Origin of the sequence: Tardiphaga sp. 768_D3_N2_1 (genome assembly GCF_052076105.1) — a bacterium.
In the GTDB taxonomy this organism is placed as follows: Bacteria; Pseudomonadota; Alphaproteobacteria; order Rhizobiales; family Xanthobacteraceae; genus Tardiphaga.
This window is the reverse complement of sequence record NZ_CP197245.1, coordinates 3,455,709-3,566,662: the sequence shown is the minus strand read 5'-3', so window position 1 is coordinate 3,566,662 and position 110,954 is coordinate 3,455,709. Positions and strand designations below refer to the sequence as shown.

The following is a 110,954-nucleotide window of genomic DNA, read 5'->3' as shown; positions in this document are numbered from 1 at the left end:
CGAGAAGCCCGCCAGCGTCCCGGCACAGCGTTCCGGAGAGATCGTGTCTCCGACCTCCGAAATGATCGCGAAAGAGATCGTTCCAGAGAAGAAGGCCGAGGTTGCGGCGGCCGCACCGGCAGCGCCCGTCGAGGCGGTGAAGCCGGAGGAGCCCAAACCCACACCGGCCAAGGTCGTTGAAACAACGAAACCTGCGTCGGCGCCCGAGCCTGTTGTTGCGGCGCCTGTCAAGGAAGCGGCGGCTCCTGCGCCTGTCGTGGTTGCGCCACCTGCTATCGCTCCAGCCGTCGTCACGCCACCCGTCGCCGCACCTGCGGCGGCCGCTGCTGCGCCGACCGAACCGGCGGGCATGCCGGTTGAGGTCAAGCGCAGCAGCGATGGCGTGCGCATGGCCTTTGCCTTTCCATCGCCAACGCCGGTCGCTTTGTTCCGCCGCGGCGATATCCTGTGGCTGGTGGCGGACTCGACGCGGCCCATCGACACCGCGCCGATCCGCCGCGATAGCGGATCGATCATTGCCGATGTGAGCACGATCCCGCTGGAGAAGGGGCAGGCGATCCGTATCCGCCTCAATCGCCCGCAATTGGCCTCTCTCACGACCGACGATCCCGCCGGTGCAGGACAGGCCTGGTGGCTGATGCTCGCCGACACCCGGCAGACGCCGTCGCAGCCGCTGTCCGCGGTGCGCAACATTGCCGATCCCTCGCGCGCCAGCGTGCAGGTGCCATTGGCCAAGCCCGGCATCAAGCATCGCCTGGTCGATCCGGATGCCGGCGATACGCTCAATATCATTACCGCGCTGCCGCCATCGCGCGGGTTCATTCGCCGTCAGGACTTCGTCGAATTCTCGCTGCTGGAATCGATTCACGGCGTGGTGGTTCAGGTGAACTCCGACGACGTGTCCGTTGAAGCCAGCATCGACAAGGTGATGCTGACCAAGCCCGGCGGGCTGACGCTGTCCGCCGCCGATGCGGCGCCGCAGCGCGCCTCGACGGTCGCCCGGCCGATCTTCGATGTCGGCCAGTGGCGCAAGGATCAGGAAGGTCCGTTCAACGCGCGCTTCGACGAGTTGATCAACGCGGCGGCTACGGCTGAAACCAGTTCGCTGCCACAGGCGCGAATGGATCTGGCCAAATTCTACATGGCGCGCGGCATGTATCACGAGGCCAAGGGCGTCGCCGATCTCGCGATCTCGGATACCAAGGTCGGCGAGGAAAGCCCTGTGGCGCTGATCGTCCATGCGGTAGCCAGTGCCATGATGGGCCGCCCCGAACAGACCCTGAAGGATGTCGCCAATCCGGTGCTTGGGCCAGGTTACGATGCAGAATTGTGGAAGGCGCTCGCTTACGCCAAGCAGGAAAAATGGGTCGAGGCGCGTGAGCGTTTCAAGAATGCCGAATTCACGCTCGCCGCGCTGCCGGCCGATCTGCAGCGCGCGGCTTTGATGCTGGCATTGCGGGCCTCGCTCGAAGTGAAGGACTATGCCGGCGCGTCGTCGCGCGGCAGTGAACTCGAAACGGTCGGCATTTCGCCGGAGATCAAGCCTGCGGCTATGCTGCTCAGCGGCTGGCTCGATGAGGCGCTCGGCCGTGAGAAGGATGCGCTGTCGAAGTATCAGGACGTCACCGGTTCGCTGGATCGTCAGTCCGCAGCCGAAGCCAAGTTGCGTGAAGTCAATTTGCGCCAGAAGCGCAACGAGATCAGCAGCGAGGATGCGTTGCATGATCTCGAAATTCTGGCGGTGACCTGGCGCGGCGACGGCACGGAAGTGCAGGTGCTGCAGATCCTGTCGCGTATGTATGCCGAACTCGGCCGCTACAATGACTCGCTGCTGGCCGCCCGCACGGCCACCGAACGTCAGGCCAACAGCGAGGCCGCGCGCCAGGTGCAGGACGAGGCGCAGGCGCTATTCTCGCAAATCTATCTGTCGCCAAAGGGCGACAGCCTGCCGCCGGTCGATGCACTGGCGATGTTCTATGAATTTCGCGAACTGACCCCGATCGGCCGTCGCGGCGACGAAATGATCCGCCGTCTCGCCGATCGTCTCGTGGCCGTCGATCTGCTCGATCAGGCCGCCGAGCTTCTGCAATATCAGGTCGATCACCGTCTCGAAGGTGCAGCGCGCTCGCAGGTCGCTGCACGGCTGGCAATGGTCTATCTGATGAGCCGCAAGCCCGACCGTGCCATCGCCGCGCTGCGCACCACGCGTATCGCGGATCTCAATGGCGAGCTGCGTCAGCAACGGTTGCTGCTCGAGGCGCGGGCGCAGAGCGACATCGGTCGCCGTGAGCTGGCGCTCGACATCATCTCTCATGTCAGCGGGCGCGAAGCGATTCGGCTTCGCTCGGATATCTACTGGTCGTCGCGGCGCTGGCGTGAAGCCTCCGAACAGATCGAACTTTATTACGGCGACCGCTGGCGGGATTTCTCGCCGCTGACCTCGGCCGAGAAGAGCGACATCATCCGTGCCGTTGTCGGCTATGCGCTGGCGGAAGATGCGCTCGGTCTCGCGCGCTTCCGCGAAAAATATGCGCCGTTGATGAATGTCGGCGCCGACAAGATCGCCTTCGATACCGCCAGCAAGCCAACCTCGACCAATTCGTCGGAATTCGCCGCCATTGCCAAGATGGCTGCGTCCGTGGATACGCTCGACGGCTTCCTGCGCGAGATGAAGACGCGCTTCCCCGAAAGCAGCGCCAAGGCGATCCTGCCCGGTGCCAGTGCCGATCCGATGCCGACCGGCTCGCTGAAGCCGCAGCCGGTGGTCAATGTGCGCAAGATCGAGATGACGCGGTAGGCGAGAGCCTCGCTACTGCCCGTAACTTTGCACCAGACTGCCGGCCACCAGCGACCAGCCATCCACCAGCACGAAGAAGATCAGCTTGAACGGCAGTGACACCACCGCCGGTGGCAGCATCATCATGCCCATCGCCATCAAGACCGAGGCGACAACGAGGTCGATGATCAGGAATGGCAGGAACAGCAGGAAGCCGATTTCGAAGGCGCGTTTCAGCTCCGAGATCATGAAGGCCGGCACAAGGATGCGCAGCGACATGTCTTCGGGCGTTGCCGGGATCGGCTCGCCCGAGAGATCCATGAACAGTTTGAGATCCTTCTCGCGCACATTCTTCTGCATGAAGCCGCGTAGCGGAATGGATGCGCGCACCAGGGCCTGTTCGACGGTGATGTCGTTGGAGATCAGCGGCTTGATACCGTCGTCATAGGACCGTTGCAGCACCGGCCCCATCACGAAAGCCGTGAGGAACATCGCCAGTGCGATGATCACCGAGTTCGGTGGAGCCGTCGCTGTACCCAATGCGGTGCGCAGCAGCGACAGCACGACCACGATGCGCGTGAACGACGTCATCATGATCAGGATCGACGGTGCGATCGACAGCACCGTCAACAGCGCGATCATCTGCACGGCGCGCTCGGTGACGCCGCCGCCGCCGCCGCCGCCGAGATTGATGCTGATGTCCTGCGCCATCGCGGGACCTGCGAAGGTCCCGGCGGCGATCAGAACAGAAAGGAAAAATACTCTACGCGGGAGGTTCGCCGAACTCACGAACTGGACTTCGGCCGACCCAGCAGGGAGGCCATCTCGTCTTCGAGATTTTCAAAGCCCGATTTGACCGGCGGGACGACCGGCGGCGCCTCTGCACGGGCAGGACTGGCGATCGAGACTTCCGGCGACCGCGAAGCAGGGCGGATCGATGGTGCCTCAGGCGCTACCGACGGAGCACCGACCCGAGGCTCAGGCGCAGCATCCTGGCGGGCTTCGCCAGCAGGGCGGCGCAAGGCGGCTTCGAGGCGCTGCGCCATGTCGGCGAGGTTCTGGTCGGCAGACGACACAGCGACTGCCGGAGCGGGCGCAGGGGCTGGCGTCGGTACGGGCGGCGCAACGACCGGGGCGGGAGCCGGGGCGACAACCGGAGCAGCAGGCGGGGTCGGCGCAGCCGCGACGGGACGGTCCGGTGTGCGGGGTTGCGGCATAGTGCGGATCGGCGGATCGGCACGCATCGGGCGCGGCATCATCGGCTCGCTACGCGGTGTCTCGCTACGCGGCGTCTCCGCCCGTGGCATTTCACTTCGCGGAATCGGCCGCTGCGGGAAAAGGTCGTTGCGTGGCGCCGGTTCGACGCGCGGCGCGGGTTCCGGCGCGAGGCTCGCGACCGGATCGGGACGACGCTCCGGCAAAGGCGCGGCCGGGCGGCGTGGCTCTTCGATAAAGGAGGGGCGGGCGGGACGCGGTGCCGGCTCCGGCACATGCGGTTCGGAATCGAAGCCGGAGTCGCTGCTCTCTGCCCAGCTCGGCGCCTCAGGCAGCGACGGGCCACGGCTAGCCACATCGGCAGCGAGGCCGCCGCGCTGCGGGGCCTGTTCGCGGCCGGGCATGGCGCGGACGATATTGGGCTCGACGACGATGTCCGAGGGGCCACCGATCATCAGCAGGTGTTCGACATTGTCGCGGCGGACCAGCACCAGGCGGCGGCGGCCGTCCACGGCGGCGGCGTCGATCACTGCGAGCCGCGGCAGGCGCCCGCGGCTGGTGTTGTTGCCCAGCCGGTTGCCGGCGAATCGGCGCACCAGCCAGGCGGTAAGCCCGATCAGCGCCAGCACGACAACGAAGGCCAAGATAAATTGCACCGATGATTGCATCATAAAGTCCCCAGCCAGACAGGGTGGCTGCAACGGCCACATCCAGAGTTGCGGGTGTCATAGCCCCGCACGCTCCGCACGCAGCGTGAATCACGCCCCATCTGTTAACGCCCCACGGCAGAACCTGCCGTTGGTTAATAATAAACTATGAATCGCTGCAGCCAAAACGACTTCTGCCGCCCCGTCGTATGGCCGATGGGGATGGTTAATCGGCCAATTCAGGCAAAAAAGCGTTAGCGTGTGCGAAAAACGTCAATTTTGCAGCATTCATTTACGGTTCGGTAACAAGTACCACCGGAAATTAACTTCGTATTAACCATGCAGGCGGCAAATTCTGCCTAGCTCAGGACGCTTCGTCCGGGCGGGCGGAGAAGGCCGATGGCGATCAGCGACATGCCGATGTTGTCGGCGCTGCGCACCAAGATGCAGTGGCACCAGGAACGCCAGCGTGTGCTGGCCGAAAACATCTCCAATTCGGACACTCCAAACTTCCGCCCCCGCGATCTCGTGGAACCGAAATTCGACAAGGCGGGCAATACCTCCGTCACCGCCGGTGGCATGGGCTCGCTGCCGATGATGCGCGCCGCCGGCACCAATATCCTGCCGACTGGCGGCTCGGCCTCCTTCAACCAGAACAGCCGGGTCGGCTACGAGACCCGCCCCGCCGGCAACGCCGTCAATCTGGAAGACGAGATGCTCAAGGTCTCGGCCAACCAGATGGACTATGCCGCCGCGACCTCGCTCTACACCCGCAGCCTCGGTCTGTTGAAGACCGCCATCGGCAAGCGCTGACGCCGCCGCGCGCATAAAGGGAGCTCATCATGGCCGACGATATCAGCGACTTCTCGCGCTCCATGGGCATCGCGACCTCCGGTCTGCGCGCCCAGGCGGGCCGCATGCGGGTGATTTCGGAAAACATCGCCAATGCACAGTCCACAGCGCAGAACGCCGGCGGAGACCCCTATCGTCGCAAGGTGCCGACCTTCAAATCCGAGCTGGACCGCTCGCTGGATGCCCGCGTCGTTGGTCTCGGCCGCATCAGGCCCGACCAGTCTGCGTTTCCCACGCGCTACGAGCCCGGCAATCCCGCGGCGGATGCCGCCGGCAACGTCAAATACCCCAACGTGAACTCGTTGGTGGAAATGACGGACATGAAGGAAGCGCAGCGCTCCTACGAAGCCAATCTCAACATCATCAGCGCCACGCGCCGGATGATTCAACGCACGCTCGACATCCTCAAGGCCTGAACAGGACAGCTGAACCATGGCAACTCCCTCTGTCGCCGCCAATGCTTACTCGGCTCTCTCGCGCATCATGGACGCCGGCGGTGGCGTTGGTGGCGGTCTCAACAAGGCGGTGGATGCCGGTGGCGGTCAGTCGTTCGGCGCGGTCCTCAAGGATGCGCTTGGCAGCGTGCTCGATGCCGGCCGCAAGTCGGATGCGCAGACCATCGCAATGGCCAACGGCAAGGCCAATGTGATGGACGTGGTCACGGCAGTTGCGGAAACCGACGTCGCGGTGTCGACGCTGGTCTCGGTGCGCGATCGCGTCATCCAGTCCTACGAAGACATCATGAAGATGCCGATCTGATCTTCCTCACCACGAACAGCGCGTAACACAAGGATTCATGCAATGACCGGCCCCGAAACTCTCGACGTTGCCCGCGATGCGATCTGGACGATTGTGATCGTGTCCGGCCCGCTGATGGTCGTGGGCCTCCTGGTCGGTGTCGTGGTATCGCTGGTGCAGGCGCTGACCCAGATCCAGGAACAGTCGCTGGTCTTCGTACCGAAGATTCTCGCGGTCTTTGCCACCATGATGCTCGCGTTACCATTCATGGGGGACGCATTGTCGAGCTACATGCTACGGATATCGTCGCGAATCATCGGGGGGTGATGCACAATCCCGTATGCGCATCGATGTCTCGCTCCTGCCCGTTCTCGCCGCTGCCTTCATGCTGGCCTTTGCCCGCATAGGCACAATGGTGATGTTGATGCCCGGGTTCGGCGAGAGCAACATTCCCGCGCGGACCAAGCTGTCGATCGCATTGGGGCTGACCCTCATCATGCTGCCGGCCCATCGCGGTGCCTATAACGTCGATATGGGATCGATCGTGCCGCTGCTGGTGATGCTGGTGCATGAGATCATCATCGGCGTTGTGCTCGGCGCCACCGCGCGCGTCACGCTGTCGGCGTTGCAGGTTGCCGGATCGATCATTGCGCAGCAGCTCGGTCTCGGTTTCGTCACCTCGGTGGATCCGACACAGGGTCAGCAGGGCGTGCTGATCGGCAATTTTCTCACGATGCTCGGCATTACGCTGCTGTTCGCCACCGATACGCATCACCTTGTGATCGCCGCCATCAATGACAGCTACAGGATCTTTGCGCCGGGCGAACTCATGTCGACGGGCGATGTGGCCAAGCTCGCGACCAATGCCTTCGCTGCAGCCTTCAAGATCGGCACGCAGCTTGCTGCGCCTTTCCTTGTGTTCGGCCTCGTCTTCAATATGGGGCTTGGCGTGCTGGCAAGGCTGATGCCGCAAATGCAGGTCTATTTCGTCGGCGTGCCGCTTTCGATCATGATCGGATTCCTGATCTTTGCTGTCGTGCTTGCGACCATGATGGGGACCTACCTCGAATACGTCACCGGCGTCATGCAACAAATGATGCCGCGGATATAGGGGGCACGGATGTCCGACGACGATTCCGAGAAGACACATGACCCCACACAAAAAAAGCTCGACGACGCTCACCAACGCGGCGACGTAGCCAAAAGCCAGGAGGTCAATACCTGGTTCCTGCTGGCCGGCGCGACGCTGGTCTTGTCGACCTTCAACGGCTCGGTCGGCGGCGGGCTGCAGGCGCCGCTTAAGAACCTTCTGCAAAATTCCTGGATGATACGGACTGACGGGCCCGGACTTCTAATGCTGGCCAAGAGCCTCTGCATGTCCATCCTGTCCACGATGGGCATGCCGATCCTGTTTCTCGTGATCGCAGCGCTTGCCGGCAATCTGATCCAGCACCGGCTGGTGTTCTCCACCGAAGGTCTGGTGCCGAAGTTCAGCAAGCTGTCGCCGATGGAAGGCGCCAAGCGCCTCTTCGGCAAGCAGGCGTTCGCCAATTTCCTGAAGGGACTGTTCAAGCTTGTTCTGCTCGGCGCTGTGATGTGCGCGGTGCTGTGGCCCGAGCGGTTTCGTCTGGATGCTTTGATCCATATCGACCCGTCGGCGATGCTCGGCATCACCACATCGCTGACACTGCAATTGATGGGGTCGGTGGTGGCGATGCTCGCCTTCGTCGCCATTGCCGACTTCTTCTTCCAGTATCGCACCTGGTACGAGAAGCTGAAGATGTCGCTGCAGGAAGTGAAGGAAGAATACAAGCAGTCCGAGGGTGACCCCCACATCAAGGGCAAGATCAAGCAGCTGCGTCAGCAGAACATGAAGAAGCGCATGATGGCAGCCGTGCCGAAGGCGTCAGTGATCATCACCAACCCGACGCACTACGCCGTGGCGCTGTCCTATGAGCGCGGCATGACCGCACCGATCTGTGTTGCCAAGGGCGTCGACAACATCGCGCTGAAGATCAGGGAGGTCGCCGGCAAGCACGACATTCCGATCGTCGAAAACGTGCCGCTGGCGCGCGCGCTCTACGCCACCGTCGAGATCGACGAGGAAATTCCGGGCGAACACTACCATGCGGTGGCCGAAGTCATTGGCTACGTCATGAGCCTGAAGCGCGGACTGTCCGGGCGCATGCAATGATTCGCGAAAGCGCCGGGCAAGGGACCGGGAACGTGTTGCGAATCGGCGGATTGGAAGCGAATAGGCCGACGCGGCGCTTGCGCAAGGCCAGCCGATTGATGCACTCAGGAGGCGCGCAAACCCGCGCTGCCGCAACTGCCAACAGGCGACGAACCGTCCGATGACCGCCGAGACCGACCACGATCGCCAGTCGATGACGGCGCAGAATCCGGCTCTGCACGAGCCGGCCCGGCGCAGCGGCAGCATTGTGCTGGTGCTGCTGATTGCCGCCGCGATCATTGCCTGCGCCGTGGCATTCATGACTCTCGGCCGCGCCCAGGCGCAGCCTTATATTCTGGGCCTGCTGGCGCTGCTGGCGATGGTCGGGCTGTTCGTGTTGTTCGCCTTTGCCGCCGGTATTGTCCGCTTTGCCGATCGCGCCTCCGACGATCCGATCATGCGCACCGTGGCCGATAACGCCTTTGACGGTATCGCGGTCACCGATGCGCGGGGCCATGTCGTCTATGCCAATGCTGCCTATCTCACTTTGACCGGCGCTGCCTCCGCGCAGGATGCGCGACCGGTCGAACGCGTCTTCATCGGAAATCCCGATGTCTCCGAAGCCGTCTTCCGCCTGCTCAAGGCTGCCCGCGAGGGCAAGCGCCAGCAGGAGGAGGTCCGCGTTGCGGTGCCTGACGGCAGCCATGGCCGCTGGCTGCGCATGCGCGTGCGTCCACTGGGTGAAGGCAAGCGCGAAGCCAAATCCACAGTGTGGTCGGTGGCTGATATCTCCCGCGATCGGCAACGCCAGGAAGACGTTTTCCAGGAACTGCAGCACGCCATCGAATATCTCGATCACGCACCTTGCGGCTTCTTCTCGGTCAATCCAAAGGGCGAGCTGGTTTACGTCAACGCTACACTGGCGAACTGGCTCGATCACGATCTTGCCGAGATCGGCTCTGGCGGGTTGAAGCTCACCGATATCGTCTCCGGCGACGGCGCCTCGTTGCTGACGTCCATTGTGCCGATGCCCGGCGAAGTCAAAACCGAAGTCTTCGACATCGACCTGCGCATGCGCAACGGCAAGACCATGCCAGTGCGGCTCTATCACAAGCTCGCTTTCGGCGCCGACGGCGTGCCGGGCGCGTCGCGCACCCTCGTCATCAGCCGCGCCCGTGACGAGCGGTCCGATCCGCAGCGCGCCGCCGAAGTACGCTTCATGCGCTTCTTCGACCATACGCCGATGGCGATTGCGACCGTGGACCGCGACGGCAACGTGGTGCGCGGCAATGCCCGCTTCGCCAAGCTGGCGCAGAGCCTCAACACGTCCGGCGCGGTCAACAAGTCGATCCTCGCTGCCGTCAGCGACCGCGACCGCAATCAGCTCGTCTCAGCCATCGGCCACGCCGCCCAGGGGCAGGGCGATATCCCGCCGGTGGAAGCGCTGCTGGAAGGCGCCAAGGAACGCTGGGGGCAATTTTTTGTCACCGCCGTGGAAGAGAACGAGCGCGAGACCGAAGCTGCTATCGTCTACATGCTTGAGACCACCGAGCGCCGCACGCTCGAGAACCAGGTCAACCAGGCGCAGAAGATGGACACCATCGGCCAACTGGCCGGCGGCATCGCGCATGACTTCAACAACGTGCTCTCCGCCATCATGATGGCCAACGACTTCCTGCTGAACGCGCACAAGCCGACCGATCCGTCGTTCCAGGACATCATGCAGATCAAGCAGAACGCGACACGCGCGGCGACGCTGGTGCGGCAGTTGCTCGCATTCTCGCGCCGCCAGACGCTGCGTCCGACCGTACTCAATCTCGGCGATGCCCTCTCCGATATCGATCTGCTGCTGAAGCGACTGATCGGCGAGAAGGTTAAACTCGAAGTCGTGCACGGCCGCGATCTGTGGCCGGTGAAGGTCGACATCTCTCAATTCGAACAGGTGATCGTGAATCTCGCGGTCAATGCCCGCGACGCGATGCCGGATGGTGGCGCACTGACCGTCCGCACTGTGAATGTTTCGGCCGAGGAGGCCGGGCGCCTCTCCTACAAGGGCATGCCGCCGTCGGATTATGTGCGCATCGATGTCAGCGACACCGGCACCGGCATTCCCGCCGATATCGTGGAGAAGATCTTCGAGCCGTTCTTCTCCACCAAGGACGTGGGCAAGGGCACCGGCCTCGGCCTCTCCACGGTCTACGGCATCGTCAAGCAGACGGGCGGCTTCGTTTACGTCGATTCAGAGCCGGGCAAAGGCACCACGTTCCGCATCTTCCTGCCGCGCCATCATCAGGAAAAGGAAGTGGCTCCAGACCCGGCGATCGCCGCCGCCGTCGCCGCGAAGGAAGCCGCTGCCGACGCCAAGCCGCGCGCGGACCTGACCGGGCAGGGCACCATCCTGCTGGTCGAGGACGAGGAAGGCCTGCGCGCGCTGAACGCCCGCGGTCTGCGATCGCGCGGCTACACGGTGGTCGAAGCCGGCAACGGCGTCGAGGCGATGGAGGTGTTCGACGAACAGAACGGCGCCATCGATCTCGTGGTCTCCGATGTCGTGATGCCGGAGATGGACGGGCCGACGCTGCTCAAGGAAATGCGCGCGCGCAATGCGGATATCCGGATCATTTTCGTCTCGGGTTACGCCGAGGAGGCGTTCGAAAAGAGCCTGCCGGAAAACCAGCAATTCGCCTTCCTGGCCAAGCCGTTCGCCCTGAGCGCGCTGATCGCCAAGGTCAAGGAAACCATGGCGCCGAACTAGGGCACGCCGTCACAAAAACGGCTTGGTTTCAAATGCGCCCCAAACTTCGCAATGCACCATAAGTATTTGAAAGCAAGGTGACTCCTCCGCCAAAGGTTCAATCCCCAGCCGCGACCGAGGGCCGCAGCGTTTACCATGGAACGGTGCTTCCCTTTTAGGCTGGGGTAGCCATGTTAGGGGTGTTTTCCCCCTGCCGGGGATTGAGGGAATGACCATGACTTTCACGTTCAGCATGCGCGGCGTCGTCAAGACGATGGCCGTTGTCCTGTCGCTGGCGATGCCGCTCACGATTGCAATCTCCTCTGCCGACGCCCGCGTTGGCGGTGGCAGCAGCTCGGGTTCGCGCGGCAACCGCACGTTCTCGGCTCCGCCGAGCACGTCGACGGCGCCTAACGCGGCTCAGCCGTTCAACCGCACTATGCAGCAGCCGGGTTCGCCCGGCATGAACAGCGCGACCACGGGCGCAGCCAACAAGGGCGGTTTCTTCAACCGTCCGGGCATGGGCATGCTCGGCGGCCTCGCTGCCGGCTTCCTCGGCGCAGGCCTGCTCGGCATGCTGTTCGGCGGCGGTCTGTTCAGCGGCCTCGGCGGCCTGTCGTCGATCATCGGCCTGCTGCTGCAGGTCGGCCTGATCATCATCGTCGTCCGTCTCGCGATGTCCTGGTGGCAGCGTCGTAACCAGACGTCGTCCGCCTATGCTGGTCCGGCCAACTCGGCCTATATCGGTCCGGGCAATGCTCCTGACCAGAATCAGGCGCACATGAACCAGGCGCAGCAGGGTTATGGCGCACAGCCGACCCAGCGCAGTGGTCTCGGTGGCTTCGGTTTCGGCGGTGGCTCGAATGACAAGCCGCTCGATATCGTGCCGCAGGACTACGAGACGTTCGAGCGTCTGCTTGGCGAAATCCAGGCCGCCTGGTCGAACGAGGATGTCGAGAAACTCGGCAAGCTGTCGACGCCGGAAATGGTGTCGTACTTCGCCAAGGATCTCGCCGAGAACAAGGCGCGCAACGACATCAACAAGGTGTCGGATGTGAAGCTGCTTCAGGGCGACCTCGCGGAAGCCTGGCGCGAAGGCGACACCGACTATGCGAGCGTTGCGATGCGCTTCTCGCTGGTCGACAAGACGCTGGAGCGCGGCACCAATCGTCTGGTGGCTGGCAGCGAAACGCCGATCGAAGCGACCGAGATCTGGACCTTCGTGCGCCCGCGCGGCGCCGATTGGGAACTCTCGGCCATCCAGCAGGCGTAAGCCTTGCGTCACTGAAATCGGAAAGCGCCGCGGATCATTCCGCGGCGCTTTTTGTTGGCCTCATGCGTGTGCATTGCCAAGTGATGATCTCAGAGCGGGAATAATCCGCCGGATAATGTGTTGGTCAGTTGCGTCCCATAGCGACTGGCGTTGCGTGGCTACAAAAACAAATTGGAGGAATCGATGCCCACTATTCTCTCGACCATGACCCGTCTCGGTATCTGTGCCGGTGCCGTCGCCGTTTCGCTTGCAGCAACGTCGCCATCGTTCGCGCAAGGCGCGGATACAAGCTTCTTCGTCACCAGCAATGGTATCGGCAATGGCGGCAATCTCGGTGGCCTTGCCGGTGCTGACAATCATTGCCAGACGCTGGCGCAGGCTGCAGGCGCGGGCGCCAAGACATGGCGCGCTTATCTCTCGACGCAGGCCGCGGACGGCAAGCCCGCGATCAATGCCAAGGACCGGATCGGCAACGGGCCATGGAAGAATGCCAAGGGCGTCGTCGTTGCCAAGGATGTCGCCGATCTGCACGGCGCCAGCAACAACCTCTCCAAGCAAACCTCGCTCAGCGAGAAGGGCGAGGTCATCAATGGCCGCGGCGATACGCCGAATCGCCATGACGTGCTGACCGGTTCGCAGGCCGACGGCACCGCCTTTGCCGCCGGTGAGGATCGCACCTGCAAGAACTGGACGAGCGGTACGCAGGGCGCCGCCATGGTCGGTCATATCGATCGCACCGGCCTCAATGAAGAGCCGCCGTCCAAGTCATGGAACACATCGCATCCGTCGCGCGGCCCCGATGGCGGTTGCTCGCAGAACGACCTGAAGAGCACCGGCGGCGACGGGCTGCTGTATTGCTTCGCGTCGAATTGAGTTCTGTTGCTGTAGACGAGCAGCAATACATTCCACTATGGCCGGGCCTGTCCCGGCCATAGTGCGTTTTGCAGCGATAGCTGGATGACGGTGCGGGGTTTGCGCGGGACCAGCGCAGCGAACGAATTCCACGGTGAGCAGTTACCCTGGCACCCCCTGACGCGACATTTGGCGAGGTTCCGCATGCGATATGAGCTGTATTACTGGCCGACGATCCAGGGCCGCGGCGAATTCGTGCGCCTGGCGCTGGAAGATTCTGGCGCGGACTACCGCGATATGGCACGCGGCAAGGGTGGCATGGCCGCGATGACGAGGATGCTCGACAGCAAGAAGGGCATTCCGCCATTCGCGCCGCCGTTCCTCAAGGCGGGCAACATGGTGATCGGCCAGACTGCGAACATCCTGTTCTATCTCGGCCCGCGTCACGGTCTGGCACCGAAGTCCGAAACAGCGCGGCTGCAATTGCACGAGCTGCAGCTCACGATCACCGATTTCGTGGCCGAGGTGCATGACACCCATCACCCCATCGGTGTGTCGCTCTACTATGAAGATCAGAAAGGTCCCGCCAAAAAACGCAGCACGGAATTCCTGAAGGAACGTGTGCCGAAATATCTCGGCTATTTCGAGCGGATATTGAAGGCCGGCGATGGCGCTTATGTCGCGGGCCGCAAGGCGACCTATGTCGATCTGTCACTGTTCCAGATCGTTGAAGGCCTGCGCTACGCATTTCCGAAACGCATGACAAAATTCGAGCGGGAAATCCCACGCCTGATCGATTTGCATGACCGCATGGCGGTTCGACCGAACATCAAGGCCTATCTCGACAGTGACCGCCGCATTGCCTTCAACAAGGACGGCATCTTCCGGCACTACAAGGCGCTGGACAAGTAGCGCAGCTCGCGTGACGAGGCTACCAGAGCCCCGGACACAGACGATAGCGGACGCGCGTCGTATAGTCGGTGTAGCCGGGGAGACCGTCCCGCAAGGTACGCTCTTCGGCCATCGTACGCCATGCGAACAGCACGGCCATGATCAGCGTCAGCGCGGCACTCCACCACGAGCCGAGCCAGAGCGATGTGCCAAGGAAAAACAGAACGGCGCCGCTATACATCGGGTGACGCACGAAATGATAGGGGCCGGTATCGATGACGCGCTGGCCGCGGTCGCGCTGAAGCTTGATGACCGGTGCGGCGAAACTGTTTTCGCGCAGGACCCAGAATGAGATCGCCATTCCCGCGATCGCGAGTGCCGTGCCTGCGACCTCGACGCCAATCGTCATCTGCGACAGGCCGAAGCGCTGATCCAGTCCTGTGACGATCAGCCAGGCCAGTGCCACGGTCAGGAACGCCACCATGAAGACCCGATCTGCCGAGGGTTGTCCCGGCTGTATCACCGGGCCCATGCGTTCCTTGAACAGCGCGGGGTCGATTTGCATCAGCCACAGGCCGCCACCAAGGCCGAGCAGAATCATGAAGAGTAGAAATGACCACGCCGCCGGCCATTGCCAGGTCCCGGCGGCGGTGAACAAAACGGCGCCGACCACGCCGAACCAGATCAGCGTACGTATCACGAGGCGAATGATCATGTCGGGCCTCCTTTGGCCCGCATCCGATACCAGATTCGCGGCAGTGATTGGGCAGGCCTCGCGTCAACGCGACCGGCGGCTGGTCTCTGTCCGACGGTGCCGCGTTAAGCGAGCTGATCGATCCGGGTGCCCTGGCCGGGCGGCAGCGCTGCGCGCGGCGGGGGCGGCGCGGTGCGGCTGTCGTTGTCGTCGTTCTTCTTCGGCTCTGGCGGCTTTGCCTCGATCGGCTTCACCTCAGCGACCGGCGGTGTGCTGCTGACACTTGAAACGCTCATTACAAATTCCCTGTTTCCAACACTTGCAGTTGGACCATGGGCGTGCGCCAACAAGGAGTTGGTAAATCAGGCGCTGCAATTTGCAGCAATCGGGATGGTTCGGCTGCGGTGGTGAATGACCGGTCTCGGACTTCACTACAATTGAAACGAAATACTCACTCGTCCTTGCCGCGGGAAATGGTGATGGTCGCGGAGGTCTTGCTGCGGGTGCAGCGCAGATCGAGCCGGCGATAGCGAAGCTTCACGTCATCGCCACGGAAAATCCCCATGCGGCCAAGACATCGCGTGGTGCCCCTCACCGTATCCGGCTTCGGGATCGTGAAGATGACGGCTGCCGCGCTCGCGACGAGATCAGTGAAAGCCGGCGCCGGCTTGCGGGTCGCGGACGCCGCATAGATCTCGTTGCTGAAATTGCGGCTGGCGCAGCCAAGCCGCAACTGCTTCGCCGCCGGATGCGAGAGGTAGATCACGTTGGCCGCAGTGCGCCCGACGCTGAGCCCGTCGATCTGGCTCTTGAGCTGACGCGCGAGATCGTCGCAGCGGTCGGCGCGGGCCGGCGAAGCGACAAGGGTCACGGTGGCAAGCAGCGCCACAGCCGAAAAAATGCCGCGCAGGCGGTCGATGGACATTCCAGAATTCTCCTCAATCCCCGGCCGCACTGAAACGCGGGACGCGGCTTTATGCAAGGCGCACTGGGCGCAGCCGGTGACTGTTGGAACAGGGGGATTATCCCCGCGATTGCGGGCCTGTCCCCCTGTTTTGAACCCTTCAAAACAGTCGGGAAACCGCCTACAAGGGCCTCAAATCCCCTCCCTTTTTGAGGCCCGACCATGAATGCTCCCACCGCTTTCCCCGACCAGAAGCCCGTACCGCCCTACAAGCACACCCCGCTGTTTCCGCTGGGCGCGGACACCACGCCCTACAAGAAGGTCACCACCGAGGGGGTGCGGGTCGAGAAGGTGCTGGGCAAGGACATGCTGGTGGTCTCCCGCGACGCTTTGAAGGCGCTCTCGGAGGCCGCGTTTGGCGACATCAACCACTATCTGCGCCCCGGCCATCTGCAGCAGCTGCGCAACATCCTGGATGACAGCGAGGCCTCGCCGAACGACAAGTTCGTGGCCTTTGACTTCCTGAAGAACGCCAATATCGCTGCCGGCGGCGTGCTGCCCATGTGTCAGGACACCGGCACCGCGATCATCATGGGCAAGAAGGGCTGCAACGTCATCACCGACGGCGATGATGAGGCTGCTTTGAGCGAAGGCGCCCGCGACGCCTATCTGCGCCGCAACCTGCGCTATTCGCAGGTCGCGCCGCTGACCATGTATGAAGAGAAGAACACCGCCAACAATATGCCGGCGCAGTGCGAGATCTATGCCGAGGGCGATGATGCCTACAAGTTCATGTTCATGGCCAAGGGCGGCGGCTCCGCCAACAAGAGCTTCCTGTTCCAGGCTACTCCGTCCGTCCTGACCAAGGATCGCTTGCTCGCCTTCCTCAAGGAAAAGATCATGACGCTGGGCACCGCCGCGTGCCCGCCCTACCACCTCGCCATCGTCATCGGCGGTACCTCGGCCGAGCTCTGCATGAAGACGGTGAAGCTCGCTTCGGCCCGCTATCTCGACGCGCTGCCGACGCAGGGCTCGCCGGACGGCAATGCGTTCCGCGATCTCGAAATGGAGCAGGAAATCCTCAAGATGACGCAGTCGTCCGGCGTCGGCGCGCAGTTCGGCGGCAAGTATTTCTGCCATGACGTTCGCGTCATCCGTCTGCCGCGCCACGGCGCGTCGCTGCCGATCGGTCTTGGCGTGTCGTGCTCGGCGGATCGCCAGGTGCTCGGCAAGATCACCAAGGACGGCGTCTATCTCGAGGAGCTCGAGCATAATCCCGCGCAGTATCTGCCGGCGATGGAGCAGTCGCTCGGCGGCGAGGTCGTGAAGATCGACCTCAACCAGCCGATGAAGGATATTCTCGCCACGCTGAGCAAGTACCCGACCAAGACGCGCCTGTCGCTCACCGGCACCATGATCGTCGCGCGCGACTCGGCGCATGCCAAGCTGCGCGATCGCCTCGAGAAGGGCGAGGCGCTGCCGGATTACTTCAAGAACCACCCGGTCTATTACGCCGGTCCCGCCAAGACGCCCGAAGGCTACGCTTCCGGCGCGTTCGGACCGACAACGGCCGGCCGTATGGATAGTTTCGTCGATCAGTTCCAGGCCGCTGGCGGCTCCATGGTGATGGTTGCCAAGGGTAATCGCGCCGTCGCGGTGCGCGAAGCCTGCAAGAAGCACGGCGGCTTTTATCTCGGATCCATCGGCGGCTCGGCGGCGAACCTTGCCGAACACTGCATCAAGAAGGTCGAGGTGGTCGAGTATCCCGAACTCGGCATGGAAGCGATCTGGCGCATCGACGTCGTCGATTTCCCGGCCTTCATCATCATCGATGACAAGGGCAACGACTTCTTCAAAGAACTGAACCTCGGCTAAGCGCGAGGCGCGCCCGATGACCTTCATCGGGCTCGATGGGTTCAGCAAGGGCTGGGTCGCCGTCACGCTCGATGGCGACCGGCGATCCGTCGATTTCATCAGCGACATTTCCTGGCTCGCGGCGCAGCGCTTTGCTCGCGCTGCCATCGATATCCCTATCGGCCTCGGGGACGATGGCGTGCGTGCCTGCGACCAGCTCGCCCGCAAGAAGCTCAGCCCGCATGGATCGCGGGTATTCTCCGGCGGGCGGCGCTGGTTGTGGCAGGACTTCACCGATCCCGACCTTGCCAATGCCGAAGCCGAACGACGCGGACAAAAGAAGGTCTCGCGCCAGCTCCTGGCATCTCGGGCCGAAGATCATGGAGGTCGATGGCTTCGTGCGGGCGCATCGTGACCTCGATATCCGCGAAGCTCACCCCGAACTCGTCTTTCTCCGCTTGAATGGCGATGCGCCGCTGTCGTCCAAACATGCGGAGGAGGGGCTCGCGCTGCGTCGTCGTCTACTGATGGCGAATGGCTTCAGCAATCTCGACGACTGGCTGACCGTCAGGCGAGCGCGTACCGGTGCACAACGGGATGATGTGCTCGATGCCTGCGCGGTAGCGCTGGCCGCGCGCGATTGCGTGGGCTGTCTGCCGGAAGGCACCGCACCGCGCGATGCGCTGGGCGTGCAGCAGCAAATCTGGTTCTAGCTCAACTGCAATTCGTCACCTGGTTCGAACACAGCCTGCGCCACCAGCCGCGGACGCCGTCGTGGCTCTCCACCAAGGCCCAGAAGCCGCTACAGGCGAGAATGCGTTTCGGGCCGCCATCGGCGCCGATCTCGCTGCCACCGTCGCCTTTGGCTGGCGTCCATTGCGCGTCCACATGCGGCGCCTGAAACAGCCCGCCCATTCGTGTGTCGCCATTGGCATATTGCGCGCCGATCTTGTTGGCGGCGACCCAGCCGCGGCCGCCATAGGGCTTTGGATGATTGCGCGGATAGACGCTCTCGTCCTCGTAGTCCTTGCCCGGTGGCGTCGCGCCTTCGATCAGGAACCAGCCGTCCTTGAAGCCGAGGATGGAGAACTCCGTCAGCCAGCCACCTTCGGGGACGTTGTCGCCCTTGCGCTTGAATTTGTACGGCGCAGGCAATGTGCCGAGCACCTTGGCCTTCGCCGACGGCCCGGCGCGGACATTCAATCCGTTCGGGTCGCGGTCCTCGGACCAGCCGTGGATATCGCAGGGCATGGCGCCGTCAGGCAGCGTGCCACGTGTCTTCAGCAACTCGGCATGCAGTTCGCGATACCCATCGTCGTCACGCGCGGCGCTCGCCACGCTCGGCATACTGCTTGTCAGCGTGAGATCGCGCGGCCGCAACTCAGCGGACAGCGTGGTCAGTTTGCCATCGCTGTGTGCGAGTTTTGCGACCAGCATCTCTCCTGCATCGAATGCGCTGGCCGGTGTCTTCGGATCGCTTGCGTTGGCCGGATAAACCGCAAGATAGCCGACGGGTGCTTGTGGATTGGATAAGTCGACATGAAACGCCTGACCGGCCACGCGGTCCGGCGGCACGAAAGCGCGGGCGCTTGCAAACCACTCCGGCGTTTCAGGCGAGGGCGTGACGGGCTGCGCGAGGGCTGGGCCGGCAACAAGCAGTCCGGCAATCAAAGCGGCGATTCGGGTCATGGAATTGTGTCGCCGACAGCGCGATTTTGGTTCGACAAAAGGCGACTCAGGCCTGCAGCAAATCAGGCGCATTCGGGTCTCTGCGCAGGACTCGATTCTCCGGTGACCCGCAAGCATGTGGACGAAAAAGAAAAGCGGTGACGACTCAGGCGGCGCTGTTCCAATAGCGATCAGACCACAGACGAATTCGAGGCCGCGCCATGTTGGATGCTCTGAAGCTGAATATGACGGTCGTGACGCTGCTGGCTGCGGCCAGCGCGGTGAATGGGGTCATATTTTATCAGTATCTGTGACGAACTGTTCACGTCGATACGTTGCCTCACAGCCATACCTTGGTTTTTGCGTTGAACCTTTTCGCCGGCCGTGCGCCTCATCCCAGGGGCGGCTAACCGGAGCGTAACAGGTGAACAATTTTCATCTGGTCGTCGTCACTGCAGTTGTGCTCGCAAGTCCGGCCGCGGCCCACGCCCAATCCATCATACACTCCGAACTGACCCGCATCACTCTGGCGGCGTCCGTTGATGCGGCCGGTCGCACGACACTGACGGCGTCCGTGACGAGTGAACGCGGCGGCGGCGTCCCGGGCGGCATCGTCCGCTTTGTCGATGAGACGACGCTCACCGTGCTTGGCTGGGTCGATGTGGCTCAGCCGTCACTGGTGGTCCAGCGACTGCCGCCGGGTCCGCATCGTTTCCGCGCGGACTATATGGGGACGTCGAATTATCTGCCTGTCGTGGTGCAGCCGAGCCAATCCGCGGTGGTGGCCGAGACCATACGCGTCACGCCGGCCGTGGCGCTGTCGTCGTCCGAGAATCCCCGTCCGTCCGGAGCGGTGGTCACGTTGACGGCCGCGATTGCCGGCGGTGTTGGCGTTCCGAAAGGCGCGGTCACGTTTCGCGATGGCGAGCAGGTTCTCGCGGCCCGTGTCGGCCTCGATCGCGCCGGCATGGCGTCGTTCATCACCTCGGCGCTGGCGGATGGCACGCGCTGGATCACTGCTGAATATGAGGGCGACACGGTTCACGCGCCCGCGGCATCGCCGCCGCTGAGGGTGGATGTCGGTGTGGCGCATCTGCGAAGTTCGCAGTTGCGCGCCGGCAACTAGAGCCTTTTCGGTTCTGGTAGAATCAGAATCGAGGCTCTAGCTTTTTGTTGAGACGCGTTTTCCTGATGCGAACCGGTATCCACTTCGCTCGAAAACGCTTTAGGTGCCCATCTGCGGTGCCGTCGCTGCTGCTGCGCGCCGCTTACGGCTGACGATCACCCGGAACAGGACATACTGGATCGCGAAGGCCAGCACCTTGGCGCCAACGGCCACCACCGACACATAGAACGCCCACAGCTTCATGTCGCCGGTCATGGCCACGGCGATGACACCGGCGCCAAGTGCGAACATCAGTGCAGCCCAGGCATAGCCCGCAGCGGTCACATATTCGGGGATCGTCTCGCTGACGATGGGGGGCAGGTAGCGCAGCATCCAGCCCTTGCGCAGCATGATCGCGCCGATGGCGAAATGTCCGATGCTGGGCTTGGCCAGCACAAAGCGCGGATCCTTGGTCAGCAGCGTCGCGCCACCGAGGACGACTACCAGCGCGAGACTGGCATAGGTCATTACATCAAGCTTCTGGCCCTTGACGCGGGCATAGATGAACTGTGCGACGGCACCCGCAATCGCCACGCAGGTTGCCAGCAGGACGTCACCGGTGACGAGGTAGAGCACCAGGAAGACGATGGTGGAGAAGAAATCCTGGCCAAGTTTGGCGAATACGTCCTTCATCGCAGGGCTCCCAATGCAGTCGAGATGGTCAGGCGTCGATTTGTAGGCGAAGTGGATCAGGGTTTCAGCGGTTCTGCCGGCTTCGCTGCGCCGTATTTTGCGCGGCGATATTGCGGATACCATTTGGTGAAGGCAACGGCGGAATTGCGAGCGGCAAAGGCCACCGCAAAGCCGATCCATAGCGGCAGCGAGGGCATGTAGATGATCAGCATGTCCGCCACCAGCATCAGCACGAAGGCGCCAGCCCAGGCCCAGGTGATGATATAGTTCGCCTTCATGAAGCCGGGCAGCTTCAAGGTTTCGGCGTCCACCACCTCGCGGGCATATTGCAGCGTGAAGGGCAGGCGGATCGCCAGCGACAGCAGGACGATTGAGAGCACGCAGACATCGACGGCGAGGCGTACAGCCACCGGGCTCCAGTTGCCGTCGATCAGCGTGATGTAGCAGCCGAGCGCGCTGAAGATCAGCACCGAGCCTGCCGCGAGCATTTTCAGCGAACCGCCGCGGATCACGTCCCAGACCACAATGCCGAGCGACAGCGTCGCCGCGGCGAACAGGCTGAACGCGACCGACGTTACCATCATCAGCATGGCGAAGACGCCGAACGGGGCAATGATCAGAAAGGAAGCCATGGCGTTTCCAGTTCGGGCTATCTTGACGTTGTGAAGGAGCGTTGCGGGCCCGTTTGTGAGGCCTTTGCGCCGCTGCGCATCATCCAGCGATCATATGTCTTGCGAGAGCCGGCAGACATTGCTGACCGGCGTGAAAACGTCATGAGAAGCGGGGGTGGCCGCGCCGGATGGTTCGATGCCCATGAGCGTGGTCCCGGTTACAACCAGCACGAGGGCCAGGCTGCTCCAGCTTGCTGCCCGGGTCATCATGTCCGGCCTGCGATATGCGGTTCGTGCGAGAACGAACTGTGTCGCGGCACCTGCAATGGCGACGGCAGTCGCGATCAGCACGTCTCCTGCGATCGCAAAGGTCGTGAAGAAGGCGATGGTGGAAAGGAAGCCGATGGCCAGCTTGGCGAGGACGTTGATCATGGCGTGGTTCCGCGCGCTTGTTGTCGAGAGAGAACTTTTATCGTTGTGCTTGAGGAGGCGGTGACAACGGCGCCGATCATGAGAAAGGACGTCACGCTGTTTTCCGGTCGCTCCATCTTTACGATGTCAAGATTTTTTCTAGGCCTTGCCTGCGGCTTCGTCAACAAAAATCTTTACACTGTCAAAATTATGAGAGATAATGCTTTAGCGTATTCAAAACAAAGTCTTACGAGGCGTCCACCCAGTTGCCGTGAAAGCCCGCCGGTACCCGATGACCGAGCTGGACGAGCGCGATCGGTCCCGCGGCGATATCGGTGGCATTAAACACTGCCAGATCGCTGCGGTTCTGCCGGGCGCGCCACACCACCGCGAGCAGCCAGCCATCGCCTTCGGCTGCATCCTTGCTGCGCGCGACGAAGACGGGTTCGGAGATGCTGTCGCCGAGTGGCAGCATGTATTGGCCGAGCCTGATGCCGTCGCGCCAGACATGCGTGATCCCGGAAAAGGCCTTGCTGGCACCCGGCGCCGGATTATCGCAGGCGTACCAGCCTTGCGTGCTGACGAGGCCGGAGCGGCGCTCGTCGATGCGCGGGAATTCGCCGGTGACGTCGTCGAGATAGGTGCGCGTGAAGCGATCGGTGTTGGCGGCAAGATCGAAAGTCCAGCGACAAAGTCGTGCATTGGATCTCGCGGGATCGGTAGGCGAACCGTCGGGATGCGTGAACAGCGGTGCTTCCTCGGACTGCATGACGTCGGCGATGATGCGCTCGCCTTCGTCCCACGCATTCATCACATGGAAGACGTAGCAAGCTTCGGCGCGAAACCATTTGATATCATCTGCGCTGCCGCCGCGCTTCATCACGCCGACGTAAGACCCCTTGTCCGGCTCCCAAGCATAGGGCGGGCGGCCCGATCGCGCGCGATCCATGCTGCCGGTGATGGGCAGGATCGGAAACAGCAGATGACGATCGGTGACGATGAAGTCATGCACCATGCTGGCATAGGGCGCATCGAAACGTTCGAAGCGCGTCACGATGCCGGATGAATCGATTGCGCCGAACGAGATCGTCGGACTGAAGATTCCGCGGGCGTTATAGCCGAAGAAGGTCATTTCGCCGGTGACGGGATCGATCTTGGGGTGCGCGGTAAACGGCCCGCCGATGCGGCCGCGATAGTTCTGGTAGCCGAGCGTCTTCAGCGTGCCCGGCTCGATCTCGGTCGGAGGATGTCCTTCCTCGAGCGCGAGCAGGCGGCCGGCGTGAAAGATGATGTTGGTATTGGCCGCGCCTGAGTCGTTGCCAAGCGAAGCAGGGGCATCCGGCACTTTCTGCCCGAAGCCGCGATAGAGCGCGCGGCCAGCATCGTGCTCGGCGAGAAATTTCGGTGTGCGAACCCATCGATTGCGATAGCTCGCGCGGCCGTTCTCGATGTGAAAGGCATGCAGCATGCCGTCGCCGACGAACCAGTGCGAGCCTTTGGTTTCGAATTGCGGATTGGGGCCGTTGCGATAGAGCGTGCCGTTGAGTTCACGCGGCAGTTCACCGATGACTTTCAGGAACGGCGCGTCGCACTCCATCGGAATCGGCGCAAGATTGTCATGAGCAGCCTCGATCGGGTCCAGCAGCGCCATCGTCGTCTCCCATGTCCGTTATCTTTACGTTGTCTAGATTGCTAGATGTGAGCGGTCGGCCCGTCAAGCAAAATCTTTACAGTGTAAAAATGGCAACCTATAACATCACCATGACAAAGCAGACCAAGACCGCGAAACCGCGCGCCCTATCGCCGGCCCGCCGCAAGAAGGGCGCAGCACAGGCGTCCGCCAAGGGCACGGCCAAGAAGGTCGCCAGCGCTGAGTTCCCCTATCATCACGGGGACCTGCATGGTGCGCTGCTGAAAGCGGCGGAAATCGTGCTGGAGCGGGACGGCTTGTCGGGTCTGACGCTGCGCGCCGTCGCCCGCGAAGCCGGCGTCTCTCACGCGGCTCCGACGCATCACTTCGGTGATCTCACCGGCCTTGTCAGCGAACTCGCGGCCATCGGCTTTCGCAACTTCAACGCCACAATGATTGCGGCTGGCGCGACCGGCACGACGCCGCTCGAAAGCGCGCTCGCCCGCGCCAAGGCCTATCTCGCTTATGCACGTGCGCAGCCTGGCATGTATCAGCTGATGTTTCGTACCGAACGGCTCGACATGACCCGGCCTAATCTGCGCGAAGCAGCCAATGCATCCTTTGCCGGTCTCGCCAGTGTGGTCGGCGCGCAGCACCCCGGCAATATTGCCACCGATGCATTGACCCTCGAGCAGGCTGCGCAGATCGCGCGGACATGGTCGCTGGTGCATGGTTTCACCATGCTGACCCTCGATGGCCGTCTCACCGACATCCTGCGCCGCTTGCCTGACGGCACCGACGCAGAGAAGCTGTTCGTCGAGATGCTGAAGATTACTGTCGCCAGGGTGATGGAAGCGCCGAAATAGCGAAACTCTTCGCCTGACGTTGTTTGCGGTCGCTATCGCTGTCCGTCATGGACCGAGATATCGGAGGCTGCCAGCCCGCCAATACGTGCGTGCGGTCTTCCGCCGGTTGCCATCACCAGGCCGAAGGCGATCTCGTCGCGACGTGGGCCATCCCAGACAGTCATTTCAGCGGTGCTGAAATGACTGCGGACATAGGCCGCTTCGATATGGCCCAGCGGCACCATCAGGCGTGTGCCGACGCCGCCCAAGGTCTTCGCAGCAGGCACGATCGCTTTGGGCTGACCGAGGACCTCGCGCATCGCCCAGCCGCCGGCCTCATGCCACACTGCCGCGTGCTCAAGCTCGCCGTCGTCACCCACGATCATTCCCTTGCCGTAAGCCTCAATGCGTTCCTTGCCTCCGAGTTGCTGAACGAGTTCGGTCGCCAGGAAGCGGCCAAGGTCGCGAAGCTCGGCCTGGAAGGCCATCAGGTCCGGCTCGTATCGACCAGCAAAAGGATTGCGGATAATCGCGAGCGCTGTGCCGACCTGAAGCGGCTGCGCGAGACGCGGCCCGCGCTCATGCCAGACCGTCTCGACGGATGTCTGCGTCTTGCGAATATCATAGGATGTCATGGCGAGATCAGTTCGTATGTGAAAGCAGATGCGAGCACGCGGGCGGCTGACTACTCATCGATAACCGGATTGCTGAGAATGCCGAGTTTCTCGATTTCGACTTCGACGACGTCGCCGGCCTTCAGGAATATTGGAGGCTTCCGCGTAAAGCCGACGCCGGCAGGCGTGCCCGTCGCAATGACGTCGCCTGGTACAAGGTCGAAGATTTCCGATGCGTAGTTGATGAGCCGCGGAATTGAGAAGATCAGATGCGACGTATCTGACGATTGGACCACGGCGCCGTTGACGCGGGTTTCGAGCTTGAGCTTGGTGGGGTCGCTGACTTCATCGGTGGTCACCAGCCAGGGCCCGAATGGGCCGGTGCCAACGAAGTTCTTGCCTGCTGCAATCTGTTGCGCGTGCCGCTGATAATCGCGGACGCTGACATCGTTGTAGATCGAATAGCCGGCGATGTGATCCATGGCTTCGCTCTCGGGAATGTGCCGGCCGCCCTTTCCGATCACGACAGCGAGTTCACCCTCCCAGTCCAGATGCGTGGAGACCTTCGGTCGAATGACCGGCTGATTGTGCCCGACCTGAGAGCGCCAGACCCGCAGAAAGATTGGCGGGAATTCGGTGATCTGGCGGTCCATGCCGTGGGCAACCGCTTCCTTGTGGTGATCCATATAATTGCGCACAGCGCAGACGATTTTTTCGGGGCGCGTGATCACGGGCAGATAGTCGATGTCGGACAGTTTGAGATCTGGCGTGTGTGCGCCGACCAATGCGTCGCGCTTCGCGAAATCGGGACTGGCGATGAAATCAGCCAGCGTCGGATATTGCGGAAGTGCCTTGCCGAGATCGACCACTGCTTCATCGACGACGGCACCCCAGCTCTCGCGCTTTTGGTGGCTGAATGACAGGAGCTTCACGGTGGCGCCTTTCTGTTCACTTCGGAATGCTTTAAATTTCGTAATCTGACATTATTTTCGAAAATTAATCTTAGCAAGGGGGCTTGATGACAGAACAACGCTTTTTATCGGTGGGGGACGTTGTTCTTCTGCCGCGGACCCGTCAGTGCACGGCGCGCCCGTTTCATGCTTCCGTCAGCAGGTGGGACGCGTATTTGAGGACATTGTCGGCCGTGCTGCGGATGTGGCGGTCGATCAGGGATGTGGCCAGTGCCGTGTCGCGGGCGATCGCTGCCTGCATGATGGCGCGATGCTCGCCGACCTTGTCGCGTGGTTGCGGACGGAACATGGAAGACAGGTTTCGATAGCGTTCGGCGCGCTCGAACAGGGATGCGCGAATCCCGAACAGGGTCGGGGAGCGGCCGGAGGACACGAGCGCTTCATGAAACTGACGGTGAGCAACCTGCCACTCGGGATTCTCGACATGGTTGCCGGGAAGCCGTTCCTCGATGCGCCCCAGCCTGTGCAAGGTCGACATAACCGCTATTTCCCAGTCATCTTCGCCATTTGCAATCGATCGACTGAGCAGTTCGATCTCAATCAGGATTCTCGTCTGAGTGATGTCATTCAAGTCTTCGCTCGTGACGGGGGCCACGCGAAAGCCACGCTGCTCCTCGGCAAGCACCAGACCATCCGCGCTCAATGAGGTCAGGGCTTCGCGCAATGTGGTGAAGCTTGCGCCGAAGGCGAGCTTCAGAGCATCGAATTTCAGGGGCTCGCCAGGCTTCATCCTGCAGCTCACGATATCCTGCCGGAGTCGGTGAGCAATATCGGACGCGAGTGTCTTGCCGAATTCTTTACGTAATTTGACGGCCGAAGCTGTCATCGAATGGCCCTCAGATAACGCCGGCTGGTTGCGCCGCCTGACCGCAGAATGCCGTCGCGTGACGGCTATTGCAATAATTTTCGTAATGGATCATATTTTCGAAAATATCTTTCAGGGGTGGATTCATGAAAGCCGTGCTTGTTCACCGTCCGGGCGGACCCGAGGCACTCGAATATGCCGATGTGGCGGTTCCCTTGCCGGGCCCGAAACAGGTGCAGATCAAGGCGGAAGCTTTTGGGGTCGGCCAGCCGGATGTTCTGATCCGCCGCGGCGTCTACAAATGGATGCCGCCATTGCCGGCCAATCCCGGAAATGATGTGGCCGGGCGCATCTCTGCCATTGGTGCCGACGTCACAAGCATTTCAGTTGGCCAGAAAGTGTTGCTCAGTGCCCGCGATCTGTCGCAGCGCGGGGGCTGTTACGCCGAATATGTGGTCGCGCCGGCCGACGCGATCCATTTGCTACCCGATGCCGTCGATTTGCAGGACGCCGTGTGTCTTGCGAACTATCAGGTCGCCTGGGCGCTGCTGCATGAATGCGGTGGGCGTAATCCCGCAGGCAGTGTGCTTGTGATTGGTGCTGCCGGGGGCGTCGGCACGTCGATCGTGCAACTGGCGAAGCTCGCCAACATGACCGTGATTGGTACGGTGAGCACAACGGAAAAAGCCCAATTCGCAAAATCCAACGGTGCGGATCACGTTATTTTTTATCGCGATGAAGATGTCGTCGCGCGGACACGCGAATTGACCGGGGGAAACGGCGTCGGCCTCGTGCTCGACCATGTTTGCGGTCCCGAATTCGTGTCCTATCTCGGCGTGCTCGGCAAATGGGGGACGCTGGTTTCCTACAACGCCTTTGCGGGGCTTCCGGAAGAGAACCTGATGGGAGAGATGCGGAAGTATCTCGACATATGTCCGGCTGTCCGCTGCTTCTCCTTTCACATCTACGACCATGACCGCGACGCGCGCCGCGCCATCATGGGGCAGCTGATCTCGCTTCTCGGGCGAGGGGCGATCAAGCCGGCCATTTCCGCACGGCTGAAATTATCTGAGGTCCGACAAGCTCATACATTGCTGGAGTCCGGAGGGGCGCTCGGGAAAATCATTATGACCCCGTAGGCGGACGGCTATCGGTCTGGAACAAGATACGGAGGAACACATGATCAAGGTAAAACGCATCAGACATGTGACGTTTGTTACGCCTGATATCGACAGGCAGATCGACTACTATCAAACGGTGGTCGGACTCGGCGTGGTGACGCGTGACGCCAGTCGCGCACTGCTGGCCACCGACTCGGACGAACTCGCCGTCGTCCTGCAGCGTGGCGATCAGGCAGCCTGTCGGCGATTGACCTTCGAAGTGCCGCCCGATCTGGATTTCGCCGACCTGGTGGCAACACTGTCGCGGGCCGGAATTGCGGCCGAGATCCAGTCCGATCCTCTTCCTGGCGTGTCCCGTTCGGTGCTGTTCCGCGACTTCGAGAACATGGAGATCGAACTGCTTGCGGGGCCGACATTCGCTGTCGCTCAACAGCCTGTCGGCGGCATTGCAGCCGACCGCCTCGGCCATATCGCGCTCTACACGCAAGATCCGCTGAAGGCGTCGAAATTCTATGGTGACGTGCTGAATTTCCGGGTGTCGGACTGGATCGAGGACGCCTTCGTCTTCATGCGGTGTGGTTTCGATCATCACTCCGTCAATTTCGCGCGCGGCCCGGGTCGGCGATTGCATCACGCGGCCTTCGAGCTCCGTGATGCCTCGCACATGCATCGCGCCTGCGATCTGCTCGGGCGCAAGAAGATGCAGATCCTGTGGGGACCGGTTCGTCATGGCCCGGGCCACAATGTCGCGATCTATCATCGCGATCCGGATGGCAATCTCATCGAGCTGTTCTTCGATCTCGATCAGATGATCGACGAGGAGCTTGGCTATTTCGAGCCGCGCCCATGGCACCGGGATCGTCCGCAACGCCCCAAGGTCTGGGTAGGTCTCCCTCGGGATATCTGGGGGCCGGCTCCATCGCCGGAGCTCGCGGAGTTCAAACGCAAAGCGACATGACATCGCTGCCGACAAAGTCGCCGCCATGAAGCGACAGATCGGCACCTCGGCGATCAACGCAGAAGAAATAAAAGGAAGGAAACATGAGCAAGCTGTCGAAATCCATTCGGCGCAGAGTTTTCGCATGCGTCGCGGTGTCTATATTCATAGTCTCGTCGCTCGATGTGCGTGGCGCCTCGGCTCAAGCCTACCCAAATCGTGTCATTCGTATCGTTCACGGTTTCGCATCGGGTGGTGCGGCGGACACGCTCTCCCGCGTTGTTGCCGACGGGCTGGCGAAACAGCTCAATGAGACCGTCATCGTCGAAGCGAAGCCTGGTGCAGGCGGCAATCTCGCATCGGACGCGGTCGCCAAGGCTGCGCCTGACGGATACACGCTCGGCCTTGTAACCGGAGGCCATGCGATATCCGCAGGACTTTACAAATCGCTGCCCTATCAGCCGGTCGACAGTTTCGAGATGGTCTCCACGATCGTCTATTACGCGCTCGTTGTTGCCACCCGCAGCGACTATCAAGCCAAAACGCTGGGAGAGCTCATCGCACTCGCAAAGGCCAAGCCGGGATCGTTGAGTTTCGGATCGGTCGGCTTTGGCAGTACGCATCACCTTGCTGGTGAATTGTTGAAAGCGGCAGCCGGCATCGACGTGCTGCACGTGCCCTACCGCGGCGACTCCCAGGCGATCACCGCACTGCTCGCGGGCGATGTGCCCCTGATCGTTGGCACCAGCGTGCTTGTTGCGCCGCAGATCGAGAGTGGTGCGGTGCGCGGCCTCGCCGTCACATCATCGACCCGGAGTGCTTTGCTGCCGAATGTTCCATCGGCCGACGAGGCAGGTCTGAAAGGTTTTGATGTCAGGACATGGGCGGGACTGCTGGCGCCGAAGGGTACTCCGCCGGCGATCATCGCCCAACTCAACGCGGCCGTTCTGAAGTCTCTGGCCGACCCGGGGATCAGGGCGCGGCTTGAAGCGGCGATCGGTGGCGAGGTGCGGGGAAGTACGCCGCTGGAAATGCGCGACCTGGTCACAACGGAAATCGCCAGATGGACCGCCGTGATCGATACCGCGAAAATACCGAAACTTTGATTGCGGATCGCGCGATCGATTTGATCCCTACCGGGCTGGGTCCGGGATATTGCGCGATGCCATCGCCAGTGCGGTGGCGCGGCCGCCGATGCCGACGACGCTGATCTTGTCCGTCTTGCAATCGAAGCCGCGTGCCAGCTTGTCAGCAGCCCGGCGCGCGGCTTCATTGGCGTCGCGCGTGCCGTTCACCTCGATATGAGCGACGTGGCACACCGCGCCCGGCGGCAGGCGAGTCACAACCAGCACCTGTCGTGTTTTTGGCGCGGCTTTGGACTGGCTGCCATCGCCGACGGCCACATGCCAGCGCTGGATCATCGCGAATGGCTTGCCGCCGCTGAGACGCCATTCGATCGTATCGGTGGTTGAATTGAAGGCGGCAAAGCCTTGTGACGCGGCCGGTTCGTCCTCGGCGGCCTTCAAGGTGCGGCCGACGGTGATGGTTTCGCGCAAATCGCCTTCGGTCTTCACGACGACGAGGCCGGCAGGCCCGCGGCAGGTCCACTGGGCGCTGTCATCGGCATCGACCTCGCTGGCCGCGACGGGCATCTTGCGACAATTCTTCGCTGCCGTGGAGCTGTACATGCTCGTGATGTCGCTGGCCGCCGCAAGGGATGTGGCGGAGATGACGGCTGCCAGAGCGGCGGCGAAAACGGGAAATCGTTGCATGCGAAGGCATCCGGACAAACAGGTGACCACGCTTTGACGTTCACAAGCTGGGGAAGGTTCAACGGAAGCGGCTGACAAGGCTGGTTGAATCGCGCTAGACAGCTTGGTCAGCCTTCATTTTGTCTCCAGCAGCGTCAGTTCCTCATCCCATGCCCGCCTCGACTTCCGCCAAGCCATATCGCATCGGCCGTTCCAAAACAGGTCTCGGTCTTTTCGCCACCCAGCCGATCAAGAAGGGCGTCAAGATCATCCGCTACTTCGGGCCTTTGCTGGATTCGAAGAACGAGAAACACGACGCGATCGAGAACAAGTACCTGTTCCAGATCAGCAAGCGCTGGACCGTCGACGGTTCGATCCGCAAGAATATCGCGCGCTATATCAACCACGCCTGCAAGCCAAACGCCGAGTCCGACGTCAACGCGGCGAAGAAGAAGATCACCATTCGCTCGATCAAGAAGATCGAGCCGGGCGAAGAGATCAACTACGATTACGGCACGGAATATTTCAAGGAATACCTGAAGCCTATCGGCTGCAAATGCGATGCCTGCGAGAAGAAGCGCAAGAGGAAGCGGGCCGAGGCGCGCGCCGAAAAACTGAAGGCCAAGGAGAAGGCCGAGCGCAAGGCGCTGAAGAAGGAAGAAAAGGCGAAGGCCAAGAAGGCTAAAGCCAAGGCCAAGAAGGCCAAATCTTCGGGCAAGGCGGCTTCAGGCAAAGCGGCTTCGGGCAAAGCCAAGACGACCAAGGCCGCCGCGAAGAAGACCTCCGCAGCGACCAGGGCCAAGTCGGTTAGGTCCAGTAAAGCAAAGGCCGGCAAGGCCAGGAGCAAGGCGGCTTAAGCCGCCTGTGCCGCTGCGCTCCGGCGCAGCCCGATATATTGCAGCTCCGCGAACACGCCGACCGTGATCGCCTGCGCGGCCACGAAGACCTGGCCGAGCAGGTTCGGCGTCACCGCGCCCGAGAACAGCAGGCCGATGCTGCCCAACGTCCACAGCGCGTTGCCGATGATGATCACGAGCACAAGCAGCTTCGGCATGGCTGCGCGGGTGCCGAGCCAGCCGACCAGCGCTGCATAGGCGATCAGAAACAGGCCGGATTCCAGCAGCAGCGCTTCAGGCAGATGCAGCAGCGGCACCAGCATGCCGGCGGCAAAACTTAGCAACAGGGCCATGGCGCCTGAGACGATGGCGTCGATCTGGATGGCGCGGCGGAGCAGGAGAGAGGGATTGATCATGGTCGTTATCCTTGGGTTGGTCGTTGTGGATGTCCCGACAATGACGGCGCCGCGGAGCCAAATCGATTACCTGTGAGGTCATGGAAGCTGCGAAATTCGCGTGTTAGCTTTTTGCCATGAGCACACAGCTAGCAGCGACCTCCGCAACATCCCGTCCCGCCGGGATCGGCCATCATTTGCGCGAATGGCGGCAGCGCCGTCGCCTGAGCCAGCTCGATCTGGCCGGCGATGCCGAGATTTCCACGCGCCATCTGAGTTTCCTCGAGACCGGCCGCGCTGCGCCCTCGCGCGAGATGGTGTTGCGGCTGGCCGAGCGGCTCGACGTGCCACTGCGCGAGCGCAATGTCTTGCTGGTGGCGGCAGGCTTCGCGCCAGCCTTTCCGCAGCGGGCGCTGGACGATCCAGCACTGACCTCGGCGCGTCAGGCCATCGACCTCGTGCTGAAGGCCCATGAGCCGCATCCGGCGCTGGCCATCGACCGGCACTGGAATCTGGTCACCGCCAATCGCATGGTGATGCCGCTGCTGTCAGGCATCCCGCCTGAATTGCTGGCACCGCCGCTCAACGTGCTCCGGCTGAGCTTTCATCCGCAGGGGCTGGCATCACGCACCGTCAATCTCGGTGAATGGTGCGCGCATCTGCTGGAGCGGCTGCACCGGCAATGCGAGGCGACGGTCGATCCGGAATTGCTCAAACTGTATCAGGAATTGAAGACCTATCCGGTGCCGGCGCGGTCGGCGCCGATCGCGGCCGACAGCGTCGTGGTGCCATTCCGCATGAAGCTTGGCGACGATGTGCTGAGCTTCATGTCGACGACCATGACCTTCGGTACGCCGCTGGATATCACGCTGTCGGAAATCGCCATCGAGACGTTCTTTCCGACGGATGAGATCACGGCGAACAGGCTCCGGGCGATCGCTGCGAACGGGAACTAGCGGTCTTGCCGCCACGGTCCATGACGCTTATTTGTGGGCGGAACAAATACAGGGAGCCCGCCCATGAGCGCCATCAAGCCGCTTCAGATCGATATCGTCTCCGACGTCGTGTGCCCGTGGTGCTATATCGGCAAGCGCCGCATCGAGAATGCGCTGGCGCTGGCCTCCGACGTGCCGGTGCATGTCAATTGGCGGCCGTTCTTCCTCAATCCGTGGATCCCGCGCGAGGGCATCGATCGCTCGACCTATCTGGAGACCAAGTTCGGCTCGGTGGAAGCCTATAAGGGCATCGCCGGTCGTGTCGTCGATGCGGCTGAGCAAGAGGGACTGACCTATCGCCCGGACAGCGTGAAGCGCCAGCCGAACACCATCGATTGCCACCGGCTGATCCATTGGGCCGAAGCGTCCGGCAAGTCGGCCGAGGTCAAGCAGCGGCTGATGGAATTGTATTTCCGCGATGGCGGCGATCTCACCCAGAGCGAGACATTGGTTCAGGCCGCAGCTGATGTCGGGCTCGATGCGGACGAGATCCGCAAACGCCTCGCCACCGACGAGGATGTCGAGCTGATTTCCGGTAACGCCAAAGAAGCTGCGGACAAGGGCATTTCCGGCGTGCCGACTTTCGTCTTCGCTGGCAAATATGCCGTGTCCGGTGCGCAGGATGCGGAGAAGCTCGCGCGCGCGATCCGTCAGGTGTCGGCGGAAATCAACGCCGAGGCGGCGGAGTAGGGCGCGCTTACGCGCCCTTCAGATAATAGTTCGCCTTCTTGCCAAGCGCGATGCGGCGCAGGACTTTACGCATCGCCAGCGAACCGCGGAGCGGTTTGATTGCCGTTGTCACGGTGCGGTAGAATGCGAGCTTCAGCATATCCAGCACCGGCTGCTGTCCCGGCGGCTTCTGCGGAAAGCCGATGCCGCGTAGCATCGAGTTGAAGAAGTGCAGGTCGTTGACGCGGCGCACCTCGCGCGTCTTCCAGGTGATCGCCATCGAGATCGAGAACGAACCGGCGGTGCGCACCCAGTGCGGCCACTGATAGGGCACATAGCAGCCGTCGCCATCGAACATGTGAAACTCGACCGCGCGCGGCGCAAAACTGTCGTCGAATTTGAGATTGCGGTGCTTGGTCATCGAGCGCTCGATCTCGTCGTCGGAGACGATGGCGCGATCGTTGTTGTCGTAGATCGTGAAGAACTTCTCGCCGTGGATCTGGACGAAGAAATTGTCCTCGCTGTCGAGATGGAACGGCGTGGTCGAATTCGGCGACGAGACGAACAGGAAGCCTTCGAGTTGTTCGAATCCGGCATCGAGCAGGCTGTTGAAGCCGCGGGCGCGGGCCACCGACAGCAGCGTGTCTTCAAGCAGCTTCCTATACTCCGGCGAATTTTCGATCCGCTTCAGCACCATCCAGGCGCCGGCAGTTTCGATGCGCTTGACCACCTCGACCGGGTCGAGATCGACCGACGGGATCGCATCGGGATCCTGGCTGATGGCAACCTTTCCCGAATTGTATTCGATGAGATCGCGGGGCAGGTCGGCCGCGAGCTGCGCAATGCGCGGCAGCGTCAGCAGTGGATGTCCGGCGAGCTTGTGCCTGATGGCGAAGGGCTTCAGCGGGAAGTCATTCTTGAGCGATTGATTAGCGGCCGAGATCACCGGCGCGACGTCAGTAGCTGCGTTCATGGCTGAACCCCTGATATCTAGCGGAGACGGTTGCGGATTGAGCGGGCCACGCGTCGCAGCGGCTCGCGGATGGAACGACGCAAGGTCAAGGCGCCGTGGATGAGCGAGACCAGCGGGTCGTGCTTGCGCAGCGGGATCAGCACGTCGCCGATGGCGAGGCGGCCGCGCCAGATCGGATCGATCATGGGATGACCGGCATTGGCCGTGGAGTCGGCGCAGGCAATCGCAGGATCGGCGCAGAGATGCCGCGTCACGTCGAGCGTGAGCTGCACACCGGGGGACAGTTTGGCGAAACGCTCATCGACGCCGAGCTTGAAATAGAAGGCGCGGTCGAGATGCCTGAGCAGCACACCGGCTGCGACCGGCGTGTCGCCGGCGCGCAGCGTGACAATCTCGCATTGGCCGCGTTCGGCGAGCGCCTTGGTGGCGCTGCGGATGAAGGCACTGTCGCCGGCATCCTGCATCAAGGCGGTGCCGCGTTTGCCTTTCCATCCGCTCGCTTCCAGCGTCAGGAATGTGTCGATGGTCGCCGCGATCTCGGCCGGCGTGCGCGCGATCTCGAATGTCACATCGCCGTGTTCGGCGAGGCGGTTGCGCTGGCGGCGTAGTTCTTTCAGCTTCTTCGCACCGAGCGCATCGCGCAGCATTTCGTCGGCATTGCGCGTGGCGTCGAGACAGGCGCGGGCGTGGGATTGCAGAATGCGCGGCGCAAGATCCTGCATGGCGAGCGACTCGCGGATGGCCTGCATCGCGGCACCATCGAGGGAGACGTTCTCGATGATCAGCGCATGCGCACCGGCCTTGCGGGCCTGCGTCATCAGGCGCGTGACGGCATCTGGGGCCATGTCGCGATCGAGCAGCGGCGTAGAGAGCGTGCCATAAGGATCGGCGCTGACGAGTGCCGGGAGAGGAAGGCGATAGGCGCGCCGCGCCGTGATCACCGGGAGCAGTCCGATCAAGCGGGGCGTTGCGGTATCGCTCATCCAGGCGCTGAGTGCGGCGACATCGGTGCGGCCGCGCGCGGATGCATTTACGGCCAGTTCCCAGTCGGCCAGGTAGTAGCCGTTCGGCTCGATGGCCTGCTGCGCCAGCGCACGCCATGGCTCCGGCGCGATCGTCGCCAGCGGCGCGAGCGCATCGGGCGCAGACGCTGGGCGGCTCGCCGCGGTCATCCCGGCACCCGTTGTTCTGCTGCCATGCATGCCGGCTGGGTTTGCAATGTCGACCACGTCCCCGATCCCCGTCGCAAGGAAGGCGGCGCAGGCCGCTGCTCCATTGCTGTCTGCGGAGGTTAGGAGAAACATTCGAATATCCGGTTTTTCCGGAGACGAAATTTGACGGGAATGTGCAACGGGTCGTTCACCAAACGGTCGCTGAAAAAGCCTGCGTTTTCAGCGGATATAGGCGGGGCAGGGTGGCCGGTGCCGGAGAATTCGCGCGGTTCCGGGGACGGGCGGACCTGCGGTCGATGGTCGCGGCCTCGCCATGTTGGGGCTGGAAAATGGCCCATACGTCAGGCTATCAAGGCGCCGGAGGGACCCATAATGAGAGCATTGGTATTGGCGATCGCGGCACTGGCGCTTCTGGCCGGTCCGGCGACAGCACAGATGGGCGGCGGCGGCAAGCGCGGCGCCGATCATGCGCCTGCGCCCGAAAAGCCGAAGATTGACGAGAAGGCTTACAAGGCCGCCCTGGAGCGCGTGCCGACTCCCAAGGAAAAATACGATCCATGGGGCGGCGTCGCGCCTGCTCCCGCGCCTGCAACGGCCGCGAAGAAAAAGTAGTCTTCGGACAGCACATGCCGCACGCGGTTCCCGTGAACCGCGTTTGCGTTCATTACGACCAAATTGGGCAGCGGCAGGCCGTCGCATTGTTGGCGTACGGCCATCCTGGTTTCATTTGAATCAGGCGGGGAATTGTCCGTCGCGCAAACCGGCTCGTCCGGGGAGGGTGTTCGATGGCTCGTCCTGTCATTCGCAGCGCGATCGTTGCAGCCACGGTGATGCTCGGCTCGCAAGCCGCATGGGCCGAAAGTCGTCTAGCGCTGGTGATCGGGCAATCCTCCTATCGGTCCATCGCGCCGCTCCCCAATCCCGTCAATGACGCCAAGGCCATGGCGCAGATGCTCGGCGATGCCGGCTTCGAGGTGCAGTCGGCGATGGATCTGTCGCAGACCGATCTGCGCGCCAGGATCGCCGGCTTCGCCGCCAATGTGTCCGCCAAGGGGCCCGACACCGTGGCTCTGGTGTTCTATGCCGGCCACGGTCTGCAGATCGACGGCGAGAACTATCTGGTTCCGGTCGATATCGATCCGAAGCGTGAAGCCGATATTCCGCTGCAGGCGGTCCGGCTCAACGACATCCTGAACACGCTGACATCCGTGCCGAGCAAGAGCCGCATCATCCTGCTCGATGCCTGCCGCAACAATCCGTTTCCGGCTATCAGCAAGACCACCGGCCGCGGGCTCGCCCAGGTCGATGTGAAATTCGGCACGCCCGGCACGCTGCTGTCATTCTCGACATCGCCCGGCGCCGAAGCCGAAGACGGCAAGGACGGCAACAGCCCCTATACGACGGCGCTGCTGAAGGCCGGCCGCGAGCCGGGCCTGCCGATCGAGGACGCCTTCAAGCGCGTACGACTGTCGGTCAATCAGGCGACCGAAGGCCGGCAGACGCCGTGGGAGAGCTCGTCGCTGGTCAATGACTTCCGCTTCTTTGGCACTGATGCCGGCGCCAAGCCGGCCGTGACCAAGAAGACTGTCGATCAGTGGCGCAAGGAGCTGCAGGGCAAGCCGGTGCAGGACGCCAACAACCTGATCGTCTCGGATGGTTCGGTGGAAGCCTATGAAGCCTTTGTCGGCCTCTATGCCGAACCGCCGCTCGGCCCGCAGGCGAAAGAATGGCTCGACCGTCACTACAAGATGGTGGCGTGGAATAATGCCGTCATCACCAACACCGCGCCGTCCTATCGCGATTTCCTGGCGAAATATCCCGACAGTGACCTGACATCGACCGCGCAGAAGCTCGAGGAGCGCACGCGCAACAAGCCGGTGCCGGTTGTTGCAACGAATACGCCGACCAATGTCGCATTGGCTGGACCGGGCCCCACATGCCCGTGCGGCACCCCGCCCGCGGCAGCGCCTGCATCGAAGAAGGCCGAGAAAACCACCGAGCCTGCGAAGAAGCGCGCCGACAAACCATCACCACCGCCGCGGCGCGGCCGTGAGATCGTGGAGGAAGAGATCGTTATTCGCCGTGCTCCGCCGCAGGTCTATTACGAGCCGGTGCCGCGCATCTATTACGGCGGCGGTGGCTATGGCGGTTACGGCGGCGGCAACTATGGCGGCCGCGGGCGCTACTGACGGGCGCGTTTACTCGAACGCCACGCCAAGCTGGCGGTCCGTGTTCCACACCGGCCGGCAGCGGCGGATGAACTGATCCGCCTCGATCACCAGCATGAGGTTCTGCGGCAGGCCGAGAGGGCTTGCGATATCGACACGCGCGCCGGAGGCCGAGAGGTTTCGGACGGTGCAATCGATACCACCGCCGCCAAAGGCCAGCGTGCCGCGTTTCAGAACCCGGTGTCGTGGAGCCGCTCGTTTCTCGATCATGGCCGTCGTCCGCATCGTCTACATGCGCGATGTCTAGCACCGCCGCCTTGCCGGCCGATAAAGCGGATCGCGCAAATCCGGACCCGTCTGTTCATCCTTCATGAAGTTCTGACCGGGGCGATCAGAAGATTTCATAAAAATATCAGATCGAGGAAATGGGCCCCATGATACCGTCCGGCTGTGAGCGCTCGGGCCAGCCATCGGCCGGCGTCATTTTCCGGAGAAGAGGACCATGATGAAGATCGCCTGCGCGTTGTTGACTGCCGCTGCCATGTTCTCTGCCGCGCCGGCCCAGGCTGTCGTGCTCGATCTGTCCACCATGTCCTGCAAGCAATTCGTCGACTCCGGCCCCGACGAGATCAAGATGGTGCTGACCTGGATGGACGGCTGGTACAAGGGCGACTCGGACGACGCGATCATCGACACCGAAGTGTTCGTCGAGAATGCCAAGAAGTTCGGCACCTATTGCGCGGCGCACCCGACCATCAGCATCGTGACGGCCGCGGAGAAAGTGCTGGGCAATTAGGCTCCAGTCCGGGCCAGCGCTTGGGCATCCCGGTTTTCGGGTTTCCCGGTTTCCGGAGGTTTCAACCTGCGTGAGACACGATGGGGTGCCCTGCGCCAGGTGCTTGGCGGGCCTGAATGGCCAGTGATATAACGCCTCCGAAATTCACGGAGCTTTGGTGCCATGAAACTGTCCCGCAAGTTATTCGGCGTCGTCGCAGCGCTCGCGCTTCTGACCGGACCGGCCGCCGCGCAGATGATGAATCTGATGCCGGAGGTGAAGACCAAGTCGGCGGAGGAGAAGGAGCAGGACGCGATCACCGAGAAGGCGTATCGCGAGTCGCTGCGCAAGATTCCGGACACCAAGGCTGCTGCGGATCCGTGGGGCAATGTGCGCAGCGATGCGCCGAAGGCGGCTGCGCCCGCGAAACAGCCGCGCACCAAGACCGGCAGCGCAGCGAATTGATCAGGCGGCGACCGTGGCGTCGGCGGCTCGTGCCGCCGGTCGTGCAAATAGACTGAAGCCCGCCGCGCGGCGACTGACATATGCGCCTGTGTCAGTTGCTCCAGGACAGCGGCACTTCGAACAATCCGCCACTGTCTTCATTCTCGACGACGATCGCGCCCTTTATCGTGCCAAGGCTGCGCACCATCTCCATGGCGAGCTGACGTGCGTGCAGCATCGCTTCCTGATCGTCCTTGAAATTCGTTCCTTCATCATCGAGGAACGTGTTTTCGGCGATAATATGAAAGAAAAATCGAGTCACGGGAAACGACCACAGCTGGCGCGCGCGTATATGGCCTGCAGCACCTGAGGTTGCTGTAAGACGATGATACCGCTAGACCAACTTGTTCCGCGCGTCGATAGAAATGTGCAAATTTTGCGGCAAATGAACGGTTTTTTTTGGCGCAGCCAGCTTCGTCTCGGGTGCGATCCCGGAACCTGATGCCGCTCCGGATTGCCGATTAAGAAAGGCCGGCGCCGTCGCGACATTGTTGCCATATGACGGGTTCGTTTCGCTTCGGCATGACGCAAGGCGTCGCCGGCGGTTCGCTTGCAAGGAGAGGTGATGTTGGCAGCCGATCTCGTATTTGCATGTGCCCTGGTCGTGATGATCGGCTGCAATCTCTATGTTGCGCCGCGCATCCCGCATGCGCGCATCGCGATGCAATGGGGCTTCGACGGCAAGCCGACATGGGATGCGCCGAAGCGCATCGCACTATGGGGCATGGTCGTCTTCATGCTGATCGTGCGCCTGGTCATCTGGACGGCGATGACATTTGCGCCGGACAAGGTTCATGGTGCGGAGCTCGGACTGGTGCTGGCCTCGGTGATCATCGCGGCGTCGCACATCTTCATCGTCCTGCAAGCCATCAGGCGCGCGTAAACTGCGACAGGACGTCTCCGTGCGGCGGCTGGCCTTGCTGTTCGAGACGGGCTAGGGAGGATCAGGGCGGAGATCGAAGCCGCCGTCAAAGGCGAGGGGCATATGTCGCGCGACCGGTTCTGCTTCTTCCACCCGTTTCGGGTGCGCTATTCCGAGATCGATGGCCAGGGTGTGGTCTTCAACGCGCATTATCTCACTTACTTCGACACGACTATCACCGAATATTTTCGTGCGCTCGGCTATGACCAGTTTGCCGATGCCAAGGCGAGCGGCGTCGACTTTCACGTCGTCAAATCGGTGATCGAATACAAGGCGCCGATCCTGTTCGATCAGGAGCTCGATGTTGCCGCGCGCGTGGCGCGGATCGGCAATTCCAGTCTGGTGTTCGAACTCGGCATCTTCGCGCGCGCAGCCGACGATCTGTTTGCCACCGGCGAAATCGTCTGGGTCAATACCGACCAGAAGACTCATCGCCCGGTGCCGATCGCGCAACCGATCCGCGATCTGATCGCCACGCGCGAAATACATCTCGCGAGATAAGGCACAGGTTCAATGGGCCCGGTGCATGGCGCCGGGCGGCTCTAGGCTGACTCGTCCAGATCGTAGAAGTGGGTGAGGCCCCGGCTGATCTCCATCAGCCTGTCCCGAAACGGGGTCTGGGCCGGATCCGAATAGCTCACAATGATCCGCCAGCTATCATCCAGCGAATAGATGATCACGCTCATGTTTTTGGGCCATGGCCCGGCAATGGCGGAAGCTTCCCGGATAATCTTCTGAAGTTCGGCGGCGGTTTTCTTTGGCTTGGGCAATCCACGCTCCCTGGCTAGAAGCGTTCTAAATTGGCGGCGCAGGCCTGTCCAGTCTCCGTCACGGCGCCAAAACGCCTTTTCCTTCAATGGAATCGATGAGGGCGGGTTGTCGTTGCCGGAAAAGCCGTCCGCTAGGGCGGCATTACTTCCTCGGCAACAGCTGCAAGGTCATCCACGGAATAGGAAAGAGTGGGAACAGCAACGCCCCAAGGAGGAACCAGGCGCGTTCGGAGCGGCCTCTTTCTGCCGCGTATGTCGCCGTGAAGCGCCCCGCCAAAAGCGCCACGGCGAGAACGGGGATCGTGATGAAGATGATCCAGGACAACATCGGCGTTCTCTGATGCGTCGGCTGAAGCACATGGATCGAACTTAAATTGGCTCACTCTCGATGTCGCACAAGGCCAACAGCCACGGGAACGAGGCCAGTACCAAAATTCCGGTGCCGGCCGAAGCAGGTCACGCGCGATCTAAAAATGCGTCGCTGCGAACCTAAGCCTGGATTGATGCGACCAACCAGCCATGACCGACATCCCCGCCCAAAGAATGTCTCACCGACCATGAAAACCCAGGCCGCTATTGTCGTCTCCACCCTCATCATCGCCGTTGTCTTGGCGATCACAACGCGTTGGGAAGTGTCGGGCGCTCAGGCGGTGACTCTCCGAGGGGAGCCGGTCTACCACTCTGTCCGGCTGGATCGCTGGACCGGAGCCGTCAGGCTGTGCCGTATCAGAATTGTCACGACAGAGTGCGACTGATCCCTGTTTCTCAAGGCAGAGGCCGCTGCTTTTTTCAGACGAGACCGCTGAGGCCGGAAACAGGCCAGTACCAAATAAAAAAGCCACCCATTGAGGCGGCCTTATTTTGCGAACACGAGTGTTACGACTATCGCGACGGGGATTAGCCCAACCGCAATGACGAACATGCTATAGATGTGGTCGTCTATCATGGCACGACCCCGCACTCAGCAATGTGGGGACAGATTATAAGCCGGCCTCCGTCCAAGTCCTGTGCAGTTTGTGCCAAAATCAAACCAGGTCACTGGTGTCTTCAAACGAGGCCACTGTGGCCGGACACAGGCGAGCACCGGAATTTGAGTTCATGGTGCCACTGCGAGCGGGTGCTTTGGTAGAGCCAGCCAGTGCGGCGGATGACCCATTCAAACCGCGTCACTTATGAAAAAGGCCGCCTACCGCGGCGGCCTCAGAATGCGGCGATGCAGATGATATAGAGCAGCGCGCATGCCAACACGGCAGACCATGTGGTCGATGCCGCGAGGAGCAAGGACTCCTTGGTTACTCGCCGGGCCACTCAGCGCGATAGTGATTTGGGCGGGCTGCAGTCCCGGCGATGAAATCCAGCCGTCGATATGGAGGGCGGTCTCGATCTGACGGAGCTGGCGCTCAAGGACGTCACGTTGCTGACCGGGGGATGCGCATTCCAGTTGCGCGCGAATGCGAGCTTTTCCGCGTTCAATCTCTCGTCGAATTCATGAGGGTCTAAGAACAGGCGCTTCATGACGCGCTCCTTTCCATGAGAGGAAGGCGGGGGCGCTAGCGGGCGTTCTCATCACAGATAGAAGCCAAGGACATCTCTGTGATGGTCGAAGTCTGCACCTGAAACCAGCAGGGAGCGAGTCAATTCTTAACGAATATGACCGGTAGCCAAATTTCGGTACTGGCCGAAATCGGCCACTCGCAGAGTCAGAGTAGGCCACTACCGATTTTGTTTAACCTCCGATGCTCAAAGCATTTCGCGCCCTTACAACGAGTTGAACGAAATCCCTTCGACGGCAGACCAAGGTGGGATGAAGCGCTTTCTGATATTCCCGGCTCTCTTTCCGCCCCTTGCGTTGGTCGTGTTCACGGCGCCCGATGGGTTCAAGAATCTTCTCGATTGGATGGTGATGGCATACGCGATCGCGGTTATCCCGGCCTTGCTGTTGGCTTGGGTCGATTGGGCGCTTTCCGCAAAGCCATTCCGAGTCATGGGAACGGCGGTCATAGCAGCACTAGCTGCAGTCTTGATTGTGCGCTTCTTGTCGGGAGGATCAGAAGAGTTATGGCCAGTCCTGATGGTTGGGCTTGTTGGAGGAGTTCCGGCCGCGGCATGTTCGTGGCTGTCAGATAAATCGCCTCTGGCGGTCAACTAGTGCAGTTGGCGCGAGTCCGAGATTTTAGCAGGATTTCGCGCGAAGCAGCCCGTGACATTTTCAAGTTAGGCCACTGAGGCCGGAAATAGGCCAGTACCGTATCTTGGGGACTTCGCTAATCGTTCGGCGGCGTCTGATATCTCCGTTTGTGCGGATATGCCGAGCTTGTTTAGCAAGCGCGCTCGCACATAGGACATTTGCTCGATCGATCCACCAAAGTAGCTCACCAACTCCTCATCGGTTTTGCCAGCCGCAAACCGCCTTAGGAGCTGCTTTTCGCGAGGGCTCAACAGTACATCTTTGTCCATGGCATAATGTGCCGTTCACGACACGGAATGCGGCCTTACTTTATGAATACGAGGGCCGTTACTATCGCGACGGGGATTAGCCCAACCGCGATGACGAACGCGCTATAGAGGTGATCTCTTGTCATGGCGCGCCCTCAGACGAGGGAGCGTTTATAGGCTTCTCTCAGGGAAAGTCCTGTGCACTTTGTGCCAAAAGCGAAATCGACGGCCTTACTTCTTTGGATTGAAGCGCCCACCCAGCGTTTTGATGCTTCCGGCCGAAGGTTGCGTCTTCGTGAACTCGGCTATGGCCTTGGCCAGCTCAGCATCCGACATCGGGTTGACGGGCTGATGCAACGAGCCGTCCCGAAAGCTACGCTCGATAGCAGCGTAGTGCTCAGACTCATCGACAAGAATGAGCTTTTTTATCCGGGCTAGGATCGCAGAGAAGGGCATGAGGGGATTGTGGCCGCTGTCTCCAAATTAGGCCACTGCTGTTTTCAAACTAGGCCACTGAGGCCGGAAACAGGCCAGTACCCAAATTTCAAAAAGAACATATTGCGAACATAGAACAGATGGGGTACATTGATTTCACCCCGAACAGCGCTGTCCTTTGGCGCCTGCCGTTTGTCCCTGTCGCGAATCCCTTCATAAGGAGCTAAATCAATGGCTACCAATCCGACTGCCCTGCGTATCGTTGAAGGATCCTCCATGGACAAGACCAAGGCCCTGTCGGCCGCGCTCTCCCAGATCGAGCGCCAGTTCGGCAAAGGCTCGGTGATGAAGCTGGGCAAGAACGACCGCTCCATGGATATCGAGGTGGTGTCGACGGGATCGCTCGGTCTCGATATTGCACTCGGCGTCGGTGGTCTGCCGAAGGGCCGCGTGATCGAGATTTACGGACCGGAATCTTCGGGCAAGACGACTTTGGCACTGCATTGCGTGGCTGAAGCCCAGAAGAAGGGCGGCATCTGCGCCTTCATCGATGCCGAACACGCGCTCGACCCGGTCTATGCCCGCAAGCTCGGCGTCAATGTCGATGAACTCCTGATCTCGCAGCCGGACCACGGTGAACAGGCGCTGGAAATCGCCGACACGCTGGTGCGCTCCGGCGCGGTGGACGTGCTGATTGTCGACTCCGTGGCGGCCTTGGTGCCGCGCGCCGAACTCGAAGGCGAGATGGGCGATGCGTTGCCCGGACTTCAAGCGCGGTTGATGAGCCAGGCGCTGCGCAAGCTGACCGCCTCGATCAACAAGTCCAATACGATGGTGATCTTCATCAACCAGATCCGCATGAAGATCGGTGTGATGTATGGATCGCCGGAAACCACCACCGGCGGCAATGCGTTGAAATTCTACGCCTCGGTCCGTCTCGACATCCGCCGCATCGGCGCGATCAAGGAGCGCGACGAAGTGGTCGGCAACTCGACCCGCGTCAAGGTTGTGAAGAACAAGCTGGCGCCGCCCTTCAAGCAGGTCGAGTTCGACATCATGTATGGCGAAGGCGTGTCCAAGATGGGCGAAATCCTCGATCTCGGCGTGAAAGCGGGAATCGTCGAGAAGTCCGGCGCCTGGTTCTCCTATGATAGCCAGCGCCTCGGTCAGGGCCGCGAGAATTCCAAGGCGTTCCTCAAGGCCAATCCGGACATGACCGCCAAGATCGAAGCTTCGATCCGGCAGAATTCCGGCCTGATCGCCGAACAGATTCTCGCCGGTCCCGTTGAGCGCGATGAAGACGGCGGTGACGGCGAGGAGCCGGCAGAAGATTAATCGGATCGGGTCCAGAGACGCACTGACGTTCATGCGCAGTGATTTTACTGGACCGATCTTGCAGCCGGGATTTTCGGCTGAATGATTTCGCGGTGGGTGCTGTGGGGGTCTGTTGCCGATACCCTGCAGTGCCTGCCGCGTTGTCGTTTCAGGCGCCTGATCCGAGTGCGCCCTGATCGCAACTATCGCCGCGCGGCAGGAACGGCCTCGGCCGGTGGGGCGATCAGTTTGTTGACTGCATGACAGGCAACGCCGTCGACGAGGTCCGGCACGACCTTCCGACACAGATCGAACACTTCCGGGCAGCGCGGATGAAACGTGCAGCCGGAGGGCGGGTCGATCGGATTCGGAATCTCGCCGGAGACCGCGATGCGTGCGCGGCCTGACATGGCCAGATCCGGCACAGCCCCCAGCAGCATGCGCGTATAGGGCATGCGCGGCGCGCGGAAGAGTTCGCGGCCTTCCGCAATCTCCACGATGCGTCCGAGATACATCACGCCGATCCGGTCGGCCATATGTCTGACAACAGCGAGGTTGTGGCTGATGAACAGATAAGTCAGGCCGAATTTGTCCTGCAGCTCGCGCATCAGGTTGAGAATCTGCGCCTGCACCGACACGTCCAGCGCCGAGGTCGGCTCGTCGCAGACGATGAATTCGGCCTCCGATGCGAGTGCGCGGGCAATGGCGATGCGCTGGCGCTGGCCGCCGGAAAACTGATGCGGGAATTTCTGCCCGTCGTCGGGATGCAGGCCCACCAAAGTCAGCAATTCGCCGACCCGCGCGCGGATGTCGCGCTCACCCTGAATGAGATCGAAAGCGCGGATCGGCTCGGCGATGATGGCATCGACGCGCAGCCGCGGATTGAGGCTCGCATAGGGGTCCTGAAAGATCATCTGGATGCGCTTGCGCAGCAGCTTGCGCGCGCCCGCCTGGCCGGGATCGCTCATCGAGACGCCGTCGATGATCACCTCGCCGGATGTCGGCGGCAACAGTCCCACGACCATCCGCGCCACCGTGCTCTTGCCCGAGCCGGATTCGCCGACCAGCGCAAAGGTCTCGCCGCGTTTGATCTCGAATGATACGCCGTCGACCGCTTTCAGAAACTCCATCGGGCTGCGCTCGATCACGCGGTTGAGCCACGGCTTCGAGACGTCGAAGGCGCGCTTGAGATTGCGGACCTGCACCAATGCCGTCATGCCGCGCTCTCCGCATGGGCCTGATCATGGACGTGATCGGGGTCATAGAGATGACAGGCGACCTGCTGCGCGCCAACGGCGATGGGTTCGGGGCGCTCCACGCGGCAGCGGTCGAAGGCAAAGCTGCAGCGCGGGTTGAAGGCGCAGCCCGGCGGGATAGCAGAGAGACGCGGCATGCTGCCGGGAATCTGCACCAGCCGCTGCGCGGCGTCGCCGGTCAGCGTCGGGATCGCGCCCATCAGTCCCTTGGCATAGGGATGCAGTGGGTTCTGAACTACATCGCGCACCGGCCCGATTTCGGCGATCCGCCCCGAATACATCACGGCCACGCGGTCGGAGGTCTCGGCGATCACGCCCATGTCGTGGGTCACCAGCATGACGGCGGTGCCATGGTCGCGCCCGAGCCGCTTGATCAGCGCGATGATCTGCGCCTGCACGGAGACATCGAGTGCGGTGGTTGGCTCGTCGGCGATGATCAATTCGGGTTCGGCCGCGATCGCCAGCGCAATCACCACCCGCTGCCGCATGCCGCCGGAAAACTCATGCGGATAGGCATCGACGCGCTTCTCCGGCGCGGGAATACCGACCTCGGCAAGCAGATCCACCGCGCGCTTGCGCGCCTGCGTCTCGTTCATGTTGAGATGCGTCCGGATGGTCTCCACCAGCTGGTCGCCGATGCGATACAGCGGATTGAGGCTGGTCAGCGGATCCTGAAAGATCATGGCGATGCGCTTGCCGCGAATCCGGCGCATCTCCTCTGCTGGCAGGTTGTCGATGCGCAGGCCCGACAACAGGATCTCGCCGCCCGCGATCCGTCCGGGCGGATCGATCAGCCCGATCGCCGCGAGTCCCGTCACCGATTTGCCGGCGCCGGATTCGCCGACCACGCCCAGCACCTCGCCCTTGGCGATATCGAAGGACACGCCGTCGATGGCGCGCAGCACGCCGCGCCGGCTGGCGAATTCGACGCGGAGATTGCGCACGGAAAGGACGGGTACGCTCATATCGGGCACTGTGTGATGTGAGGCATCATTGCAGCTTCGGGTTCAGCGCGTCGCGCAGCCAGTCGCCGAGCAGGTTGATCGACAGGATCAGCGAGGCCAGCGCGAGGCCGGGAAAGGCGATGACCCACCATTCGCCGGAGAACAGATAGTTGTTGCCGATGCGGATCAGCGTGCCCAATGACGGCATCGTGTCGGGCATGCCCGAGCCGAGAAACGACAGCGTCGCTTCGGTGATGATGGCGAGCGCGAGATTGATGGTGGCGATGACCAGGATCGGTCCCATCGTGTTGGGCAGCACGTGGCGGATCATGATCACGCGCGCGGGCAGGCCGATCAGCTGCGCCGCGGCGACATAGTCCTTGTTCTTCTCGACCATCACCGAGCCGCGCACGGTGCGGGCATATTGCACCCAGAAGCTCAGCCCGATGGCCACCACCAGCACGATCAGCGTGGTCGATGCATCGAGATGATTGCCGAGCGCCGATTTCACGACGCCGTCGATCAGCAATGCGATCAGGATCGCCGGAAAAGTGAGCTGCACGTCCGCAATACGCATGATCAGCGAGTCCACGGCACCGCCGACATAGCCCGCGATCAGGCCGAGCCCGATGCCGAGTACTGCCGCAAAGCTCACGCCGAGCACGCCGACCACCAGCGAGATGCGCATGCCGTAGAGGATCGCCGAATAGATGTCGCGGCCCTGTTCGTCGGTGCCAAGCAGGAACGGCCTCTGGCCCTCCGCCGTCCAGAGCGGCGAGATGCGGGAATTGATCAGTTCGAGCTGCGCCGGGTCGAACGGATTCTGCACCACCAGGAATGGCGCGAACAGCGCCATCATCAGTAGCAGGAATACGATAGCGGCGGCGACCATGGTGAGCTTCGAGCGGCGGAACGAATAGAAGATATCACTGTCGATGGCGCGGGCGAGGAGGGAGGATGTGCGGGGGAGGGGCGCGTCGGTCATGTCACACCCTCACGCCGGCCGGTTGATCGTCGCGCGCAGGCGCGGATCGACGATGGTGTAGAGGATGTCGACGATCAGGTTGATGGTGACGAAGATCAGCGACACCACCAGCAGATAGGCCGCCATGATCGGGATATCGACATTCTGCACGGCCTGGACGAACAGCAGCCCCATGCCCGGCCACTGGAACACTGTTTCGGTGATGATCGCAAACGCGATCACCGAGCCGAACTGCAATCCGGCCACGGTGATGACGGGCACCAGCGTATTCTTCAGCGCATGGCCGAAATGGATCGCCCGCGTGGTCAGTCCGCGGGCGCGCGCGAAGCGGATATAGTCGGTGCGCAGCACTTCCAGCATCTCGGCGCGGACGAGGCGCATGATCAGCGTCATCTGGAACAGGCCAAGCGTCACCGACGGCATGATCAGCGCCTTCAGGCCGGAGATCGTCAGCAGGCCGGTGGTCCACCAGCCGAATTTCACGACATCGCCGCGCCCGAAAGACGGCAACCAGCCGAGTGTCACCGCGAAGAGATAGATCAGCAAAATGCCGATCAGGAAGGTCGGCAGCGAGATGCCGATCAGCGACACCGCCTGCAGCACCTTGGCGAAGAACGAATCCTTCCGCAGCGCCGAATAGATGCCCATCAGGATGCCGAAGACGAGCGCGATCACGGTGGCGCAGGTGGCGAGCTCCAGCGTCGCCGGCATGCGCTCCTTCAGCAGCGCCGAGACCGGCTGGCGAAACTGGTAGGAGACGCCGAACTTGAACTGCACGGCATTGATGAAATAGCGCGCGAATTGCACCGGGACGGGGTCGTCGAGGCCGAGCGAGGCGCGCACTTCAGCGCGCTGCGCCGGCGTGGTGTCTATGGCCACCATCTGGTTCACCGGATCGCCAGCGAAGCGGAACATGGTGAAGGCGATGATGCCGACGGCGATCATCACACCAATGGACTGCAAGGCGCGGCGCAGGATGAAAGCGAGCATGCGTGACCTTCGCTTTCCGCTTGGGTGCCGCCTAGTCCTGCTTTACCGCCCAGTATGGCAGCACCTGATTGTCCGGGCGCTGTACGATCTTCACCTTCTTGGATACGCCCCAGGCCAGCGCCTGCTGATGCAGCGGGATATAGGCCCAGTCCTTGGCGGCGATCTCATAGGCCTGTTTGATGAGCTGGTCGCGCTTGGTGGTGTCAGTCTCCTGCAGCACTTGATCGGTGAGGGCGTCGAACTGCTTGTTGCAATAGCCGCCGAGATTGGTGGCGCCGCGCGGGCTCGCGGGATCGTCGCGGCAGCCCATGATGTCATGCATCACATTGTGTGAATCCTGCGTGCCCGGTGTCCAGCCGAGCAGATAGAACGAAGTGTTGAAACCGCCGGTCTTGAACACCTTGGCAAAGTACAGCGCCTTCGGCTGCGCGTTCAGGATCACCTTCACCCCGACGCGTGCGAGCATGCCGACCACGGCCTGGCAGATCGCGGCGTCGTTGACATAGCGGTCGTTCGGGCAATCCATGCCGATTTCGAATCCGTCGGGATAGCCGGCATCGGCCAGCAATTTCTTGGCGCCGTCGGCGTCGTATTTCGGCCGCGTGAAGTCGCCGGAGAGCTTGAACAGCGGCGGTGCGATCATCAAGGCGGATGGTGTCGACAGGCCGCGCATGACGCGGCTCTTGATCAGTTCGATGTCGATGGCCTTGTAGAAGGCCTCACGGACGCGGATGTCCTTGAGCGGGTTCTTGCCCTTGATGTTGGAGAACAGCAGCTCGTCGCGGATCTGGTCCATGCCAAGGAAGATGGTGCGCAGTTCCGGCCCGGCCATCACGGCGGCGTTGGCCGATCCATTGACGCGGGCGATATCCTGCACGGGGACCGGCTCGATGATATCGACTTCGCCGGACAGCAGCGCCGCGACGCGGGTTGCATCGGACGCGATCGGCGTGAAGATGATCTCCTTGAGATTATGTTCGGGCTTGCCCCACCAGCTCGGGTTGACCTTGAAGACGGTCTTCACGCCCGGCTGATGGCTTTCAATGGTGAAGGGGCCCGTGCCATTCGCATTCAGCGACGCGAAGCTTGGCGAGGTCGCCGCGGCCGGTGTCGGCGCGTTGGCATTGTTCGCCTCCGCCCATTTCTTGTCCATGATGTACCAGACGTCCCATTGCGACGTCAGGATGGGATTGGGTTTGGTCAGCACGAAATCGACGGTGTAGTCGTCGATCTTGAGCACCTTGGCATCGGCCGGAATGACGGTCGTGAAGTCGGAGCCCTTGGCGCGCACGCGGTCGGCGGAGAACACGACATCATCGGCGGTGAAGGCGTCGCCATTGTGGAATTTGACACCCTTGCGCAGATGGAAGCGCCAGCGCGTCGGCTCCGGTGTTTCCCAGCTTTCGGCAAGCGCCGGGATGATCTGCAGATCCTTGCCGCGCCCGACAAGGCCTTCATAGACCTGACCGTGATGGGCGATCGTCGTGGTCTCGCGCAGCGTATAGGGATCGAGCGACTTCAGGTCGCCCTGATTGGCATAGCGCAGCGTTTGTGCAGAGGCGGGCAGTATGGAGGCAGGACATGTGGCGAGAGCAATCAGCGATGCAGCGGCGGCAATGAAGGTCTGACGGATCGACATACTGAGCTTCTCCATTGCATTGCCGTGATTGCATCACCACGCGGCCGCCCGACAGTTGAGCGAGTGTCACATTGTTGGCAGAGATTGCACGCTGCGCAAGCGGCATTTGTCAGCTATGCGCTGCACAATGAAGTGGCTGGCGCAATCCTTGCTAGGATTGGGTATAAGCAATTCTACGCATTGCGCGCGTGCATCATTCGGTCACGACACAGCGCTAACAGGACCGCCAGAACGGCAAGATTTCGGAGCAGGAATGGCGGAACTCAAGGCTGATGTGCTTGTGCTTGGCGCAGGTATGGTCGGTGTGTCGGCAGCGCTGCATCTGCAGGCGCGGGGCCGCAACGTTGTGCTGGTCGACCGGCATGAGAAGGCCGGCGAGGAAACCAGCTATGGCAATGCCGGGCTGATCCAGTGCTGTTCGGTCTTTCCCTATATGCTGCCGCGTGACCTCACCAAGCTGTTCAAATATGCGCTGAACCGCGCGCCGGAGATGCACTATCATCTCAACGCGCTGCCCGGCATGCTGCCATGGATCGTCAGATATTTCCTGAACTCGTCGCCTGAGGGAGCGCTCCGCAGCGCGATGGCAGCGCTGCCGCTGATCCAGCGCAGCCTGACCGAGCACGAGGCCCTGATCGCGGAAGCCGGCGTGCCGGAGCTTCTGCGCCGGATGGGATGGATCAACGCGTTTCGCTCCGAGGCGACGCTCGAGAAAGGCATCGCGGATCTCGAACGCCATCGCGCCTATGGTGTGCCGGGCGACATTCTGGATGCTGCCGCCATTGCGGAGCAGGAGCCGAACCTGTCCACGGATTTTGCCGGTGCAATCCACTGGACATCGCCTGGCTTCGTGCCCGATCCCGGCGGCCTCGCAAAAGCCTATGCCGCACTGTTCATCCGCAAGGGCGGCCGCTTCATTGCCGCCGACGCCCGGACGCTGGAGCAGAGCGACGGCAAATGGCGCGTGGCCGGGCCGAATGGTGCGCTGGTCGCGCGCGATGTGGTTCTCGCCATGGGGCCGTGGTCGGATCAAGTGTTTCGGCCGCTCGGCTACAACATCCCGCTCAAGAGCAAGCGCGGCTATCACATCCATCTGGCGCCATCCGGCAATGCGGTGCTGCGCCATCCGGTTCTCGATGCCGATCGCGGCTATCTGCTGGCGCCGATGAATCGTGGCATCCGCCTGACCACCGGCGCCGAATTCGCGCTCCGCGATGCGCCGCCGACGCCGGCGCAGATCGAGCGGGCGCTGCCGATCGCACGGCGGACCTTCCCGCTCGGCAATCCCGTTGAGGACAAGCCCTGGATGGGCGCGCGGCCATGCCTGCCGGACATGCTGCCGGTGATCGGCAAGGCGCCACGCCACAAGGGCCTGTGGTTCGATTTCGGCCACCAGCATCACGGCTTCACGCTGGGGCCGGTCACCGGCCGTCTGATCGCGGATATGGTGACGGGCGTCACGCCGTTCACCGATCCCAAGGCCTTTGCGGCCGAGCGTTTCGGCTGACATCTCGCACCTGCAATGTGGATGTCACATCGCTTGCGTCGGACAGGTGTCAGCGGCGATACTGCGGCTGCGTCGCCATGTTCGCGTGAGCGGCGGATTTGCCTTGGGAGCTGATAATGAAAGTGATCGTCACCGTGGACTGCACGCCGCTTGAGGCGCGCGAATTCCTGGGGCTGCCTGATGTGCAGCCGATGCAGTCGGCGATGATGGATCAGATGCAGAAGAAGATGATGGACAACATCGACAAGTTCTCGCCGGAGTCCATCATGCAGAGCTGGTTCTCGTTCGATCCGAAGATGGGCGAGCGCTTTCAGGAGATGTTTGCCAACATGGCGGGACTGGGTGCGCGGCCGAAGGACAAGAAGTAGATGCGGGCTCAGCCCGCGCGGCGTGCGTTGGCCTGCAGCGGCTGCTGATGCTTCGCGCCATGCGCATGCCGCGAGATGGCGTCGATCACCGTGGACCACATCGAGATCGGCAGCGCGTGGCCCATCCGGTCGACCATCATCAGCCTGGCGCCGGGAATCGACGCGGCCGTGTCACGGCCGGCGGCCGGATGCACCAGAGGATCGATCTTGCCGTGGATCACCAGCGTCGGCGCGGTGACCTTGGCGAGTCTTTCCTTGCGGCTGCCCGAGGCGAGAATGGCGCGGAGCTGCCGGCCGACGCCTTCCGGATTGAGGCCGCGCGCATAGGTCCGCTCGGCGCGGTCGAGATCCCTCGCTTCGTCGTCGGGGAAACTGCCGACGCGCAGGAACAGCCAGGTCTGCTTGAAACGTTCGAGGAACGCCTCATAGCCTACAGGCTGCGGCTTCAACAGTAACAGCGACACCGCACGGCTCGGCTGCGGCAGACGCGGATTGCCCGTGGTCGACATGATCGAGGTCAGCGAGCGCAGGCGCTCCGGATAAGTGATCGCCATTTCCTGTGCGATCATGCCGCCCATCGAGGCGCCGACCACATGGGCGGAGCGGATGCGTAGCACATCGAGCAGGGCCACCACATCGGTCGCCATGTCGCTGAGCTTGTACGGCGCGGCGACCGGCGTGCCGAGGAAGCGCAGCTTGGCCAGTTCGAACAGGGTAAACGGTTTGCCGCCGGCCATCTTGGAAGACAGGCCGATATCGCGGTTGTCGAAACGGATCACGCGAAAGCCGTGGGCGGCCAGTTCGCGGCAGAAGTCGTCGTCCCAATGGATCATCTGGGCGCCGAGACCCATGATCATCACCATCGGTTCCGCGTCCGAATAGCCAAACACATCGAAACAGATATCGATCCCGTTCGCGCGCGCCATCTGTGGCGGCTCGTACGGGACATCAATCGGTTCGGGGGATTGGGCGGAACGTGGGCTCATGTCAAACATATGACATGGAAAGTCATTGTGAAAAAGTGACAACCGCGTCATGCGCAAAACAAATCGTCGCAGCGCTTAACGAGTGATTGCGCGTGCAGCAATTGTGACAGCGTGGGCGGGCTTTTATGACAGCGATTGTGACAATGGAACTGGTATCAGCCTCTCGCTAACTCCCGGCCCAGACGTCGAGCACGTAGCGATTGCGCGTGCCGAGGTCATCGATCCAGGTCAGCGCCGCAGCGTCATCGCCGCCGCTGCGCTCGCGCTGGATCGCCATCAACGCCGCTTTCACGTCCGGCTCCATCTTGCCGCCATCGCCGCAGACATAGGTAATGGCGCCTTGCTGGATCAGATCCCAGACGCGATCCTTCTGCTGGGTGATGAGGTGCTGCACATAGGTCTTCGGCGCATCGCCGCGCGAGAAGGCGGTGTGTAGTTCACAGATACCATTGGCGGCGAAAGCCTTCAGCTCCTCGGCATAGAGAAAGTCCTGATCGGGATGGCGGCAGCCGAAGAACAGCAGCGCCGGGCCAAGCGTCGCACCCTGTGCCTTGAGTGCGGCGCGTTCCTGCAGGAAGCCGCGGAACGGCGCGAGGCCCGTCCCCGGTCCGATCATGATGAGCGGCACCAAGGGATCGGCGGGCAGGCGGAAGCCGGCCTTGGTTTCGCGCACGATCGCATGGACGGTATCGCCGGCGCGGCGGCCGCTGAGATAGTTGGAGCAGACGCCCTTGTAGATGCCGCGGCCGGAATGCGCCGGCCCATGAACGACGGCTGTGGTGACGCTGCAGTGTAACGTCGCGCCTTGCGGCGATGATGAGATCGAGTAGTAGCGCGGCGCCAGCAGCGACAGCATTTCCAGATAGGTGTGGAACGGCAATTCGCAGGCCGGATGTTCTTCCAGGAGATCGAACACCGATTTGCGTTTGGCAAGGATGTCGCTGCGATATCGCTCGCTGGCTGCGGGATCGTCGCCGACATAACCGAGCAATTTCGGTTTGGTCATCGGGCAGCGCGTGTTCTCCGCCATGATCTGAATCTGCTTGCGGGTGGCGACCTGCTGCAGCTCGACGAACTCCGTCAGCAATCGGCCAACCGAGACAACATCGCCGACCGGCAATTGCGCGCGGCGACCTTCCGCGACCTGCAACCGGATCTGGTCGTCCGGGAGGAAACCGAAGCGGCGCGCGACGGCGTCGACCAAAGCGGGATCGTTGCGCGGCACCACGCTGAGGTGATCGCCGACGCGGTAACTGGTGCCCGCAGGCAATTCGATCTCGATATGCCGGGTCGAACGATCCGACGCACCATTCTGCAGCTCGCGATTGCCCAGCACCTTCATCGGCACCACGCCGCCCAGCGCAACGACGGTGTTGACCGCGCTCGGCGCCACCGGCTCGATCTGATATAGCGGCGCATCGTCGGCGCTGCGCTCGAAACCGGTGTCGAGGCCGAATTCCTTCACGGCCAGCGGACGGAGTTTCGCGAACCAGTCCTCGAACTGGCCGTCGAGATCGTCGCGCGCATCGCCTTCGCCGCGGACATAGGCGTTAGTCGCGCCATGTTCGCGCAGCTTGTCGTCGATGTAGCGGGGGATCGACTGATAGGTCGCGAGCCAGTCGCTGTTGCCGCAGCCGAACACGGCGTAGCGCACTTTGGCGAAGGCATCCTTCGGCAGATCGGTGCCGAGCCAATTGACGAATTGTGTGGCGTTGTCGGGCGCCGCGCCATTGTAGGACGCGCAGAAGATCAATACGCCGCCCTCTGTTGGCAGTTTGCCTACAAAATCATCCAGCGGTGCGAGTTTGGTGGCGAAGCCATTGACCTCGGCGAGATCGGCCACGCGCGTGGCCAATTCTTCAGCGGTGCCGAGATTGGAGCCGTAGAGCACCAGTAGCGGCGTGTTGTGGCTCGGACGTGCGCGGCCGGTAGCGACGGGCGCGAGCGGTGCGGCCGCTGTGGCCGCGGCTGTGCGGCCTGCAAATGCGCCGCGCTCGTGATCGTGGCGCGGGCGCACCTTGATCTTGAAACCGTCGGGCTTGATGGTCAGCGTTTCCTTCAGCACCATCTGGTAGCGCTTGTGGTCTGTCAGCCTGAAGCGCTGCAGGATCATGCCGAGCGCCAGCGCGGCTTCATGCATGGCGAAGCCGCGGCCGATACAGGCGCGCTGGCCGTTACCAAACGGTTTCCACGCATTGATCGGCCGTGCAGCTTCTGCCTCCTTCGAGAAGTTCTCGGGATCGAACGCATCGGGATTGGGTCCCCAGACCGAGGGATCGCGATGCAGTGCCAGCACCAGGATGGTGACGAAGGTGCCCTTGCGGAGCTTGTATTTGCCGTTGCCGATGGTCTCGTCCTGCACCGGCGCGATGCCATAGGCGGGTGCCGGCGGCCATAGCCGCAGCGACTCCTTCAGAATCTGCGTGATATAATGAAGCTGCGTGACCTGCTGATAGGTCGGCTTGGCATTGACGTCGGGGCCGAAGACGCGGTCGACTTCCTCATAGGCCTTCTTCAGCACCTCCGGATGTTTCAGCATCGCGTAGATCGCACATGACAGCAGGCCCGACGTGGTCTCGTGGCCGGCGATCAGGAAGGTGTTGATCTGGTAGCGGATATTGACGTCGTCGAGCTGTTCGCCGGTGGCGCGGTCGACACCGGTCATCATCGCTGCCAGCATGTCCTTCTTGCCGTCCGCTGCCTCGGCGGCTTTGCGGCGCTCGGCGATGATCTCGTCGACCATGGAGTTCATGAAGGCGACGTCGCCGGCGAGATCGCGGCGGCGCTTCTGCATCCACAAGCTTTCCAGCGGCAGGCCGCGGGTCATCATGATGGTTTCGAGCGAGCGCACCAGCGATTCCACGAAGGGGTGATAGTCGCTCCGGTAGAACGAGTTGAAGCGATAATCGAAGCCGCACAGGCCGATGGTGTCGAGGGTCAGCGCCGTCATGTCATGGACGACGTCGATCTCCTCCTCGGTGTTGAGACGTTCCCATTTCTTCACCAGCTGCTCGGCGATATCCACCATGCTCGGGTGATAGGACTGCATCGCGCGATTGCCGAAAGGCTGCAGCAGGATGTTGTGCGCCTTGGTCCAGTTCGGCTCTTTCGTGTCCGCCGTGAACAGTCCGTCGCCGCCGACGGCGCGCACCCGGCGCAACGCGCCGCGCACCGCCTTGTCGAAGCGCTTCTCGTCGCTGAGCTCGTCCACCAGATCGTGGCCGCCGACGATCACGATGGGCGAACCCATCATGTCCAGCCAGAAGATCGGTCCAAGCTCCTTGGCTAGCCGCGCCAGATCCTGCACCGGCGCATTGGCGTCCAGCGACAGCATGTTGCCGACGACCGGTTTCTTCGGCGGATGCGGGATCGGGGCGAGTTTGTTGGTGGAGGACATTCCGTTGTTTCCCCGTCATTTTATGTTCGTCATTGCGAGGAGCGAAGCGACGAAGCAATCCAGTCTTTCTTTGTTGCTTTCTGGATTGCTTCGCTGCGCTCGCAATGACGTGGAAAGGTCTTAGTGTCCCGTCTTACCCAAACCGTCTTCGCCGCCAGTCGATCAGCACCTGGCTGACCTCGTCGGGCTTCTCCTGCTGGGTCCAGTGGCCGCTGTCCTTCACCAGATATTTCTCCAGATCGGGAATGATGTTTTCCATGCCGTCGGCGGAAGAGGGCGGCAGCACCGCGTCGTTCTCCGCCATGATCATCAGCGACGGCACGCGGACCGTGTGATCGAGCCCTTTGGCGCGCTCCCAGTTGGCGCTCATGTTGCGATACCAGTTGATGCCGCCGGTGAAGCCGGATTCCTTGAAGGCGTCGACGAAGATCTGCTTTTCCTCGTCGGAGAGAATCTTCTGCCGCGGGTCCTTTTCGGGATCGTAGCCCGCGACCATTTGCGGAAATGCCAGATTGGTTTTGGACGACGCGCCGATGCCGCCGACCGGTGCTTCGCCGACATTGGGTTGTTTGCGCGGCATCGGCTTGCGCATGAAGAAGTCGAAGGCCTTGTCGACATTCTCGCCGAAGATGCGATCCGGCTCGCGCGCGGGATCCTGGAACTGGACGATATACATCGTCTCGCCGAAGCGCTTTTTGTAGATCTGCAACGGATCGACCGGCGCGCGATCGGTGTGCGGCGTATTCACGCCGACCACGCCGGCGACGCGGTCGCGGTGCCGCAGCGGCATCTGCCAGACGATGAAGCCGCCCCAGTCATGGCCGACGAAGATCGCCTTGTCGATGTTGAGATGATCGAGCAGGGCGACGAGATCGCCGGTGAGATGCTCGATGCTGTAGTCCTCGACGGCGTCGGGTCGCGACGTCGCGCCATAGCCACGCTGGTCCGGTGCGATGACGCGGATGCCGGCGGCGGCCAGCGCCTTGATCTGATGGCGCCAGGAGAACGCCATTTCAGGCCAGCCATGACACAGCACCATGGGCGGCGTGTCGCTCATGGGGCCGGCGTCGTAATATCCCATGCGAATGCCATTCAGCTTGGCGAACTGCAACGGGGGCATTTCAATCATGATGAGTCCCTAGCTGGCGGTCTTGAGAGCGTCGGGCGGCGTGAATGCCGCCTGCAGCGCCGCGAATTCTTCCGGCATCATGTCGGCCAGCACCTGCACATGCGGGATGATGTTGGCGCCGGCGATGAAGCCGAAATCGAGCTGGTCGCGGTAACTCTGCACGGTGATGTTCAATGCCAGACCGTGAGTCGAGATCGACACCGGGAAAATGTGCAGCAGCTCGGCACCGGCCGCATACAAGGTCTGGCGCGGGCCCGGCACGTTGGACACGGTGATGTTCGCTGCCGGCGGCAGCACGTCGGAGAGGTTGGTGCGGCTGTAGAGCAGCGCCAGGATCTGCACCATGATCGGTGCGCCCAGCATGGAAATGTTGGAGACCTGCGGCATCAACGCGCGCAGCGGATGCGACATCTCCTTGGACTTGGTCGATTGCGCGATGATCGCTTCCAGCCGCTCCTTGGGATCCTCGATATTGCTGGCGATCGAGCAGATCATGCCGAACACCTGATTGTTTGAATCGGTGTTGCCTTCCTCGCGCAGCGAGATCGGCACCGCCGCCGTCATCGCCTTCGCGGGCAGCGCGCCTCTCTCTTTCAGATAGCGCCGGACCACGCCTGATGAGAGCGCCAGCACCACGTCGTTGAGCTTGCCGCCGGCTTGTTTCGCCACCGCCTTCGCAGCCGAGAGCGGCACCGAGACGCCGGCAAAGCTGCGCTCGGACGAGATCGTCTTGTTGAGCAGCGTCGGCGGCGACAGCATGCTGTTGAGATTGTCGCGCGATTTCGGATCGGCGATCTTCGCCATCACGTCGGACGCACTCTTCACCATGGTCGGGATGGAACCAGCGAATTTCACCGCGCTCTCGATCTGGAACATGGCGTTGTCGAACAGGATCGAGCCGATATCGCTCTTGCCGGAGCGCGGCAGCTCGATGCCCTTGGCGGTGCCCTCCAGCGGCTGGCGCCAGAGTTGCTGATAAGAGTCGATGAAGCTCGCTGCGATATCGCGAGGCTCCTGACGCTGCTTGGCGCGCACTTCCGGCTTTTCGATCTCGCGCGGGATCGGCGTCACGTCATAGATCATGCTGGTGAGGGCTGCGCCGGCGCCGCCGTCGATGCAGGCATGATGCATCTTCGAATACAGGCCGATCTCGTTGTTCTTCATGCCCTCGAAGACATAGAACTCCCATAACGGCCGTGCGCGGTTGAGCAGCTTGGCATGCATCCAGCCGACGATGCGCTCCAGCGTGGCGCGGTCATGCGGGGCGGGCAGGCTGCCGCGAAAGATATGACGGTCGATGTCGAACTGGTCGTCCTCGACCCATGAGGGATGGTCGATATCCAGCGGGGCCTTTTCCAGCCGTGCCTTGAGGATCGGCGCGATATGCAGCCGCGAGGCGATCATCGCCTTGAAGTCCTCGAAGAAGTCGCCCTTGTAGTCGTCGGGCAGGCGAAAGATCGCCATGCTGCCGACATGCATCGGCATCTCCGGCGTTTCCAGATACAGAAACGACGCGTCCATTGAGGACAGCTTCCTGCTGGCTTCCGCCATGATACGTCCCTCCCTCGCATGGTCACCGACGCCTTTGCGGCGTTCTACCGATGAGTGTGCCTGCGCGCGGGGCGAATATGCAATGGCAAAGGCGAGGCCGGAGGCTGGGCAGACCCACGACTTAAGGCTGGGGTCGCCGAGGCGTCGCGAGGTCGGTTTGCCGACTTAAAGGGCAGATGCCATTTGCCTTGCCCGGTTGGATATCCGGAGCATCCGCGGTTCGAAATGCTAAATTATAAAGCTAAATCAACAGGTCAGTTGGTTGTCCGCTTCAAGTCTCTGGCGGTAGCCCGTTAATGCATCAGGTGTCGCCTGATTACAGTGCATATCACGGATTTGTGATGGTGCGATGCACCATCGATGTTGCAGTGCATTATTTACTATGTCATAGAAGTTGCACCCCGGGCCCACAACGGCGGGACGGGGAGAGCCGAGCCTTATTCAAGGATGGCTGAAACCCGAGGATGAACCCCGAGGATGGAGACGAACATGACGATCGAGACTGAAACCAATTCCGTGCTGAACAACGTCAAGCAGGCTTTCGCGCCCGTCACCGAGGCGTTCACCAAGCTGCAGAATCTGGAAGTGCCCGAAGCAACCCGTGACTTCGTCAAGCGCGCTGCCGGCACTGCCAAGGACAAGGCCGCCGACTTCCAGGCCAATTCCGAGAAGGTGACCTCTGCCATCGAGACCGCCGTGTCGAACTCGGTCAGCGAAGCCACCAAGATCAGCCGCAACGTTCAGGACGCATTCTACGCGGACGTCCAGTCGTTCTTCGCCGGCATCGACAAGCTCGCTTCGGCGAAATCACTGAGCGAAGCCTTCCAGGTGCAGACCGATCTCGTGCGCGCCCATGGCGAAGTGCTGAGCTCGCGCGCCAAGGCGTCGACCGAATATCTCGGCAAGCTCGTGTCGGAAAGCGCCAAGACCGCGCAGGACAACTTCTCGAAGGCGACGTCGTTCGCCAAGAGCGCCTGATATAGCGAGCGCCTGATCCACACGCGATCGAGCGACAAGAATTCGAAAGGCCCGCGCAAGCGGGCCTTTTTTGTCGTTCTGGCAGGGCAGGCCGCGCGTCCCGGCGTCGGAAGCATGCTCACTTGATGGTCACGGTAATCTTGTTCGAAACGATTGGCGGGCTGAACGGATAATGAGCGCCGTCTCCCAGCACAAGCTGGAGCGTATGTTTGCCGGGGGGCAATTCGATGCGTGCTTCGGTCTGGCCGGCTCCGAAATGGAGGTGCGACTTGTCCTGCGGGATCGGTTCCTTGGGGTCGAGCGGCTCATTCACATCGATCAATAAATGATGATGGCCGCTGTTCTGGAAATTATCGCCTGCATGAGTGACACCCATGTTGCGTAGTCCGAAACGACACCAGAACGCGCCCTTGATCACCGCTTTGTCCTGCGGCCACACGAAATAGAGAACCGCATCTTTCGGTGCGGGCTTTCCTTGCGCATGGACTGCAACGGGCGTCATTGACAGCATGGCGGACAACACGACGAGTCCGGTGATCCTCATGACGCATCCTTTCGTTCGGGGCGGTCTCAGGACGAAATGGCAATCCGGAAGCCATGGGTCGGATATCGCACATTGGTGTCGTAGCTATCGCGGCTTGCGGGCCGGACGTAACGCGCATCGTTTTTCCAGGAGCCCGATCGAATGACGTGCGAGACGCAGTCGTTCTCGACCCATGGTGCGCCATTCTGCGGGGCACCCTGATAGTTCTTGTGCCAGCAATCCTCTGTCCATTGATTGACGCCGCCACCCATATCGTAGAGCCCGAATGGATTTGGCTTCAGGCTGCCGAGCTTGAGCGGCTGTTCGGCGGTGGCGTCCGTGCAGTTCTTGCAATTGGCCATGCCGGGCTGGAGCTGATCGCCCCACCAGTATTTCGTTTGCGTGCCGCCACGCGCGGCATACTCCCATTCAGCTTCGCTCGGGAGTCGGAAGGCTTTTTGCGTTTCCTTTGCGAGCCACGCGACAAACTGCTTGGCATCGGTCCAGCTCACATCGGTGACCGGAATGTCGTCCCGCCCTGTCACCAGGAACGGGCATGCATTCGCAGCAGCGCACGCGTTCCACTCACGAACCGAGACCGGATACTTGCTGATCGCGAAGGGCTTGATCGTGACCTGGTGTATCGGCTTTTCCGATATGTCGTCATTGCTGCCCATCGCGAAGGTCCCGCCGGGGAGCGGGATCATGACGGGCTCTATGACAGGCTTTGGTGGTGCAGGCGGCGGGGGCGGGGCAGGCGTGACCACCGGAGCAGGTTCAGGCCGGGCTTGCTTGGCGGCGGGCGCTGATCGGGGGGCTGCATTCCCTGTCTCTTGCGGCGGCGCTGCGGGAGCTGATGCCTGATTGCCGATTTCAGCGCGCGGATAAGTCCTCATGTACCAGACGCCGGCGCCTGCGATCGCCAGCAGGATGGCGCAGAACGAAACGATCAGAACAAGTTCGCGCCGCTTCCGTACCTTGTTGAATGCCGCGGGATCAGGAAGCACTCGGTAAACGCGCACGGGGTCGGTAATGTTCTTGATCTTGCGATCTCCAAGGGACTCATAGCCGCAGACGAGCTTGTGCTTGATCTGCTCGTAGATGCCACCGGAGATGTACACCTGGCCGGGGTCGGCAATGCCCTCGAGGCGGGCAGCGATATTGACGCCATCGCCGAAGACATCGTTAGGCTCGATGATCACGTCTCCCAGATTGACGCCAATGCGATATTCGATCCAGGAATTCTTTGGCAGCGCCGCGTTGCGTCCGATCATGCTTTGCTGGATGACGATGCCGCATCGAACGGCTTCGACCGGACTGTCGAAGATCGCAATGAACCCATCGCCAGTCGTTTTGACGAGTTTGCCGTCGTGCTCGGTAATGGTTGGCTCGATGAGATCACGCTCGATGCGCTTGACGCGCGCATGCGTTTCTTCCTCGTCGAGTTCCATGAGGCGGCTATAACCGCAGATGTCCCCCACAACGATCGCCGCAAGGCGACGCGGCGATCCGGCGCGCGGGGCGGCAGGGTCCTTGCCCCTGCCAGAATTGATGTCACGAATCTCGCCGCGCATGACCTGCGCCTCTACAACTGACACACGAGGTTCATTAGCCGTTCGGCTGACCGTCATGACGCTACGCTCAACGTCTCCGTCAGACAATTAGCTGAAATCGCCAATCGCATGATCCCGGAGCAGCCGCGCGGTAGCGAGATGACGAAGTCCCTCGCATTCGCTGTATCGATATACCCGGCGCCGATGGCCGCAGAACAGGTTGTCAGTTCACCTGCCGCTCTTTCCCGACCCAATACGGATCGCGCAATTGTCGTCGCAGGATCTTGCCCGACGCATTGCGTGGCAATGCAGCGATGAAGTCGATCGTCTTCGGCGCTTTGAAGCCCGCGATGCGCTCGCGCGTGAACTTCATCAGGTCGGTCACGCTAAGCTCCTTGCCGGGTTTCAGCACCACTACGGCCTTCACCGCTTCGCCCCAGGTATCGTCGGGAATACCGATGACGGCGACCTCGGCCACATCCGGATGATCGCAGATCGCGCTTTCGACTTCGGCGGGATAGATGTTCTCGCCGCCGGAAATGATCATGTCCTTGATGCGATCGTGGATGTACAGGAAGCCGTCCTTGTCGAGATAGCCGGCATCGCCGGTGCGCAGCCAGTTGTCGCGATCCAGCGTGCGCGCAGTCGCGTCCGGCAGGTTCCAGTAGCCCACCATGTTGGACGCCGAGCGCGTCGCGATCTCGCCGACCTCACCTGTCGGCAGCGGCTTGCCGTCGGCATCGAGAATGGCGATCTCGATTCCTGGCAGCGCCTTGCCGGCGGAGCGCATGCAGTCGCGTCCTTCGACATGATCTTCCGGCGCCAGCACCACGATGGTACCGGTGGTCTCGGTCATCCCGTACATCTGCACGAAGCCACAGCCGAACACGCTGATGCATTCCTTGAGCAATGCAGCCGGGATCGGCGACGCGCCATACATGATGTAGCGCAGCTTGCTGAAATCCATCTCGCGCGCCCGCGGTTGCCGTACGATGAACTGCATCGCCGCCGGCACCAGGAACAGTTTGCTGATGCCGTAGTCGCGGAAGAAATCGAGCACCTTGTTCGGGTCGAACTCCCTGGCGATCACGCTCTTGGCGCCGTGATAGAGCCCGAACACCGCCCAGCCGACGCCGCCGATATGAAATACCGGCATCGCCACCAGCGAGACATCGTCGGCGGTCCAAACGTTCCAGTCCGGGTTCGCGTCGGTGCCGCCGATGCGCAGCAGTGACAGGAAATTCTGGTGCGACAGCATCGCGCCTTTTGGTTTTCCTGTGGTGCCCGACGTGTAGAGCTGGATCGCGACGTCGTCCTTGGTCGTTGCGAGGTTCGGGTCGCGCTCGCTCTGTGCGTCGCGCCAGGCCGTGAAATCCTGCCACTCCGATGCACCGCCTTCCATGGTCATGACGATGCGCACGCCCGGCATTTGCGGCTGCAGACCGCGAACGAGATCGACGAATTCCGGTCCGACGAACAGCACCTGTGCCTTCGCGTCGTCGACGATGAAGGCGATCTCTGGTCCGGCGAGGCGCCAGTTCACCGGCGCCGCCACCACCTTGGCCTTTACCGCGCCGGCAAGAAGCTCGATGAAGAGGTCGCTGTTCTTGCCGAGATAGGCGATGCGTTCGTTCGGCTTGACGCCAAGGGCGATGAGCCCGTTGGCAACCCGGTTGGCATCGCGATCGAGCTTGGCGAAGCTGGTGTCGCGCCCCTCGAACACCAATGCAGTCTTGTCGCCACGCGTCTGTGCCTGCACGCGAATGACATCGGCCAGCGTGGCCGCTTCCGTAACGGACATGTATTTCCCTCCCTCCGACTATTATTAGTTGCGGAGAGTGTGAGGGCGTCCGGTTGTGCTGACAAGATGAGAAAGATTTTGCACTGCGGTGAGAGCGGCGACGCGCTGTGCGGAGTCATTTGGCTGATCTGCCGATGAAATCGTTTGGTCCAGATCAGGTCGAGCTGCGTGTCCTGCGTTGTCTGGCAAAATAACGCGCTGGCGGCTCGCCGAAGGCGCGTCGAAACATGGCGATGAAGTTACTGGGCGTGGCATAGCCGAGCGCTTCGGCCACATCCGCGACGGGTTCATTGGCGGCCAGCCGTTCCAGCGCCAGCGTGAGACGCGCCTGCTGCCGCCACTGCATAAAACTCATGCCGGTTTCGGCGGCAAATACACGGCGCGCCGTTCGCTCTGAGAGGCCGGCGGCTTCGGCCAGTTCCTGCAGTGTCCGCGCATCGTCTGGTCGCTTGATAAGCGTGTTGGCGATCCGCAATGCCCTGAGGTCGGTGGGCATGGGGAGATGGAGCGCTTCCCGCTGCGCATGTCGAATCTCGTCGAGCAAAACAGCGACGACGCGCCCCTGTTCTGACGTCAGCCGGTCGGCGTTGGTCCAGCCGGCGGCGCGTCTCACCAGAGCGCGTAGCAATTCACTACCGCCCATCACGCATGGCTGATCGGGCAGCGTCTTGCTTGCAGCAGGTGTCAGCAACACGCCCCAGCCGCTGAGCACGCCGCTCATGGTTACCTTGTGCTCGAGGCGGGGCGGCAGCCAGCCGATGCGCTGTGGCGGCAGCAGCCATGAACCATACTTGGTGTGAACCCGGATCAATCCGCTTTCGATGCAGAACAATTGACCGCGCAGGTGATGGTGCCAGTCGAGTTCGCGCGTGCCGAACCGGAATTCATCGCCAGGCTCGTCGCTGCCCCAGACGGCCACAGCGGCGGGACCATCGATACGCTCGGTGAAAGATGTCATGGGCACTGGCGCATCAAGAGCCGATCTAAGGTGGCCGGCTTGCAGTATTTATCGTCCGAATACCGTTAACGCGTTTGAGCGACCGGGTCTATCTCCGCACGCAGGTCAACGAACAGTCAGGAGACGACGATGAGCCTCGATAACGGAGCCTTTCTCATTCACGATGTTGCGGCGTTCCCGATCGTGTGGGTCCGGCATGATGAGATCCAGCCGGGAAGTGCGGCGCAGTGGGAGGTCGAGATGGACGATCTCATCGGCCGCAAGCAGCCTTTCGTCATGATCATGGCCAGTCACCATCATGATGAGGCGCATGAAGATCGCAAAGCGAGGGGGCTTTGGCTGAAGCGCAACAAGGCGGCGCTCGCGCTGCTTTGCCGTGCCATTATCGCCGTCGAGCCGAATGCCGTTACGCGCGTTCTCGTGGAAGCACAGTCGGCGCTGGCGACGAAGGCATTCGGCATCAGTTCGGCGGTGGTCGCATCCGACGACGAGGCGATGCGGGTTGCCCGTGAGCGGCTGCGCGAGGCCGGGCGTGATCATTGATCGCCACGCACTCATCCTCTCATAGTAATGGGCTTGCCACGTGGTAATGAGCTTGCCACGTGGCGCACAAAGCTGTGCCTGAAACTCCGTCATGCCCGGGCTTGTCCCGGGTATCCACGCCTTCCTTGCTTGCGCCAAGACGTGGATGGCCGGGACAAGCCCGGCCATGACGAACAATAACGACTGCGATTGCCCAGCAACTACCCCCGCTGCGCCTTGTCCTTTTCGTTCTGCGCCTTGATGCTGTCGCGTGCCTGAATCCACTCGGTATCGGACCACTCGCGCAGCTGATAGAAGTTGCCACCCATGGCCAGCGCCTGCGCGCCGTCCATGGCGATGGTCTCGCCACTGATCCAGTCGCAGCCGCCGGAGATCAGGAACACCGCGAGGTTCTGCAACTCTTCCATCTTGCCGACGCGGCCCATGGGATTCCATGCGCGGGTGCGTGCGCCGGCCTCGTCGCCGGGCTTGATGCGCTTGCTCATGCCTTCGGTGGGAATCTCGCCGGGCGCGATGGTGTTGAGGCGGATGCCGTAGCGGCCCCATTCGGTGGCGAGCGACATGGTCATGGCATGGATCGCGGACTTGCTCATGGCGGAGGGCACCACATAGGGGCTGCCGTTGCGCACCCAGGTCACGGTGATCGACACCACATTGCCCGGCACCTTGTCGGCGATCCAGCGGCGGCCGACGGCATGGGTCATGTAGAACGTGCCGTGCATCACCGTGTTGGCGACTGCGTCGAAGCCGCGCGCCGACAGGTCCTGTGTCCGCGAGATGAAATTTCCGGCGGCGTTGTTGATCAGGTCGGTGAGGGGGCCGTCGGCCCAGATGCCGTCGATCATCGCGTCGACCGCCGCGGCGTCGCGGATGTCGACGCCGTGGCTGGTGACCTTGCCGCCAAATTCCGCCATCAGCTCGGTTGCGGTCTCGTCGCATACAGCCTTGCGGCGACCGCAGATATGCACTTCGGCGCCGAGCTCGAGAAATTTCGCCGCCATCGACTTGCCAAGGCCAGTGCCGCCACCTGTAACGAGGATTTTCCGGCCTGCGAGAAGCTGCTGATTGAACATGGGAGCCACCTGATTTAAGAGGATGCGGACGGATTAATTAGTTGATTGACTAAATCCCGACAACGCTTTCCTGTAAAGCGACGATAAGAACAAGTCTAGGAAGGAAACCTCCCATGGAAGATCGCATCTCTGTGTCCATGACGGACGGCGTTGCCGATGTTCGGCTGGTCCGCGCGGACAAGATGAATGCGCTGGATGCTGCGATGTTCGCGGCATTGGTCGATACCGCCGAGCGGCTGAGCCACGAGAAGGGCCTGCGCGCGGTGGTGCTGTCCGGCGAAGGCCGCGCCTTCTGCGCCGGCCTCGACATGGGACGATTCGCCGCGATGAACGACAATGGCGGCGACGGTATTGGCGGCGCGCAGAAACGCGATCTGGCGCTACGCACCCACGGTCCTTGCAATCACTCCCAGCAGGCGGTGTGGGGCTGGCGCCAACTGCCGGTGCCGGTGATCGCCGCAGTGCATGGCGTCGCCTTTGGCGGCGGCTTTCAGGTCGCGCTTGGCGCCGACATGCGCTTTCTCGCGCCCGACACGCGAATGTCGGTGATGGAAATCAAATGGGGCCTCGTGCCCGACATGGCCGGCACGCCGATCCTCGCCAGCCTTGTGCGTGACGATATCCTGCGTGACCTCACTTACACCGGCCGCATCTTCTCGGCCCAGGAAGCACTGAGCTACGGCCTCGCCACGCGTATCTGCGACGATCCGCGCGCCGAAGCTTTGTCGGTTGCGCGGGAGATCGCTGGCAAGAGCCCCGATGCAATCCGTGCCGCCAAGCGCATGCTCAACAAGCTCTCCGTCGATCCCGGTCCTGCACTGCTCGCCGAATCCGTCGAGCAGATGAGACTGATGGGTGGGCCCAACCAGACCGAAGCCGTGCGCGCCAATATCGAGAAGCGCGCGCCGAAGTTTGTGGACTCGTAAGCCACTCTATTCAGCCCTCATCCTGAGGAGCCCGCCAAAGGCGGGCGTCTCGAAGGATGGCGACGGAGCGGCTGCAACTCATGGTTCGAGACGGCGCTGCGCGCCTCCTCACCATGAGGGACTGAGTAAAAACCAAAAACAAAAATCCGGAAACGTATCCATGTCTGCAAACTCCCTCTTCCAAGGCGTCATGTCAGGTGATCGCCGCCGCGGCTTTGCCGAACTGACCGAACGGGCGAGCCGCATCGCTGGCGGGCTGTCGCGGCTCGGCGTCAAGCAGGGTGACAGCGTCAGCATTCTGATGCGCAACGACATCGCATTTATCGAGGCGGCCTATGCGGTGGCGCAGCTCGGCGCCTACGGCGTGCCGGTGAACTGGCACTTCAAGCCGGAAGAGATCACCTATGTGATCAAGGATTCCGGCAGCAATGTCCTGATTGCCCATGCCGATATGCTGCATCAACTGCGCGATGCGATCCCGCAGGGCATCGTATCGCTGAGTGTGCCGACACCGCCGGAGATCATCGCCAACTACAAGGTCGATCCGGCCCGGCTCGGCACGCCGGACGGCGCCATCGATCTGGAAAGCTGGCTGACCGAACAGGCGCCCTATGACGGTCCTGCGCTGCCGCAGCCGCACAACATGATCTACACGTCGGGCACCACAGGCCATCCGAAGGGCGTGCGCCGCTTTGCGCCGACGCCGGAACAGGCTGCGTCCGCCGACCAGATGCGCGCACGCGTCTATGGCCTCAAGCCCGGCGCGCGCGCCTTGCTGCCTGGACCGCTCTATCACTCGGCCCCCAATGCCTTCGCATTGCGGGCCGGCCGGCTCGGCGGCGCACTGGTGCTGATGCCGCGCTTCGATCCCGAAGAATTTTTGCGCGTGGTGCAGGACGAGAAGATCGACACCATCTTCATGGTGCCGACCATGTTCATCCGCCTGATGAAGCTGCCCGAGGACATCAGAAAGAAATACGACGTGTCGTCGCTGCGCCACATCATCCACGCCGCGGCGCCGTGTCCGGCCGACGTGAAGACCGCGATGATCGACTGGTGGGGCCCGGTGATCTACGAATTCTATGGCTCGACCGAATCCGGCGCCGTGACCTTCGCCAATTCCGAAGATGCGCTAAAGAAGCCCGGGACTGTCGGCAAGATCGCCCCCGGTGCTGAATTGCGTTTCCTCGGCGATAATGGCGAGATCCTGCCGCAAGGCGAGATTGGCGAGATCTATTCACGCATCGCCGGAAATCCGGATTTTACCTATCACAACAAGCCGGAAAAGCGCGCCGAGATCGATCGCGACGGTTTCATCACCTCGGGCGATGTCGGCTATCTCGATGCCGACGGCTATGTCTTCATCTGCGATCGCAAGCGCGACATGGTGATCTCCGGCGGCGTCAACATCTATCCAGCCGAAATCGAAGCCGCACTGCATGCCGTGCCCGGTGTGCATGACTGCGCCGTGTTCGGTATTCCCGACGAGGAGTTCGGCGAGTCGCTGATGGCGGTGATCGAGCCTCAGCCGGGTGTGGTGCTGGACCTTGCATTGGTGCGTGCGGACCTCAAGAAGGCATTGGCCGACTACAAGGTGCCGAAGCAGATGGAAATCCAGAGCACTCTGCCGCGCGAAGACTCCGGCAAGATCTTCAAGCGCCGGCTGCGCGATCCCTATTGGGCAAAAGCGGGACGGACCATCTAGGAGATTGGCGATGCGCGCGGCAACGGTTGGAAACAAACTTGCCGCGCAGATCGCGGCGATCGCTCTGTTGGCAGCGTTTGCCGGTCCTGTAGTTGCCGCCGATCTCGAGCCGAAGCAGATCCTCGCACCAACCGGCAAGCTGCGTGTCGGTCTCTATCCGGGCACGCCGACATCCATTCTCGAATCTGCATCCGAAGGCCCGCGCGGCGTCGGTTACGATCTCGGCAAGGAATTCGCGCGGCAATTGGGTGTGCCCTATGAGCCGGTGGTGTTTTCGAAGAACGCCGAGGTTCTCGAAGCGGTGAAGTCGGGCGCTGTCGATGCCGCCTTCACCAATGCGTCGGCTGCGCGCGCCAAGGACATGGATTTCGGCCCGTCTTATCTGGAAAGCGATCTCGGCTATCTCGTCGCGAAGGATTCCAGGGTTGCGGGGCCTGATGATGTCGATGTCAAAGGCGTTCATGTCGGCGTCACCGCCGGAAGTTCATCCGATGCGGTTCTGTCGCGCGATTTGAAGAATGCCGAGGTCGTTCGCGTGCCGGCGATCAGGCTCGCGCCCGGCCTGCTGATGGCTGGCAGCATCGATGTGTTCGCCACCAACAAGGCGACACTGTTCGAACTCGCCGAACAGGCGCCGGGCGCGAAGGTGCTCGATGGCCGCTGGGGCGTCGAGCGGCATGCCATCGCGATCCCCAAGGGGCGCGACGAGGGGATGGCATTTGTCCGCAAATTCACCGAGGATGTGAAAGCGCAGGGACTGGTCGATGCGGCCATCGCACGATCCGGGCTGCGTGCTGCGACCACAGCCAGGTAGCACCATCAAGTAGCAACGACACGAGATTGTTGCGCAATATTACAAGAGGGACGACCGCTCATGCCCGTGTCTTTGCCTGCACCCATGAAACTGGCCATCGCCACGGCGGCTGCATTGCTGTCTTTCACCAGTCCGTCGCTGCACGCCCAGACGTTTCCCAACAAACAGGTGACGATCCTCGTGCCTTATGCGGCAGGCGGCGCGGTCGATGTGCTGGCGCGGACCTTTGCGCAATCGCTGTCAAAGACCTGGGGCCAGCAGCCCGTCGTGGACAACCGTCCGGGCGCCGGCGGCATCATTGCCTCGCAGGCCCTCGTGAAGTCGGCGCCCGACGGATACACGCTGATCCTCGTCGCCTCGGGCCATCCGCTCAATCAGTTCTTCTATCCGAAACTGCCTTACGACACGTTCAAGGATTTCACGGCGATCAGCGAAGTCGCCTATTCGCCGCTGGCCATCGTGGTGTCGAAGGACAATCCGGCAAAGAACCTGCAGGAATTGCTGGCGCAGGCGAAAGCCAAGCCGGACGCGCTGTCCTATGGCATGTCCGGCAATGGCACCTCGGCACATCTCGCCGGGGAATTGCTGAACCACATGGCCGGCACGAAGATCGTTTCGATCCCCTACAAGGGTGGCGCGCCGGCACTGACCGCCGTCATTGCGGGCGACATTCCCATGAGCATCAATCCGCTGCCCGAGATCGTCGGCCAGCTCGAAGGCGGCGCGGTGCGTGCCATGGCGGTGACGACAGCGACGCGCTCGGCGGCGCTGCCCAACGTGCCGACGGTCGCCGAATCCGGCGTCGCCGGTTATGATACGGCGGTGTGGTGGGGCTTCCTCGGGCCTGCGGGCATGCCGGCCGATGTCGTGGCGAAGATCCATGCGGATCTGGTGACGGCCTTGAAGGATCCGGTGGTGCTGGCGGCGCTGAAGAAGATCGATGCCACGCCGGTCGGTTCCTCGCCCGCAGATTTCGACAAGTTCATGCATGCCGAAGCGGACAAATGGGGGCCGGTGCTGAAGGCGGCAAACATCAAGGTCCAGTAAGCAATATGACTGAACGTTCGAACCAGTGGCACGTCGGCCTGATCGGCTATGGCGAAGTCGGGCGCATTCTCGCCGAAGACCTGCGGAAGCAGGATATCCGCGTCAGCGCCTATGATCTCAAACTCGATGGCAAGGATGCTGCGTCGTTGCGCGACCATGCCGGGACGCACGGCGTCACGCTCGCATCCTCCCATGCCGATCTGGCCTCGCGCGCGGATTTCATCGTCTGTGCGGTGACCGCAAGCCAGACCGTACCGGCGGCGCAGGCCTGTGTGCCCGGTCTGAAGCCGCAGGTGTGGTTTCTCGATTTCAACTCCGCATCGCCCGGCGCCAAGCAGCGCGCCGCGGCGCTGATCGACGGTGGCGGTGGCCGCTATGTCGAGGGTGCGGTCATGACCTCGATCCCGCCATACCGTATCAAGGTGCCGCTGCTGCTCGGCGGATCAGGCGCGCGGGATCTCGCGCCGCTGCTCAATGCCATCGGCTTCGATGCGAAAGTCGCCAGCGACAAGCTTGGCGTCGCCTCGGCCACCAAGATGTGCCGCAGCATCATGATCAAGGGCCTCGAGGCCATGGTGATCGAGAGCTTCACCACGGCACGCGCCTATGGCGTCGAGGATGCCGTGATCGCCTCGCTGGTCGAGACGTTTCCGAGCATCGACTGGGAGAAGCAGGGCGCCTATTTCTTTCAGCGTGTCATCGAACACGGCCGTCGCCGCAGCGAGGAAGTCCGCGAGGTCGCCGAGACCGTGCGTGAGATCGGGCTGACACCGTGGTCGGCGGAAGGCACGGCCGAGCGTCAGGGCTGGGTCGCCGATCTCGCCGATGACGGGCTGTTCGGCGTGAAGGGCACGCCGGAATTTGCGCGGAGTGCGGACTGGCGCGTCGAGGCGGATCGGATCCTGGGCAAGGTAAAGCCGCAAGGCTGAGTTCCGGGACAGGGCTGCGCGCTGCAACTTGATCTTGCGTCGCAGCATGACTTGCGACCAAATGGGGGCGCCGGCAACTTCCTGGAGCGTCCTTGTGTCCCTGCCTCTGTCCACCGAAGAAACCGCTATCCCCCGCGGCGACGACATTGCGGCCCAGGAGGCCGATGCCCGGCTGCGCGAGGATATCCGGCTGCTCGGCCGTATCCTTGGCGACACCGTGCGGGATCAGGAAGGCGAGGCGGTATTCGCCCTGGTCGAGAACATCCGCCAGACCTCGGTTCGCTTCCACCGCGGCGACGACAAGCTGGCACGGCGCGAGCTCGAAACCATTCTCGACGGCATGTCGATCGCCGAGACCGTGCGCATCGTTCGCGCCTACAGCTACTTTTCGCATCTCGCCAATATCGCCGAAGACCAGAACAATATCCGCCGCATGCGGGCGCAGCGCGCGAATGCGGCCAACGCATCGGGCACGCTGGCCCATGCGGTGAAGCGCGCGCGCGAGGCCGGCATCGATGCGGCGCTGCTCAGCAAGTTCTTCGGACAGGCGCTGATCTCGCCGGTGCTGACCGCGCATCCCACGGAAGTGCGCCGCAAGAGCACCATCGACCGCGAAATGGAAATCGCGGCGCTGCTGGACCGGCGCGAGCGCATGCAGCTCACCGCTGAAGAGACCGAAGCCTCCGAGGAGCAATTGCGCCGCGCGGTGGTGACGCTGTGGCAGACCAATCTGCTGCGCCGGAGCAAGCTCACGGTGCTCGACGAGGTCACCAACGGATTGTCGTTCTACGACTATACGTTTTTGCGCGAAGTGCCGCGGCTGCATTGCGCGCTGGAGGACAGCCTACGCGCGCAGGGCGGCGCTGCCGAACTCGGCTCATTCCTGCGCATGGGAAGCTGGATCGGCGGCGACCGCGACGGCAATCCGTTCGTTACGGCGGATGTAATGCGCGGCACCATCATGCTGCAGAGCAGGCGCGCCTTCAGCTTCTATCTCGACGAACTCCACGCGCTGGGCGCGGAATTGTCGATGGCGGCGCATCTCGCCGATGTCTCCGATGAGCTGCGCGCATTGGCCGAGCGCTCGCCCGATCCATCGCCGCATCGTGCCGGTGAGCCCTATCGTCTGGCGATCTCCGGCGTCTATGCGCGGATGGCGGCGACGGCGCATGCGCTCGAACTGCCGAACCGCCGCGCCGCCGTGGGCGATGCGCCGCCTTATGCATCGGCGGCCGAGTTCAAGGCCGATCTCGATGTGCTCGATCGCTCGCTGATCGCGGATAATTCCGCAGTCATCGCCCGCGGCCGGCTGCGGCAGCTGCGCCGCGCGGTGGATTGTTTCGGCTTCTATCTCGCCAGCCTCGATATCCGGCAGAATTCGGCCGTGCATGAACGCACTGTCGCCGAGCTGATCGATGCCGCGATGCCGGGCAAATCCTATCTCGCGCTCGGCGAGGAGGCGCGCATCGCGCTATTGACGAATGAATTGAAGAACGCGCGGCCGCTCGGTTCGCTGTTCGTCAAATATAGCGAGGAGACGCTGGGTGAACTCGCGCTGTTTCGTATGGCGGCGCAGGTCCATGCGAAATTCGGCGCAGCCGCGATCCCCCAATGCATCATCTCCATGTGCAAGGGCGTCTCCGACATGCTCGAAGTCGCGGTGCTGCTGAAGGAAGTCGGGCTGGTGGATTGCTCCGGTCGCAGCGGCATCAATATCGTGCCGCTGTTCGAGACCATCGAGGATCTGCAGGCCTCCGCCGGGATCATGGACCGGATGTTCTCGCTGCACGACTATCGCAAGCTGGTCGACAGCCGCGGTGCGGTGCAGGAAGTCATGCTCGGCTATTCCGACAGCAACAAGGATGGCGGTTTCGTTACCTCGGGCTGGGAATTGTATAAGGCCGAGATCGACCTGATCGAAGTGTTCGAACGGCATCACATTCGTCTGCGGCTGTTCCACGGCCGCGGCGGCTCGGTCGGTCGCGGCGGCGGCCCGAGCCATGATGCGATCCTGGCCCAGCCCGGCGGCGCGGTGGATGGCCAGATCCGCATCACCGAACAGGGCGAGATCATCTCAAGCAAATATTCCAACGCCGAGGTCGGCCGCAATAATCTGGAAATCCTCGCCGCCGCGACGCTGGAGGCGAGCCTGCTGGCGCCGAAGCACTCGGCGCCGCGGCGCGAATATCTCGACGCGATGGAAGAGATTTCCGAACTCGCCTTCAAGGCCTATCGCGGGCTCGTCTACGAGACCGAGGGCTTCGTCGATTACTTCTGGGAATCCACCGTTATCAACGAGATCTCGACGCTGAACATCGGCAGCCGTCCGGCGTCGCGCAAGAAGACCCGCGCCATCGAGGATCTCCGTGCCATCCCCTGGGTGTTCTCATGGGCGCAATGCCGGTTGATGCTGCCGGGCTGGTACGGCTTCGGCAGCGCCATCGAGGCGTGGCTCGTCAACCATCCCGACAAGGGCATGGCCTTCCTGCAGGAGATGCACCGCGAATGGCCGTTCTTTCGCACGCTGCTGTCGAACATGGACATGGTGCTGGCCAAGAGCTCCATTGCCATCGCCTCGCGCTATGCTGAGCTTGTCGCCGACGAGAAACTCCGCGAAACCATCTTCGGCCGTATCCGCCGCGAATGGCATCTCGCCATCGAGACGCTGCTCGACATTATGGAGCAGGAGCGGTTGCTGCAGGGCAATCCGCTGCTCGACCGCTCGATCCGTAACCGCTTCCCGTATCTCGATCCGCTCAACCATGTGCAGGTCGAACTGCTCAAGGAGCACCGCGCGAACAATCCGGACGAGCAGGTGCTGCGCGGGATTCAGCTGACCATCAACGGCATCTCGGCGGGGTTGCGGAATAGCGGGTAGGGAGCGCTACGGCGGCGCTCTTACCATCCCCGCGTCATGCCCGGGCTTGTCCCGGGCATCCACGCCTTGGTCAAATCAGCAGGAAGACGTGGATGGCCGGGACAAGCCCGGCCACGACGGCTGATAGGTCTGTGTGCGGCTACGAGAGCCCCCTCAACAAAAATGCGCGCCCTGCGTTTCCACATAGACCGCATAGAGTGACTGGCTCGCGGTCATGAACAGCCGGTTGCGCTTCTTGCCGCCGAAGCAGACATTGGCGCAGGTTTCCGGCAGCTTGATCTGGCCGATGCGCGCACCGTCAGGCGCGAAGATCTGCACGCCGTCATAGCCTTCACCGACCCAGCCGGCGCCCACCCAGATATTGCCTTCGGTATCGACGCGTAGTCCGTCGGGGAATCCGGACTTGCCGTCCAGCGTCATGTCGATCAGCGGCTTGCCATTCGAGAGCTTGCCGCCGTCGACGTCATACTGCCACACGACATTCTTGGCATTGGGATAATGCGTGATGCCGGTGTCGCAGACATAGAGCTTCTTGTAGTCCGGGCTGAACGCCAAACCATTCGGCTTGAAGGGATCGTCGGCGACCTTGGCGATCTGGCCGTTCGTGGGATCGATGCGATACACCGCTTCCTTCTGGTGCGGCTGCGTGACGCCCGGCGCCGCGCGTTGCCCTTCATAGAGATTGATCGCGCCGTAGCCGGGATCGGTGAACCAGATCGCCTTGTCGATCGGATTGACCACCATGTCGTTCGGTCCGTTCAGCGGTTTGCCGTTTGCCTGTTCGGCGAGCGTCGTCACGTTGCCATTATGCTCGAAGCGGACGAGGCGCGTGCGCTGCGCGCTGAGCTGGCGGCCCTCGGTGTCGAACGAATTCCCGTTGCTCTCCTCGGATGGATAGCGGAAGCGCTCGGAGATGTGGCCGTCATCGTCGAGATAGCGCAACTGGCGATTGGCCGGGATATCGCTCCAGATCAGATACTGACCCTGCGCATTCCACGCCGGTCCCTCCGCCCACAGGCAGCCGGTATAGAGCCGCTTGATGACGGTGTTGCCGACTTTCGCCTGGAAACGCTTGGGATCGATGGCGACGATATCGGGATCGGGATAGCGCTGCGGTTCCGCGCCGCGACCGAAGTTGCGCGCGAGTGCATCTGGCGCGATCAGCGTGGTCGCCGCCAGTGCAGCAGCGCTGCCAAGAATATGTCTGCGATTGAGTGTGTTCGTTTGCGCAAGGTTGGATGGAACAGCATCGTGAGTTTCGAGCTGAGTTGGCATCGTCGTCCTCCCGGCTTGTCTGGTTTGCTCCAGTTATTGCCCGGGATTTAAATACCGTTGCGGCGTGGATGCTACACAATTCGATGCTGCCGCGCGGTCATGGCATTGCATAAAGGCGCGCCGCATCGCAGTGAACGTTTAGTTCCGCACGACCAATGGCCAAATCTCTCATGCTGATATGTGGTTCCCATGCCGTCGTTTTACTGTCACATGCGCGTTGCAGTCACTTCTGCAGCATTGCTGTTCATCACGTCATTGTCAGCGCATGCAGATAACGGATGTCGCCCACCGATGGATCAGCGGATGATCGCTGGCTGTAGCGATATCATCGATCGTCCCGGCGCAACGGATGCCGAGCGCGCCGAAGCACTTCGCCTTCGTGCCATCGGGAACTTCGAACTCGGCCATATGGAGGCGGCGCGCGCCGATTTCACAGCCTTCATCTCATTGAAGCCGGATTACGCTTATGCCTATGGCGCGCGCGCTTTGGTCCATGACCGGCTGAATGATTTCGATGCCGTGATCGCGGATTCCAGCAAGGCGATTGCGCTCGATCCACTCTATGCCTTTGCCTATGCCACGCGCGCGAGTGCCTATGAATCCAAGGGTGACGTCACCCATGCGCGCGCAGATTACGACGAAGCCATTCGTCTCAAGCCGGACATGCCGCACTACTATCGCGGGCGCGGATTGCTGCGCAAAAACTTGTCCGATGTCGACGGTGGCATCGCGGATTTCTCGGCAGCGATCCGCCTCGAACCCGGAGATTTCCTGGCGCTGGCATTTCGCGGGGGCGCCTATTTCATGAAGAAGGAATTCGACAAGGCCATGGCCGACTTCAACGCGGCGGTGCAGCTCAAGCCCGGCGATAGATTTCTTCATCTCAGCCGCGCCGAACTCCGGCTGGATCGCGGCGACAATGACGGCGCGATTGAGGATCTCGGCGCAGCCATCGCGGCCAAGCCGGACGACGTGCATTCCTATGTCGATCGCGGCATCGCCTTTTCGCGCAAGGGCGATTTTGCCAGCGCGATCCCGGACTATGACGCCGCGCTGAAGCTGACGCCGAATGATCCGACCATCCGCAACCGGCGCGCCCACGCCCATTTCATCACCGGGCATTTCGCGGAAGCCGCTGCCGATTTCGGCGACGTGGTGGCGAAGACGCCCGAATATGATCTCGCCAAACTGCTGCGCTACATCGCGCGGGCGCGCAGCGGCGACTACGATATGGGCGAGCTGAAGCGCAATACCGACGCGCTCGATCGGAAGGGCTGGCCATGGCCGATGGTGGCGGTCTATCTCGGCCAGATGACGCGCGACGAGATGCTGGCCGCGACAAAGGACATGCGGCTGGAGGACGATTTCCGCGACTGCGGCGTGTCGTTCTATCTCGGCCAGTATCTGATGGTGAAGCGCAAGCCGCAGGAGGCGCTACCCTATCTGAAACAGGCCGCCGAAGTGTGCCGGGGCGATGGCGAGTTCGAGCGTGATGCCGCGCGCAGTGAACTCAAGCGGCATCAGGCGTCGAACTGACAAACAAAAAGGGGCAGCGCCGGCGCTGCCCCTTCGAGTTCGTCATGCAGGCGCGCTCAAACCTCGTGCTTGTCCGAAACGAAGATCGCGATGAGCGTGATCGTCGCAGCGGCCAGCACGTAATAGCCGATGTAAGCGAGACCGTAGTTCGCCTGCAGCCAGGTGGCGATATAGGGCGCCAGCGAGGCACCGAAGATGCTCGCCAGATTGAACGTCATCGACGAGCCGGTATAGCGCACCGCGGTCGGGAACGGTGCCGCGAGTGCGGCGCCGATCAGGCCGTAATTGATGCCGAAGATCGCCAGACCGATCAGCGCAAAGGCATAGATGCCCGCCACGCCGCCAGACAGCAGCGGTGCCAGGAAGAACGAGAACACGATCACCATCAGGCAGTTCGCGATCAGCAGCGTGCGGCGGCCGATCTTGTCGGCAAGCAGGCCGGCCAGGATATTGGTGGTGCCGAAAGCGACGGCGCCGGCGATCTGCACCTTGAGCGCATCGAGCAACGTCATCTTCACGACGCCGACATTGTAGGACAAGAGATAGGCCGTGCAGACATAGAAGAATACGAAGGTCATCAGGCCGACCAGCGTGCCGAGCACGAGGCTGCGCTTGTGCTTGCGCAGCAGTTCCATGCCGGGCACGGCGACGCGCTCGGCCTTGTCGATGGCCTTCTGGAATTCCGGTGTCTCGGTGATCGACAGGCGCACCCACAATCCGATGGCGATCAGCACGATGGAGGCGAGGAACGGCACGCGCCACGCCCAGCTCAGGAAGGTTTCCGGCGAGACGAAATGCAGCAGGATGAAGAACGTGCCCGACGACAGGAACAGGCCGAGCGGCGCGCCGAGCTGCGGGAACATGGCGTACCAGTTGCGCTTGCCTTCCGGCGCGTTCTCGGTGGCGAGCAGCACCGCGCCACCCCATTCACCGCCGAGGCCGAAACCCTGACCGAAACGGCACAGCACCAGCAGCAGCGGTGCGGCGAGGCCGATCTGCGCATGCGTCGGCAGCAGGCCGATCAGCACGGTCGAAATGCCCATGGTCAGCAGTGCCGCGACCAGTGTGGTCTTGCGGCCGATGCGATCGCCGAAATGGCCGAACACGACAGCGCCGAACGGACGCGCAAAGAACGCGATGGAGAACACGGCGAAGGACGCCAGCAGCGCGGCGGTGTCATTGCCGGCCGGGAAGAACAGTTTCGGAAACACCAGCACCGCGGCGGTGGCGTAAACATAGAAGTCGAAGAACTCGATTGTGGTGCCGATCAGGCTCGCCAGCAGAACGCGGGCGGGAGAATTCAGCGGCTTGGAATGCGGCATGGCCGCGGAGGGCATCGCGCCCGCGTGATCTGTCATGATGTTCGTCCAGCAAATGCGGTTTCGTCCGCAGATGCGCGACGTCAAACCCGTTGATTGCTGGTGACATAGCCGAAGCCGGCCGGCGTTTGAATTCTTTATGACGAAATTTGCGCGATATCAGGTCAGATAAGACCGATATGCATGGCTATTTGAGCAATATTGTTTCGTTTTAAATTCAGGGTTGTGAAGATGGTCGCTGCGTCGGCGGCAAGAGGGCGCGAACCTCTCCACGTCATGCCCGGGCTTGTCCCGGGCATCCACGTCTTGGCCGCAAGCACAGAAAGCCGTGGATGGCCGGGACAAGCCCGGCCATGACGGAGAGTGGAAGTGTCAGACCGGATCCCAGCTGAAGATGTCAGCCGAACGGTCGAGCTTGTAGAAGGACGGCTTCAGCGCCGGCATGCCGTGCTCGGCGAGGGTCTGCGGGGTCCAGCCTTCGTCGCGATGGACCGAGCGCAGCGGACGCGACTGGCCCATCAGGAAGATCTCGTTCATGCGCGCGGCGAAGATCTGCCCGGTGACGTCCTTGCCGGCGTCCGAGAGCAGATAGGCGACAAGCGGTGCGATCTTTTCCGGACCCATGCGCTGGATCCGTTCGACGCGGGCCTTCTCGGCTTCGGTCTCGGTCGGGATGCTGCCGATCATGCGGCTCCAGGCGAAAGGCGACACGCAGTTCGAATTGACGCCGAAGCGGCCCATGTCGAGCGCGATCGACTTCGACAGGCCGACGATGCCGAGCTTGGCGGCCGAATAATTGGCCTGGCCGAAATTGCCAATGAGGCCCGAGGTCGAGGTGAAGTGCACGAACGAGCCGGAGTTCTGTTCGCGGAAGTAACGCGCGGCGGCATGCGAGGTGTAGAACGAGCCCATCAGATGGACCTTGATCACCATCTCGAAGGCATCGATCGACATCTTGTGGAAGATCGCGTCGCGCAGGATGCCGGCATTGTTCACCACGCCGTCGATCTTGCCGTAGGTGTCCACGGCCTGCTTGATGATCTTGCTGGCCGGGATCGCTTCGGCGACCGACTCGAAATTGGCAACGGCGGTGCCGCCGGCCTTGGTGATTTCCTCGACCACCTGCTCGGCTGGTGCCGCGCCGTCGCCGCCCGAACCGTCGGTGCCGACGCCGGGATCGTTGACGACAACCTTGGCGCCTTCAGCGGCGCAGAGCATCGCAATGCCGCGGCCGATGCCGCGACCCGCGCCGGTGACGACAATGACCTTGCCGTCGAGTGATTTGGTAGATGCCATGTGGTGGTTCCTCTTGGTGGTGGTTGTATTGTTTGAGCTCGTCATTCCGGGGCGAACGCGGCGTCAGCCGCGGGCGAACCCGGAATCCCGAAATGGCTTGGCGCTGTCGGAGACTCCCAGGTCGAGATTCCGGGTTCGCGACCGCCAAGTGGCGCTCGCGCCCCGGAATGACAGTTATCTTTCGTTCGTGAAAATCACCGTGCCCGACGCGGCGAACATACCGCCGACGCCGTGGCACACGGAGATCTTCGCGCCATGAACCTGCGCCGGCGCGATGCCGCGCATTTGTCGCACGCTCTCCTGTAGCGCATACATGCCGTACATGCCGGAATGCATATAGCTGAGGCCGCCGCCATTGGTGTTCATCGGCAGCTTGCCGCCGGGGCGGGTGTTGCCGTCGGCGATGAACTTGCCGGTTTCCTCATGCGGCATGAAGCCGAGGTCGCCCAAACCATACAGCGGCAGATGCGCGAAGGCGTCGTAGATCATCAGGTGATCGACGTCCTTATGCGTGATACCGGCTTCCTGGAACGCAGTCGGTCCGGCCACGCGAAACGCGCGCGACGAGTTGAACGTTTCCATCTGGCTGACCATCGGTGTCTCCACGCTCTCGCCGGTGCCCAGAATATAGACCGGCTTGTTCGGGAAATCCTTGGCGCGATCAGCCGACGTCAGGATCAGCGCGCCGCCGCCATCGGTGACGAGGCAGCATTGCAGGATGCGGAACGGATAGGCGATCATCTTCGAGTTCAGCACATCCTCGACCGTGATCGGCGCCTTCATCATCGCGCGTGGATTCTTCGCGGCCCATTCGCGCTGGAACACGGCCACCGATGCGATCTGCTCGTGGGTGATGCCATGGGTCTTCATGTAGCGCAGCACCGGGATCGGGAACATGCTGGGCGGGCCGTAGACGCCGTATGGCGCCTCGAACTGGCCTTGCAGGCTGTCCGCGGGAATCGAGCGCGGCAGTTTGCCGATCATCGACTTGCCGGATTCTGCATGCGTGATCAGCACGGTCTTGCACAGACCCGCCTCGATCGCTGCGGCCGCATGGCGAACATGCAGCATGAAGGAACAGCCGCCAACGGAGGTTCCGTCGACCCAGGTCGGCGTGATGCCGAGATAATGCGCGAGCTGCTGCGGCGTTTCCACGGCAGTGGCGATGCCGTCGATGTTGGACAGTTTCAGCCCGGCATCCTTGATGGCGTTGAGTGCCGCATCCGCGTGAAGCTGGATCTGCGACATGTTCGGGATGACGCCGAGCTCGGTGGTCTCGGCTGCGCCGACAACGGCGACTGCGTTTCTGCGCATGATCTCAGCCCTTCGCCGGACGGAATACGGGGAGGGTGAGCGTCTCGTCGACCTTCTCGAACGCGACTTCGAGCTTCATGTCGAGCACGAGTGCCTCGGGCGTCTGCGGACAGTCGATGATGTTGCTCATCAGCCGCGGGCCTTCCTCGAGTTCGACCACGGCAATCGCATAAGGCGGCGTGAAGCCCGGCGCGGCAGGCCGGTGATTGATGACATAGCTGTAGAGGAAACCCTTGCCCGAGGCCTTGAACACCGAGACCTTGCGCGAGGCGCAGCCGGGGCAGAATGGCCGCGGCGGAAAATAGACATTGCTGCAATCGTCGCAGCGCTGCAGGCGCAATTCGCCGGCTTTTGCGCCGTCCCAGTAATGCTGGGTTTCCGGTGTCGGTTTCGGCCGCGCGCGCGCTGGTTCAGCCATGTCTCGTCTTCTCTCCCTTTGTCGGTGCCTTGATCGATGTCTTAATCGACGTCTTGGGCGGGGATTGGACCCCGCTCGTTGTCTTCGCGATGGACATTCCACATTCCACCGTCATCGGTCCAGCGCGCGGGCTGCATGGCCGTATCTGCTGACTGCGGGGCGCCGTGGAATTCGGGGTGGGAAACGTGCGAGGCTTGTCCCGCTGCAACCAGGCAGGGTAGGTTGGTATGGATGGTTCAGGGAGCATGACGTGAAGCTGCGCGAGATCGCCCATTCCCGCACAGGTGACAAAGGCAACATTTCCAACATCTCGGTAATTGCCTTTGACGCAAAGCTATATCCGTTGATAGTATCGCAGGTGACCGCCGCGCGCGTGAAGGCCCTGTTTGCGGGCATCGTCGCGGGCGAGGTGGTCCGCTATGAACTGCCCAATCTGGCGGCCTTGAATTTCGTCATGGATCAGGCGCTTGGCGGCGGGGTGACGCGATCGCTCGCGCTCGATGCGCATGGCAAATCGCTCAGCTCCGCGCTGCTCGATCTGGAAATTGACGATACTTTCGGCGATACCGACCGGGCGCCGTGACCACTTGCGGGTCCGGCAAGACACACAGGATGCCGCGACCATGAGCAACGACTTCCACCAGACCGCCCCGACCCTCGCCAGCCTGGCCGCCGATCTCGCTGCTGGCCGCACCACCTCCCGCAAACTGGTCGAAGCCTGTCTGGCCAAAATCGCCGATCCGAACGGCGAGGGCGAGCGGACCTTCATTCACGTCGACAAGGATGCGGCACTCGCCGCCGCCGATGCCATGGACGCGCTGCGCAAGGCCAATGCCGCGCCGTCGCGCTATGCCGGCATTCCGGTCTCGATCAAGGACCTGTTCGACATCAAGGGCCAGGTGACCCGCGCCGGTTCGCGCGCGCTGGAAGATTCCGCGCCGGCCGATGCCGATGCTCCGACCGTCGCACGCCTGCGCCGCGCCGGCTTCGTGGTGATCGGCCGCACCAACATGGTCGAATTCGCCTATTCAGGTATTGGCACCAATCCGCATTACGGCACACCCAAGGGCGCGTGGAAGCGCGAGGTCGGCCATGTGCCGGGCGGATCGTCCTCGGGCGCCGGCGTCTCCGTCCTCGACGGCATGGCGCATGCGGCACTGGGCACCGACACCGGCGGTTCCTGCCGCATTCCCGCAGCCTTCAACGGCATCGTTGGCTACAAGCCAACCCAGCGCCGCGTGCCGCTCGACGGCGCGGTGCCGCTGTCCTTCACGCTCGATAGCATCGGTCCACTCGCACGCTCGGTCGCCTGCTGCGCGGCGATGGATGCGGTGCTTGCCGGCGAGCCGGAATTTGAACTCACGCCGCGCCCGATCAAGGGCATGCGCCTCGCGGTGCCGACCACGCTGGCGATGGACGACCTCGATCCTGTCGTGGCATCGGCCTTCGAGCGCGCGCTGAAGAAGCTGGCCGACAAGGGCGCGATCATCGAGCGCATCGAGGTGCCTGAGTTCAACGACATCGCGCCGATGAGCACCAAGGGCGGCTTCACCGCTGCGGAGAGCTATGCCTGGCATCGCTATCTGCTGGCCAGCAAGGGCGACGTCTATGATCCCAGAGTCGCGCTGCGCATCCAGCGCGGCGAGACCCAGAACGCCGCCGACTATCTCGACCTGCTGCCGATGCGTCGTTCGCTGATCGCACGCACCGAGAAGCGCATCGCGCCTTACGATGCGCTGGTGCTGCCGACCTGCGCGATCACGCCGCCGTCGATTGCCGACATGGCCGACGACAAGGTGTTCTCGAAGCAGAACCTGATGGCGCTGCGCAATTGCACGCTGATCAACATGATCGACGGCTGCGCCATCTCGCTGCCGATCCACGCCAAGGATGAAGCGCCTGTCGGGTTGATGCTGGCAGCCGCCGGCGGTTCCGACCGTCGCATCTTCGAACTCGCCGCGGGCATTGAAACCACCGTTCGCGGTTAATTTCTGAAACCTAAGGATACACGCATGACCACCGAGATCGCGTTCACGCTGGACGCAAAAGGCACCAAGACGCCGCTGACGCTCAAGATCACCCAGGGCGTCATCGCCGGCTGGACCGGCCGCGATCCCGTCGCGCGCGATCATCACATCAAGGAACTCGAGGCGCTCGGCATCGCGCCGCCGGCCTCGACGCCGATCTACTATCGCTGCTCGGCGCGCCGCTTCACCACCGATGGCATGATCGAATGCACCGACGAGAATTCGTCGGGCGAAGTCGAGTTCTGCCTGATCGCATCAGGCGGCAAGACCTATGTCGGTGTCGGCTCCGACCACACCGACCGCAAGGTCGAGACCTACAACATCACCGTGTCGAAGCAGATGTGCGACAAGCCGATCGCGCCGGTGGTGTGGGAACTGTCCGAACTGCTTCCCCATTGGGACCAGATCATTCTGCGCTCCTGGGCGACCATCAAGGGCGAGAAGGTGCTGTATCAGGAGGGCCTGCTGAGCGGCATGCTGCCAGTGGCCGAACTGATCAAGAAGGGCTTTGACAGCGACAAGCTGCCTGACGGCACCGCTATGTTCGGCGGCACCTTCGCCGCCAAGGGCGGCATCCGCCCGGCCGACCGCTTCGACTACGAGATCGAGGATCCGGTGCTGAAGCGCAAGATCAGCCATGGCTATGATGTGAAGACATTGCCGGTGGTGGGGTAAAGTCACGCGCCGGCCCATCGCTCCCTCGCCCCGCACTTGCGGGGAGAGGGCGGGGTGAGGGGCCTTCGCTACTGCCAACGACGATCTCGGTTTCGCGGGTCTCTCATTCTTCGATCCGATGGTTCGGAATTTCCCTCGTCGCTGCTGCTATGCCCCTCACCCGCCGCGAAGACGCGGCGACCTCTCCCCGCAAAGAGCGGGGAGAGGTTAGGCATCCAGAAATCGGGTGGCTTCACCCATCCATCTCCCCAAAATGGCCAACAGGCCATGACAACGTGATCGCGGCCGGATGACGGAGGCGATGACATGGTTTCACTGGCGAAGAAGAGCGCCGAGCGCGGCGACCTCGCGCAGGCGCGCGTCGATGCCATCGACTGGCAGCGTATCTCTACCGATCTCGACGCCCAGGGCTGCGCGGTATTCGAGAAGCTGCTCACCGCCGATGAGTGCCGTCACCTCGCATCGCTCTATCCCGACGACAGCCGTTTCCGCAGCCGCATCGTCATGGGCCGCCACGGCTTCGGCCGCGGTGAATACAAGTATTTCAATTATCCACTGCCCGATCCGATCGCTGGCCTGCGTCCCGCGCTCTACCGACCACTAAGCGCGATCGCCAATCGCTGGAACGAGACGATGGGGATCGACGTCCGCTTTCCCGCCGATCACGCCGCGTTCCTCAAGCGCTGCCACGATGCCGGACAGACCCGGCCGACGCCGTTGCTGCTGCAATATGAAGCCGGTGACTACAACTGCCTGCATCAGGACCTCTACGGCGAGCATGTGTTTCCGCTGCAGGTCGCGATCCTGCTGTCCGAGCCCTCGGAGGATTTCACCGGCGGAGAATTCGTGTTGACGGAGCAGCGGCCGCGCATGCAGTCGCGTGCCGAAGTGGTAGACTTGCGGCAGGGCGATGCTGTGGTGTTCGCCGTGCATCACCGGCCGGTGCAAGGCACGCGCGGCAGCTATCGCGTCAATCTGCGCCATGGCGTCAGCCGCGTGAAGTCGGGCAGGCGCCATACGCTCGGGGTGATCTTTCATGATGCGAAGTGACGGGACGACTGAACAACCGAGATGACCGACCTGTTCGCAGATATCAGGGATGATCAGCCTGCGCGCGAAGAGCTCGCCGAGGGGGCCGTTCTGCTGCGAAATTTCTTCGCCGCCGAACAGCCGGATGTGATCGCGGCGCTGCGCCTAATCGTGAAGGCGGCGCCGTTCCGCCATCTGGTCACGCCGGGCGGTCACACCATGTCGGTCGCCATGACCAATTGCGGCCGTGTCGGATGGGTCTCGGATCCATCAGGCTATCGCTACGATCCCGTCGATCCCGACAGTGGCAAGCCATGGCCCGAAATGCCGGCGCCGTTTCGCGATCTCGCTGCCCGCGCTGCCGTTCAGGCCGGCTATGACGACTTCACGCCGGATGCTTGCCTGATCAATCGCTACAAGCCAGGCGCAAAGCTCTCGCTGCACCAGGACAAGGACGAGCTGGATCTGCGCGCGCCCATCGTCTCGGTCTCGCTCGGCCTGCCGGCGACATTCCTGTTCGGCGGTCTCACCCGCAGCGCGCCCACGAGGCGCTATCGTCTGACCCATGGCGATGTCGTGGTCTGGGGCGGCCCGTCGCGGCTGGCCTATCACGGCGTCGCGCCGCTGCCGGACGGCACGCACCCGGTCATGGGCGGCCAGCGTATCAACCTGACCTTCCGCAAGACCCGTTGAACGCTTTCCTTGACTGCCGCGACCATTCTATGGTCGGGCGGGGTGAGGGGACCATGAGCGAGCAGGAACGAACCGGCACACAGGCCGCCGCCGGCAATGCTGCGGGCGTCTATCTCGCCGTCCTGCAACTGGTCTTCACGCTCGGCTGGGTCACCTATGTGATCTATCTGCCGAAGCTCGCCGCCGATGCCGGCATTGCACCGACCGTCGTCATCTTCATCCTGATGCTCGATCAGGCGATCTTCACCGTCACCGATACGGCAATGGGTCTGGTCGCCGACAGGGTTGCGCGCGTGGTCGGCCGGCTCGGCCTCATTGTCGGCATCCTCACCGCGGTGTCCTGTGCAGCCTTCGTGGCGCTGCCTTTCGTTGCCGGGCAGGGACCGAAGGCGCAAGTCGCGCTGATCGCATTGATCGTGATCTGGTCGGCGACATCCTCCGCCTTGCGCGCGCCGCCGCTGACGCTGCTCGGCAAATATGCGGCGCGTCCGTCGCGGCCGTTTCTCGCGGCATTGGCCATGCTCGGCTATGGCGTTGCCGGCGCGCTCGCGCCATATCTCGGCGTGACATTGCGCGGTGTCGATGCGCGGTTGCCTTTCGTACTTGCCGGCGTGGTTTTGCTGATCGTGACGCTGGCGCTGTCCCGCGTCGAGCGCGGCCTCGTGCAGGTCAGCGCCCGCGAGGCAAAGGCTTTGCCGGCACCAGGCAAGGCGCTCGGCCGCATGCCCATGCTGTTCATCGCTGCGATGGTCATTCTCGCGCTTGGTTTCCAATTGCATTTCAGCATCAACAGTGCGCCGATGTTCCTGCGCTTCGCCAAGCCGGCCGATCTGGAATGGCTGATGCCGATCTTCTGGATCGGTTTCAACATCGCGATGTTTCCGGCCAGCGCAGTGGTCAAGCGTCAGGGCGGAATTCTCGTCATTGGCGCAGCCGCATTGCTCGGCGCGTGTGTGGTGATCGGCGCGGAGTTTGCCGTGAATCTCAACATGCTGATCGCAGCGCAGTTCATCGCCGGCGCAGCATGGGGCTGCATGATGATGAGCGCGGTATCGGCGGCCATGGCAATCGGCGAGACCGGCGCGGAAGGCAAGGTCATCGGTCTCGTCTTCTCGGCGCTCGCGCTCGCGACCTTCGCACGCATGGCCGCCGTCGCGGGCGGATTGCAGAAGCTGCCTGACTATGCGCCGCTGCTGCACTGGGCGCCTGTCGCATGCTGGGCTGTCGCTGGTGCAGGACTACTGGCGCTTGCTGCGGTTCGGTGGCAGCGGCGGAGCGCATCGATACCAATCGTTTGATGCTTTCCGCGCGTCGGAATTCGATTTAATCGATCGATTAAATTTCGCTGGCCAAGGCATTCGGCCGCCATTACGCTTTCCTCAATAAAAACCAGAACGAGGAAACGACAATGACCCGAATGGGCATATTGGCTGCCATTGCTGTTGCTTGCCTGAACGGTTCGGCGCTTGCCGAACCCATCACCAAACCTCTCACCATCGCCGTGCTGAACGACAAGAGTTCGGTGTTCTCCGATGCCGGCGGCACCGGCAGCGTGGTCGCGGCGCAGCTTGCGATCGACGATGTCGGCGGCAAGGTGCGCGGCCTGCCGGTGAAGCTGCTGGGACCCGATCATCAGAACAAGACCGACATCGGCGTGTCCCTCGCGCGCGATCTCTACGATCAGCAGGGCGTCGACGCGATCTTCGACATCGGCAATTCGGCGATCTCGCTGGCCGTGCAGAACATGGCGCGCGAGCGCGGCAAGGTGCTGGTGCATGTCGGCTCCGCCACCGCTGACGTGTTCGGCAAGCAATGCGCGCCGACCGCTGCGATGTGGCTGTACGACACCTATTCGCTGGCACAGGGCATCGCCAAGGCCGTGGTCAAGCAGGGCGGCGACACCTGGTATTTCATCACGGCGGATTACGCCTTCGGCATCGCCATGCAGGCGGAAGTCTCGAAAGTGGTGGAAGCTGCCGGCGGCAAGGTCCTCGGCGCGGTGAAACATCCGGTCGGCACGATGGATTTCTCCTCCTTCCTGCTGCAGGCTCAATCCTCCGGCGCCAAGGTGATCGCGCTCGCCAATGCCTCGGGCGATACCGTCACCAACATCAAGCAGGCCCGTGAATTCCAGATCGGGGAGGGCAAGCAAAAATTGGCCGTCCTGATCTTCTATCTCACCTCGGTGAAGGCGCTTGGATCGGAAGCCACGCAGGGCGTGCAGTATCTTGAGGGCTATTACTGGGACAATGACGACAAGAGCCGCGAATTCGGCAAGCGCTTCCTCGCCAAGCACGGCAAGATGCCGACCCATGCGCAGGCTGGCGTCTATAGCGCCGTGAAGCACTATCTGCGCGCCGCCGAAGCCGCCAACGAGAATGACGGGTTGAAGGTGATGCGTCAGATGAAGGCGATGCCGGTGGACGACTTCTTCGCGCCGGGCGCGCGGGTGCGCGAGGACGGCCGTCTGATGAACGACATGCTGCTGGCGGAAGTGAAGAAGCCGTCGGAGGTCAAGGGTGAGTGGGACCTGCTCAGCATCAAGGGCAAGGTGAAGGCCGAAGACATCATGCGGCCGATCGCGGATGGCGGATGTACAATGCTGGATCCGCCGGTGAAGCAGTAAGAACACACTCTCACCACGCACCGTCATGCCCGGGCTCGTCCCGGGCATCCACGTCTTCTTCGCTCAGACCAAGACGTGGATGGCCGGAACAAGTCCGGCCATGACGATCGAGAGAGTGGAGGTCCTACGGCTTCTTCGGATGAATGAACGCCCACGGACTGACTTCCGAGTCCCTCGGCACATCCACCGCGATCAGATACGGCCCACCGTCCGCCAGCGCTTTCTCCAGCGCCGGCTTGAACTCCGCCGGTGACGTCACCCTGACCGCACCGACGCCGAAGGATTCCGCGAGCTTGACGAAATCCGGATTGACCAGATCCGCCGCCACCACGCGGCCGTCGAAGACGGTGAGCTGATCGCGGCGGACATTGCCATAGGCATTGTTGTTGAACACCAGCGTCACCACGCCGATCTTGAACTGCACGGCCGTCGCCAGTTCCTGCACCGCGAACATGAAGCCGCCATCGCCGGTGATGGCGACGACAGGCCGGTCCGGCTGCGCGACCTTGGCGCCGAGCGCGGTGGGAAAGCCCGAGCCGAGCGTGCCCTGATAGCCCGAGGTGATGAAGGTGCGCGGCTGGTAGACGGGAAAGCCGAACCACGAGGTGAAACCGACCTGCGACAGCTCGTCGGTGACGATGGCGTTGTCCGGCAGCACGTCGCGCAGGATGTCGAGATAGGCCATCTGCGGCTGGATCGCCTGGATATCTTCCCGCGCTTTCGCGGAGGCTGCGCGGATCGTCTCGCGGCGGCCTGAGGTCTTCGTGTATCCGGCCTTGCTCACGGCGGCGACGAGGGCACGCGTTCCCTCGGCCGCATCGGCAACGATCGGCGCATCGACGGTGAGGCGCCTGAACTCGACCGGATCGATATCGATGCGGATGGACTTGATGCCGTCCGGCCGGAACGGCCAGCGGAAGGTGGTCGGCAATTCCATGCGCGAGCCGATGCCGATCATCAGATCGGTCTGCGGCCACAGATTATAGGCGGCGGCCATGGTCAGCCCGAGCTCATGCGCATTGCTGACGATACCGCGCCCCGAGCGGAATGCGACCACGGGCGCATCGATCATTTCGGCGAGTTCGAGAATGGCATCGCCCGCATCCATCGCGCCTGCGCCGACGAAGATCATCGGCGCCTTGGCAGCCTTGATCAGCGCGGCGGCGGCCTTGATCCGGTCAAGATCAGGCGAGGGCGCTGCGAACGGTTCAAGTGTCGTTGCTGCCGCGGTTTCCGCGCGCTGCGTGAACACGTCCCACGGCATTTCCAGCGCCACAGGGCCGCGGCGGCCGGACATCATCTCCTGAAATCCGCGCGCGACTTTTGTCGGTGCGTCCGCGGGATAGTCGATGCGCTCCGCCCATTTGACGAAACTGCGGAGCGTTGCGAGCTGGTCGGGCATCTCATGCAGATGGCCGCGGCCCTTGCCGAGATAATCCGTCGGCACCTGACCGGTGAGGCACATCACCGGCTCGTTGCAGCCGAAGGCCGTCAGCATCGCCGCACTGGCGTTGAGAATGCCGGGGCCGGGGACGACGCTGAACACGCCGGGCTTGCCGGACGCACGCGCATAGCCGAAGGCCATATAGCCGCAGGCCTGTTCGTGCCGCGCGCCGATGACGTTCAGCTTCGCCTGATGAAAGGCGTCGAACAGGCCATAGACCTGCGCGCCGGGCAGGCCGAACACCGTGTCGACGCCGTGCGCCTTGAGCCCGCTGACGATGGCTTCGCCACCGGTGAGAACAGTCATGCGTATTCCAATCCGTTAGTGTTCGTCGACGACACCATTGCGCAGCGTGCCGATGCCATCCGCCTTGATCTCGATCACATCGCCGGGCGCAAGATAGCGGGGCGGATCGAAGCGCGCACCGGCGCCGGTCGGCGTGCCCGTCACGATCACATCGCCGGGCACCAGCGTCGTGAAGGTGGAGATATAGCTCAGGAGATAGCGGAAGCCGAACATCAGCCGCGAGGTGCGGTCGTCCTGCCGCAACTCGCCGTTGACATGCGTGGTGAGGCGGATGTCGGCGATCTGGCTCTCGTCGTGATAAGGCACGATCCACGGTCCGAGGCTGCCGGTGGACTCGAAATTCTTGCCTTGCGTGACGTTGAACTTGGCGTGGCGCACCCAGTCGCGGATGGTGCCTTCGTTGCAGAGCGTCAGGGCGGCGATGTGGCCCAGCGCATCGCCCTCGGCGATGTGTCGCCCGGCCTTGCCGATCACCAGCACCACTTCGCCTTCATAGTCGAGCTGCCGGGAGACGCGCGGCCGCACCAATGGCGTTTCATGTCCGACGAAGGAGCGCGGCGTGCGCATGAACATCGACGGATATTTCGGCGCGTCCTGGCCGTCCTTGTATTCGGCATTGCGGTCCGGATAGTTGACGCCGATACAGATGATCTTTTCCGGGGCAGGGATCGGCGGCTGCCAGGTGATGCTGTCAATCGCAAAATCCGCAGGCTGATTGGCCGCGGCATCCGCGAGCCGGTGCAAGGCCCCGTGCGCGATCGCTTCACGCAAAGTCGGATAATCGCCGCCATAGCGCGCGGACAGATCGACGATCCCGTCGTCAGTGACGGCGCCGTATTTCAGCGTGCCGTTGACGGTGAAGGTGGCGAGGCGGCAGTGGGTCATCGCGCGTGGTCCTCACACTCTATTGTCATCAATCCGCAATCGTCACATCCGCCACGAAGGCCGGCTCGCGCACCGCCTGTCCATCGAATGGCGAGCCTTGTTCGAACCATGACCTTGGCGCAGGCGCACCCCACAGGGTCTGGCGGCGCGGGTCCTTCAGCGACCAGCGCAGCGGCTCGTGGTCGGTGTCCATGGTCTGGTAGTCTGACGTGTAGAGCTCGAGGCGATGGCCGTCGGGATCGCGCACGTAAAGGAAAAACGCGTTGGAGATGCCGTGGCGGCCGGGGCCGCGTTCGAGGTTCTTCAGATAGCCCGATGACGCCATCACATCGCAGAGATGCAGGATGTTCATCGCGGTCGGCACCCAATAGGCGAAATGATGCAGCCGCGGTCCCCTTCCATTGGTGATGGCGAAGTCGTGCACATTGCCCTTGCGATGCATCCAGGCGGCGGCGATGCGGCCATTGTCGCCGTCTTCTTCGCCATACTCTGTCAGCCGGAAGCCGAGCCGCGCATAGAAGTCGATGGTGTCCTGCACTTCGGCGGCGAAGACATTGAAATGATCGAGCCGCTGCGGATGGCAGCCCTTGTAGAGATCGAATCTCCGCAGCAGATGCGGGCGCTTCTCCATCGCCGCATAGAGCTCGATCTGGAAGCCGAACGGATCGGTAAAGTGCATGGTGCGGCCCTGGAACGGCTGTTCGACGAAGGAATAGACGATGCCGTTGGCGGCGAACCAGGCAGCGGCCTTGTCGAGATCGTTCTCGCTGGCGACGCGGAAGCCGAGCCGGTGACAGGCAGCGGCCTGCGCCTTGCGCAGCACCAGCGAGTGATGCTGATGCTCCTCCACCGCGCGCAGATAGACGGTCTCGCTGTCGGCGTCCTCCACATGGAGGCCGACCGCGTTCTCGTAAAAGGCACGGCTGGCCTTGAGATCAGTGACATCCAGCACGACGTGGCTGGAGCGCAGGATATTGAAGGGTGGATCGAACACGTGGGTCGGCACGGGCATGGGCGTTTCCTGCGTTTTTATCTCGTCATTCCGGGGTGCGTGCGCACTTGCGCACGTGAACCCGGAATCCCGATATGTTCATCACTTCTTTATGCCGTGCGGTTCAGAAGGGGATGAACCGCACGGGATTTCCCGCCACTCCAATTGGAGTGGCTGAGGTTCGCGCAAGTGCGCGCCCCGGAATGACAGCCTAGATGCCAAGTCTCTGTATCTTATGCGTCCCGCGCGCCAGCGAGACGTGTTTGGTCTCCATATAGAACTCGAACGAATAGTCGCCGCCGTCGCGGCCGATGCCGGAGGCTTTCATGCCGCCGAACGGCGTCGGCAAATGGCGAACGTTTTCCGAATTGAGCCAGATCATGCCGGCTTCCAGCGCGTCAGCCACGCGCAGCGCACGGCCCACGTCATTGGTCCAGACATAGCCGGTGAGGCCGTATTGCACGGCATTGGCGATCTCGATCGCATCCGCCTCGCTGCCGAACGGGATCACCGTGAGGAACGGGCCGAACACTTCTTCCTGCGCCACGCGCATGTCCTTGTGTGCGCCAGTCACCAGCGTCGGCTGCACGTAATGTCCGCCGCCGGGGCCGTCATGCGGCTTGCCGCCGACGGCGATGGTGGCGCCGTCCTGCCGCGCGATGTCGAAATAGCTGCACACCTTGGCGTGGTGCCGCTCATGGATCAGCGGGCCGACTTCGGTCCGGGGATCGAGCGGATGGCCGACTTTCAGCGCACGTACACGGTCTGCGAGTTTCTCGATGAATGTGTCGGCAATCGTGCTCTGCACGAGCAGCCGGCTCGACGATGTGCAGCGCTCGCCATTCAGCGAGTAGATCATGAACACCACGGCATCGAGCGCGCGGTCCAGATCGGCATCGTCGAACACGATCACCGGATTCTTGCCGCCGAGTTCGAAATGCACGCGCTTCAGCGTCGGCGCGCCCTGCGCCATGATCGCGGAGCCGGTCGCGCTCTCGCCGACAAAGGCGATGGCCTTGATGGCGGGATGTTCGGTCAGTGCCTTGCCGGATTCCTCGCCGAAGCCGTGCACGGTGTTCAGCACGCCATCGGGCAGGCCGGCCTGTTTTGCGAGTTTCGCCAGCAGGTCCGCCGTGACCGGCGACCATTCCGCCGGCTTGTGCACCACCGTGCATCCGGCAGCCAGCGCCGGCGCGATCTTCCAGGTGGAGAGCATGAACGGTGTGTTCCACGGCGTTATGACGCCGACCGGCCCGATCGGCACGCGCGTCGAGACATTCCAGTGTTCCTCCGCCGGCATGTTCAGGCCGTCGCGGGCCTCCGTGCATTTGTCGGCATAGAAGCGGAAATTCTCGGCGCCGCGGATCGCGGCCTTGGCCATGAAGCGATGCGCCTGGCCGGTGTCGATACATTCGAGCACGGCGATGTCGTCGGCATTGTCCTCTATGGCGTCGGCCACACGATGCAGCAGCTTTTTGCGCGTGGTCGGCGCCATGTCACGCCAGTCCCTGAAGGCGCGCTGCGCGGCCTTCGCGGCACTGTCGATATCCGCGGCCGTGCCGCGCGCGACCTGCGCCAATACGGTGCCATCGATCGGCGATGTCGTCTCGAACACCTCGCTCGATGATGACGGTACGATCTGGCCATCGATAATGTTGCCGATACCGTCGGCCGTCAGTTTCTTCAGCAGCGGCGCGGCGCGTTCCTGATTGGCCGCGAAGACGGCAGCGTGATCGGCAGGTGTCTTAGCCATTGTTGGCCTCGGCTTTCAGCAAGTCGTGAATGGTGTTGCGCTTCCAGCTGGTCGCGCTGTCGTTGATCTGCATGTCGAAGGACAGCGCAAAGCGGCCACCGGCGAAAACATTGTCGAGGTGATGCGAGACCGTCTGGAAAATCTGTTCGCCGGCCTTCTGGCGAACCTCGAGTGAGCGGCCTTCGCCGATCCGCAGCAGGATATCGAGAAAGCTGAGGCCCGCGCGGCCATCGGCGATGGCATAGTGCTCGCAGCGGATCGCGCGCACGCGAATGCCGCCGATCGGGAAGATGCCGGTCTGCACTGCGGCGTTGCGGATGACTTCACACAGCGCGCTGATATCCACGGCGCCGTCGAGATTGGCCGAATATTCGATGGTGAAATGCGGCATGGTGCGTGATCCCTGTTCAGCCGAAGTAGCAGCTCACGGTGCCCCACGGGCCATAATCCGCCTGGATCGTGTCGCCTTTGCGGGTCTCGATGGGGCGAATGAAGGAGCCGGCGAGAACGACCTGGCCAGGTTCCAGCGCAAGCCCATGCGGCGCGATCTTGTTGGCCAGCCAGGCGACGCTGGTGGCGGGATGGTTCAGCACAGCGGCGGCGAGGCCCGTCTCCTCCAACTGGCCGTTGCGATGACACATGGCGCCCACCCAGCGCAGATCGGTCTCCAGCGGACGCATCGGCCGGCCGCCGAGCACGATGCCGGCATTCGCCGCATTGTCGGCGATGGTGTCGAAGATTTTTCGCGTGGCCTTGGTCGCGGCATCGACGCGCTCGACGCGCGTGTCGAGGATCTCCAGCGCCGGGACCACGAAGTCGGTGGCACTGAGCACGTCGAACATGGTGCAGTCGGGTCCGCTGAGCCGCGTCTTCATCACGAAAGCGAGCTCGGCCTCGACACGGGTTGCGATGAAACGATCGGTGGGAACGATGCCGCCATCGGCGAAGAACATGTCGTCGAGCAGCACGCCGGAATCCGGCTCGTCGATATTCAGCGCGCTCTGCATCGCCTTGGAGGTGAGGCCGATCTTGTGGCCGCGCACGGTGCGACCTTCGCCGGTCTTGATTGCAACCCATGCCTTCTGGATCGCATAGGCATCGTCGATGGTGATTGCCGGATGGTCCAGCGACAATTGCCGGATCTGGGTCCGGGTCTTCTCGGCGTGATGCAGGCGTTCTGCCGCGCTTGATATGTCTGAAGAGGTGAGTGCCATCGGGTCGTCATCCCGCGCAGAAAAGCCGCGCGGCAAAGTGATTAACATGTTAAGTTGTTGCGATCAAACCCCGGGCGCGACAAATCGATTGTGCGTTGCACACGGCGGTGCGCCAGAATCATTCTATAGAGGCGACCATGACGACAGCATCAAAGCCACGGACCGCCAGAACCGCCGCGAAAATCCCCATGCGCGACTTCTCGCAGTCGCTGCCGATGTCGCTGCTGCGCACGCGGGAATCGGTGATGCGACATTTTCGGCCGTCGCTGCGGGCGCATGATCTCACCGAACAGCAATGGCGCATCCTGCGCGCGCTGGCGGCGTCCGGCGAGATCGAAGTGACGGAACTGGCGCATGTCGCTTTCCTGCTGGGCCCGAGCCTGTCGCGTATCCTGCGCGATCTGGAGGGCAGGCGGCTGATCGAGCGTCGGCTGCTGAAAGCCGATTTGCGTCGCAGCATCGTTTCGATCACGGCGAAGGGACTGAAATTGATCGAAGTCGTGGCGCCGACATCGGAGGCCATCTATGCCGAGATGACGAAACGTTTCGGTGTGCGCAAATTGTCAGACCTGCAGGCCATGTTGCATGAGCTGGAAACGTGCCTGTCGGCGATGCCGACTGAAAATGGCGACGAGAACGACGTCGAAGCGCGATAACTCCTCTGCATAATTTTGCGGCAAAGCCGTTGTGGTCGGCACCCCATCAATTCGTCGTACGAATTTCGCCGGGGCTGTAGACAGGACAGGAATTTTTCGCTCAACTCCCGTCCATCAAAAGAAGGCTGGCGCTCAAGTCCGGCCTCTTAGGGAGACGACGATGACGCTCACGAGACGTGGATTCACGGCTGGTATCGCGGCCGGCCTGGCAGCCCCCTACATCATTGGCAGCGCGCGCGCCCAGGGTGGCGGAACGATCAAGATCGGCATGTGCGCGCCGATTACGGGTCCCGCCGCAGAAGCCGGCAAATATGCGACAGGCGGTGCCAAGCTCGCGGTCGAGGCGGTCAACAAGGCCGGCGGCATTCTCGGCAAGCAGATCGAGCTGATCATCGAGGACGATCAGACCACCAATCCCGGCATCGTGCTGGCCTTCTCCAAGCTTGCTGCCAATCCCGAGATCGTCGGCTTCCTCGGCTCGATCCGCTCGACGCAGGTGCATGCGATGGCGCCGGACGTGCTGAAGCTCGGCAAGCCCGTGATGTTCGGCGGCACCGATCCGAACCTCACCAAGCTCGGCAATCCCTGGCTGTTTCGTTTCCGTCCGAATGACAGCTATTCCGGCCGCGTGATCGCCGAATATGGCGTCAAGAATCTCGACAAGAAGAAGTGGGCCGTGCTGCATTCGACCGATGCGTTCGGCACGGCAGGCGGCAAGGCGCTGACCGAAGCGCTCGGGCCGCTGGGTGCGACTGTCGCGCTCGATCAGGGCTATGCCAATCAGAGCCAGGACTTCACCCCGGTGGTGCTCGCGATCAAGCAGTCCGGCGCCGATATTCTCGGCTCCTATTTCACCTTCGAAAACGATCTCGGCATTTTTGCCCGTCAACTCCGACAGCTCGGCGTCAACATTCCGTGGGTCGGTTCGCCCTCGATCGTCAATGTCACCGCGCTGAAACTCGCCGGTCCTGCGCTCTACGGCACCTATGGCGTCGCCGATTACGCGGAAGATTCCTCCGAGGCCTCGAAGGCCTTCGGCAAGGCTTACCGCGATGCCTACAAGGTTGCACCGGATAACCAGAGCTCGTGGCCGTATGATGCCATCAACGTGCTGGCCATGGCCATCAAGAATGCCGGCTCGACCGATCCGCAGAAGATTCGCGAGGCCATCGTTGCCATCAAGAAATATCCGGGCGCCGAAGGCGAATACAATTTCGACAAGAACGGCGACGGCCTGCACGGCTACAACATCGTGAAGAACGACAAGGGCAATATCGTTTTCGACAAGCACATCGAATTCGATAATTGACCCGCTCTGTCATTCCGGGGCACGCACCCTTCGCGCGTGAACCTCAGCCACTCCAATTGGAGTGGCGGGGAATCCCAGAATGTTCAGCGCCTGTTGCCACACACGCCATGTCGGATTCCGGGTTCGCCTTTCAGCGGCTTCGCCGCCTTCATGCGCCCCCGGAATGACGAGCTTGTCCTCGACGCGTAATTCACCTCCCACCGAGCACGCCTGATGGATCTGGTACTGCAGTTACTGTTTACGGGAGTCGGCATCGGAGCCGTCTATGCGCTGGTGGCGCTGGGCTTCGTCCTGATCTTCCGGGCCACCAATGTCGTCAATTTCGCGCAAGGCGAATTCTCGATGGTCGCCGCCTATCTCATGGTGGTCTGCGCGGTCGATCTGTCGCTGCCTTACTGGCTGTCCTTCATCATCGCGCTGGCCGGCATGGCGGTGATCGGCGTCATCTTCAATCTCGGCGTCTATTATCCGCTGCGCCACCGCACCTATCTGCCGGTCATCATCGCCACCATCGGCGCCTCGATCCTGATGGCCAATGGCGTGCTGGCGCTGTATGGCCCGCAGCCGCAGGTGCTGCCGGGCTGGTTCGACACGCCCGGCATCCAGCTTGGACCGGTTTACCTCGACAACCAGTATCTCCTGATCATCGCCGTCACCATCGCGCTGGTGATCTTCAATTACTGGTTCTTCGAACACACCATGATCGGCAAGAAGCTGCAGGCGACGTCGCAGGACAAGGAGATGGCGTCGCTGCTCGGCATTTCCGTTTCCACCATGATCATGATCACCTTCATCTATTCCGCGGTGCTCGGCGGTCTTGCCGGACTTCTCGTCGCACCGATCCTGTTCGTCTCGATCCAGATGGGCTCGACCATCGCGCTGAAGGCTTTCGCGGCCACCATCATCGGCGGCTTCGGCGATGTCGCGGGCGCCATCATCGGCGGCCTTGCGCTCGGGATTATCGAGACCTTCGGAGCCGCCTATATCTCCGTGCCGTATAAAGACGGCTTTGCTTTTCTCGTGCTGGTCTTGTTCCTGGTGTTTCGTCCGCAGGGCATCTTCGGCGAACGCGTCGCGGAGAAAGCATGAGCACCAGCGAGAACATCCAGTCGGTGGCCGACATCGCACGTCCGAAACCGCTTATCATCCGCCACGCGCCATATTTCATCGGCGTCGCCATCGTGGTGTTCCTTGCCGCATCGATGCAGTTCGACGGCTACATTCTCAACATCCTGATGCAGGCGACCACCTTCGCCATCGCCGTGTTCGGACTGTCGGTGGTGCTCGGTCTGTGCGGCCAGATCAATCTGGCGCAGGCGGCGTTCTTCGGTTTCGGCGCCTATGCGGTCGGCCTCGGTACCACGGACTATCAGCTTAACTACTGGCTCTGTCTGTTCGGCGGCTGTGCGATGGCGCTGGTCGCCGGCGCGGTATTGGGCCTGTCGACGCTGCGGCTTGGCGGGCATTATCTCGCCATGGTGACGATCTCGTTCCAGCAGATCGTCACGCTGGTGATGATCAATGCGATCTGGCTCACCAAGGGCCCGGATGGCGTATCCAAGATCGGTCGCCCCGCGCTGTTCTCCTCGTCGCAGTCCTATCTTGCCTTCTGCGTCGCGGTGCTCGCCATCGTCGGCTACGTCGTCTGGCATCTGCCGGATACGCGGCTCGGCCGCGCCATGCGCGCGGTGCGCGACAATGAACTCGCGGCCGGCGTCAACGGCATCGATGTGTTCCGCACCAAGGTCTATGCCTTTGCCCTCTGCGCCGTGCTCGGCGGTCTCGGCGGCGGATTGTTCGCCGGTGGCTTCGCCTATATCTCGCCAGACCAGTTCTCCTTTGCCGAATCCATCGTCTTCCTGACGATGTCGCTGCTCGGCGGTGTGGCGTCGCCGATCGGCTCGGCGATTGGCACGGGTCTCCTGATCCTGATCCCGGAATGGCTGCGCTTCCTCAAGAGCGTGCCCGGCCTCTATCTCGCCATTTACGGCCTGTCGGTGATCCTGATCATTCGCTTCATGCCGGACGGCATCTGGGGCTTTGTCAGTGCGGCCTATGACCGCATGCGACCGCCGAAAAAGGTCGCGCCATCCGCCGCACCGCTGGTGCTCAAGCCCGCGGCGACCGGCGGCGAGATGGTGCTCGAAGTCACCGGCCTGTCGAAGCACTTCGGCGGTCTGAAAGCCGTCGATCAGGTCGACATCTCCGTGCATCGCGGCGGCGTGCATGCGCTGATCGGGCCGAACGGCTCCGGCAAGACCACGACGCTCAACGTGCTGTCGGGCCTCTATGAGGCGACATCCGGCAAAGTGGTGCTCGACGGCACCGATGTCACGACGATGCCGCCGCATGTGCGCGCAGCCGCAGGCCTCGGCCGCACCTTCCAGAACATCCGTCTGTTCCGCTCGATGACGGCGCTGGAAAACGTCATCATCGGCGCCGAACGGCCTGGCAATACGCTGATCGGCAAGGGCGACCACGCTGCGCTCACCGAACGCGCTCTGGCGGCGCTCACATTCGTCGGTCTTGGGTCGCGCGCCAATGAGCTGATCACCTCGTTCTCCTACGGCCATCAGCGCCTGATCGAGATCGCCCGCGCCTTGGCGGCGAATCCGACGCTCCTGCTGCTCGATGAGCCTGCCGCCGGTCTCAATTCGACCGAGAAGCTCGAACTGCATGAGCTGCTCAAGCGCATCGCCGCGCAGGGGCTCACCATCCTGATCATCGATCACGACATGACGCTGGTGTCGGAAGCAGCCCAGCACATCACCGTGCTGAATTTCGGACGCCGTATTGCCGACGGCGAGTCGATGGCGGTGCTGCGTCATCCCGATGTCGTCTCGGCCTATCTCGGAACAGACTGATGCCGCTGCTTCAAATCAACGACCTCAATGTCCGCTACGGCGAAATCGTCGCGCTGCGCGGCGTGTCGTTCAATGTCGAGGAGGGGCAGGTGGTGACACTGCTCGGCGCCAATGGCGCCGGCAAGTCGACCACGCTGCGTGCGATCTCGGGTTTGGCCAAGCCGGCCTCCGGCGACATCCTGTTCGACGGCAAGTCGATCGCAGGTTTGGGCCCGGAGGCCATCGTGCGCATGGGCATCTCGCATGTGCCGGAGGGCAGGAGGGTGTTCCCGGGCCTCACGGTGAAAGAGAACATCATGCTGGGCGGCTCCAACCGCAATGCGAGCAAGGCCGAGCTGTCGCGCGAGGCCGATGCGATGTTCGATCTGTTTCCCGACATACGGAAATTCTCTGATGCGCTCGGCTGGACGCTGTCCGGCGGTCAGTTGCAGATGGTCGCTGTCGCGCGCGGGCTGATGGCCAAGCCGCGTCTGCTACTCCTGGACGAGCCGTCGCTCGGTCTCGCGCCGGTCATCGTGCAGGCGGTGTTCCGCATCATCACGGAAATTCGCCTCAGCACCACGGTCTTGCTTGTCGAGCAAAATGCGCGCATGGGACTATCAGTCGCCGATCAGGGCTACGTGCTGGAAACCGGCCGTATCGTGCTTGGCGGCAAGCCGGAGGATCTCTGGGCCAACGAGGCCATCGCGGCCGCCTATCTCGGCGGTCATGGAAAACCTGCAGCGGGTCTTGCGGCCCATTGAGGGTCTTGCACGGACGGCCTCGCTGCCCATCAACAAGGACGAATGTCCCGTCATGGTTACAGTTCAAGTCAACAAGCTTATCGATTTCGTCGCCGACGTGTTCGCCCATGCCGACTCTTCCCCCGAAGAAGCCCGGCGCATTGCGACCTATCTCACCACCGCGAACCTGACCGGCCATGACAGCCACGGCGTCATCCGCGTGCCGGTCTATATCCGCTGGCGGAATAACGGGATGATCACCCCGAACCAGACCATCGAAATTCCCGTCGATACGCCGTCGCTCGCCGTGGTCGATGGCCGCTTCGGCTATGGCCAGACGGTGGGACCGCTGGCCGTGAAGCTCGGTATCGAGAAATGCAAGGCGGCCGGTCTCTCCGCCATCGCCACCAAGAATTCCGGTCACATCGGCCGCATCGGCGACTGGGCCGAGATGGCTGCAGCCGAAGGCCTGGTCTCGATCCATTTCGTCACCGCGGCCGGCTCGGTGCTGGTGGCGCCGTACGGCGGGGTCGAGCGTCGTCTCTCCACCGCGCCCTATTGCGTCGGCATTCCGCGTCCCGGTCAGATACCCGTGGTGCTGGATTTCGCGACCTCGGTGGTCGCCGAAGGCAAGGTGCTGGTCGCCTCGCGCGGCGGCAAGAAACTGCCGAAGGGCGCGCTGATTGCGCCCGATGGCACGCTGAGCGAAGACCCGGCGCTGCTCTACGGCCCGCATGAGATGCAAGGTCCGCGCGATCACTCCAAGGGCACCGGCGCGATCCGCGCCTTCGGCGATCACAAGGGCTCCGGCCTCGCACTGATCTGCGAATTGCTCGGCGGCGCGCTCACCGGCAACGGCGCCACCAAATATGACCGGCCATTCGCCAATGGCATGTTCTCGATCTATATCGATCCGAAGGTGATCGACCCCGCGAACTTCTTCGACGGCGAAGTCGCGCGTTACGTCGACTTCTTCAAGAGCGCCAAGCCGGCCGCCGGCGTCGATGCGGTTCTGATCCCCGGCGACAACGAGGCGAAGACCCGCGCCGAGCGCACCGCCAATGGCGTGCCATTGCCGGACGAGACCTGGGCTGCCATCGTGCAGACCGCGCGCGACGTCGGCGTCAGCGAAGAGGCTGTGAAGAAGGCGACCAACTAACACTCCGTCATCCAACCAGAAACTCCGTCATTGCGAGGAGCGAAGCGACGCGGCAATCCAGAGCCACAAACGAGGGAAGACTGGATTGCTTCGTCGCAAATGCTCCTCGCAATGACGACTTGAGAGAAATCGAAAAAAAGGAAGCATACCAATGGCAAACAAGGTCAAGGAAATCTGGAAGGCGGGCAAGGTCGCCGTCAATGGCTGGCTGGCGATCCCGTCAGGCTTCTCGGCCGAAGTGATGGCGCAATGCGGTTTCGACAGCGTCACCGTCGATATCCAGCACGGCGTGCAGGACTACATGTCGATGGTCGAGTGTTTCCAGGCGATGGGTGCCCATCCGGTGACGCCGATGGTCCGCGTGCCATGGAACGAGCCCGGCATCATCGGCAAGGTGCTTGATGGCGGCGCGTATGGCGTGATCTGCCCGATGGTCAACACCAAGGAAGAAGCCGAGAACTTCGTTCAGTATTGCAAGTATCCGCCGCGCGGGACCCGCAGCAACGGTCCGATCCGCTCGGGCATGTATGGCGGTGCCGGCGACTACCAGAAGACGGCGAATGCCGACATCATCTGTCTGCCGATGCTGGAAACCAAGACCGCGGTCGACAACATGGAAGCCATTCTCGATGTCGAAGGCATCGATGGTGTTTATGTCGGGCCGAGCGACCTCGGCTTTTCCTATGGCCTCGTGCCGAAGCTCGACCGCGAAGAGCCGGAGATCCTCAAGATTTACGACAAGCTCATGAAGGAATGCGACAAGCGCGGTCTCAATCCGGGCATCCACTGTTCGGGCCCGGTCGGCGCCGCCAAGAACATCGGCATGGGCTTCAAGCTGGTGACGCTGCTCAACGACAGCGGCATCCTCGCGACCGGCGCGAAGAGCTGGGTCAACGACACCCGCAAGGGCTCGGGCGGCAAGGCGTAAGCGCCTCTCTTTACCTTCCCCGCGCGAAGCATTGCTTTGCGCGGGGCAGGGCTTTGATCACTCCTCGGATGACCCGGCGTCCGCTTTCACTTCGCTCGAGCGTCCGTCGATCACATCGGCAAAGCGCATCAGCTCCTGCATCAGCCGCTGCTGCCCCTCCGATCCAAGCGGCAACAGCAGCCCGCGCTGCACATCGAACACCCGCGGAATCGCTTCGTTGATGACCGTTTCGCCGGCCGAAGTGAGCTGGACGCGGAGCGTGCGGCGATCATTCGGCTCCGGCAATCGCGCCAGGTAGTTCTGCGCTTCCAGTTTGTTGAGCCGGCTGGTCAGGCCCGCGCCTGACAGCAGCAGCGATTGGGCGATCTGTTTCGGTGACAGGCTGTAGGGCGCGCCGGCGCGGCGCAGCGCCGTCAGCACGTCATAGGTGCCGCGCGTCAGATTCAGGGGCGCGAGAGCTTCGTCGATCAGGGCCGTGCATTGCATCTGGATGCGGCCGATCAGGCCGTAGATATGCACGGGGCTGGGATCGATATCCGGCCGCTCGGTCTGCCACTGCGCGAAAATGGCATCGACCTGTTCGCGCATCGCCGCGCGTGCGCGCGTCGGTCGGCGCGAGGGCGGTTTCGATCCCCGATTCTCTTCAGTCATTTGTCTGGTCAGTCATGGCGTCACGGCGTCCAGTCGATCACACGCTTCTCGATAAACTCGATGCCGTGGAAGAGCGCAATACTCAGCACGGTGAGCAGGGCGATGGCGGCGAAAGCGAGCGGCGTCTGCGACTGTGCAGTGGAGGTCAGGATCAGATAGCCGAGCCCGTCCTGCGCGGCGACAAATTCGCTGATGACCGCGCCGATCACGGCGAAGGTGACCGCCACCTTGCAGCCGGTGAAGAAGTGCGGCAGCGCCACGGGAATGCGCAGCCGGCGGAACACCGTATGCGGCGAGGCGCCAAGCGAGCGCATCAGGTCGAGCATCGTCTTGGGCGCAGCCTCGAAGCCGGCGACCATGTTCACGAGGATCGGGAAGAAGCAGACCAGCACGACGACAATGATCTTCGGCCATTCAGCGAGGCCGAACCACAGGATGATCAGTGGCGCGACGGCGACTTTCGGAACGGATTGCAGGCCGAGCAGGATCGGATAGACGATGCGGCGGGCCAGCGGGTTGAGGCTGATCAGGATCGCCAGCGGCAGCGACAGCACAATCGCGAATAGGAAGCCGAGCACGGTCTCGCGCAGTGTGACGATGGTGTTCGATGCGAGTTCAGGCGCCCATTTCACGGCCGAATGATAGATTTCTGATGGTGCCGGAAGAATCCAGGTCGGGATCTTCAGCGCGTCCGCAATGATTTCCCAGCCGATCAGCAGCGCCACATAGATCAGTGGCGTCGCGGCGCGGTCGATGAAGCGCGAGGTCATGTCGGCACCCGGTTGAAGATGATGTCGCGGATCTGGTTCTTGATCTCCTGGAAGCGCGGCAGCTTCACCGTGTCGGCGTTGCGCGGACGCGGCAGGTCGATACTGATGTCGGCGCGGATGGTGCCCGGGCGTTCCGACATGATCAGCACGCGGTCGCCGAGCAGGATCGCTTCCTCGATGTCATGGGTGATCAGCAGCGCGGCGCGGCCAAGCTCCTGCCAGAGGCGCGAGAGTTCGAGCGAGAGTTCCTCGCGCGTCAGCGCATCGAGCGCGCCGAAAGGTTCATCCAGGAGCAGCAGGCGCGGATCGGAGATCATGGCGCGGCAGAAGGCGGCGCGCTGCTTCATGCCGCCGGACAGCGCCTGCGGGCGCTGATGGGCGAAATCCCTGAGGCCTGTGAGTTCGAGCAGTTTCAGCGCACGCTCGCGCGCGGCGGCTTTCGGCAGCGCCAGCACGTCGGCGGGGAGCAAGACGTTGTCGAGCACGGTGGTCCACGGAAACAGCACGTGCTCCTGAAACACGATGCCGACTTCATGGGACGGGCCGTCGAGCTTTGTCCCATAACGCTGCATGGTGCCGCTGTCGGGCATCTCCAGCCCGGCGACGAGACGCAGCAGCGTGGACTTGCCGCAGCCGGATGGTCCGACCACCGAGACGAAACTGCCGGGATCGATGCGCAGGTCCACCGGTCCCAGCGCATGCACGGCTTTGCCGTCGCGCCCGGGATAGGTCTTGGTGACAGCCTTGATATCGATCGCCGGGACCACCGCGGCGTCGGGCCGCGATGGCGCAGTGTTGAGCGCGGTGGTCGCAGTCATCAGTTGACGAAGCCCGGCGCGTAGAGATCCTCCGGCTTCACCGGGTTCTTCAGCGAGAAGTTGCTCGACATGACGTCAACCGTGCTGGCGATGCTCTTCGGCTCGATATGGCCGAGCGTGCCCTTCACCTCGGCAAGCTCTTTCACCAGCCTAGTTTCGCCTTCGATCACGGCAGGGGCAAGCGCCTTCTCATACTTCGCCATGATAGTGGCGGCCTCCGCCGGATTGGCGAAAGCGTCCTTCATGCCCTTGATGGTGGCGCGCACAAAAGCCTTCACCTGGTCCGGGTTCTTGGCGATCATTTCTTCCGATGCGATCAGGCCGTTGCCGTAATAGTCCAGCTTGGTGTCGGCATAATTGATGCGCACCACTTCCTTCGGCGCCACGGCGGCGGCGATCAGCGGCTCGCCGACCGAGAACTGGCAGATCGCATCGGCGCGGCCATTGGCGAGCAGCGATGGCAGCGCCGAACCTTCGGCAACCACCCACTTCACCTTGTCGGCATCGATGCCGGCGGCCTTGGCGAAAGCGGGGAACAGCAGGCGCACCGAGCTCGATGCGGTATCCGCGACGGTCTTGCCTTCGAGATCCTTCGGCGAATTGATGCCGCTGCCTTTCACGGCGAAGATCGCCTGCGGCGGTTTGGCATAGACCACGGAGACCAGTTTCACCGGCACGCCGTCATTGCCGCGCGCCAGCACCAGCGAGCCGGCATCGGCGAAGCCGAAGGTGGCGACGCCGGCAGCAACCTTCTTGATCGCATCGGCCGAGCCCTGGCCGCGCACGAAATTCACATCGAAGCCCTCGGCCTTGTAGTAGCCCTTCTCGCGGGCGACGTAGAAATAAGCGTGGCGGCCGTTGAAGCCGAAATCGGTGATGAAATTGATCTCGGCCGCGTCAGCGGTGGAGACGCCGACTGTTGCCAGGGTCGCGAGCAGGGCGGCGGTAAGGCGAGCGCGGAATTTCATGGTCTGACCTTCAGTAGCGGGTGAGGAGGAGGCCGGCTTTCGGTGCGCGAGCGGCGCATCCAAATTCGTTCGCAATCGAATAAATTCTAAGGGTGGCTTTGACGAAGATCAACGGCGGTGCTGCCCAAAAGCTCATCACGACCAACAAAATTTCGCGCAAAATCCGCGCATCAAGCTTGTTTCCGAGGCGGCTCATGCCGTTGCTTGACAGGTTCGATCTGCTCGTTCTAAGCGAAATCGTTAGCTATCGAATGATCTGCTGCCCGGACGCTGTGGCGCCGCTGGAACGAGGTGAGAGATGGATCGCGGAACACGGATCGCCGTTCTCGGCGCGGGTCTCGCCGGATTGACGGTGGCGGGGCTGCTGCAGCGCGCCGGCTTCCCGGTCGCGGTCTATGAGCAGTCGCCGAGCTTTTCGCGCATCGGCGCCGGCATCATTCTCGGCGCCAATGTCTCCAAGGTGCTGCGCCGGCTCGATCTCGAAGACGCCTTCGCCGCCACCGGCATTCGCCCCGATGCGTTTCTCAGCCGCGCCTGGGATACGGGCGAGCAGCTCTACAGGCTCGATTTCGACGCTGATTGCGAAGCGCGTTTCGGCGGCCCCTTCGTCAATATCCACCGCGCCGACCTGCATCAGTTGCTGCAGCGGCCGCTCGCGCCCGGCACCATCCGTTTCAATCACAAGCTCGCCGGCATCGACGAGCGCAGCGATGGCCTCACGCTTCATTTCGAGAACGGCGCAAGCGCGGAAGCAGATATCGCCATCGGCGCTGACGGCATTCGCTCTATCACCCGCGAATTCATCCTGGGCAACGAAGAGCCGCGCTTCATCGGGCGTTCTGCACCGCGCGCGGTGTTTCCGGCCAGCCGCATCAAGGGTGACCCTATCGACGACTGTACCAAGTGGTGGGCGCCGGATCGCCATACGCTGGCCTACTACATGACGCCCGACCGTCAGGAGGTCTATGTGATGGCGGCGCTGCCGATGGAGCGCTGGGACGGCGACGGTTCGCCGGTGAAGGGCGACCGCGACGAATTCATCGCCGCCTTCGACAACGCGCATCCAGATTTGAAACGCGCGGTGGAAGCCGCCGAGGATGTCACCGTGTGGCCGATCTTCGACCGGCCGCGCAACGACACCTGGTACAAGGGCCGCGTGGTGCTGATGGGCGATGCCTGCCACGCGGTGCGTCCGTTCATGGCGGCGGGCGGCTCGGCGGCCATCGAGGATGCCGCGATCCTCAGCCGCTGCATCGCCGAGTTCGGCGATCCCGCGACGGCCTTCGCGCGTTACACCATGATCCGCATCCCGCGCGTCGCCGACATCCAGCAGATTTCCATCGCCAATTCATGGATGCATGGCCCGACCGAAACCGACTGGTTCTTCGGCTACGATGCCTGCACCGTCCCGCTCGACCGAGCCATTCCGGAGGCCCTATGTCCGAATTTGCAGCGATGAAGCCCGGTGACATTCGCCCCGATGCGATGATCGCGCGCGATCTCGTCGGCTATGGTGCGACGTCACCCGATCCGCGCTGGCCGAATGGCGCGAAGATCGCGGTCAGTATCAGCCTGAACATCGAAGGCGGCGGCGAGTCGACGCTGGCCAATGGCGATGCAGTCTCCGAAGGCATGCTGAATGACATCGGCGTGCCGACGAAAGAGGGCGTTCGCGTGCCCTTGGTGGAATCCGTGTTCGAATATGGCAGCCGCCGCGGCGCCTGGCGCATTCTCGATATAGTGGATCGCTTCAGGGTGCCGGTGAGCATTCTCGGCGTCGCCCGCGCGATGGAGCAGAATCCCGAACTCGCGAAGGCCTGCGTGGCGCGCGGCCACGAGATGGTCAGCCACGGCTATCGCTGGATCGACTATTGCCATGTGGATGAAGCGACCGAGCGAACGCATATCCGCAAGGCGATCGAGATACTCACCGAGCTGACCGGTAGCCGTCCGCTCGGCTGGATGACCGGTCGCCCCAGCCCGAACACGCGTCGGCTGATCGCCGAGGAGGGCGGTTTTCTCTACGATCGCGACTCGCTCGCCGACGAGCTGCCCTATTGGGTGAAGACCGAACACGGTCCGTTTCTCGTCGTGCCGTATTCCTACGAAGCCAACGATAACCGCTTCAACGAGAATTCCGGCTTCGCGACCGGTGAGCAATTCTTCACCTACATGCGCGATGCCTTCGACGTGCTCTATGCCGAAGGCAAGGCCGGCGCGCCGAAGCTGCTGTCCATCGGCCTGCATGACCGTTTGATCGGCCGTCCCGGCCGTGTTGGCGGGCTCATCAAGATGCTCGAACATATGAGCGCGCATGATGGCGTATGGTTCTGCCGCGGCATCGATGTCGCGCAGCATTGGCGAACGCATTTTCCGCCGAAGCCATGACGCGCCGCTGACGGCCGGGCAATATTCCGGCTGATGGCATGCACGCCGGAAGTGGCGTTGCTGTATGCGTTCTCCGAACGCCTGCGCGTGTCACTGCTGCTTTGCCTTTGCAGGTGAAGCCGGTCATACTCGATCCACTTATCCGCAGAGATAAGATCAAATCGGGAGGACGATCGTGCGAAACAACTTGCGTCTGCTCAATCGACGCCAATTCGTCACTGCGGGCGCAGGCGCCGCTGCACTGTTGAGTGCGCCGTCACTCGTGCGCGCCAATAGCTGGCCGACCAAACCCATCAAGATCCTCGCGGGCTCTGCGGCCGGCGGTCAGACCGATCAGTTCTCGCGCGTATATGGCGAATATCTGTCGCGTGAACTCGGGCAGACCGTGGTGGTGGAGAACAAGGCCGGTGCCGGCGGCGCCGTCGCAGCGATGGAGCTGAAGCGCTCCGATCCCGACGGTCACACGCTGATGATCTGCAACACCACCGCCTATATGCTCAATCCCGTCCTCATCAAGGACATCAAGTATAGTGTCCCGCAGGATTTCGCCTGGGTCGCGGTGATGCCGGGCGGAAGCCTGCCGCTGGTGGTGAGCGAAAAGGTCGGCGCCAAGACGCTGAAGGACTTCATCGACTATGCGAAGAAGACCGAGAAGGTGAATGTCGGCACATATGCGGCCGGCTCCTTCGCGCATATGGTCATCGTTGAGCTCAACAAGCAGTATGGGCTGAAGATGGAAGCCGTGCATTATCGCGGCGAGGCGCCGATGTGGCAGGATCTCGCCGGCGGGTCGATCGATGCCGGCATCGGCAGTTACGCCGCGGCGCTGCCCGTCCTGCAGACCGGCAAGGGCAATCCCGTCGCCGTGTCGCGCCGTCGCATCGCGGCGCTGCCGGATGTCGCGACGTTCAAGGAGCAGGGCGCGACCTCGCGCGCGCATTCGCTGCTGACTTTTCAGGGCTGCATGGTGCCTGCCAAGACGCCGCCGGAGATCGTGGCAAGGCTCAACGCTCTGTTCGTCGCGGCCAGCAAGAGCGACCGCGTCCGCGAATTGCTCAAGAACCAGGGCGTCGATGAAGGTGCGATGACACTCGAGGCCAGCAACACGCTCTATAAGGAAGAGGCGCCGGTCTGGGCCGAACTCGCCGCGAGTCTGGGACCCCAGCCGCAGTAGTCGGTTCGCGGTCGATGAGGGCGGGGCACACGAGGCGCTAACCCACACTCGTCATTCCGGGGTGCACGAAAGCGGCGCAGCCGCGTAGTGCGAACCCGGAATCCTCGAGTGTTTTGCGCTGAACATATCGAGATTCC

General features: G+C 62.4%; 110 protein-coding genes (1 of these 110 only partly in view). 58 read left to right on the top strand and 52 right to left on the bottom strand.

From position 1 onward, the window contains the following. Nucleotides 1-2,797 carry the 3' portion of a tetratricopeptide repeat protein gene (locus AB8A27_RS16860; RefSeq protein WP_441242886.1) on the top strand. It extends 920 nt beyond the left edge of the window, so the window shows 2,797 of its 3,717 coding nt (coding positions 921-3,717); its start codon lies off the left edge, out of view; it ends in the stop codon at nucleotides 2,795-2,797. 12 nt (nucleotides 2,798-2,809) lie between these two features. On the opposite strand, the gene fliP is transcribed toward AB8A27_RS16860, so the two are convergent. Further along, nucleotides 2,810-3,565 (bottom strand): flagellar type III secretion system pore protein FliP, encoded by a 756-nt coding sequence (gene fliP / locus AB8A27_RS16855; protein WP_441242885.1) that lies wholly within the window; start codon nucleotides 3,563-3,565, stop codon nucleotides 2,810-2,812. Continuing rightward, nucleotides 3,562-4,662 (bottom strand): flagellar biosynthetic protein FliO, encoded by a 1,101-nt coding sequence (locus tag AB8A27_RS16850; protein ID WP_441242884.1) that lies wholly within the window; start codon nucleotides 4,660-4,662, stop codon nucleotides 3,562-3,564. The genes fliP and AB8A27_RS16850 overlap by 4 nt, the downstream gene beginning before the upstream one ends. A 375-nt stretch (nucleotides 4,663-5,037) precedes the next feature. Between AB8A27_RS16850 and flgB the strand changes: the two genes are divergently transcribed. From flgB to AB8A27_RS16800, 10 genes are all read left to right on the top strand, one after another. Beyond that, nucleotides 5,038-5,451, top strand: a complete 414-nt coding sequence (flgB, locus tag AB8A27_RS16845; protein ID WP_093756616.1) for a flagellar basal body rod protein FlgB — start codon at nucleotides 5,038-5,040, stop codon at nucleotides 5,449-5,451. Between the two features lie 29 nt (nucleotides 5,452-5,480). Continuing rightward, entirely contained in the window at nucleotides 5,481-5,906 is a 426-nt protein-coding gene (gene flgC, locus AB8A27_RS16840; protein ID WP_092146434.1) for a flagellar basal body rod protein FlgC, read from the top strand. A 16-nt stretch (nucleotides 5,907-5,922) separates the two neighbouring features. Beyond that, on the top strand, nucleotides 5,923-6,249 hold the full coding sequence (gene fliE, locus AB8A27_RS16835) for a flagellar hook-basal body complex protein FliE (RefSeq protein ID WP_441242883.1): 327 nt from the start codon (nucleotides 5,923-5,925) through the stop codon (nucleotides 6,247-6,249). 42 nt (nucleotides 6,250-6,291) lie between these two features. After that, nucleotides 6,292-6,555 carry a flagellar biosynthesis protein FliQ gene (gene fliQ / locus AB8A27_RS16830; protein ID WP_092146438.1) on the top strand — a complete coding sequence of 88 codons (264 nt, stop codon included), beginning with the start codon at nucleotides 6,292-6,294 and terminating at the stop codon, nucleotides 6,553-6,555. Between the two features lie 13 nt (nucleotides 6,556-6,568). After that, nucleotides 6,569-7,339, top strand: coding sequence for a flagellar biosynthetic protein FliR (fliR, locus tag AB8A27_RS16825; RefSeq protein WP_441242882.1), 771 nt, complete (start codon nucleotides 6,569-6,571; stop codon nucleotides 7,337-7,339). 9 nt (nucleotides 7,340-7,348) lie between these two features. Beyond that, nucleotides 7,349-8,422, top strand: a complete 1,074-nt coding sequence (gene flhB, locus AB8A27_RS16820; RefSeq protein WP_441242881.1) for a flagellar biosynthesis protein FlhB — start codon at nucleotides 7,349-7,351, stop codon at nucleotides 8,420-8,422. 160 nt (nucleotides 8,423-8,582) lie between these two features. After that, nucleotides 8,583-11,156: a cell cycle histidine kinase CckA gene (gene cckA, locus AB8A27_RS16815; RefSeq protein WP_441242880.1), complete on the top strand. Its 2,574-nt coding sequence runs from the start codon at nucleotides 8,583-8,585 to the stop codon at nucleotides 11,154-11,156. A gap of 214 nt (nucleotides 11,157-11,370) precedes the next feature. After that, nucleotides 11,371-12,408 carry a Tim44 domain-containing protein gene (locus AB8A27_RS16810; RefSeq protein ID WP_441244936.1) on the top strand — a complete coding sequence of 346 codons (1,038 nt, stop codon included), beginning with the start codon at nucleotides 11,371-11,373 and terminating at the stop codon, nucleotides 12,406-12,408. Nucleotides 12,409-12,612: 204 nt separating this feature from the next. After that, a complete protein-coding gene (locus AB8A27_RS16805) occupies nucleotides 12,613-13,281 on the top strand; it encodes a lectin (protein WP_441244935.1) in 669 nt (222 codons plus the stop codon). A gap of 183 nt (nucleotides 13,282-13,464) precedes the next feature. Then, nucleotides 13,465-14,172 carry a glutathione S-transferase gene (locus tag AB8A27_RS16800; RefSeq protein ID WP_441242879.1) on the top strand — a complete coding sequence of 236 codons (708 nt, stop codon included), beginning with the start codon at nucleotides 13,465-13,467 and terminating at the stop codon, nucleotides 14,170-14,172. Nucleotides 14,173-14,191: 19 nt separating this feature from the next. Here the strand turns inward: AB8A27_RS16800 and AB8A27_RS16795 are convergent, their stop codons facing one another. The 3 genes from AB8A27_RS16795 to AB8A27_RS16785 form a co-directional block, all read right to left on the bottom strand. After that, nucleotides 14,192-14,866, bottom strand: coding sequence for a methyltransferase family protein (locus AB8A27_RS16795; RefSeq protein WP_441242878.1), 675 nt, complete (start codon nucleotides 14,864-14,866; stop codon nucleotides 14,192-14,194). A 104-nt stretch (nucleotides 14,867-14,970) separates the two neighbouring features. Then, nucleotides 14,971-15,141: a hypothetical protein gene (locus tag AB8A27_RS16790; RefSeq protein WP_441242877.1), complete on the bottom strand. Its 171-nt coding sequence runs from the start codon at nucleotides 15,139-15,141 to the stop codon at nucleotides 14,971-14,973. A gap of 155 nt (nucleotides 15,142-15,296) precedes the next feature. Beyond that, entirely contained in the window at nucleotides 15,297-15,770 is a 474-nt protein-coding gene (locus AB8A27_RS16785; RefSeq protein WP_441242876.1) for a hypothetical protein, read from the bottom strand. A 201-nt stretch (nucleotides 15,771-15,971) separates the two neighbouring features. Here AB8A27_RS16785 and AB8A27_RS16780 point away from each other — a divergent pair, with 201 nt between their 5' ends. Genes AB8A27_RS16780 through AB8A27_RS16770 form a run of 3 tightly spaced genes read left to right on the top strand, consistent with a single transcriptional unit; the run spans nucleotide 15,972 to nucleotide 18,316 of the window. Then, nucleotides 15,972-17,624: a fumarate hydratase gene (locus tag AB8A27_RS16780; RefSeq protein ID WP_441242875.1), complete on the top strand. Its 1,653-nt coding sequence runs from the start codon at nucleotides 15,972-15,974 to the stop codon at nucleotides 17,622-17,624. Nucleotides 17,625-17,640: 16 nt separating this feature from the next. Further along, on the top strand, nucleotides 17,641-18,018 hold the full coding sequence (locus tag AB8A27_RS16775) for a DUF429 domain-containing protein (protein ID WP_441242874.1): 378 nt from the start codon (nucleotides 17,641-17,643) through the stop codon (nucleotides 18,016-18,018). Next, on the top strand, nucleotides 17,984-18,316 hold the full coding sequence (locus tag AB8A27_RS16770; protein WP_441242873.1) for a DUF429 domain-containing protein: 333 nt from the start codon (nucleotides 17,984-17,986) through the stop codon (nucleotides 18,314-18,316). Before AB8A27_RS16775 ends, AB8A27_RS16770 begins: the two co-directional genes overlap by 35 nt. 1 nt (nucleotide 18,317) lies before the next feature. Here AB8A27_RS16770 and AB8A27_RS16765 read toward each other — a convergent pair whose 3' ends face one another. After that, nucleotides 18,318-19,292 (bottom strand): SH3 domain-containing protein, encoded by a 975-nt coding sequence (locus AB8A27_RS16765; protein WP_441242872.1) that lies wholly within the window; start codon nucleotides 19,290-19,292, stop codon nucleotides 18,318-18,320. Nucleotides 19,293-19,695: 403 nt separating this feature from the next. Here AB8A27_RS16765 and AB8A27_RS16760 point away from each other — a divergent pair, with 403 nt between their 5' ends. Beyond that, nucleotides 19,696-20,397: an Ig-like domain-containing protein gene (locus tag AB8A27_RS16760; protein WP_441242871.1), complete on the top strand. Its 702-nt coding sequence runs from the start codon at nucleotides 19,696-19,698 to the stop codon at nucleotides 20,395-20,397. A 99-nt stretch (nucleotides 20,398-20,496) separates the two neighbouring features. On the opposite strand, the gene AB8A27_RS16755 is transcribed toward AB8A27_RS16760, so the two are convergent. The 4 genes from AB8A27_RS16755 to AB8A27_RS16740 form a co-directional block, all read right to left on the bottom strand. Continuing rightward, complete coding sequence (locus tag AB8A27_RS16755; RefSeq protein ID WP_441242870.1) at nucleotides 20,497-21,069, bottom strand: inner membrane-spanning protein YciB; 573 nt, start codon at nucleotides 21,067-21,069, stop codon at nucleotides 20,497-20,499. Between the two features lie 56 nt (nucleotides 21,070-21,125). Further along, nucleotides 21,126-21,701, bottom strand: coding sequence for a hypothetical protein (locus AB8A27_RS16750; RefSeq protein ID WP_441242869.1), 576 nt, complete (start codon nucleotides 21,699-21,701; stop codon nucleotides 21,126-21,128). A 90-nt stretch (nucleotides 21,702-21,791) separates the two neighbouring features. Further along, nucleotides 21,792-22,112: a hypothetical protein gene (locus AB8A27_RS16745; protein WP_441242868.1), complete on the bottom strand. Its 321-nt coding sequence runs from the start codon at nucleotides 22,110-22,112 to the stop codon at nucleotides 21,792-21,794. A gap of 226 nt (nucleotides 22,113-22,338) precedes the next feature. Then, nucleotides 22,339-23,742: a carotenoid oxygenase family protein gene (locus AB8A27_RS16740; RefSeq protein ID WP_441242867.1), complete on the bottom strand. Its 1,404-nt coding sequence runs from the start codon at nucleotides 23,740-23,742 to the stop codon at nucleotides 22,339-22,341. Between the two features lie 110 nt (nucleotides 23,743-23,852). Here AB8A27_RS16740 and AB8A27_RS16735 point away from each other — a divergent pair, with 110 nt between their 5' ends. Further along, nucleotides 23,853-24,587: a TetR/AcrR family transcriptional regulator gene (locus AB8A27_RS16735; protein WP_441244934.1), complete on the top strand. Its 735-nt coding sequence runs from the start codon at nucleotides 23,853-23,855 to the stop codon at nucleotides 24,585-24,587. A 32-nt stretch (nucleotides 24,588-24,619) separates the two neighbouring features. On the opposite strand, the gene AB8A27_RS16730 is transcribed toward AB8A27_RS16735, so the two are convergent. From AB8A27_RS16730 to AB8A27_RS16720, 3 genes are all read right to left on the bottom strand, one after another. Beyond that, on the bottom strand, nucleotides 24,620-25,201 hold the full coding sequence (locus AB8A27_RS16730; protein WP_441242866.1) for an amino acid synthesis family protein: 582 nt from the start codon (nucleotides 25,199-25,201) through the stop codon (nucleotides 24,620-24,622). Nucleotides 25,202-25,251: 50 nt separating this feature from the next. After that, a complete protein-coding gene (locus tag AB8A27_RS16725) occupies nucleotides 25,252-26,112 on the bottom strand; it encodes a fumarylacetoacetate hydrolase family protein (RefSeq protein WP_441242865.1) in 861 nt (286 codons plus the stop codon). A gap of 163 nt (nucleotides 26,113-26,275) precedes the next feature. Then, the gene (locus tag AB8A27_RS16720; protein WP_441242864.1) at nucleotides 26,276-26,977 is read right to left on the bottom strand and encodes a GntR family transcriptional regulator; all 702 of its coding nucleotides are present in this window, start codon (nucleotides 26,975-26,977) and stop codon (nucleotides 26,276-26,278) included. A gap of 125 nt (nucleotides 26,978-27,102) precedes the next feature. Here AB8A27_RS16720 and AB8A27_RS16715 point away from each other — a divergent pair, with 125 nt between their 5' ends. From AB8A27_RS16715 to AB8A27_RS16705, 3 genes are all read left to right on the top strand, one after another. After that, entirely contained in the window at nucleotides 27,103-28,095 is a 993-nt protein-coding gene (locus tag AB8A27_RS16715; protein WP_441242863.1) for a zinc-dependent alcohol dehydrogenase family protein, read from the top strand. 40 nt (nucleotides 28,096-28,135) lie between these two features. Then, nucleotides 28,136-29,035, top strand: a complete 900-nt coding sequence (locus AB8A27_RS16710) for a VOC family protein (RefSeq protein ID WP_441242862.1) — start codon at nucleotides 28,136-28,138, stop codon at nucleotides 29,033-29,035. An 83-nt stretch (nucleotides 29,036-29,118) separates the two neighbouring features. Next, nucleotides 29,119-30,120: a tripartite tricarboxylate transporter substrate binding protein gene (locus AB8A27_RS16705; RefSeq protein ID WP_441242861.1), complete on the top strand. Its 1,002-nt coding sequence runs from the start codon at nucleotides 29,119-29,121 to the stop codon at nucleotides 30,118-30,120. Between the two features lie 27 nt (nucleotides 30,121-30,147). On the opposite strand, the gene AB8A27_RS16700 is transcribed toward AB8A27_RS16705, so the two are convergent. Then, entirely contained in the window at nucleotides 30,148-30,786 is a 639-nt protein-coding gene (locus AB8A27_RS16700; protein ID WP_441242860.1) for a hypothetical protein, read from the bottom strand. Nucleotides 30,787-30,935: 149 nt separating this feature from the next. Between AB8A27_RS16700 and AB8A27_RS16695 the strand changes: the two genes are divergently transcribed. Next, entirely contained in the window at nucleotides 30,936-31,622 is a 687-nt protein-coding gene (locus AB8A27_RS16695) for an SET domain-containing protein (RefSeq protein WP_441242859.1), read from the top strand. On the opposite strand, the gene AB8A27_RS16690 is transcribed toward AB8A27_RS16695, so the two are convergent. Then, nucleotides 31,619-32,017 (bottom strand): hypothetical protein, encoded by a 399-nt coding sequence (locus AB8A27_RS16690; protein WP_441242858.1) that lies wholly within the window; start codon nucleotides 32,015-32,017, stop codon nucleotides 31,619-31,621. The genes AB8A27_RS16695 and AB8A27_RS16690 overlap by 4 nt on opposite strands. 116 nt (nucleotides 32,018-32,133) lie before the next feature. Between AB8A27_RS16690 and AB8A27_RS16685 the strand changes: the two genes are divergently transcribed. Further along, complete coding sequence (locus AB8A27_RS16685) at nucleotides 32,134-32,952, top strand: helix-turn-helix domain-containing protein (protein ID WP_441242857.1); 819 nt, start codon at nucleotides 32,134-32,136, stop codon at nucleotides 32,950-32,952. Nucleotides 32,953-33,015: 63 nt separating this feature from the next. Further along, nucleotides 33,016-33,681 (top strand): DsbA family oxidoreductase, encoded by a 666-nt coding sequence (locus AB8A27_RS16680; RefSeq protein WP_441242856.1) that lies wholly within the window; start codon nucleotides 33,016-33,018, stop codon nucleotides 33,679-33,681. 7 nt (nucleotides 33,682-33,688) lie between these two features. Here the strand turns inward: AB8A27_RS16680 and AB8A27_RS16675 are convergent, their stop codons facing one another. Together AB8A27_RS16675 and AB8A27_RS16670 are read right to left on the bottom strand one after the other, a co-directional pair. Then, the gene (locus AB8A27_RS16675; protein WP_441242855.1) at nucleotides 33,689-34,633 is read right to left on the bottom strand and encodes a JmjC domain-containing protein; all 945 of its coding nucleotides are present in this window, start codon (nucleotides 34,631-34,633) and stop codon (nucleotides 33,689-33,691) included. A gap of 17 nt (nucleotides 34,634-34,650) precedes the next feature. Further along, nucleotides 34,651-35,862: a GNAT family N-acetyltransferase gene (locus tag AB8A27_RS16670; RefSeq protein ID WP_441244933.1), complete on the bottom strand. Its 1,212-nt coding sequence runs from the start codon at nucleotides 35,860-35,862 to the stop codon at nucleotides 34,651-34,653. Between the two features lie 315 nt (nucleotides 35,863-36,177). Between AB8A27_RS16670 and AB8A27_RS16665 the strand changes: the two genes are divergently transcribed. Beyond that, nucleotides 36,178-36,417 (top strand): hypothetical protein, encoded by a 240-nt coding sequence (locus tag AB8A27_RS16665; RefSeq protein ID WP_441242854.1) that lies wholly within the window; start codon nucleotides 36,178-36,180, stop codon nucleotides 36,415-36,417. 173 nt (nucleotides 36,418-36,590) lie between these two features. After that, nucleotides 36,591-37,994, top strand: coding sequence for a caspase family protein (locus AB8A27_RS16660; protein ID WP_441242853.1), 1,404 nt, complete (start codon nucleotides 36,591-36,593; stop codon nucleotides 37,992-37,994). 9 nt (nucleotides 37,995-38,003) lie between these two features. On the opposite strand, the gene AB8A27_RS16655 is transcribed toward AB8A27_RS16660, so the two are convergent. Then, nucleotides 38,004-38,243, bottom strand: coding sequence for a PilZ domain-containing protein (locus AB8A27_RS16655; protein ID WP_441242852.1), 240 nt, complete (start codon nucleotides 38,241-38,243; stop codon nucleotides 38,004-38,006). A gap of 235 nt (nucleotides 38,244-38,478) precedes the next feature. Here AB8A27_RS16655 and AB8A27_RS16650 point away from each other — a divergent pair, with 235 nt between their 5' ends. Further along, on the top strand, nucleotides 38,479-38,769 hold the full coding sequence (locus tag AB8A27_RS16650) for an HdeA/HdeB family chaperone (RefSeq protein WP_441244932.1): 291 nt from the start codon (nucleotides 38,479-38,481) through the stop codon (nucleotides 38,767-38,769). A 162-nt stretch (nucleotides 38,770-38,931) separates the two neighbouring features. Further along, on the top strand, nucleotides 38,932-39,213 hold the full coding sequence (locus tag AB8A27_RS16645) for a hypothetical protein (protein WP_441242851.1): 282 nt from the start codon (nucleotides 38,932-38,934) through the stop codon (nucleotides 39,211-39,213). A 91-nt stretch (nucleotides 39,214-39,304) separates the two neighbouring features. Here AB8A27_RS16645 and AB8A27_RS16640 read toward each other — a convergent pair whose 3' ends face one another. Then, the gene (locus AB8A27_RS16640; protein WP_441242850.1) at nucleotides 39,305-39,514 is read right to left on the bottom strand and encodes a DUF6894 family protein; all 210 of its coding nucleotides are present in this window, start codon (nucleotides 39,512-39,514) and stop codon (nucleotides 39,305-39,307) included. Nucleotides 39,515-39,817: 303 nt separating this feature from the next. Between AB8A27_RS16640 and AB8A27_RS16635 the strand changes: the two genes are divergently transcribed. Then, on the top strand, nucleotides 39,818-40,135 hold the full coding sequence (locus AB8A27_RS16635) for a hypothetical protein (RefSeq protein WP_441242849.1): 318 nt from the start codon (nucleotides 39,818-39,820) through the stop codon (nucleotides 40,133-40,135). A gap of 102 nt (nucleotides 40,136-40,237) precedes the next feature. Next, the gene (locus tag AB8A27_RS16630; RefSeq protein WP_441242848.1) at nucleotides 40,238-40,675 is read left to right on the top strand and encodes an acyl-CoA thioesterase; all 438 of its coding nucleotides are present in this window, start codon (nucleotides 40,238-40,240) and stop codon (nucleotides 40,673-40,675) included. 41 nt (nucleotides 40,676-40,716) lie between these two features. Here the strand turns inward: AB8A27_RS16630 and AB8A27_RS16625 are convergent, their stop codons facing one another. Then, nucleotides 40,717-40,944 (bottom strand): hypothetical protein, encoded by a 228-nt coding sequence (locus tag AB8A27_RS16625; RefSeq protein ID WP_441242847.1) that lies wholly within the window; start codon nucleotides 40,942-40,944, stop codon nucleotides 40,717-40,719. A gap of 142 nt (nucleotides 40,945-41,086) precedes the next feature. Further along, a complete protein-coding gene (locus tag AB8A27_RS16620; RefSeq protein ID WP_441242846.1) occupies nucleotides 41,087-41,272 on the bottom strand; it encodes a hypothetical protein in 186 nt (61 codons plus the stop codon). A gap of 1,476 nt (nucleotides 41,273-42,748) precedes the next feature. Between AB8A27_RS16620 and AB8A27_RS16615 the strand changes: the two genes are divergently transcribed. Then, on the top strand, nucleotides 42,749-43,093 hold the full coding sequence (locus AB8A27_RS16615) for a hypothetical protein (RefSeq protein WP_441242845.1): 345 nt from the start codon (nucleotides 42,749-42,751) through the stop codon (nucleotides 43,091-43,093). 518 nt (nucleotides 43,094-43,611) lie between these two features. Here AB8A27_RS16615 and AB8A27_RS16610 read toward each other — a convergent pair. Beyond that, nucleotides 43,612-43,836 carry a hypothetical protein gene (locus AB8A27_RS16610; protein ID WP_092146489.1) on the bottom strand — a complete coding sequence of 75 codons (225 nt, stop codon included), beginning with the start codon at nucleotides 43,834-43,836 and terminating at the stop codon, nucleotides 43,612-43,614. A gap of 210 nt (nucleotides 43,837-44,046) precedes the next feature. On the opposite strand from AB8A27_RS16610, the gene recA reads away from it, so the two are divergent. Next, nucleotides 44,047-45,150 carry a recombinase RecA gene (recA, locus tag AB8A27_RS16605; RefSeq protein ID WP_441242844.1) on the top strand — a complete coding sequence of 368 codons (1,104 nt, stop codon included), beginning with the start codon at nucleotides 44,047-44,049 and terminating at the stop codon, nucleotides 45,148-45,150. A 182-nt stretch (nucleotides 45,151-45,332) separates the two neighbouring features. Here the strand turns inward: recA and AB8A27_RS16600 are convergent, their stop codons facing one another. Genes AB8A27_RS16600 through AB8A27_RS16580 form a run of 5 tightly spaced genes read right to left on the bottom strand, consistent with a single transcriptional unit; the run spans nucleotide 45,333 to nucleotide 50,943 of the window. After that, the gene (locus tag AB8A27_RS16600) at nucleotides 45,333-46,346 is read right to left on the bottom strand and encodes an ABC transporter ATP-binding protein (protein ID WP_441242843.1); all 1,014 of its coding nucleotides are present in this window, start codon (nucleotides 46,344-46,346) and stop codon (nucleotides 45,333-45,335) included. Further along, entirely contained in the window at nucleotides 46,343-47,350 is a 1,008-nt protein-coding gene (locus AB8A27_RS16595; protein ID WP_441242842.1) for an ABC transporter ATP-binding protein, read from the bottom strand. The genes AB8A27_RS16600 and AB8A27_RS16595 overlap by 4 nt, the downstream gene beginning before the upstream one ends. A gap of 25 nt (nucleotides 47,351-47,375) precedes the next feature. Then, nucleotides 47,376-48,314: an ABC transporter permease gene (locus AB8A27_RS16590; RefSeq protein ID WP_441242841.1), complete on the bottom strand. Its 939-nt coding sequence runs from the start codon at nucleotides 48,312-48,314 to the stop codon at nucleotides 47,376-47,378. 9 nt (nucleotides 48,315-48,323) lie between these two features. Continuing rightward, complete coding sequence (locus AB8A27_RS16585; protein WP_092146500.1) at nucleotides 48,324-49,304, bottom strand: ABC transporter permease; 981 nt, start codon at nucleotides 49,302-49,304, stop codon at nucleotides 48,324-48,326. Between the two features lie 31 nt (nucleotides 49,305-49,335). After that, a complete protein-coding gene (locus AB8A27_RS16580; RefSeq protein WP_441242840.1) occupies nucleotides 49,336-50,943 on the bottom strand; it encodes an ABC transporter substrate-binding protein in 1,608 nt (535 codons plus the stop codon). Nucleotides 50,944-51,196: 253 nt separating this feature from the next. Between AB8A27_RS16580 and AB8A27_RS16575 the strand changes: the two genes are divergently transcribed. Together AB8A27_RS16575 and AB8A27_RS16570 are read left to right on the top strand one after the other, a co-directional pair. After that, nucleotides 51,197-52,450 carry an NAD(P)/FAD-dependent oxidoreductase gene (locus tag AB8A27_RS16575; RefSeq protein WP_441242839.1) on the top strand — a complete coding sequence of 418 codons (1,254 nt, stop codon included), beginning with the start codon at nucleotides 51,197-51,199 and terminating at the stop codon, nucleotides 52,448-52,450. A 116-nt stretch (nucleotides 52,451-52,566) separates the two neighbouring features. Further along, nucleotides 52,567-52,818 (top strand): DUF6489 family protein, encoded by a 252-nt coding sequence (locus AB8A27_RS16570; RefSeq protein ID WP_092146504.1) that lies wholly within the window; start codon nucleotides 52,567-52,569, stop codon nucleotides 52,816-52,818. A gap of 8 nt (nucleotides 52,819-52,826) precedes the next feature. Here AB8A27_RS16570 and AB8A27_RS16565 read toward each other — a convergent pair whose 3' ends face one another. The 4 genes from AB8A27_RS16565 to AB8A27_RS16550 form a co-directional block, all read right to left on the bottom strand. Next, nucleotides 52,827-53,744, bottom strand: coding sequence for an alpha/beta hydrolase (locus AB8A27_RS16565; RefSeq protein WP_441242838.1), 918 nt, complete (start codon nucleotides 53,742-53,744; stop codon nucleotides 52,827-52,829). Between the two features lie 226 nt (nucleotides 53,745-53,970). Further along, complete coding sequence (locus tag AB8A27_RS16560) at nucleotides 53,971-57,201, bottom strand: bifunctional cytochrome P450/NADPH--P450 reductase (RefSeq protein WP_441242837.1); 3,231 nt, start codon at nucleotides 57,199-57,201, stop codon at nucleotides 53,971-53,973. Nucleotides 57,202-57,334: 133 nt separating this feature from the next. After that, nucleotides 57,335-58,330 (bottom strand): alpha/beta fold hydrolase, encoded by a 996-nt coding sequence (locus AB8A27_RS16555; protein WP_441242836.1) that lies wholly within the window; start codon nucleotides 58,328-58,330, stop codon nucleotides 57,335-57,337. A gap of 9 nt (nucleotides 58,331-58,339) precedes the next feature. Then, complete coding sequence (locus tag AB8A27_RS16550) at nucleotides 58,340-59,881, bottom strand: WS/DGAT/MGAT family O-acyltransferase (protein ID WP_441242835.1); 1,542 nt, start codon at nucleotides 59,879-59,881, stop codon at nucleotides 58,340-58,342. A gap of 489 nt (nucleotides 59,882-60,370) precedes the next feature. Here AB8A27_RS16550 and AB8A27_RS16545 point away from each other — a divergent pair, with 489 nt between their 5' ends. Continuing rightward, nucleotides 60,371-60,859 (top strand): phasin family protein, encoded by a 489-nt coding sequence (locus AB8A27_RS16545; protein WP_286144354.1) that lies wholly within the window; start codon nucleotides 60,371-60,373, stop codon nucleotides 60,857-60,859. Between the two features lie 118 nt (nucleotides 60,860-60,977). Here AB8A27_RS16545 and AB8A27_RS16540 read toward each other — a convergent pair whose 3' ends face one another. The 4 genes from AB8A27_RS16540 to AB8A27_RS16525 all read right to left on the bottom strand — a co-directional run bounded on the left by AB8A27_RS16540 (nucleotide 60,978) and on the right by AB8A27_RS16525 (nucleotide 65,694). Next, a complete protein-coding gene (locus AB8A27_RS16540) occupies nucleotides 60,978-61,403 on the bottom strand; it encodes a DUF4399 domain-containing protein (protein WP_441242834.1) in 426 nt (141 codons plus the stop codon). A 26-nt stretch (nucleotides 61,404-61,429) separates the two neighbouring features. Beyond that, nucleotides 61,430-62,956: an SUMF1/EgtB/PvdO family nonheme iron enzyme gene (locus AB8A27_RS16535; protein ID WP_441242833.1), complete on the bottom strand. Its 1,527-nt coding sequence runs from the start codon at nucleotides 62,954-62,956 to the stop codon at nucleotides 61,430-61,432. 202 nt (nucleotides 62,957-63,158) lie between these two features. Continuing rightward, nucleotides 63,159-64,736 (bottom strand): fatty acid--CoA ligase, encoded by a 1,578-nt coding sequence (locus AB8A27_RS16530; RefSeq protein WP_441242832.1) that lies wholly within the window; start codon nucleotides 64,734-64,736, stop codon nucleotides 63,159-63,161. A gap of 154 nt (nucleotides 64,737-64,890) precedes the next feature. After that, complete coding sequence (locus AB8A27_RS16525; protein ID WP_441244931.1) at nucleotides 64,891-65,694, bottom strand: AraC family transcriptional regulator; 804 nt, start codon at nucleotides 65,692-65,694, stop codon at nucleotides 64,891-64,893. Nucleotides 65,695-65,823: 129 nt separating this feature from the next. Here AB8A27_RS16525 and AB8A27_RS16520 point away from each other — a divergent pair, with 129 nt between their 5' ends. After that, entirely contained in the window at nucleotides 65,824-66,237 is a 414-nt protein-coding gene (locus AB8A27_RS16520; protein ID WP_441242831.1) for a hypothetical protein, read from the top strand. 200 nt (nucleotides 66,238-66,437) lie between these two features. Here the strand turns inward: AB8A27_RS16520 and AB8A27_RS16515 are convergent, their stop codons facing one another. Then, complete coding sequence (locus AB8A27_RS16515) at nucleotides 66,438-67,310, bottom strand: SDR family oxidoreductase (RefSeq protein ID WP_441242830.1); 873 nt, start codon at nucleotides 67,308-67,310, stop codon at nucleotides 66,438-66,440. A 113-nt stretch (nucleotides 67,311-67,423) separates the two neighbouring features. Between AB8A27_RS16515 and AB8A27_RS16510 the strand changes: the two genes are divergently transcribed. From AB8A27_RS16510 to ppc, 6 genes are all read left to right on the top strand, one after another. Further along, nucleotides 67,424-68,236 carry a crotonase/enoyl-CoA hydratase family protein gene (locus tag AB8A27_RS16510; protein WP_441242829.1) on the top strand — a complete coding sequence of 271 codons (813 nt, stop codon included), beginning with the start codon at nucleotides 67,424-67,426 and terminating at the stop codon, nucleotides 68,234-68,236. 160 nt (nucleotides 68,237-68,396) lie between these two features. Then, entirely contained in the window at nucleotides 68,397-69,941 is a 1,545-nt protein-coding gene (locus AB8A27_RS16505) for an acyl-CoA synthetase (RefSeq protein ID WP_441242828.1), read from the top strand. Nucleotides 69,942-69,951: 10 nt separating this feature from the next. Next, a complete protein-coding gene (locus AB8A27_RS16500; protein WP_441242827.1) occupies nucleotides 69,952-70,755 on the top strand; it encodes a transporter substrate-binding domain-containing protein in 804 nt (267 codons plus the stop codon). Between the two features lie 60 nt (nucleotides 70,756-70,815). Beyond that, nucleotides 70,816-71,802 carry a tripartite tricarboxylate transporter substrate binding protein gene (locus AB8A27_RS16495; RefSeq protein WP_441242826.1) on the top strand — a complete coding sequence of 329 codons (987 nt, stop codon included), beginning with the start codon at nucleotides 70,816-70,818 and terminating at the stop codon, nucleotides 71,800-71,802. 5 nt (nucleotides 71,803-71,807) lie between these two features. Beyond that, entirely contained in the window at nucleotides 71,808-72,731 is a 924-nt protein-coding gene (locus tag AB8A27_RS16490; RefSeq protein WP_441242825.1) for a DUF1932 domain-containing protein, read from the top strand. A gap of 61 nt (nucleotides 72,732-72,792) precedes the next feature. Continuing rightward, complete coding sequence (gene ppc / locus AB8A27_RS16485) at nucleotides 72,793-75,609, top strand: phosphoenolpyruvate carboxylase (RefSeq protein WP_441244930.1); 2,817 nt, start codon at nucleotides 72,793-72,795, stop codon at nucleotides 75,607-75,609. A gap of 153 nt (nucleotides 75,610-75,762) precedes the next feature. On the opposite strand, the gene AB8A27_RS16480 is transcribed toward ppc, so the two are convergent. Next, nucleotides 75,763-76,884 (bottom strand): SMP-30/gluconolactonase/LRE family protein, encoded by a 1,122-nt coding sequence (locus AB8A27_RS16480; RefSeq protein WP_441242824.1) that lies wholly within the window; start codon nucleotides 76,882-76,884, stop codon nucleotides 75,763-75,765. 303 nt (nucleotides 76,885-77,187) lie between these two features. Between AB8A27_RS16480 and AB8A27_RS16475 the strand changes: the two genes are divergently transcribed. Next, nucleotides 77,188-78,420 carry a tetratricopeptide repeat protein gene (locus AB8A27_RS16475; protein ID WP_441242823.1) on the top strand — a complete coding sequence of 411 codons (1,233 nt, stop codon included), beginning with the start codon at nucleotides 77,188-77,190 and terminating at the stop codon, nucleotides 78,418-78,420. A 56-nt stretch (nucleotides 78,421-78,476) separates the two neighbouring features. Here AB8A27_RS16475 and AB8A27_RS16470 read toward each other — a convergent pair whose 3' ends face one another. From AB8A27_RS16470 to AB8A27_RS16455, 4 genes are all read right to left on the bottom strand, one after another. Further along, nucleotides 78,477-79,778, bottom strand: a complete 1,302-nt coding sequence (locus tag AB8A27_RS16470; protein WP_441242822.1) for an MFS transporter — start codon at nucleotides 79,776-79,778, stop codon at nucleotides 78,477-78,479. A 333-nt stretch (nucleotides 79,779-80,111) separates the two neighbouring features. Further along, entirely contained in the window at nucleotides 80,112-81,035 is a 924-nt protein-coding gene (locus AB8A27_RS16465; RefSeq protein WP_441242821.1) for an SDR family oxidoreductase, read from the bottom strand. 174 nt (nucleotides 81,036-81,209) lie between these two features. Continuing rightward, the gene (locus AB8A27_RS16460) at nucleotides 81,210-82,349 is read right to left on the bottom strand and encodes a thiolase C-terminal domain-containing protein (protein ID WP_441242820.1); all 1,140 of its coding nucleotides are present in this window, start codon (nucleotides 82,347-82,349) and stop codon (nucleotides 81,210-81,212) included. Between the two features lie 4 nt (nucleotides 82,350-82,353). Next, entirely contained in the window at nucleotides 82,354-82,767 is a 414-nt protein-coding gene (locus AB8A27_RS16455; protein ID WP_441242819.1) for a Zn-ribbon domain-containing OB-fold protein, read from the bottom strand. A 250-nt stretch (nucleotides 82,768-83,017) separates the two neighbouring features. Here AB8A27_RS16455 and AB8A27_RS16450 point away from each other — a divergent pair, with 250 nt between their 5' ends. From AB8A27_RS16450 to AB8A27_RS16420, 7 genes are all read left to right on the top strand, one after another. Beyond that, complete coding sequence (locus AB8A27_RS16450; RefSeq protein ID WP_439092200.1) at nucleotides 83,018-83,350, top strand: AtuA-related protein; 333 nt, start codon at nucleotides 83,018-83,020, stop codon at nucleotides 83,348-83,350. Nucleotides 83,351-83,390: 40 nt separating this feature from the next. Continuing rightward, nucleotides 83,391-84,755 (top strand): amidase, encoded by a 1,365-nt coding sequence (locus AB8A27_RS16445; protein ID WP_441242818.1) that lies wholly within the window; start codon nucleotides 83,391-83,393, stop codon nucleotides 84,753-84,755. Between the two features lie 24 nt (nucleotides 84,756-84,779). Beyond that, nucleotides 84,780-85,469, top strand: a complete 690-nt coding sequence (locus AB8A27_RS16440; RefSeq protein WP_441242817.1) for a DUF2848 domain-containing protein — start codon at nucleotides 84,780-84,782, stop codon at nucleotides 85,467-85,469. A gap of 306 nt (nucleotides 85,470-85,775) precedes the next feature. Continuing rightward, on the top strand, nucleotides 85,776-86,519 hold the full coding sequence (locus AB8A27_RS16435) for a 2OG-Fe(II) oxygenase (protein ID WP_441242816.1): 744 nt from the start codon (nucleotides 85,776-85,778) through the stop codon (nucleotides 86,517-86,519). A gap of 21 nt (nucleotides 86,520-86,540) precedes the next feature. After that, on the top strand, nucleotides 86,541-87,191 hold the full coding sequence (gene alkB / locus AB8A27_RS16430; RefSeq protein WP_441242815.1) for a DNA oxidative demethylase AlkB: 651 nt from the start codon (nucleotides 86,541-86,543) through the stop codon (nucleotides 87,189-87,191). A gap of 53 nt (nucleotides 87,192-87,244) precedes the next feature. Further along, nucleotides 87,245-88,489: an MFS transporter gene (locus AB8A27_RS16425; protein ID WP_441242814.1), complete on the top strand. Its 1,245-nt coding sequence runs from the start codon at nucleotides 87,245-87,247 to the stop codon at nucleotides 88,487-88,489. A gap of 110 nt (nucleotides 88,490-88,599) precedes the next feature. Then, nucleotides 88,600-89,817 carry an ABC transporter substrate-binding protein gene (locus AB8A27_RS16420; RefSeq protein ID WP_441242813.1) on the top strand — a complete coding sequence of 406 codons (1,218 nt, stop codon included), beginning with the start codon at nucleotides 88,600-88,602 and terminating at the stop codon, nucleotides 89,815-89,817. A gap of 124 nt (nucleotides 89,818-89,941) precedes the next feature. On the opposite strand, the gene AB8A27_RS16415 is transcribed toward AB8A27_RS16420, so the two are convergent. The 6 genes from AB8A27_RS16415 to hpaH all read right to left on the bottom strand — a co-directional run bounded on the left by AB8A27_RS16415 (nucleotide 89,942) and on the right by hpaH (nucleotide 96,410). Further along, on the bottom strand, nucleotides 89,942-91,567 hold the full coding sequence (locus AB8A27_RS16415; protein WP_441242812.1) for a thiamine pyrophosphate-dependent enzyme: 1,626 nt from the start codon (nucleotides 91,565-91,567) through the stop codon (nucleotides 89,942-89,944). Nucleotides 91,568-91,582: 15 nt separating this feature from the next. Then, entirely contained in the window at nucleotides 91,583-92,452 is an 870-nt protein-coding gene (locus AB8A27_RS16410; protein ID WP_441242811.1) for a fumarylacetoacetate hydrolase family protein, read from the bottom strand. A gap of 28 nt (nucleotides 92,453-92,480) precedes the next feature. Next, on the bottom strand, nucleotides 92,481-93,464 hold the full coding sequence (gene hpaD / locus AB8A27_RS16405) for a 3,4-dihydroxyphenylacetate 2,3-dioxygenase (protein WP_441242810.1): 984 nt from the start codon (nucleotides 93,462-93,464) through the stop codon (nucleotides 92,481-92,483). 190 nt (nucleotides 93,465-93,654) lie between these two features. Beyond that, nucleotides 93,655-95,196, bottom strand: coding sequence for a 5-carboxymethyl-2-hydroxymuconate semialdehyde dehydrogenase (gene hpaE / locus AB8A27_RS16400; RefSeq protein WP_441242809.1), 1,542 nt, complete (start codon nucleotides 95,194-95,196; stop codon nucleotides 93,655-93,657). Beyond that, the gene (locus AB8A27_RS16395; protein WP_441242808.1) at nucleotides 95,189-95,587 is read right to left on the bottom strand and encodes a 5-carboxymethyl-2-hydroxymuconate Delta-isomerase; all 399 of its coding nucleotides are present in this window, start codon (nucleotides 95,585-95,587) and stop codon (nucleotides 95,189-95,191) included. Before AB8A27_RS16395 ends, hpaE begins: the two co-directional genes overlap by 8 nt. Before the next feature lie 16 nt (nucleotides 95,588-95,603). Further along, nucleotides 95,604-96,410, bottom strand: a complete 807-nt coding sequence (gene hpaH, locus AB8A27_RS16390) for a 2-oxo-hept-4-ene-1,7-dioate hydratase (RefSeq protein ID WP_441242807.1) — start codon at nucleotides 96,408-96,410, stop codon at nucleotides 95,604-95,606. A 137-nt stretch (nucleotides 96,411-96,547) separates the two neighbouring features. On the opposite strand from hpaH, the gene hpaR reads away from it, so the two are divergent. The 7 genes from hpaR to AB8A27_RS16355 all read left to right on the top strand — a co-directional run bounded on the left by hpaR (nucleotide 96,548) and on the right by AB8A27_RS16355 (nucleotide 104,048). Further along, nucleotides 96,548-97,066, top strand: a complete 519-nt coding sequence (hpaR, locus tag AB8A27_RS16385) for a homoprotocatechuate degradation operon regulator HpaR (RefSeq protein WP_441242806.1) — start codon at nucleotides 96,548-96,550, stop codon at nucleotides 97,064-97,066. Nucleotides 97,067-97,226: 160 nt separating this feature from the next. Next, complete coding sequence (locus AB8A27_RS16380; RefSeq protein WP_441242805.1) at nucleotides 97,227-98,375, top strand: ABC transporter substrate-binding protein; 1,149 nt, start codon at nucleotides 97,227-97,229, stop codon at nucleotides 98,373-98,375. Nucleotides 98,376-98,588: 213 nt separating this feature from the next. After that, nucleotides 98,589-99,464 carry a branched-chain amino acid ABC transporter permease gene (locus tag AB8A27_RS16375; RefSeq protein ID WP_441242804.1) on the top strand — a complete coding sequence of 292 codons (876 nt, stop codon included), beginning with the start codon at nucleotides 98,589-98,591 and terminating at the stop codon, nucleotides 99,462-99,464. Beyond that, nucleotides 99,461-101,239, top strand: coding sequence for a branched-chain amino acid ABC transporter ATP-binding protein/permease (locus AB8A27_RS16370; RefSeq protein WP_441242803.1), 1,779 nt, complete (start codon nucleotides 99,461-99,463; stop codon nucleotides 101,237-101,239). The genes AB8A27_RS16375 and AB8A27_RS16370 overlap by 4 nt, the downstream gene beginning before the upstream one ends. Then, on the top strand, nucleotides 101,239-101,982 hold the full coding sequence (locus AB8A27_RS16365) for an ABC transporter ATP-binding protein (protein WP_441242802.1): 744 nt from the start codon (nucleotides 101,239-101,241) through the stop codon (nucleotides 101,980-101,982). The genes AB8A27_RS16370 and AB8A27_RS16365 overlap by 1 nt, the downstream gene beginning before the upstream one ends. 52 nt (nucleotides 101,983-102,034) lie before the next feature. After that, nucleotides 102,035-103,120 (top strand): malate/lactate/ureidoglycolate dehydrogenase, encoded by a 1,086-nt coding sequence (locus AB8A27_RS16360; RefSeq protein WP_441242801.1) that lies wholly within the window; start codon nucleotides 102,035-102,037, stop codon nucleotides 103,118-103,120. A gap of 151 nt (nucleotides 103,121-103,271) precedes the next feature. Continuing rightward, nucleotides 103,272-104,048, top strand: a complete 777-nt coding sequence (locus AB8A27_RS16355) for an HpcH/HpaI aldolase family protein (RefSeq protein WP_441242800.1) — start codon at nucleotides 103,272-103,274, stop codon at nucleotides 104,046-104,048. 57 nt (nucleotides 104,049-104,105) lie between these two features. Here AB8A27_RS16355 and AB8A27_RS16350 read toward each other — a convergent pair whose 3' ends face one another. Genes AB8A27_RS16350 through AB8A27_RS16330 form a run of 5 tightly spaced genes read right to left on the bottom strand, consistent with a single transcriptional unit; the run spans nucleotide 104,106 to nucleotide 107,451 of the window. Next, entirely contained in the window at nucleotides 104,106-104,699 is a 594-nt protein-coding gene (locus AB8A27_RS16350) for a MarR family winged helix-turn-helix transcriptional regulator (protein WP_441242799.1), read from the bottom strand. 20 nt (nucleotides 104,700-104,719) lie between these two features. After that, on the bottom strand, nucleotides 104,720-105,469 hold the full coding sequence (locus tag AB8A27_RS16345) for an ABC transporter permease (RefSeq protein ID WP_441242798.1): 750 nt from the start codon (nucleotides 105,467-105,469) through the stop codon (nucleotides 104,720-104,722). Further along, on the bottom strand, nucleotides 105,466-106,287 hold the full coding sequence (locus AB8A27_RS16340) for an ABC transporter ATP-binding protein (RefSeq protein WP_441242797.1): 822 nt from the start codon (nucleotides 106,285-106,287) through the stop codon (nucleotides 105,466-105,468). Before AB8A27_RS16340 ends, AB8A27_RS16345 begins: the two co-directional genes overlap by 4 nt. After that, entirely contained in the window at nucleotides 106,287-107,255 is a 969-nt protein-coding gene (locus AB8A27_RS16335; RefSeq protein ID WP_441242796.1) for an ABC transporter substrate-binding protein, read from the bottom strand. Before AB8A27_RS16335 ends, AB8A27_RS16340 begins: the two co-directional genes overlap by 1 nt. 10 nt (nucleotides 107,256-107,265) lie before the next feature. After that, entirely contained in the window at nucleotides 107,266-107,451 is a 186-nt protein-coding gene (locus tag AB8A27_RS16330; RefSeq protein WP_441242795.1) for a hypothetical protein, read from the bottom strand. 102 nt (nucleotides 107,452-107,553) lie between these two features. On the opposite strand from AB8A27_RS16330, the gene AB8A27_RS16325 reads away from it, so the two are divergent. The 3 genes from AB8A27_RS16325 to AB8A27_RS16315 all read left to right on the top strand — a co-directional run bounded on the left by AB8A27_RS16325 (nucleotide 107,554) and on the right by AB8A27_RS16315 (nucleotide 110,817). Next, nucleotides 107,554-108,714, top strand: a complete 1,161-nt coding sequence (locus AB8A27_RS16325) for an FAD-dependent oxidoreductase (RefSeq protein WP_441242794.1) — start codon at nucleotides 107,554-107,556, stop codon at nucleotides 108,712-108,714. Continuing rightward, nucleotides 108,693-109,643 (top strand): polysaccharide deacetylase family protein, encoded by a 951-nt coding sequence (locus AB8A27_RS16320; protein WP_441242793.1) that lies wholly within the window; start codon nucleotides 108,693-108,695, stop codon nucleotides 109,641-109,643. Before AB8A27_RS16325 ends, AB8A27_RS16320 begins: the two co-directional genes overlap by 22 nt. Nucleotides 109,644-109,818: 175 nt before the next feature. Then, nucleotides 109,819-110,817, top strand: a complete 999-nt coding sequence (locus AB8A27_RS16315; RefSeq protein WP_441242792.1) for a Bug family tripartite tricarboxylate transporter substrate binding protein — start codon at nucleotides 109,819-109,821, stop codon at nucleotides 110,815-110,817. Nucleotides 110,818-110,954: the final 137 nt, after the last annotated feature.

What these genes read in the sequence shown, in the direction of transcription:
- AB8A27_RS16545 (WP_286144354.1), top strand. Translation starts at nt 60,371, where the DNA reads ATGACGATCGAGACTGAAACCAATTCCGTGCTGAACAACGTCAAGCAG.
- AB8A27_RS16335 (WP_441242796.1), bottom strand. Translation starts at nt 107,255, where the DNA reads ATGAAATTCCGCGCTCGCCTTACCGCCGCCCTGCTCGCGACCCTGGCA.
- AB8A27_RS16455 (WP_441242819.1), bottom strand. Translation starts at nt 82,767, where the DNA reads ATGGCTGAACCAGCGCGCGCGCGGCCGAAACCGACACCGGAAACCCAG.
- AB8A27_RS16340 (WP_441242797.1), bottom strand. Translation starts at nt 106,287, where the DNA reads ATGACTGCGACCACCGCGCTCAACACTGCGCCATCGCGGCCCGACGCC.
- AB8A27_RS16500 (WP_441242827.1), top strand. Translation starts at nt 69,952, where the DNA reads ATGCGCGCGGCAACGGTTGGAAACAAACTTGCCGCGCAGATCGCGGCG.
- AB8A27_RS16425 (WP_441242814.1), top strand. Translation starts at nt 87,245, where the DNA reads ATGAGCGAGCAGGAACGAACCGGCACACAGGCCGCCGCCGGCAATGCT.
- AB8A27_RS16680 (WP_441242856.1), top strand. Translation starts at nt 33,016, where the DNA reads ATGAGCGCCATCAAGCCGCTTCAGATCGATATCGTCTCCGACGTCGTG.
- AB8A27_RS16810 (WP_441244936.1), top strand. Translation starts at nt 11,371, where the DNA reads ATGACTTTCACGTTCAGCATGCGCGGCGTCGTCAAGACGATGGCCGTT.
- AB8A27_RS16720 (WP_441242864.1), bottom strand. Translation starts at nt 26,977, where the DNA reads ATGACAGCTTCGGCCGTCAAATTACGTAAAGAATTCGGCAAGACACTC.
- AB8A27_RS16555 (WP_441242836.1), bottom strand. Translation starts at nt 58,330, where the DNA reads ATGATTGAAATGCCCCCGTTGCAGTTCGCCAAGCTGAATGGCATTCGC.
- AB8A27_RS16740 (WP_441242867.1), bottom strand. Translation starts at nt 23,742, where the DNA reads ATGGCGCTGCTGGACCCGATCGAGGCTGCTCATGACAATCTTGCGCCG.
- AB8A27_RS16380 (WP_441242805.1), top strand. Translation starts at nt 97,227, where the DNA reads ATGACGCTCACGAGACGTGGATTCACGGCTGGTATCGCGGCCGGCCTG.
- fliE (WP_441242883.1), top strand. Translation starts at nt 5,923, where the DNA reads ATGGCAACTCCCTCTGTCGCCGCCAATGCTTACTCGGCTCTCTCGCGC.
- fliQ (WP_092146438.1), top strand. Translation starts at nt 6,292, where the DNA reads ATGACCGGCCCCGAAACTCTCGACGTTGCCCGCGATGCGATCTGGACG.
- AB8A27_RS16515 (WP_441242830.1), bottom strand. Translation starts at nt 67,310, where the DNA reads ATGTTCAATCAGCAGCTTCTCGCAGGCCGGAAAATCCTCGTTACAGGT.
- AB8A27_RS16615 (WP_441242845.1), top strand. Translation starts at nt 42,749, where the DNA reads ATGAAGCGCTTTCTGATATTCCCGGCTCTCTTTCCGCCCCTTGCGTTG.
- AB8A27_RS16540 (WP_441242834.1), bottom strand. Translation starts at nt 61,403, where the DNA reads ATGAGGATCACCGGACTCGTCGTGTTGTCCGCCATGCTGTCAATGACG.
- AB8A27_RS16785 (WP_441242876.1), bottom strand. Translation starts at nt 15,770, where the DNA reads ATGTCCATCGACCGCCTGCGCGGCATTTTTTCGGCTGTGGCGCTGCTT.
- AB8A27_RS16600 (WP_441242843.1), bottom strand. Translation starts at nt 46,346, where the DNA reads ATGACGGCATTGGTGCAGGTCCGCAATCTCAAGCGCGCCTTCGACGTC.
- AB8A27_RS16325 (WP_441242794.1), top strand. Translation starts at nt 107,554, where the DNA reads ATGGATCGCGGAACACGGATCGCCGTTCTCGGCGCGGGTCTCGCCGGA.
- AB8A27_RS16480 (WP_441242824.1), bottom strand. Translation starts at nt 76,884, where the DNA reads ATGCCAACTCAGCTCGAAACTCACGATGCTGTTCCATCCAACCTTGCG.
- AB8A27_RS16535 (WP_441242833.1), bottom strand. Translation starts at nt 62,956, where the DNA reads ATGCGCGGCGAGATTCGTGACATCAATTCTGGCAGGGGCAAGGACCCT.
- alkB (WP_441242815.1), top strand. Translation starts at nt 86,541, where the DNA reads ATGACCGACCTGTTCGCAGATATCAGGGATGATCAGCCTGCGCGCGAA.
- AB8A27_RS16805 (WP_441244935.1), top strand. Translation starts at nt 12,613, where the DNA reads ATGACCCGTCTCGGTATCTGTGCCGGTGCCGTCGCCGTTTCGCTTGCA.
- AB8A27_RS16495 (WP_441242826.1), top strand. Translation starts at nt 70,816, where the DNA reads ATGCCCGTGTCTTTGCCTGCACCCATGAAACTGGCCATCGCCACGGCG.
- AB8A27_RS16345 (WP_441242798.1), bottom strand. Translation starts at nt 105,469, where the DNA reads ATGACCTCGCGCTTCATCGACCGCGCCGCGACGCCACTGATCTATGTG.
- AB8A27_RS16685 (WP_441242857.1), top strand. Translation starts at nt 32,134, where the DNA reads ATGAGCACACAGCTAGCAGCGACCTCCGCAACATCCCGTCCCGCCGGG.
- AB8A27_RS16475 (WP_441242823.1), top strand. Translation starts at nt 77,188, where the DNA reads ATGATCGCTGGCTGTAGCGATATCATCGATCGTCCCGGCGCAACGGAT.
- AB8A27_RS16705 (WP_441242861.1), top strand. Translation starts at nt 29,119, where the DNA reads ATGAGCAAGCTGTCGAAATCCATTCGGCGCAGAGTTTTCGCATGCGTC.
- AB8A27_RS16520 (WP_441242831.1), top strand. Translation starts at nt 65,824, where the DNA reads ATGAGCCTCGATAACGGAGCCTTTCTCATTCACGATGTTGCGGCGTTC.
- recA (WP_441242844.1), top strand. Translation starts at nt 44,047, where the DNA reads ATGGCTACCAATCCGACTGCCCTGCGTATCGTTGAAGGATCCTCCATG.
- AB8A27_RS16730 (WP_441242866.1), bottom strand. Translation starts at nt 25,201, where the DNA reads ATGACATCCTATGATATTCGCAAGACGCAGACATCCGTCGAGACGGTC.
- AB8A27_RS16735 (WP_441244934.1), top strand. Translation starts at nt 23,853, where the DNA reads ATGACAAAGCAGACCAAGACCGCGAAACCGCGCGCCCTATCGCCGGCC.
- AB8A27_RS16445 (WP_441242818.1), top strand. Translation starts at nt 83,391, where the DNA reads ATGAGCAACGACTTCCACCAGACCGCCCCGACCCTCGCCAGCCTGGCC.
- AB8A27_RS16370 (WP_441242803.1), top strand. Translation starts at nt 99,461, where the DNA reads ATGAGCACCAGCGAGAACATCCAGTCGGTGGCCGACATCGCACGTCCG.
- AB8A27_RS16590 (WP_441242841.1), bottom strand. Translation starts at nt 48,314, where the DNA reads ATGACCGACGCGCCCCTCCCCCGCACATCCTCCCTCCTCGCCCGCGCC.
- AB8A27_RS16435 (WP_441242816.1), top strand. Translation starts at nt 85,776, where the DNA reads ATGGTTTCACTGGCGAAGAAGAGCGCCGAGCGCGGCGACCTCGCGCAG.
- flgB (WP_093756616.1), top strand. Translation starts at nt 5,038, where the DNA reads ATGGCGATCAGCGACATGCCGATGTTGTCGGCGCTGCGCACCAAGATG.
- AB8A27_RS16350 (WP_441242799.1), bottom strand. Translation starts at nt 104,699, where the DNA reads ATGACTGAAGAGAATCGGGGATCGAAACCGCCCTCGCGCCGACCGACG.
- AB8A27_RS16715 (WP_441242863.1), top strand. Translation starts at nt 27,103, where the DNA reads ATGAAAGCCGTGCTTGTTCACCGTCCGGGCGGACCCGAGGCACTCGAA.
- AB8A27_RS16620 (WP_441242846.1), bottom strand. Translation starts at nt 41,272, where the DNA reads ATGTTGTCCTGGATCATCTTCATCACGATCCCCGTTCTCGCCGTGGCG.
- AB8A27_RS16700 (WP_441242860.1), bottom strand. Translation starts at nt 30,786, where the DNA reads ATGCAACGATTTCCCGTTTTCGCCGCCGCTCTGGCAGCCGTCATCTCC.
- AB8A27_RS16460 (WP_441242820.1), bottom strand. Translation starts at nt 82,349, where the DNA reads ATGCGCAGAAACGCAGTCGCCGTTGTCGGCGCAGCCGAGACCACCGAG.
- AB8A27_RS16645 (WP_441242851.1), top strand. Translation starts at nt 38,932, where the DNA reads ATGAAACTGTCCCGCAAGTTATTCGGCGTCGTCGCAGCGCTCGCGCTT.
- ppc (WP_441244930.1), top strand. Translation starts at nt 72,793, where the DNA reads ATGGGGGCGCCGGCAACTTCCTGGAGCGTCCTTGTGTCCCTGCCTCTG.
- AB8A27_RS16525 (WP_441244931.1), bottom strand. Translation starts at nt 65,694, where the DNA reads ATGACATCTTTCACCGAGCGTATCGATGGTCCCGCCGCTGTGGCCGTC.
- AB8A27_RS16790 (WP_441242877.1), bottom strand. Translation starts at nt 15,141, where the DNA reads ATGAGCGTTTCAAGTGTCAGCAGCACACCGCCGGTCGCTGAGGTGAAG.
- AB8A27_RS16355 (WP_441242800.1), top strand. Translation starts at nt 103,272, where the DNA reads ATGGCAAACAAGGTCAAGGAAATCTGGAAGGCGGGCAAGGTCGCCGTC.
- AB8A27_RS16575 (WP_441242839.1), top strand. Translation starts at nt 51,197, where the DNA reads ATGGCGGAACTCAAGGCTGATGTGCTTGTGCTTGGCGCAGGTATGGTC.
- AB8A27_RS16800 (WP_441242879.1), top strand. Translation starts at nt 13,465, where the DNA reads ATGCGATATGAGCTGTATTACTGGCCGACGATCCAGGGCCGCGGCGAA.
- AB8A27_RS16330 (WP_441242795.1), bottom strand. Translation starts at nt 107,451, where the DNA reads ATGAGCCGCCTCGGAAACAAGCTTGATGCGCGGATTTTGCGCGAAATT.
- AB8A27_RS16695 (WP_441242859.1), top strand. Translation starts at nt 30,936, where the DNA reads ATGCCCGCCTCGACTTCCGCCAAGCCATATCGCATCGGCCGTTCCAAA.
- AB8A27_RS16675 (WP_441242855.1), bottom strand. Translation starts at nt 34,633, where the DNA reads ATGAACGCAGCTACTGACGTCGCGCCGGTGATCTCGGCCGCTAATCAA.
- AB8A27_RS16630 (WP_441242848.1), top strand. Translation starts at nt 40,238, where the DNA reads ATGTCGCGCGACCGGTTCTGCTTCTTCCACCCGTTTCGGGTGCGCTAT.
- cckA (WP_441242880.1), top strand. Translation starts at nt 8,583, where the DNA reads ATGACCGCCGAGACCGACCACGATCGCCAGTCGATGACGGCGCAGAAT.
- AB8A27_RS16420 (WP_441242813.1), top strand. Translation starts at nt 88,600, where the DNA reads ATGACCCGAATGGGCATATTGGCTGCCATTGCTGTTGCTTGCCTGAAC.
- AB8A27_RS16365 (WP_441242802.1), top strand. Translation starts at nt 101,239, where the DNA reads ATGCCGCTGCTTCAAATCAACGACCTCAATGTCCGCTACGGCGAAATC.
- AB8A27_RS16850 (WP_441242884.1), bottom strand. Translation starts at nt 4,662, where the DNA reads ATGATGCAATCATCGGTGCAATTTATCTTGGCCTTCGTTGTCGTGCTG.
- AB8A27_RS16320 (WP_441242793.1), top strand. Translation starts at nt 108,693, where the DNA reads ATGTCCGAATTTGCAGCGATGAAGCCCGGTGACATTCGCCCCGATGCG.
- AB8A27_RS16360 (WP_441242801.1), top strand. Translation starts at nt 102,035, where the DNA reads ATGGTTACAGTTCAAGTCAACAAGCTTATCGATTTCGTCGCCGACGTG.
- AB8A27_RS16750 (WP_441242869.1), bottom strand. Translation starts at nt 21,701, where the DNA reads ATGGCTTCCTTTCTGATCATTGCCCCGTTCGGCGTCTTCGCCATGCTG.
- AB8A27_RS16770 (WP_441242873.1), top strand. Translation starts at nt 17,984, where the DNA reads ATGGAGGTCGATGGCTTCGTGCGGGCGCATCGTGACCTCGATATCCGC.
- hpaH (WP_441242807.1), bottom strand. Translation starts at nt 96,410, where the DNA reads ATGGCACTCACCTCTTCAGACATATCAAGCGCGGCAGAACGCCTGCAT.
- AB8A27_RS16665 (WP_441242854.1), top strand. Translation starts at nt 36,178, where the DNA reads ATGAGAGCATTGGTATTGGCGATCGCGGCACTGGCGCTTCTGGCCGGT.
- AB8A27_RS16440 (WP_441242817.1), top strand. Translation starts at nt 84,780, where the DNA reads ATGACCACCGAGATCGCGTTCACGCTGGACGCAAAAGGCACCAAGACG.
- AB8A27_RS16585 (WP_092146500.1), bottom strand. Translation starts at nt 49,304, where the DNA reads ATGCTCGCTTTCATCCTGCGCCGCGCCTTGCAGTCCATTGGTGTGATG.
- AB8A27_RS16550 (WP_441242835.1), bottom strand. Translation starts at nt 59,881, where the DNA reads ATGGCGGAAGCCAGCAGGAAGCTGTCCTCAATGGACGCGTCGTTTCTG.
- AB8A27_RS16560 (WP_441242837.1), bottom strand. Translation starts at nt 57,201, where the DNA reads ATGTCCTCCACCAACAAACTCGCCCCGATCCCGCATCCGCCGAAGAAA.
- AB8A27_RS16635 (WP_441242849.1), top strand. Translation starts at nt 39,818, where the DNA reads ATGTTGGCAGCCGATCTCGTATTTGCATGTGCCCTGGTCGTGATGATC.
- AB8A27_RS16510 (WP_441242829.1), top strand. Translation starts at nt 67,424, where the DNA reads ATGGAAGATCGCATCTCTGTGTCCATGACGGACGGCGTTGCCGATGTT.
- AB8A27_RS16530 (WP_441242832.1), bottom strand. Translation starts at nt 64,736, where the DNA reads ATGTCCGTTACGGAAGCGGCCACGCTGGCCGATGTCATTCGCGTGCAG.
- AB8A27_RS16415 (WP_441242812.1), bottom strand. Translation starts at nt 91,567, where the DNA reads ATGACTGTTCTCACCGGTGGCGAAGCCATCGTCAGCGGGCTCAAGGCG.
- AB8A27_RS16655 (WP_441242852.1), bottom strand. Translation starts at nt 38,243, where the DNA reads ATGATCGAGAAACGAGCGGCTCCACGACACCGGGTTCTGAAACGCGGC.
- hpaD (WP_441242810.1), bottom strand. Translation starts at nt 93,464, where the DNA reads ATGCCCGTGCCGACCCACGTGTTCGATCCACCCTTCAATATCCTGCGC.
- AB8A27_RS16470 (WP_441242822.1), bottom strand. Translation starts at nt 79,778, where the DNA reads ATGACAGATCACGCGGGCGCGATGCCCTCCGCGGCCATGCCGCATTCC.
- AB8A27_RS16745 (WP_441242868.1), bottom strand. Translation starts at nt 22,112, where the DNA reads ATGATCAACGTCCTCGCCAAGCTGGCCATCGGCTTCCTTTCCACCATC.
- AB8A27_RS16755 (WP_441242870.1), bottom strand. Translation starts at nt 21,069, where the DNA reads ATGAAGGACGTATTCGCCAAACTTGGCCAGGATTTCTTCTCCACCATC.
- hpaE (WP_441242809.1), bottom strand. Translation starts at nt 95,196, where the DNA reads ATGGCTAAGACACCTGCCGATCACGCTGCCGTCTTCGCGGCCAATCAG.
- AB8A27_RS16375 (WP_441242804.1), top strand. Translation starts at nt 98,589, where the DNA reads ATGGATCTGGTACTGCAGTTACTGTTTACGGGAGTCGGCATCGGAGCC.
- AB8A27_RS16780 (WP_441242875.1), top strand. Translation starts at nt 15,972, where the DNA reads ATGAATGCTCCCACCGCTTTCCCCGACCAGAAGCCCGTACCGCCCTAC.
- hpaR (WP_441242806.1), top strand. Translation starts at nt 96,548, where the DNA reads ATGACGACAGCATCAAAGCCACGGACCGCCAGAACCGCCGCGAAAATC.
- fliR (WP_441242882.1), top strand. Translation starts at nt 6,569, where the DNA reads ATGCGCATCGATGTCTCGCTCCTGCCCGTTCTCGCCGCTGCCTTCATG.
- AB8A27_RS16465 (WP_441242821.1), bottom strand. Translation starts at nt 81,035, where the DNA reads ATGGCATCTACCAAATCACTCGACGGCAAGGTCATTGTCGTCACCGGC.
- flhB (WP_441242881.1), top strand. Translation starts at nt 7,349, where the DNA reads ATGTCCGACGACGATTCCGAGAAGACACATGACCCCACACAAAAAAAG.
- AB8A27_RS16490 (WP_441242825.1), top strand. Translation starts at nt 71,808, where the DNA reads ATGACTGAACGTTCGAACCAGTGGCACGTCGGCCTGATCGGCTATGGC.
- AB8A27_RS16710 (WP_441242862.1), top strand. Translation starts at nt 28,136, where the DNA reads ATGATCAAGGTAAAACGCATCAGACATGTGACGTTTGTTACGCCTGAT.
- AB8A27_RS16395 (WP_441242808.1), bottom strand. Translation starts at nt 95,587, where the DNA reads ATGCCGCATTTCACCATCGAATATTCGGCCAATCTCGACGGCGCCGTG.
- AB8A27_RS16650 (WP_441244932.1), top strand. Translation starts at nt 38,479, where the DNA reads ATGAAGATCGCCTGCGCGTTGTTGACTGCCGCTGCCATGTTCTCTGCC.
- AB8A27_RS16410 (WP_441242811.1), bottom strand. Translation starts at nt 92,452, where the DNA reads ATGACCCACTGCCGCCTCGCCACCTTCACCGTCAACGGCACGCTGAAA.
- AB8A27_RS16690 (WP_441242858.1), bottom strand. Translation starts at nt 32,017, where the DNA reads ATGATCAATCCCTCTCTCCTGCTCCGCCGCGCCATCCAGATCGACGCC.
- AB8A27_RS16610 (WP_092146489.1), bottom strand. Translation starts at nt 43,836, where the DNA reads ATGCCCTTCTCTGCGATCCTAGCCCGGATAAAAAAGCTCATTCTTGTC.
- AB8A27_RS16570 (WP_092146504.1), top strand. Translation starts at nt 52,567, where the DNA reads ATGAAAGTGATCGTCACCGTGGACTGCACGCCGCTTGAGGCGCGCGAA.
- AB8A27_RS16775 (WP_441242874.1), top strand. Translation starts at nt 17,641, where the DNA reads ATGACCTTCATCGGGCTCGATGGGTTCAGCAAGGGCTGGGTCGCCGTC.
- AB8A27_RS16580 (WP_441242840.1), bottom strand. Translation starts at nt 50,943, where the DNA reads ATGTCGATCCGTCAGACCTTCATTGCCGCCGCTGCATCGCTGATTGCT.
- AB8A27_RS16660 (WP_441242853.1), top strand. Translation starts at nt 36,591, where the DNA reads ATGGCTCGTCCTGTCATTCGCAGCGCGATCGTTGCAGCCACGGTGATG.
- flgC (WP_092146434.1), top strand. Translation starts at nt 5,481, where the DNA reads ATGGCCGACGATATCAGCGACTTCTCGCGCTCCATGGGCATCGCGACC.
- AB8A27_RS16595 (WP_441242842.1), bottom strand. Translation starts at nt 47,350, where the DNA reads ATGAGCGTACCCGTCCTTTCCGTGCGCAATCTCCGCGTCGAATTCGCC.
- AB8A27_RS16795 (WP_441242878.1), bottom strand. Translation starts at nt 14,866, where the DNA reads ATGATCATTCGCCTCGTGATACGTACGCTGATCTGGTTCGGCGTGGTC.
- AB8A27_RS16765 (WP_441242872.1), bottom strand. Translation starts at nt 19,292, where the DNA reads ATGACCCGAATCGCCGCTTTGATTGCCGGACTGCTTGTTGCCGGCCCA.
- AB8A27_RS16505 (WP_441242828.1), top strand. Translation starts at nt 68,397, where the DNA reads ATGTCTGCAAACTCCCTCTTCCAAGGCGTCATGTCAGGTGATCGCCGC.
- AB8A27_RS16565 (WP_441242838.1), bottom strand. Translation starts at nt 53,744, where the DNA reads ATGGCGCGCGCGAACGGGATCGATATCTGTTTCGATGTGTTTGGCTAT.